102 protein-coding genes and 2 other RNA genes (2 of these 104 cut by a window edge) are annotated in these 115,343 nt (G+C 59.6%); 33 read left to right on the top strand and 71 right to left on the bottom strand.

The window, feature by feature from the left end:
* From ilvN to GAO09_RS14520, 3 genes are all read right to left on the bottom strand, one after another.
* Window positions 1-504 carry the 5' portion of an acetolactate synthase small subunit gene (ilvN, locus tag GAO09_RS14530; protein ID WP_153354720.1) on the bottom strand. The gene continues 69 nt to the left of window position 1, outside the view, so the window shows 504 of its 573 coding nt (coding positions 1-504); it begins with the start codon at window positions 502-504; its stop codon lies beyond the left edge, outside the window.
* Between the two features lie 67 nt (window positions 505-571).
* Window positions 572-3,625, bottom strand: coding sequence for a CHAT domain-containing protein (locus tag GAO09_RS14525; RefSeq protein ID WP_153354719.1), 3,054 nt, complete (start codon window positions 3,623-3,625; stop codon window positions 572-574).
* On the bottom strand, window positions 3,625-5,412 hold the full coding sequence (locus GAO09_RS14520) for an acetolactate synthase 3 large subunit (protein WP_153354718.1): 1,788 nt from the start codon (window positions 5,410-5,412) through the stop codon (window positions 3,625-3,627). The genes GAO09_RS14525 and GAO09_RS14520 overlap by 1 nt, the downstream gene beginning before the upstream one ends.
* 446 nt (window positions 5,413-5,858) lie before the next feature.
* Here GAO09_RS14520 and GAO09_RS14515 point away from each other — a divergent pair, with 446 nt between their 5' ends.
* Window positions 5,859-7,943: an ATP-binding protein gene (locus GAO09_RS14515; RefSeq protein WP_410767679.1), complete on the top strand. Its 2,085-nt coding sequence runs from the start codon at window positions 5,859-5,861 to the stop codon at window positions 7,941-7,943.
* A gap of 15 nt (window positions 7,944-7,958) precedes the next feature.
* Here the strand turns inward: GAO09_RS14515 and miaA are convergent, their stop codons facing one another.
* Window positions 7,959-8,879 (bottom strand): tRNA (adenosine(37)-N6)-dimethylallyltransferase MiaA, encoded by a 921-nt coding sequence (gene miaA, locus GAO09_RS14510; RefSeq protein WP_153354870.1) that lies wholly within the window; start codon window positions 8,877-8,879, stop codon window positions 7,959-7,961.
* On the opposite strand from miaA, the gene serB reads away from it, so the two are divergent.
* Complete coding sequence (gene serB / locus GAO09_RS14505; RefSeq protein WP_153354717.1) at window positions 8,878-9,771, top strand: phosphoserine phosphatase SerB; 894 nt, start codon at window positions 8,878-8,880, stop codon at window positions 9,769-9,771. The genes miaA and serB overlap by 2 nt on opposite strands.
* Before the next feature lie 28 nt (window positions 9,772-9,799).
* On the top strand, window positions 9,800-10,366 hold the full coding sequence (locus GAO09_RS14500; protein ID WP_324184696.1) for a GNAT family N-acetyltransferase: 567 nt from the start codon (window positions 9,800-9,802) through the stop codon (window positions 10,364-10,366).
* Window positions 10,367-10,393: 27 nt separating this feature from the next.
* Here the strand turns inward: GAO09_RS14500 and GAO09_RS14495 are convergent, their stop codons facing one another.
* The 6 genes from GAO09_RS14495 to GAO09_RS14470 form a co-directional block, all read right to left on the bottom strand.
* Complete coding sequence (locus tag GAO09_RS14495; protein WP_153354715.1) at window positions 10,394-10,813, bottom strand: hypothetical protein; 420 nt, start codon at window positions 10,811-10,813, stop codon at window positions 10,394-10,396.
* A gap of 48 nt (window positions 10,814-10,861) precedes the next feature.
* On the bottom strand, window positions 10,862-12,445 hold the full coding sequence (locus GAO09_RS14490; protein WP_153354714.1) for a DegQ family serine endoprotease: 1,584 nt from the start codon (window positions 12,443-12,445) through the stop codon (window positions 10,862-10,864).
* A 165-nt stretch (window positions 12,446-12,610) separates the two neighbouring features.
* Window positions 12,611-13,588, bottom strand: a complete 978-nt coding sequence (gene hflC / locus GAO09_RS14485) for a protease modulator HflC (protein WP_153354713.1) — start codon at window positions 13,586-13,588, stop codon at window positions 12,611-12,613.
* On the bottom strand, window positions 13,588-14,730 hold the full coding sequence (gene hflK, locus GAO09_RS14480) for an FtsH protease activity modulator HflK (RefSeq protein WP_153354712.1): 1,143 nt from the start codon (window positions 14,728-14,730) through the stop codon (window positions 13,588-13,590). The genes hflC and hflK overlap by 1 nt, the downstream gene beginning before the upstream one ends.
* Window positions 14,731-14,917: 187 nt before the next feature.
* Window positions 14,918-15,436, bottom strand: coding sequence for a dihydrofolate reductase (locus GAO09_RS14475; RefSeq protein WP_324184695.1), 519 nt, complete (start codon window positions 15,434-15,436; stop codon window positions 14,918-14,920).
* Window positions 15,433-16,227 carry a thymidylate synthase gene (locus GAO09_RS14470; protein WP_153354711.1) on the bottom strand — a complete coding sequence of 265 codons (795 nt, stop codon included), beginning with the start codon at window positions 16,225-16,227 and terminating at the stop codon, window positions 15,433-15,435. The genes GAO09_RS14475 and GAO09_RS14470 overlap by 4 nt, the downstream gene beginning before the upstream one ends.
* 128 nt (window positions 16,228-16,355) lie before the next feature.
* Between GAO09_RS14470 and ssrA the strand changes: the two genes are divergently transcribed.
* The 4 genes from ssrA (at window position 16,356) to GAO09_RS14450 (ending at window position 17,919) form a co-directional block, all read left to right on the top strand.
* Window positions 16,356-16,723, top strand: a transfer-messenger RNA (tmRNA) gene (gene ssrA / locus GAO09_RS14465).
* A 162-nt stretch (window positions 16,724-16,885) separates the two neighbouring features.
* Complete coding sequence (locus GAO09_RS14460) at window positions 16,886-17,404, top strand: SspB family protein (protein ID WP_153354710.1); 519 nt, start codon at window positions 16,886-16,888, stop codon at window positions 17,402-17,404.
* Window positions 17,405-17,439: 35 nt separating this feature from the next.
* Window positions 17,440-17,631, top strand: coding sequence for a DUF4169 family protein (locus GAO09_RS14455; protein WP_153354709.1), 192 nt, complete (start codon window positions 17,440-17,442; stop codon window positions 17,629-17,631).
* Window positions 17,632-17,706: 75 nt separating this feature from the next.
* Complete coding sequence (locus GAO09_RS14450) at window positions 17,707-17,919, top strand: ribbon-helix-helix domain-containing protein (RefSeq protein ID WP_153354708.1); 213 nt, start codon at window positions 17,707-17,709, stop codon at window positions 17,917-17,919.
* A 29-nt stretch (window positions 17,920-17,948) separates the two neighbouring features.
* Here the strand turns inward: GAO09_RS14450 and GAO09_RS14445 are convergent, their stop codons facing one another.
* From GAO09_RS14445 to GAO09_RS14425, 5 genes are all read right to left on the bottom strand, one after another.
* Window positions 17,949-18,524, bottom strand: coding sequence for a hypothetical protein (locus GAO09_RS14445; RefSeq protein WP_153354707.1), 576 nt, complete (start codon window positions 18,522-18,524; stop codon window positions 17,949-17,951).
* A 17-nt stretch (window positions 18,525-18,541) separates the two neighbouring features.
* Entirely contained in the window at window positions 18,542-22,234 is a 3,693-nt protein-coding gene (locus GAO09_RS14440) for an AsmA family protein (protein WP_153354706.1), read from the bottom strand.
* A 59-nt stretch (window positions 22,235-22,293) separates the two neighbouring features.
* Complete coding sequence (locus GAO09_RS14435; RefSeq protein ID WP_153354705.1) at window positions 22,294-23,709, bottom strand: FAD-binding oxidoreductase; 1,416 nt, start codon at window positions 23,707-23,709, stop codon at window positions 22,294-22,296.
* Between the two features lie 783 nt (window positions 23,710-24,492).
* On the bottom strand, window positions 24,493-25,677 hold the full coding sequence (nhaA, locus tag GAO09_RS14430; RefSeq protein ID WP_324184694.1) for a Na+/H+ antiporter NhaA: 1,185 nt from the start codon (window positions 25,675-25,677) through the stop codon (window positions 24,493-24,495).
* A 166-nt stretch (window positions 25,678-25,843) separates the two neighbouring features.
* Window positions 25,844-26,437 (bottom strand): TetR/AcrR family transcriptional regulator, encoded by a 594-nt coding sequence (locus GAO09_RS14425; protein WP_324184693.1) that lies wholly within the window; start codon window positions 26,435-26,437, stop codon window positions 25,844-25,846.
* A gap of 160 nt (window positions 26,438-26,597) precedes the next feature.
* Between GAO09_RS14425 and GAO09_RS14420 the strand changes: the two genes are divergently transcribed.
* Window positions 26,598-26,987 carry a RidA family protein gene (locus tag GAO09_RS14420; protein ID WP_153354704.1) on the top strand — a complete coding sequence of 130 codons (390 nt, stop codon included), beginning with the start codon at window positions 26,598-26,600 and terminating at the stop codon, window positions 26,985-26,987.
* Window positions 26,988-27,042: 55 nt separating this feature from the next.
* On the opposite strand, the gene GAO09_RS14415 is transcribed toward GAO09_RS14420, so the two are convergent.
* The 4 genes from GAO09_RS14415 to GAO09_RS14400 all read right to left on the bottom strand — a co-directional run bounded on the left by GAO09_RS14415 (window position 27,043) and on the right by GAO09_RS14400 (window position 33,883).
* Entirely contained in the window at window positions 27,043-27,432 is a 390-nt protein-coding gene (locus tag GAO09_RS14415; protein ID WP_235938152.1) for a response regulator, read from the bottom strand.
* Window positions 27,433-27,434: 2 nt separating this feature from the next.
* Entirely contained in the window at window positions 27,435-29,426 is a 1,992-nt protein-coding gene (locus tag GAO09_RS14410) for a GAF domain-containing protein (RefSeq protein ID WP_153354703.1), read from the bottom strand.
* Window positions 29,427-29,531: 105 nt separating this feature from the next.
* A complete protein-coding gene (locus GAO09_RS14405; protein WP_153354702.1) occupies window positions 29,532-32,708 on the bottom strand; it encodes an efflux RND transporter permease subunit in 3,177 nt (1,058 codons plus the stop codon).
* Entirely contained in the window at window positions 32,705-33,883 is a 1,179-nt protein-coding gene (locus tag GAO09_RS14400) for an efflux RND transporter periplasmic adaptor subunit (RefSeq protein ID WP_153354701.1), read from the bottom strand. Before GAO09_RS14400 ends, GAO09_RS14405 begins: the two co-directional genes overlap by 4 nt.
* Window positions 33,884-34,177: 294 nt before the next feature.
* Between GAO09_RS14400 and GAO09_RS14395 the strand changes: the two genes are divergently transcribed.
* The 3 genes from GAO09_RS14395 to GAO09_RS30365 all read left to right on the top strand — a co-directional run bounded on the left by GAO09_RS14395 (window position 34,178) and on the right by GAO09_RS30365 (window position 39,040).
* Window positions 34,178-36,721, top strand: a complete 2,544-nt coding sequence (locus tag GAO09_RS14395) for an ATP-dependent helicase (RefSeq protein WP_153354700.1) — start codon at window positions 34,178-34,180, stop codon at window positions 36,719-36,721.
* A gap of 13 nt (window positions 36,722-36,734) precedes the next feature.
* Entirely contained in the window at window positions 36,735-37,505 is a 771-nt protein-coding gene (locus GAO09_RS14390) for a metallophosphoesterase (protein WP_153354699.1), read from the top strand.
* A gap of 113 nt (window positions 37,506-37,618) precedes the next feature.
* Window positions 37,619-39,040: an SMI1/KNR4 family protein gene (locus GAO09_RS30365; RefSeq protein ID WP_153354698.1), complete on the top strand. Its 1,422-nt coding sequence runs from the start codon at window positions 37,619-37,621 to the stop codon at window positions 39,038-39,040.
* 6 nt (window positions 39,041-39,046) lie between these two features.
* On the opposite strand, the gene GAO09_RS14380 is transcribed toward GAO09_RS30365, so the two are convergent.
* The 4 genes from GAO09_RS14380 to GAO09_RS14365 form a co-directional block, all read right to left on the bottom strand.
* Complete coding sequence (locus GAO09_RS14380) at window positions 39,047-40,153, bottom strand: alpha/beta hydrolase (RefSeq protein ID WP_153354697.1); 1,107 nt, start codon at window positions 40,151-40,153, stop codon at window positions 39,047-39,049.
* Window positions 40,154-40,337: 184 nt separating this feature from the next.
* Window positions 40,338-41,789 carry a DUF2778 domain-containing protein gene (locus GAO09_RS14375; protein WP_153354696.1) on the bottom strand — a complete coding sequence of 484 codons (1,452 nt, stop codon included), beginning with the start codon at window positions 41,787-41,789 and terminating at the stop codon, window positions 40,338-40,340.
* Window positions 41,790-42,071: 282 nt separating this feature from the next.
* The gene (locus tag GAO09_RS14370; protein ID WP_153354695.1) at window positions 42,072-43,295 is read right to left on the bottom strand and encodes a YeeE/YedE family protein; all 1,224 of its coding nucleotides are present in this window, start codon (window positions 43,293-43,295) and stop codon (window positions 42,072-42,074) included.
* 200 nt (window positions 43,296-43,495) lie between these two features.
* A complete protein-coding gene (locus tag GAO09_RS14365; protein ID WP_153354694.1) occupies window positions 43,496-44,689 on the bottom strand; it encodes a flagellar hook protein FlgE in 1,194 nt (397 codons plus the stop codon).
* 257 nt (window positions 44,690-44,946) lie between these two features.
* Here GAO09_RS14365 and pncA point away from each other — a divergent pair, with 257 nt between their 5' ends.
* The 3 genes from pncA (at window position 44,947) to GAO09_RS14350 (ending at window position 46,808) form a co-directional block, all read left to right on the top strand.
* Window positions 44,947-45,573, top strand: a complete 627-nt coding sequence (gene pncA / locus GAO09_RS14360) for a bifunctional nicotinamidase/pyrazinamidase (protein WP_153354693.1) — start codon at window positions 44,947-44,949, stop codon at window positions 45,571-45,573.
* A 169-nt stretch (window positions 45,574-45,742) separates the two neighbouring features.
* The gene (locus tag GAO09_RS14355; protein ID WP_153354692.1) at window positions 45,743-46,471 is read left to right on the top strand and encodes an AzlC family ABC transporter permease; all 729 of its coding nucleotides are present in this window, start codon (window positions 45,743-45,745) and stop codon (window positions 46,469-46,471) included.
* A gap of 1 nt (window position 46,472) precedes the next feature.
* On the top strand, window positions 46,473-46,808 hold the full coding sequence (locus GAO09_RS14350; RefSeq protein WP_153354691.1) for an AzlD family protein: 336 nt from the start codon (window positions 46,473-46,475) through the stop codon (window positions 46,806-46,808).
* On the opposite strand, the gene GAO09_RS14345 is transcribed toward GAO09_RS14350, so the two are convergent.
* Window positions 46,809-48,644 (bottom strand): aminopeptidase P family protein, encoded by a 1,836-nt coding sequence (locus GAO09_RS14345; protein WP_153354690.1) that lies wholly within the window; start codon window positions 48,642-48,644, stop codon window positions 46,809-46,811.
* Window positions 48,645-48,891: 247 nt separating this feature from the next.
* Between GAO09_RS14345 and GAO09_RS29650 the strand changes: the two genes are divergently transcribed.
* The gene (locus GAO09_RS29650; protein WP_209018719.1) at window positions 48,892-49,050 is read left to right on the top strand and encodes a hypothetical protein; all 159 of its coding nucleotides are present in this window, start codon (window positions 48,892-48,894) and stop codon (window positions 49,048-49,050) included.
* Window positions 49,051-49,221: 171 nt separating this feature from the next.
* Here the strand turns inward: GAO09_RS29650 and GAO09_RS14340 are convergent, their stop codons facing one another.
* From GAO09_RS14340 to GAO09_RS14325, 4 genes are all read right to left on the bottom strand, one after another.
* Entirely contained in the window at window positions 49,222-50,103 is an 882-nt protein-coding gene (locus GAO09_RS14340; protein WP_324184690.1) for a 50S ribosomal protein L11 methyltransferase, read from the bottom strand.
* Window positions 50,104-50,180: 77 nt separating this feature from the next.
* Window positions 50,181-50,780, bottom strand: a complete 600-nt coding sequence (locus GAO09_RS14335; RefSeq protein WP_153354689.1) for an SCO family protein — start codon at window positions 50,778-50,780, stop codon at window positions 50,181-50,183.
* Between the two features lie 87 nt (window positions 50,781-50,867).
* Window positions 50,868-51,320: a hypothetical protein gene (locus GAO09_RS14330; protein WP_153354688.1), complete on the bottom strand. Its 453-nt coding sequence runs from the start codon at window positions 51,318-51,320 to the stop codon at window positions 50,868-50,870.
* Window positions 51,321-51,383: 63 nt separating this feature from the next.
* Entirely contained in the window at window positions 51,384-51,665 is a 282-nt protein-coding gene (locus tag GAO09_RS14325; protein ID WP_153354687.1) for a hypothetical protein, read from the bottom strand.
* On the opposite strand from GAO09_RS14325, the gene GAO09_RS14320 reads away from it, so the two are divergent.
* Together GAO09_RS14320 and GAO09_RS14315 are read left to right on the top strand one after the other, a co-directional pair.
* The gene (locus GAO09_RS14320) at window positions 51,664-52,131 is read left to right on the top strand and encodes a chemotaxis protein CheW (protein ID WP_132272195.1); all 468 of its coding nucleotides are present in this window, start codon (window positions 51,664-51,666) and stop codon (window positions 52,129-52,131) included. The genes GAO09_RS14325 and GAO09_RS14320 overlap by 2 nt on opposite strands.
* A gap of 261 nt (window positions 52,132-52,392) precedes the next feature.
* A complete protein-coding gene (locus GAO09_RS14315) occupies window positions 52,393-52,722 on the top strand; it encodes a hypothetical protein (protein WP_153354686.1) in 330 nt (109 codons plus the stop codon).
* A gap of 62 nt (window positions 52,723-52,784) precedes the next feature.
* Here GAO09_RS14315 and GAO09_RS14310 read toward each other — a convergent pair whose 3' ends face one another.
* Together GAO09_RS14310 and GAO09_RS14305 are read right to left on the bottom strand one after the other, a co-directional pair.
* Window positions 52,785-53,279 carry a CreA family protein gene (locus GAO09_RS14310; RefSeq protein WP_153354685.1) on the bottom strand — a complete coding sequence of 165 codons (495 nt, stop codon included), beginning with the start codon at window positions 53,277-53,279 and terminating at the stop codon, window positions 52,785-52,787.
* Window positions 53,280-53,370: 91 nt separating this feature from the next.
* Entirely contained in the window at window positions 53,371-53,961 is a 591-nt protein-coding gene (locus GAO09_RS14305) for a 3'-5' exonuclease (RefSeq protein ID WP_153354684.1), read from the bottom strand.
* A gap of 449 nt (window positions 53,962-54,410) precedes the next feature.
* Here GAO09_RS14305 and GAO09_RS14300 point away from each other — a divergent pair, with 449 nt between their 5' ends.
* Window positions 54,411-54,953, top strand: a complete 543-nt coding sequence (locus tag GAO09_RS14300; protein ID WP_153354683.1) for a GNAT family N-acetyltransferase — start codon at window positions 54,411-54,413, stop codon at window positions 54,951-54,953.
* Window positions 54,954-54,956: 3 nt separating this feature from the next.
* Here the strand turns inward: GAO09_RS14300 and ligA are convergent, their stop codons facing one another.
* Window positions 54,957-57,122, bottom strand: coding sequence for an NAD-dependent DNA ligase LigA (gene ligA, locus GAO09_RS14295; RefSeq protein WP_153354682.1), 2,166 nt, complete (start codon window positions 57,120-57,122; stop codon window positions 54,957-54,959).
* A gap of 202 nt (window positions 57,123-57,324) precedes the next feature.
* Between ligA and GAO09_RS14290 the strand changes: the two genes are divergently transcribed.
* Complete coding sequence (locus tag GAO09_RS14290; RefSeq protein ID WP_153354681.1) at window positions 57,325-57,894, top strand: cytochrome b; 570 nt, start codon at window positions 57,325-57,327, stop codon at window positions 57,892-57,894.
* 2 nt (window positions 57,895-57,896) lie between these two features.
* On the opposite strand, the gene GAO09_RS14285 is transcribed toward GAO09_RS14290, so the two are convergent.
* From GAO09_RS14285 to GAO09_RS14250, 8 genes are all read right to left on the bottom strand, one after another.
* Window positions 57,897-58,343 carry a DUF4279 domain-containing protein gene (locus tag GAO09_RS14285; RefSeq protein WP_153354680.1) on the bottom strand — a complete coding sequence of 149 codons (447 nt, stop codon included), beginning with the start codon at window positions 58,341-58,343 and terminating at the stop codon, window positions 57,897-57,899.
* A 45-nt stretch (window positions 58,344-58,388) separates the two neighbouring features.
* On the bottom strand, window positions 58,389-60,062 hold the full coding sequence (recN, locus tag GAO09_RS14280; RefSeq protein ID WP_153354679.1) for a DNA repair protein RecN: 1,674 nt from the start codon (window positions 60,060-60,062) through the stop codon (window positions 58,389-58,391).
* Window positions 60,063-60,097: 35 nt separating this feature from the next.
* Window positions 60,098-60,973 (bottom strand): outer membrane protein assembly factor BamD, encoded by an 876-nt coding sequence (locus tag GAO09_RS14275; RefSeq protein ID WP_153354678.1) that lies wholly within the window; start codon window positions 60,971-60,973, stop codon window positions 60,098-60,100.
* A 212-nt stretch (window positions 60,974-61,185) separates the two neighbouring features.
* Entirely contained in the window at window positions 61,186-62,142 is a 957-nt protein-coding gene (lpxC, locus tag GAO09_RS14270; RefSeq protein WP_153354677.1) for a UDP-3-O-acyl-N-acetylglucosamine deacetylase, read from the bottom strand.
* A gap of 273 nt (window positions 62,143-62,415) precedes the next feature.
* Window positions 62,416-64,191, bottom strand: a complete 1,776-nt coding sequence (gene ftsZ / locus GAO09_RS14265) for a cell division protein FtsZ (protein ID WP_153354676.1) — start codon at window positions 64,189-64,191, stop codon at window positions 62,416-62,418.
* An 88-nt stretch (window positions 64,192-64,279) separates the two neighbouring features.
* Complete coding sequence (gene ftsA / locus GAO09_RS14260; protein ID WP_324184688.1) at window positions 64,280-65,611, bottom strand: cell division protein FtsA; 1,332 nt, start codon at window positions 65,609-65,611, stop codon at window positions 64,280-64,282.
* On the bottom strand, window positions 65,608-66,534 hold the full coding sequence (locus GAO09_RS14255; protein WP_410767678.1) for a cell division protein FtsQ/DivIB: 927 nt from the start codon (window positions 66,532-66,534) through the stop codon (window positions 65,608-65,610). The genes ftsA and GAO09_RS14255 overlap by 4 nt, the downstream gene beginning before the upstream one ends.
* Window positions 66,522-67,448 carry a D-alanine--D-alanine ligase gene (locus GAO09_RS14250; protein ID WP_153354675.1) on the bottom strand — a complete coding sequence of 309 codons (927 nt, stop codon included), beginning with the start codon at window positions 67,446-67,448 and terminating at the stop codon, window positions 66,522-66,524. The genes GAO09_RS14255 and GAO09_RS14250 overlap by 13 nt, the downstream gene beginning before the upstream one ends.
* Before the next feature lie 328 nt (window positions 67,449-67,776).
* Here GAO09_RS14250 and GAO09_RS14245 point away from each other — a divergent pair, with 328 nt between their 5' ends.
* Window positions 67,777-69,081 carry an MFS transporter gene (locus GAO09_RS14245; RefSeq protein ID WP_153354674.1) on the top strand — a complete coding sequence of 435 codons (1,305 nt, stop codon included), beginning with the start codon at window positions 67,777-67,779 and terminating at the stop codon, window positions 69,079-69,081.
* 76 nt (window positions 69,082-69,157) lie between these two features.
* Here GAO09_RS14245 and GAO09_RS30245 read toward each other — a convergent pair whose 3' ends face one another.
* The 19 genes from GAO09_RS30245 to GAO09_RS14160 all read right to left on the bottom strand — a co-directional run bounded on the left by GAO09_RS30245 (window position 69,158) and on the right by GAO09_RS14160 (window position 87,597).
* Window positions 69,158-69,283, bottom strand: a complete 126-nt coding sequence (locus tag GAO09_RS30245; protein ID WP_274379762.1) for a hypothetical protein — start codon at window positions 69,281-69,283, stop codon at window positions 69,158-69,160.
* Between the two features lie 287 nt (window positions 69,284-69,570).
* Window positions 69,571-69,696, bottom strand: coding sequence for a hypothetical protein (locus tag GAO09_RS30240; protein WP_274379761.1), 126 nt, complete (start codon window positions 69,694-69,696; stop codon window positions 69,571-69,573).
* Window positions 69,693-69,920, bottom strand: a complete 228-nt coding sequence (locus GAO09_RS14240; RefSeq protein WP_153354673.1) for a hypothetical protein — start codon at window positions 69,918-69,920, stop codon at window positions 69,693-69,695. Before GAO09_RS14240 ends, GAO09_RS30240 begins: the two co-directional genes overlap by 4 nt.
* A gap of 31 nt (window positions 69,921-69,951) precedes the next feature.
* Complete coding sequence (murB, locus tag GAO09_RS14235) at window positions 69,952-70,926, bottom strand: UDP-N-acetylmuramate dehydrogenase (RefSeq protein WP_153354672.1); 975 nt, start codon at window positions 70,924-70,926, stop codon at window positions 69,952-69,954.
* Window positions 70,923-72,338 carry a UDP-N-acetylmuramate--L-alanine ligase gene (murC, locus tag GAO09_RS14230; RefSeq protein ID WP_153354671.1) on the bottom strand — a complete coding sequence of 472 codons (1,416 nt, stop codon included), beginning with the start codon at window positions 72,336-72,338 and terminating at the stop codon, window positions 70,923-70,925. The genes murB and murC overlap by 4 nt, the downstream gene beginning before the upstream one ends.
* Window positions 72,335-73,459: an undecaprenyldiphospho-muramoylpentapeptide beta-N-acetylglucosaminyltransferase gene (gene murG, locus GAO09_RS14225; RefSeq protein ID WP_153354670.1), complete on the bottom strand. Its 1,125-nt coding sequence runs from the start codon at window positions 73,457-73,459 to the stop codon at window positions 72,335-72,337. Before murG ends, murC begins: the two co-directional genes overlap by 4 nt.
* Before the next feature lie 10 nt (window positions 73,460-73,469).
* Window positions 73,470-74,624 (bottom strand): putative lipid II flippase FtsW, encoded by a 1,155-nt coding sequence (ftsW, locus tag GAO09_RS14220; RefSeq protein ID WP_153354669.1) that lies wholly within the window; start codon window positions 74,622-74,624, stop codon window positions 73,470-73,472.
* On the bottom strand, window positions 74,624-76,033 hold the full coding sequence (murD, locus tag GAO09_RS14215; protein ID WP_153354668.1) for a UDP-N-acetylmuramoyl-L-alanine--D-glutamate ligase: 1,410 nt from the start codon (window positions 76,031-76,033) through the stop codon (window positions 74,624-74,626). Before murD ends, ftsW begins: the two co-directional genes overlap by 1 nt.
* A gap of 7 nt (window positions 76,034-76,040) precedes the next feature.
* The gene (gene mraY / locus GAO09_RS14210; protein WP_153354667.1) at window positions 76,041-77,141 is read right to left on the bottom strand and encodes a phospho-N-acetylmuramoyl-pentapeptide-transferase; all 1,101 of its coding nucleotides are present in this window, start codon (window positions 77,139-77,141) and stop codon (window positions 76,041-76,043) included.
* Window positions 77,142-77,166: 25 nt separating this feature from the next.
* Window positions 77,167-78,600 (bottom strand): UDP-N-acetylmuramoylalanyl-D-glutamyl-2,6-diaminopimelate--D-alanyl-D-alanine ligase, encoded by a 1,434-nt coding sequence (locus GAO09_RS14205; protein WP_324184687.1) that lies wholly within the window; start codon window positions 78,598-78,600, stop codon window positions 77,167-77,169.
* Window positions 78,597-80,057, bottom strand: a complete 1,461-nt coding sequence (locus tag GAO09_RS14200; RefSeq protein ID WP_153354666.1) for a UDP-N-acetylmuramoyl-L-alanyl-D-glutamate--2,6-diaminopimelate ligase — start codon at window positions 80,055-80,057, stop codon at window positions 78,597-78,599. Before GAO09_RS14200 ends, GAO09_RS14205 begins: the two co-directional genes overlap by 4 nt.
* Before the next feature lie 67 nt (window positions 80,058-80,124).
* Window positions 80,125-81,873 carry a peptidoglycan D,D-transpeptidase FtsI family protein gene (locus GAO09_RS14195; RefSeq protein ID WP_153354665.1) on the bottom strand — a complete coding sequence of 583 codons (1,749 nt, stop codon included), beginning with the start codon at window positions 81,871-81,873 and terminating at the stop codon, window positions 80,125-80,127.
* Window positions 81,873-82,343, bottom strand: a complete 471-nt coding sequence (gene ftsL, locus GAO09_RS14190; RefSeq protein WP_153354664.1) for a cell division protein FtsL — start codon at window positions 82,341-82,343, stop codon at window positions 81,873-81,875. Before ftsL ends, GAO09_RS14195 begins: the two co-directional genes overlap by 1 nt.
* 1 nt (window position 82,344) lies before the next feature.
* A complete protein-coding gene (gene rsmH / locus GAO09_RS14185; protein ID WP_153354663.1) occupies window positions 82,345-83,370 on the bottom strand; it encodes a 16S rRNA (cytosine(1402)-N(4))-methyltransferase RsmH in 1,026 nt (341 codons plus the stop codon).
* 14 nt (window positions 83,371-83,384) lie between these two features.
* Entirely contained in the window at window positions 83,385-83,822 is a 438-nt protein-coding gene (gene mraZ, locus GAO09_RS14180) for a division/cell wall cluster transcriptional repressor MraZ (RefSeq protein ID WP_153354662.1), read from the bottom strand.
* A 523-nt stretch (window positions 83,823-84,345) separates the two neighbouring features.
* Window positions 84,346-84,752: RNase P RNA component class A (gene rnpB / locus GAO09_RS14175), an RNA gene on the bottom strand.
* A 61-nt stretch (window positions 84,753-84,813) separates the two neighbouring features.
* A complete protein-coding gene (locus GAO09_RS14170) occupies window positions 84,814-86,007 on the bottom strand; it encodes an FAD-dependent oxidoreductase (RefSeq protein ID WP_153354661.1) in 1,194 nt (397 codons plus the stop codon).
* Between the two features lie 91 nt (window positions 86,008-86,098).
* Window positions 86,099-86,860, bottom strand: coding sequence for an N-acetylmuramoyl-L-alanine amidase (locus GAO09_RS14165; protein WP_153354660.1), 762 nt, complete (start codon window positions 86,858-86,860; stop codon window positions 86,099-86,101).
* Window positions 86,857-87,597 carry a J domain-containing protein gene (locus GAO09_RS14160; RefSeq protein WP_153354659.1) on the bottom strand — a complete coding sequence of 247 codons (741 nt, stop codon included), beginning with the start codon at window positions 87,595-87,597 and terminating at the stop codon, window positions 86,857-86,859. The genes GAO09_RS14165 and GAO09_RS14160 overlap by 4 nt, the downstream gene beginning before the upstream one ends.
* Before the next feature lie 337 nt (window positions 87,598-87,934).
* Here GAO09_RS14160 and GAO09_RS14155 point away from each other — a divergent pair, with 337 nt between their 5' ends.
* The 3 genes from GAO09_RS14155 (at window position 87,935) to GAO09_RS14145 (ending at window position 91,060) form a co-directional block, all read left to right on the top strand.
* Window positions 87,935-89,146, top strand: coding sequence for a pyrophosphate--fructose-6-phosphate 1-phosphotransferase (locus GAO09_RS14155; protein ID WP_153354658.1), 1,212 nt, complete (start codon window positions 87,935-87,937; stop codon window positions 89,144-89,146).
* A 48-nt stretch (window positions 89,147-89,194) separates the two neighbouring features.
* The gene (locus GAO09_RS14150; protein WP_153354657.1) at window positions 89,195-89,827 is read left to right on the top strand and encodes a LysE family translocator; all 633 of its coding nucleotides are present in this window, start codon (window positions 89,195-89,197) and stop codon (window positions 89,825-89,827) included.
* Window positions 89,828-90,013: 186 nt separating this feature from the next.
* Window positions 90,014-91,060 carry a lytic transglycosylase domain-containing protein gene (locus tag GAO09_RS14145; protein ID WP_235938150.1) on the top strand — a complete coding sequence of 349 codons (1,047 nt, stop codon included), beginning with the start codon at window positions 90,014-90,016 and terminating at the stop codon, window positions 91,058-91,060.
* Window positions 91,061-91,114: 54 nt separating this feature from the next.
* On the opposite strand, the gene GAO09_RS14140 is transcribed toward GAO09_RS14145, so the two are convergent.
* Window positions 91,115-92,461, bottom strand: coding sequence for a serine hydrolase domain-containing protein (locus GAO09_RS14140; RefSeq protein WP_153354656.1), 1,347 nt, complete (start codon window positions 92,459-92,461; stop codon window positions 91,115-91,117).
* 144 nt (window positions 92,462-92,605) lie between these two features.
* On the opposite strand from GAO09_RS14140, the gene GAO09_RS14135 reads away from it, so the two are divergent.
* The 5 genes from GAO09_RS14135 (at window position 92,606) to GAO09_RS14115 (ending at window position 97,867) form a co-directional block, all read left to right on the top strand.
* Window positions 92,606-93,853, top strand: coding sequence for a BtaA family protein (locus GAO09_RS14135; protein ID WP_153354655.1), 1,248 nt, complete (start codon window positions 92,606-92,608; stop codon window positions 93,851-93,853).
* A gap of 14 nt (window positions 93,854-93,867) precedes the next feature.
* Entirely contained in the window at window positions 93,868-94,539 is a 672-nt protein-coding gene (locus tag GAO09_RS14130) for a class I SAM-dependent methyltransferase (RefSeq protein ID WP_153354654.1), read from the top strand.
* A 149-nt stretch (window positions 94,540-94,688) separates the two neighbouring features.
* Window positions 94,689-95,471, top strand: a complete 783-nt coding sequence (locus GAO09_RS14125) for a glycoside hydrolase family 25 protein (RefSeq protein WP_153354653.1) — start codon at window positions 94,689-94,691, stop codon at window positions 95,469-95,471.
* Window positions 95,472-95,620: 149 nt separating this feature from the next.
* Window positions 95,621-96,850 carry a lytic murein transglycosylase gene (locus GAO09_RS14120; RefSeq protein WP_153354652.1) on the top strand — a complete coding sequence of 410 codons (1,230 nt, stop codon included), beginning with the start codon at window positions 95,621-95,623 and terminating at the stop codon, window positions 96,848-96,850.
* A 111-nt stretch (window positions 96,851-96,961) separates the two neighbouring features.
* Entirely contained in the window at window positions 96,962-97,867 is a 906-nt protein-coding gene (locus tag GAO09_RS14115) for a DMT family transporter (RefSeq protein WP_153354651.1), read from the top strand.
* Between the two features lie 463 nt (window positions 97,868-98,330).
* Here GAO09_RS14115 and metF read toward each other — a convergent pair whose 3' ends face one another.
* From metF to ettA, 3 genes are all read right to left on the bottom strand, one after another.
* A complete protein-coding gene (gene metF, locus GAO09_RS14110; RefSeq protein ID WP_153354650.1) occupies window positions 98,331-99,236 on the bottom strand; it encodes a methylenetetrahydrofolate reductase [NAD(P)H] in 906 nt (301 codons plus the stop codon).
* A gap of 18 nt (window positions 99,237-99,254) precedes the next feature.
* Window positions 99,255-100,262 carry an ArsR/SmtB family transcription factor gene (locus GAO09_RS14105; protein WP_153354649.1) on the bottom strand — a complete coding sequence of 336 codons (1,008 nt, stop codon included), beginning with the start codon at window positions 100,260-100,262 and terminating at the stop codon, window positions 99,255-99,257.
* Window positions 100,263-100,411: 149 nt separating this feature from the next.
* Window positions 100,412-102,061: an energy-dependent translational throttle protein EttA gene (ettA, locus tag GAO09_RS14100; protein WP_153354648.1), complete on the bottom strand. Its 1,650-nt coding sequence runs from the start codon at window positions 102,059-102,061 to the stop codon at window positions 100,412-100,414.
* 87 nt (window positions 102,062-102,148) lie between these two features.
* Here ettA and GAO09_RS14095 point away from each other — a divergent pair, with 87 nt between their 5' ends.
* The 3 genes from GAO09_RS14095 to GAO09_RS14085 all read left to right on the top strand — a co-directional run bounded on the left by GAO09_RS14095 (window position 102,149) and on the right by GAO09_RS14085 (window position 106,072).
* Window positions 102,149-103,108 (top strand): alpha/beta fold hydrolase, encoded by a 960-nt coding sequence (locus GAO09_RS14095; RefSeq protein ID WP_153354862.1) that lies wholly within the window; start codon window positions 102,149-102,151, stop codon window positions 103,106-103,108.
* 106 nt (window positions 103,109-103,214) lie between these two features.
* Window positions 103,215-104,426, top strand: a complete 1,212-nt coding sequence (gene caiB, locus GAO09_RS14090; RefSeq protein ID WP_153354647.1) for a succinate--glutarate CoA-transferase — start codon at window positions 103,215-103,217, stop codon at window positions 104,424-104,426.
* Window positions 104,423-106,072 (top strand): thiamine pyrophosphate-binding protein, encoded by a 1,650-nt coding sequence (locus tag GAO09_RS14085; RefSeq protein WP_153354646.1) that lies wholly within the window; start codon window positions 104,423-104,425, stop codon window positions 106,070-106,072. Before caiB ends, GAO09_RS14085 begins: the two co-directional genes overlap by 4 nt.
* Before the next feature lie 71 nt (window positions 106,073-106,143).
* Here the strand turns inward: GAO09_RS14085 and GAO09_RS14080 are convergent, their stop codons facing one another.
* From GAO09_RS14080 to GAO09_RS14070, 3 genes are all read right to left on the bottom strand, one after another.
* Window positions 106,144-106,485, bottom strand: a complete 342-nt coding sequence (locus tag GAO09_RS14080; RefSeq protein ID WP_153354645.1) for a RidA family protein — start codon at window positions 106,483-106,485, stop codon at window positions 106,144-106,146.
* 72 nt (window positions 106,486-106,557) lie between these two features.
* A complete protein-coding gene (locus GAO09_RS14075) occupies window positions 106,558-106,896 on the bottom strand; it encodes a protein tyrosine phosphatase family protein (protein ID WP_153354644.1) in 339 nt (112 codons plus the stop codon).
* A gap of 81 nt (window positions 106,897-106,977) precedes the next feature.
* Complete coding sequence (locus GAO09_RS14070; protein ID WP_153354643.1) at window positions 106,978-107,817, bottom strand: DUF4432 family protein; 840 nt, start codon at window positions 107,815-107,817, stop codon at window positions 106,978-106,980.
* A 189-nt stretch (window positions 107,818-108,006) separates the two neighbouring features.
* Between GAO09_RS14070 and GAO09_RS14065 the strand changes: the two genes are divergently transcribed.
* Both GAO09_RS14065 and GAO09_RS14060 read left to right on the top strand, forming a co-directional pair.
* Window positions 108,007-109,419 carry a L,D-transpeptidase gene (locus GAO09_RS14065; protein ID WP_324184684.1) on the top strand — a complete coding sequence of 471 codons (1,413 nt, stop codon included), beginning with the start codon at window positions 108,007-108,009 and terminating at the stop codon, window positions 109,417-109,419.
* Between the two features lie 324 nt (window positions 109,420-109,743).
* The gene (locus GAO09_RS14060; RefSeq protein WP_235938149.1) at window positions 109,744-110,730 is read left to right on the top strand and encodes a purine-nucleoside phosphorylase; all 987 of its coding nucleotides are present in this window, start codon (window positions 109,744-109,746) and stop codon (window positions 110,728-110,730) included.
* 66 nt (window positions 110,731-110,796) lie between these two features.
* On the opposite strand, the gene GAO09_RS14055 is transcribed toward GAO09_RS14060, so the two are convergent.
* The 6 genes from GAO09_RS14055 to GAO09_RS14030 all read right to left on the bottom strand — a co-directional run.
* On the bottom strand, window positions 110,797-111,513 hold the full coding sequence (locus GAO09_RS14055; RefSeq protein ID WP_153354642.1) for a ParA family protein: 717 nt from the start codon (window positions 111,511-111,513) through the stop codon (window positions 110,797-110,799).
* A gap of 234 nt (window positions 111,514-111,747) precedes the next feature.
* A complete protein-coding gene (locus GAO09_RS14050; RefSeq protein ID WP_153354641.1) occupies window positions 111,748-112,893 on the bottom strand; it encodes an iron-containing alcohol dehydrogenase in 1,146 nt (381 codons plus the stop codon).
* On the bottom strand, window positions 112,890-114,275 hold the full coding sequence (locus tag GAO09_RS14045) for an aldehyde dehydrogenase family protein (protein ID WP_153354640.1): 1,386 nt from the start codon (window positions 114,273-114,275) through the stop codon (window positions 112,890-112,892). Before GAO09_RS14045 ends, GAO09_RS14050 begins: the two co-directional genes overlap by 4 nt.
* 30 nt (window positions 114,276-114,305) lie before the next feature.
* The gene (locus tag GAO09_RS14040; RefSeq protein ID WP_153354859.1) at window positions 114,306-114,713 is read right to left on the bottom strand and encodes a type II toxin-antitoxin system VapC family toxin; all 408 of its coding nucleotides are present in this window, start codon (window positions 114,711-114,713) and stop codon (window positions 114,306-114,308) included.
* Window positions 114,706-115,182, bottom strand: coding sequence for a helix-turn-helix domain-containing protein (locus GAO09_RS14035; RefSeq protein WP_153354639.1), 477 nt, complete (start codon window positions 115,180-115,182; stop codon window positions 114,706-114,708). The genes GAO09_RS14040 and GAO09_RS14035 overlap by 8 nt, the downstream gene beginning before the upstream one ends.
* A gap of 83 nt (window positions 115,183-115,265) precedes the next feature.
* Window positions 115,266-115,343 carry the final stretch of a glutamine synthetase family protein gene (locus GAO09_RS14030; protein WP_153354638.1) on the bottom strand. It continues 1,293 nt past the right edge of the window, so only the last 78 of its 1,371 coding nucleotides appear in the window; its start codon lies off the right edge, out of view — the gene reads right to left on this strand; its stop codon occupies window positions 115,266-115,268.

Raw genomic sequence — 115,343 nt, 5'->3', positions numbered from 1 at the left:
TTTTACGACCGCAACGAACTGGTCGATCTTCGACGATTTTCCAGTGATCTCGAAAATAAAGTGGCCAACGGTCGCATCAACCACCTTCGCCTGGAATGCATCGGCCAGACGCAGCGCTTCGGCTCGGCTATCACCCGCACCGGCCACCTTGATCAGCGCCACTTCCCGCTCGATCGGGCGCTCCTGACCCAACTGACCGGCACGGACCGTCAGATCGACAACACGATGCACTGGCACGATGCGCTCGAGCTGGGCCTTGATCTGCTCCAGTACAGATGGCGTGCCGTTGGTGACGATCGTAATGCGCGACAGGTGCGACTCATGCTCCGTCTCGGACACCGTCAGGCTTTCGATGTTATATCCCCGGCCGGAGAAAAGCCCGATGACGCGCGCAAGAACACCCGGCTCGTTGCTGACGAGGACCGATAGCGTGTGGCTTTCTACCTTGGCTGTCTCCGGGCTGATGAAATAGGCCGAGCCGGTTGGTTGCTGATGTGCATTCATGGCTGTTTCCTGCTTTTTCTCATTGAATTATCGGTCAAGTCGAAAGCCGTCCTGGCGACGGTCACTCTCAGTTCCCGTAGAACACATAGGCTGCGGTATCCCGCGGTGAAAAATTCCTGATCTTTCCTGCCCATGCATCGCGTTTTGTCGCAAGGAAAGCATCATCATAGGACAGCCCCTTCTCCAGCACAAAGCTGTAAAAGCGCTGCATAAAGGCGGCCGTCGCTTCGTCGCCGACAACCTCCACCGTCAACAGCACACGCCTTGCCCCTGCCGAAGCGAGCGCAACCGGCAGGCCGCGTCCCGCCGACGTGGCTCCCTCGCCGGAAAGCGCGGTTTCACACGCAGAGATGACAACCAGGTCCGCACCGGTCAGATCCCAGGACAGGACTTCTCGCGCATGCACGACGTTGTCGCCGTCATCTTCCGCCTCGTTACCGGCACCAGCCTTCGAGACAAGGAAGCCTGCATTCAGAAGCTTGGCATTCAGGCCGGCATCGTCGTTAAAAAAGCCATGCGTCGCGAAATGAACAATGCCCTTGCCGGCCACCGCCTTTTTCAGCCTGTTTTCCGTCGCGTCCTCCGCTTCCAGCCTCGCAACCGTATGGCCTGCAGCCTTGGCGAGTTTGGAAATCTCCCGAACCTCTGACCGGCTGCCTGGCAGATAGGAGGCACCGGCATCCCGACCATATTTCAGCCCGCCGGCCAGCAGTATGTCACTCTTCTTCGCCGGCGCTTCACCATGGCTGCGGTGTGCATAGGCATCGCGACTGGAAATGACATGGACATCGACCGCCTGACCGAGCCGTTTGCCATCCGGCATTATCAGTTCTGCAAAGGGAAACTGGAACAGCGCCGCTGTCGGGCTGATGTAAAGAGCATTCCCTTCTCCGGCCAGCTTGACCAAAGCCTGTCCGACCAGATGGCGCGCTACACCCTCAGCAAGGAATTTCAGGGTTTCGGATTGCCCATGATGCCGCTCATACACGCGGACGACTTCCGGCGACGTGTCGTGGCGGGCAATGATGGCGTAGACGACTTCGGTCAGTGGATCGCCGCCACGGTCGGCGGGCCATGTATTGTAGCTGATGAAATCGACAACCACGTCACCCTTTGCCGGCCGCGGCAGAACAGCAAAGGGCTCCGGCTTTGGCTCATGCCACGGCGTTACGGCCATATCGATTTCGCCTGCCTCAAAGCTGTCGTTCAGCGTCTGGCGTGCCTTGACCATTTCGTCAGCCAACGGCTGCATTTCGGGCGTGAACAGGCTGGTCGATACGATCTCACGCAGATTTCCGACCCGGCGCAGATATTGCCGGATGTCACCACGTAACTTTTCGTCTCCGGTATCGTCGGCAAGTTCGCGCAGCCGTCGATCGGTAGCCGAGCGCATGGATTTCCAGTTGTCAGCGGCAACCGCGAGAATTTCGGCGCCTCTTTCGTTCTTCTCCGCGTAGGCGATCAGCGAACGAATGGCATCATCGCCCAGAATTTTGGCTGCCCTAGCGGCTTCAAGACTGCCGCCTGAGGACACGTTTGCGCGCGTCCATTCAAACAGCCGCGCATCAAGATCTGAGAAGACATCGGCCGCCTCGGCCGGACGCACCCGGCCAAGCACATCCGCGTAAGCCAGCATTGCATCGAATGTCATCGGATGGTTGTCACCGAGATTTTCAAGTGACTTCTGCATGGCATCCTTGCGATAAGCGAGAGCCAGATCATCCAGCTTCGCCTCTTCCGCAACGTCGCCGTAGAGATCGAGAAAAAGAAGCCATACTTCGAGGTCGGCGCCATCGAGCTCAGACAGGTCGGCCGACTTCACTTTCTCCAGATCGAGTTGCTTCTCTCCCGAACGGATTTCCGCATAGCGCTGCAACCATTGAAGACGCGTGCGAAATCCCTCGTTATAACCTGGACCGGTGGTTATCCTCGACACCGTTTCAATTACGGATATGGCATCTGCATATCGTTGACCTTCTATGAGGTCGTGCGCCGAATTCACCGCCGAGATGAGTGTCTCGCCTGCACCGCCGCCAAGCGCGTGAAATCGCGCTTCATATGCAAATCGGTCAGATACGTAGGCAGCAGCCGGCAATTTCAGCGACCGCAGAACAGCCGCCCGATTGTTCATGACCTGCCAGACAGCCTCATGCTCCTTGCCGAGTGCCTGAACGGCATTGGTTTCGAGAAATTCGTAGGCCGCAGCCGCCGCGGCCAGTTGACCGGCGGCATGCATGGACTGAGCCAGCCCGTCATAGGCCCGTATGGAATATTCGCTATTGCCGCCGAAATGCGCTGTCAGCAGATTGAGCGCCATATATCCGGTCTTCGTCGCGTCCTCATATCTCTTCTGGTCACGCATGTAAGCTGCCACATTGAAGAGCAGAAAGCCGCGTCCGGGGCCGGTATCCGTTTCGTTCAGGCGCGACTGCAGACCATAATCGAAGATATTTTCCGCCGCGTCGTCCAATTGGTAACTGGCGAAATGATCGCCGGCCTGACCGACGGTATTGAAGAAAAGATCGGCTTGTCCGTGGATCTCCATCGCCTTGAGCGCGGACATCATGGCCGTTTCCGCTTCCTTTCCACGGTCGGCGGTCAAGCGCGCATAGGCGGCGTTGACACGGGCCGTCAGGGCCTCTTGGGAGGCTTCGCCCGTTCGCTGGACCACGCTTTCGACATAGCGCGAAAGCAACGCCTCCTGCCGCCCGGGATCCTTCACGCCTCCGGCGGCATTGCCTGCAAGCAGGAGAAGTTCATCCCCCTCGCCCGCCAATGCCCGACGTGCCTTGTCGAGATGCGAGGACAGCATGGCGTCTAGAGGCTTCCAATGCCCCGCAGCCGCCTGCGCCCGTGCGAGCGCCAGAACCGCCGCTGCCGCCGGCTTGGGCGATTGATCGAGCAGTCCTTCGGCCAGAAGTTTTGGCAATTGCAGCTCGAGCGTATCGATATCGCGCTCGTTCAGAGCTCTCTCGATGATCGCGGGTCCATCCGGACCGGCAGCAATCGCGACCGACATTGGCGGGCAGGAAAACAGGACAAGCCCGGCCAACACGGCAGCTGCCGCGCTGGTCCGACTCCGAACTGGCCAACCGAGCCGGTCGAGACCGCCATCCTGCATCAGACGAGAGCCTTTCCGGCCTTGTCGATGGCGGTGGCGACGGCATCATCCGTTGCCTCGTCCGGCAGCAGCATCTCGTTATGTGCCTTGCCGGACGGGATCATCGGGAAGCAGTTGGCAAGATTGGCAACACGGCAATCGAAGATGACCGGTGCCTTGACCGCGATCATTTCGGCAATCTTTTCATCGAGTTCCTTCGGATCGTCGCAATACATGCCGACCGCACCGTAGGCTTCCGCCAGCTTGACGAAATCCGGCATCGCTTCGGTGTAGGAGTTCGACAGGCGGTTGCCGTGCAGCAGCTGCTGCCACTGCCGCACCATGCCCATATACTGGTTGTTCAGGATGAAGATCTTGACCGGCAGGTTATGCTGGATGGCGCAGGACATTTCCTGAATACACATCTGGATCGACGCATCGCCCGCGATATCGATGACCAGAGCATCGGGATGCGCCACCTGCACGCCGAGCGCTGCCGGCAAGCCATAACCCATCGTGCCGAGGCCACCCGAGGTCATCCAATGGTTGGGCTCCTCGAAACCAAAGAACTGAGCGGCCCACATCTGGTGCTGACCGACTTCGGTGGTGATGTAGGTATCGCGACCCTTGGTGGCTTCCGCGAGACGCTCCAGCGCATATTGCGGCATGATGACGTCGTTCGAATTCTTGTAGGAAAACGACTTTCTTGCGCGCCAGGTCTCGATCGAGGACCACCATTCGGCCGTCTGGGCCTTTTCAGGCTTCTTCGGCAGAGCCCGCCACAGACGAACCATATCTTCCAGAACATGGCCGACATCACCGATGATCGGAATATCGACGCGCACGTTCTTGTTGATCGAGGACGGGTCGATATCGATGTGAACCTTGCGCGAGTTCGGCGAAAATGCGTTCAGGCGGCCGGTAATCCGGTCATCGAAACGCGCGCCGACGCAGATCATTACGTCGCAATCATGCATGGCGAGATTGGCTTCGTAGGAACCGTGCATGCCCAGCATGCCAAGCCAGTTCTTGCCCGAGGCCGGATAGGCACCCAGGCCCATCAGCGTGGAGGTGATCGGGAAATCTGTCAGCTCAACCAGTTCCCGCAGCAGCTTTGAGGCTTCCGGGCCGGCATTGATGACGCCGCCGCCCGTATAAAGAACCGGCCGGCGCGCCGTTGCCATGAGCTCGATCGCGGCCTGGATGGAATTGAGATCGCCATTGACCTTCGGCTTGTAGCTCTTCGATGCCGTTGCTTCCGATGGCGGAACATAGGTGCCGGTGGCGAACTGGATATCCTTCGGAATATCGACGACGACGGGACCCGGACGACCGCTCTGGGCGATGCGGAAGGCTTCATGAATGATGCCGGCAAGTTCGTCTACATTCTTCACAAGCCAGTTATGCTTGGTGCACGGGCGCGTGATGCCGACAGTATCGGCTTCCTGAAACGCATCCGAGCCGATCAGCGTGGTCGGCACCTGGCCGGTCAGGCAGACGAGCGGAATGCTGTCCATCAGCGCATCCTGCAATGGCGTCACGGCATTGGTGGCGCCGGGACCGGAGGTGACCAGCATGACGCCGACCTTGCCGGTGGAGCGGGCATACCCTTCAGCCGCATGACCGGCGCCCTGTTCATGACGGACGAGAATGTGCTGGATGTCATCCTGCTGAAAGATCTCGTCATAGATCGGAAGGACGGCGCCACCCGGGTAACCGAAAATATGCTCGACGCCATTGTCCTTCAAAGCGCGAAGCACGATTTCGGCGCCTGTCATCCGGTTGCCGTTATCCGCCGTATCCGTCATGTCTTGTCCTCCTGATGTCTGGCCTTTTACTTGCAATGGCCGGGATTGCTGCTGGAGTATCTGTTTCCGGTCGGGCGAGTTTGATGATTGTCGATCCGGAAACAAGGCATAAAAAAAGGCCCCTTAGGAGCCTGTCTTTTCGCGCATGGGTGGCTAACGCCGGATGGTTACACCATCCTGCCCATGCGCGTTCCCACCACAATAAGAGCGATCGAATTTTTCATGATGCGAGTGTTAGCGACAAACATATCACCCGTCAACGCGATTTGCCTGAAAAATCGGCCCGCAAATACATCTGTCCCGAAAGCGACGACAACTAGCATGCGACAACCTATTGAAACACCTTATTAAGCTGCCTGCGATAATGTCCCCCAAGATTAAAGGGGTCACCCCCATAAGTAATAGATCGATTGTTTCAGCCCGACCCAGAGAATAGGGGCCAAGTAGTGCGTAACAGTGACTTTCAGAAAGCGATGACAGCCGGCGAGCAGGAAAGACGCGACGGCGAGAAACCAGGCAACCGACTGCTTGGGCGCATTGTCGCCTGCAACGGCGCCCATGCGACCATCGCGGCAGTTGCTGAAAACGGCGAAACAGGCTTGACGGAGCTCTGGTCGGTCGGGCGCCTGATCTCGATCAGCGTCGGTACGAACCGCGTGGTCGCCATCTCCTATTCCATGTCCACCTCCAAGCAGGAATGGGAAGATGGCGGCGACAACGAGTTTCGCATCGAAGTCGAACTGCTCGGCGAAGTCCGCGTCAGCCCGGACGGTCGCGAGGAGTTTTCGCGCGGTATTTCGCGTTACCCCTATCTCGGTGCAATCGCGCATCGCATCCGCGCGGCCGACCTGGTGCGTATCTACGATACCGGACAGAGTGAAAGCTGTGTCGTCGGCAAACTGACGCAGGACGAAGCGATCGACGCCACGATTCACATCCCGTCCATGCTATCAAAACACTTTGCCGTCGTGGGTTCGACCGGCGTTGGCAAGTCGACCGCCGTTTCGTTGCTTCTCAACAAGGCGATCGAAGCCGACCCCAAGCTGCGTGTCCTGATCCTCGATCCGCACAACGAGTTTGCCGCCGCCTTCCCCGAGAAAGCTGTCGTCATCGACACGGACACGCTCGACCTTCCCTTCTGGTTGATGCGTCTGGAAGAATTCGCCGAAGTGGTCTTCCGTGGCCGTGCCCCGGTTGCCGAAGAACTCGACATCCTGCGCGACATTATCCCCGAGGCAAAACGCGCCTTCCGGGGCAGTGAAAACTCGCTGATGCGCCGCACCACGGAAAAAAGCTCCGTTACCGCCGATACGCCGGTACCTTACCGCATGGCCGATCTTCTGGCGCTGATCGATGAGCGCATCGGGCGCCTTGAGGGCCGCAGCGAAAAGCCGGTTCTGCGCTCGCTCAAGATGCGCGTGTCATCGGCAATCAACGATCCGCGCTATCACTTCATGTTCTCCAACAACACGATCCAAGACACGATCATGGAGACGATCGCGCATATTTTCCGCATTCCCGGAGAAGACCGGCCGATCTCCACCTTCCAGCTTGCCGGCATTCCGTCCGAGGTCGTCAACTCCGTGGCCTCGATCCTGTGCCGCATGTCGTTCGAACTGGCGCTGTGGAGCAATGGCGCAATCCACATGCTGGTCGTCTGCGAAGAAGCACACCGCTATGTTCCGGCAGATCGGGATCTTGGCTTTGTCCCGACACGACAGGCTATCGCCCGTATCGCCAAGGAAGGCCGTAAATACGGCGTCTCACTCGGCGTCATCACCCAGCGTCCGGGTGAACTCGACCAGACAATCCTGTCGCAGTGCTCGACGGTCTTTGCCATGCGCCTGGCCAACGAAACCGACCAGGACATTATCCGCAAGGCTATTCCGAACTCCTCCATCTCCACGACAAGCTTCCTGTCTTCGATCGGCAACGGCGAAGCCATCGCCTTCGGCGAGGCAATTTCTGTCCCGATGCGTATGCGCTTCACCCGCGTCGATCAAAGCCATCTGCCCAAGGCGAACGGCATGAGCGCAGCCCATCATGACGGCGACGACACCCCCGATACCGTCGATCTTCGCTCCGTTGTCACGCGGATGCGCTCGGCTTCCGGTCCCGACATCAGCAGTTTCCAGCGCAGCGTCAGTGCGCAGAGCTTTTCGCTCGCGCAGACGGAAGCCTATCTCGATGACGCAGACGATGATGGTGCCAGCGATGCCGAATTGGCCCGCTGGAAAAGCGAAATGCGTGTTGACGACATGCCGCCCCTCGCTCCGACCCAGGCAGATCATTCGCAATCGGTCGAAGGCCTCGAGCCCTATCGCCCGGACATGCTGCCGCGCTCGCAGCGTGATGTGGAACCGGCAAGATCACCACGCTTTACGGAAACTCGCCGCGACGCAGCACCGGATTACGGCTCGCCTGGTCGCAATGAACCATCGCGTCCGGCCTTTGGCCGTCAGGATGGCAACAGCCCGCTTCGCGAAAGCATTCTGAAGAAGCCGCTGAGCAGTCTGTACGACAAGGACTGACGCAGCGTCTGTCCTTCACGCATTATCGGTCGGGCCTTCGGGCCCGGACCAGCGCTCCCAACTCCCGTCCATCTGGTTGCGAAACCACGTCATCTGCCGTTTCGCATACTGACGCGTCAGCGCCGATCCGCGCTCGATCGCCATCGCACGGCTCATGCGCCCGGTATTCATCTCGGCGATCTCGTTCACGCCGATCGCCTTCATCACCGGAAGATTCGCCGCCGGTCGCAATGCCAACAGCGCGTCTACTTCCTTAATGGCGCCGGTCGCCAGCATGATCTCGAAACGGCGGTTGATCCGGTCGTGCAGGACAGGCCGATCGGGCAATACAACGATCTTTTTCGCCCGTGCAGGATCGATGATCATCGGTCCGCGTGTTTCCTGAAAGTGCGAAATCGAACGCCCCGCATGAAGATAGGTTTCCAGTGCGCGCAAAATGCGCTGCCCGTCCTTCACCTGCAGTCGGTCCGCCATCTCAGGATCAAGGTTTGCGAGTTCCGCATGAAGGATTTCCGGACCTTCGTTCGTCAATCGCTGACGTAGTGATTCGCGCAAGTTATCGGGAATGGCCGGCATGTCCGAAAGGCCGCCGGTGAGCGCCTTGAAATAAAGTCCGGTCCCGCCGACCAGCACCGGCAGCTTTCCTTCGCGTTTCAGATCGCCAAGCAGGCGCTCCACGTCGCGCAGCCACTCGCCCGTCGAATAGGCCGTTATCGCCGGCACGTGCCCGTAAAGCCGGTGTGGCACGCCTTCCATATCCTCATCAGAGGGACGGGCCGTGAGCACCCGTAACGTATCGTAGACCTGCATGCTATCGGCATTGATCACCACGCCGTCATGCTTTTTGGCGAACTCGATCGCCAGTGCCGACTTGCCGCTGGCAGTCGGCCCGGTTATCAGGATCGCATCGAAATCGTCCACAAGGTCGTTCATCATGGCTTTCGTTGCCACGCTCATTGCCCATCCGTCAAATCCCGTTCTCAGTGCCGGGCTGGGCGAACAGGCCGCAGAGACGGCAAATGCCTCGGGTCTGTATTGGCTGGCCGATGGAATTGCCTGTGATATCGCATTACGCGATGGTGCCGATCTGGCTATCGTCGAAACCGCGCTACGCTCCCTAATCGCGGACAAGCCGATCGACCTCGTCATCCAGCAGGCGGAAACGCGCCGCAAAAAGTTGCTGCTTGCCGATATGGATTCGACCATGATCGGCCAAGAATGTATCGACGAACTGGCCGCTGAAGTGGGCCTGAAGGAGAAGGTTGCAGCCATTACCGCCCGCGCCATGAATGGCGAGATCGAATTCGAACCGGCTCTGCGCGAGCGTGTCGCTCTGCTGAAGGGCCTGCCGATCACCGTCGTTGATGAGGTCATCGCAAAACGCATCACGCTCACCTCCGGCGGTCCGCAGCTCATTGCCACGATGAAGGCCAAGGGCTTTTACAGCGCCCTGGTTTCCGGTGGTTTTACCGTCTTCACCAGCCGGATTGCCGACACGCTCGGCTTTGACGAGAACCGCGCCAATATTCTGCTCGAAAACGATGGCGCGCTGACCGGCGAGGTCGCTGAACCCATCCTCGGCAAACAGGCCAAGATCGACGCATTGCTCGACCTTTGCGAAAAACTGAACATCGCGCCGGAAGAAACGATGGCGGTCGGCGATGGCGCCAACGACCTCGGCATGCTCGGCGTTGCCGGCTCGGGCGTCGCTTTGCACGCCAAGCCGACGGTGGCGGCACAGGCCAAGATGCGCATCGACCATGGCGACCTCACCGCCCTTCTCTACATCCAGGGATATCGCAAAACCGATTTTGCGCCTGTCGCCTGAAATCCCGGCGGGGCCGAGGGAGGCGAACGTGATCATCCTGGAGACAGAGCGCCTCATTCTCCGCAACTGGCGGCCATCCGACCGTGATCTTTTTCGCGAGATCAATGCCGATCCGAAGGTGATGGAGTTCTTTCCGTTCCGTCGCTCGTACGAAGAATCTGACGCCGTCCTCGAAAAACTGAATGGAATGATTACCGACACCGGCATCGGCTTCTATGCGATGGCGTTGAAGGAAACCGGCGAACCGATGGGTTTCTGCGGTCTGTCGCCCACCAATCTTCCCGAAATCTTTCCCGATGGCATGATCGAGATCGGCTGGCGCCTCGCCACCCGCTACTGGGGCAACGGTTACGTCACGGAAGCCGCGCGGGCCTTGCTGGACGACGCGCTGACGACGCGCAACATGAAGGCGGTGGTGTCCTTTGCGGTCGCCGAAAACCTCCGTTCGACGGCGGTGATGGAGCGCATCGGCATGCAACGCCAGCCATGGCTGGATTTCAAACATCCCCGCGTGCCGGATACACATCCGCATCTAAAACAGCATGTGGTTTATGTGGCGGCGGCTGAGTTGTGGCAGCCAAAACAGACCGTCTGATCATCGGCAGAATGAGCGTCTCCGCGATCACGGGAAGGTCAGCAATATCTCGCCAAGTTTCCGCGTTGGCTTCAGCACCAGAGGAATCTGCATTGAATCTGAACCCTTGAAGAACTCGAATTGCCGTTCCGTTGAAAACGAACGCTTTGACCGCCCGCCCGCAAACGAACAACCGTCGGGACACCTAACAGTCAACTGCTTGAAAACGGTGCGGCGGTGCGGTCTGTCACCAGCAAGGATTTCGACACGTAAAGTGTCATGTTGAAGCAGCAGGCAGGACTGGTTCGCCCGGCAGGTAACATTGCCCGCCAGAGGCTCCTCTTCTTCAAACAGGACACCGAACCGCACGTTGAACTCGGCCGCATCTCGATTTTCAGACACGGCCGAATGTGGCGCAACCATCAGGATCAGTGCGGAGAACATGACCAGAAGCCGTTGTTTCTGCAACGATATCATTTCTCCAAACAACTGAACAAAAGATAGATGGCTTGACCACTATTCCAGCGGCACGGCCACGATCCGCAACTCGCCATTGGCACCCGACACCATCATATGCGCGAAGCGGCGACCTTCATTCTTGAGTGTTTGCACCCGCTTGGTCACATCTTCCGGGCTCTTCACCTGGTCCTGACCGACTTCTACGATGACTTCGCCGGCCTTCAGGCCTTTTTCAGCCGCGGCAGTGTTGGGTTCCACAGCCGTGATCACCACGCCATTGACGGCGGCACCTATGCCAAAGCTCTTGCGCTGGTCTTCACCCAGCGTCGAGAGCGCCAGACCGAGGCTGCTCGGGGCCACTGCGTCCGTATCAGCAGGCGGTTTCACATCTGGGCCTTGGTTTTCGGCCGTATCATTGTCCGGCTCCATATCTTCGCCCTCGCCTTCCGGCAGGACCGGCTGGCCGGCATTTTCCTCAGGCTCGGCACTGTCTTCCAGCTGACCGAGCGTGACCTTAACGGTCTGCTCCTTGCCATCGCGCATGACGACGACATCAACTTCCTTGCCGACCGGGCTTTCCGCCACTGCCAGCGGCAAGTCGCGCATTTCCTTCACCGGCTTGCCGTCGAAGCTGAGAATGACATCGCCGGCCTTGATGCTACCATTATCGACCGGTCCACCCTTGATGACGCCAGATACCAACGCGCCCTGGGCGCTTTTCAGACCGAGGCTGGATGAAACATCGTCCGTTACCGGCTGAATCCGCACGCCAAGCCAGCCACGGCGCGTCTCGCCGAATTCGATCAGCTGCTTGACGACATTTTCGGCCAGTTCTGTCGGCACGGCAAAGCCAATACCGATAGACCCGCCGCTCGGTGAAATGATCGCGGTATTGATGCCGATGACCTCACCCTTGGTGTTAAAAAGCGGACCACCGGAATTGCCCTTATTGATGGACGCGTCCGTCTGGATGAAGTTGTCGTAAGGACCGGCGTTGATATTGCGCCCGCGCGCCGAAATGATGCCGAGCGTTACCGAACCGCCAAGGCCAAACGGGTTGCCGATCGCCATCACCCAGTCGCCGATCCGCATTTTGCGCGAATCGCCGAAACGAACCGCTTTCAGCGGGGTCTTGGGCTCGACCTTCAGAACGGAAAGATCGGTCTTGGTATCGGTGCCAATCAGCTTCGCCTTCAGCTTGTCGCCGTTTGGAAACACGACCTCGATATCGTCCGCACCTTCGATAACGTGATTGTTCGTCACCACGAAACCGGCCGGATCGATCACGAAGCCGGAACCGAGCGAATTGACCTTGCGGTTGCCCTGCTCCTTGCCGTCACCATCGAAGAAATCGTTGAACAAATCCTGGAAGGGAGAACCTTCCGGCCCAGCCGGCTTTTGTGGCCCCTCACCTTCGTCTTTGACGCTCTGCGACGTGGAGATGTTGACCACAGCATCAAGCAGGCCTTCCGCGAGGTCTGCCACGGATGCCGGCCCTGCCCCTGGCGGTGGTGCAAGCGGCGAATTTGCCTGCGCCTGCGCCGAGGCCGCCGACGGCGTGAGGACTGCGCCCGAAAGCATGACGAATGCGGCACCTGCCGCTGCGGACCGTTTCAAGGACGATCGAAAGGAACGAGCCATCTATATCCTCGCTGAGAACCCGACTTATCTGGAACAGAAGCATAAGGCGGAATGAAGACCGGGGAAATTACCTTTTCGTGAGATAGCGCGCTCCATCCCCATGAACAGTATTCCCAAACGAAAGGGGCGGCCCGAAAGCCGCCCCTCAAGTTCAGTTCCTTACCTTCAGTTGTTGGCCGGTGCCGTCGGCTGGCCACCAGCTGCGGGCGCGGTCGGCGCCGTGCGAACTGGTCCCGGCCCCTGAGCCTGCCCTTGGTCCCTGGTGCCTTTCGAGTTCGAGAAGAACCGGAAGAACTCGGAATTGGGCGACAGGACCATGGTAGTGCCGGTGCCGCTCATCGACTCGGTGTAGGCACGCATCGAGCGATAGAATTCGAAGAATTCCTGATCGCGCGTGAAAGCTTCGCCGAAGATGCGGTTCCGTTCGGCATCGCCTTCGCCTCGAATGATTTCCGAATCACGTCCGGCTTCCGAAACGAGTTCGATCACCTGACGATCGGCTACAGCGCGACGACGCTGGCCCTCTTCGTTACCACGGGCACGGATCAGTTCGGCTTCCGCCAGACGTTCCGCCTTCATACGTTCGAAGGTCTGACGAGACACATCCTGCGTCAGGTCGGTACGGCGAATACGAACGTCCTGGATCTTGATGCCGAGCGTGGTTGCTGCGGTGTTCAGATCATCATGCACGTCGGTCATCATCGCCACGCGCTCGTCGGAAAGTGCGGCATTGAAACTGCGAAGACCATAAACGCGGCGCAGGCCGGCATCGAGACGCGTACGCAGCAGGCGTTCGGCATTGGCGCGTTCGCCCGATGCCATCTGCAGGAAGAGGCGAGGATCCTCAATACGATAAACGACAAAGGCGTCGACATCATAGAAAGCACCGCCGCGAACCTGAACGCGGATATTGTCGAGGTCGAAACGCAGGGCGCGGTCTTCGACATAAACGACACGGTCGGCATTCGCCATCGCGAAAGGCAGCTTGAAGTAAATACCCGGCTCCGACTTAACGGACTGGATTTCACCGAAGCGGATGACGATCGCCTGCTCGCGTTCGTTGACGACGAACACGGACGAATAGAGGATGAAAAGAAGAACGCCGAAAGCGATCAGGAAAGCGGGCAACTTGTTCGATACCATCAGTTTGCCCCCTGCTGCTGTGTCGCAGCTGCCGCACCGGCGGGCTGCTTCATAAGCTCGTTGATCGGCAGGTAGGGAACAACGCCCTTGCCGTCTTCGATGATCACCTTGTTGGAATTCTTCAGCACGCCCTCCATGGTTTCCAGGAAGATACGCTGACGGGTGACTTCCGGCGCGTTTTTATACTGATCGTAGATCGAGATGAAGCGCTGTGCTTCACCGGTCGCCTCGTTGACGACGCGATCGCGATAAGCGGCAGCTTCTTCGCGAACCTGCGCGGCCTGACCACGTGCGCCACCAAGCTTCTGGTTGGCGTAACGGTTAGCTTCCTCGACCAGACGGTCCTCATCCTGCTCGGCACGCTGCACTTCTTCGAAGGCATCGGCCACTTCACGCGGTGGGGACGCATCCTCGATCGGAACGGCATTGATCGTAATGCCCGCACCGTAGCGGTTCAGCGTATCCTGGATGATGTTGAGGACCTGCACGGAGATACCGGCACGGTCATCACGGAAAATATCCTGCGCCGGACGGCGACCAACGACTTCACGCATGGCGCTGTCGGCAACCTGCGAAAGCGTTTCGGATGGCGTCTCCAGCTTGAAGAGATAGGCCACCGGGTCGGTGATCGTATAGAGAACCGAGAACTGTACGTTGACGATGTTGGTATCGCCGGTCAGCATCCAGCCCGCATTCGAATTGGTCGTCGAACGCGCACCAATCGTCTGCTGCTGTTCGGTGATCTGCACGATTTCAACCGTCTCGATCGGCCAGAAATGGAAATGCAGACCCTGTCCGGACACTTCCTGCTTCGGCACACCAAAGCGCAATTCGACAGCACGTTCGTTCGGCTGCACCGTATAGAAGGACTGGAACACCACGAAAGCGACGATCACCAGCGCCAGGATGGCAAATACGCCACCATTGAAACCGCCGGGCATGACGCTACGCAGACGGTCCTGGCTGCGCCGGATCAGGTCTTCGAGATCGGGAGGGCCGCCATTGCCGCCGCCGTTTCCACCACCGCCACCACCGCGCGGTTTGTTCGGTCCCTGCCCCCAAGGCCCGCCTTGGTTATTTCCGTTGTTATTTCCGCCGCCGCCCCCCCAGGGGCCGCCGCCATTCTGATTGCTCCAGGGCATCAAAACCTCTTTGTTGGAATACTCCCATGCCGGTGGCGCGCGAATTCCCCCGCACATTTCCCGATCCAACCCGTTATAGGGTTCACAACACGTGGTTTCAACGCGCGCTCAATAACTTCCCGGTGTTCAGGGCAGGTTTCGCAAGGCTTTGAGACGATTTCGAAAACGAAACCTTACAAACCACAACCTATCTGCGACGATAGGTCACGAAACGGGTGGGATAGGTATCCTTTTCGCCGACGGGCACAACAAGCTCTTCGCCGTTCTCAAATACGGCGGAATCGATGGCCGGAAAAAAGGTGTCGCCGTCAGCGATTTCAGCCTCGACATGTGTGACATAGAGAATATCGGCAATCTCGATCGCCTGCCGGTAGATTTCGCCACCACCGATGACAGCAATCTCTTCGGCGCCACTTTCCTCGGCGAGCGCGTGGGCACGCTCGATTCCGGCCTGCAATGAAGAGACGGTTTCCACGCCGCCGACATCAAGATGCGCATTGCGGGTAACAACAACGTGCGGCCTGCCGGGCAAGGTCCGTCCACCAAAGGTATCGAGCGTCTTGCGGCCCATGACCATCGGCTTGCCCATGGTCATGGCCTTGAAGCGCTTGAGATCGGTCGACAGTTTCCACGGCATGTCACCATCGCGGCCGATAACGCCGTTATCAGCGACAGCAACGTAAATGGCGACCGGAATTTTCTTCACACCGCCACCTGCGCCTTGATGTGGGCATCCGCCTCGTAATTCTCGAGCGTGAAATCCTCGAACGTGAAGCCAAAGATATCCTTCACCTCCGGATTGATGCGCATGGTCGGCAGCGCCTTGGGCGTGCGGGTCATCTGCAACTCGGCCTGCTCGAAATGGTTCGAATAGATATGCGCATCACCCAGCGTGTGGACAAACTCGCCGGGCTCCAGACCAACGACCTGCGCCACCATCAGTGTCAGCAACGCGTAGGAAGCAATGTTGAACGGAATCCCCAAAAAGATATCGCCGGAACGCTGATAAAGCTGGCAGGACAGTTTTCCGTCCGACACATAGAATTGGAACAGGCAGTGGCAGGGCGGCAGCGCCATCTCGTCCACCAGCGCCGGGTTCCACGCCGAAACAATATGACGGCGCGAATTCGGATTGGTCTTCAGCCCTTCGATCAGGTTTTTGATCTGGTCGACATGTCCGCCATCCGGCTTTGGCCATGAACGCCACTGATAACCATAGACCGGACCGAGATTGCCGTTCTCATCGGCCCACTCGTCCCAGATGCGCACGCCGTTTTCCTTGAGATAAGCGATATTGGTATCGCCCTGCAGGAACCACAGGAGTTCGTGGATGATCGATTTCAGATGCAGTTTCTTAGTGGTCAGGACTGGAAACCCGTCCGCCAGATCGAAACGCATCTGATAACCGAAAACCGAGCGCGTGCCGGTGCCGGTGCGATCACCACGGTCGCTGCCGGTTTCCATAACATGCCGGAGAAGGTCGAGATATTGTTTCATGGAGTGGACCGCCGATTCCTGAATTTTTCACGTACATAATAGCACGCCTGCCCCGCACCAATGATGGCAACGTCGAACGCCGACGCTTTTTCCGGCTTTTCCACGATCATCACAGCAAGATGACAAGACCTCTTTTCAACGGGCTCGCGAACCCCTATATCACCCGTGCCGGGCTTCGGTCCGGATATGGCGATAAATGGTCGGTGTAATAAACCTATTGGACCCGGGGGCGGTACCCGGCGCCTCCACCAAAAACCGGTCGGTCGAAATGACCGGCTTTTGATGGGGGCGAAATAGGATCGACAAGGGCGTAAAGATCGTACTTTTGCTCGGCATGATACCGCCGTTATCGGGTCACAAGTGTAGTTGCAAACGACAACAACGCTAAGGAATACGCTCTCGCTGCCTAATGGCGGTGCGGGAATTCCGCTTTAAGTCCTTACGGTTAGCCCCGTAAGGCGGGGTTCGGAGGTACCTGGCAACAGAAACCTCCACCTTACCTTCCCGTTGAAGACCTGCTTCTCCTGACCCCTGAAATTTTGTAGAATGCTCGGAATCGAGAGTGAGCGGGGGCTTTTCCCCAACCTTGCCCTGCCCTATAACGGGCGAACGCAACCGAACCGATAAGAAAAGACGACAACGAATGGAAGACAGGCCGATGGGGCAGGATCATATCCGCTACGATATTCTGGCGCAGGACGCTCTGCGCGGCGTCATCCGCAAGGTTCTGTCCGAAGTCGCCACGACTGGCCGGCTTCCCGGTGAACATCACTTCTTCATCACCTTCCTGACCGGTGCGCCGGGCGTGCGCATTTCGCAGCACCTCAAGCAGAAATATGCCGAGCAGATGACCATCGTCGTTCAGCACCAGTTCTGGGATCTGAAGGTCAACGATACGCAGTTCGAGATCGGTCTTTCCTTTTCCGACACGCCGGAACGCCTCGTCATTCCGTTCAACGCCATCCGCGGTTTCTATGATCCGTCGGTGAACTTCGAGCTTGAATTCGAGGTTCCGATGGCTGACGAGGACGATAACGACGCCGGCGCGGAAATCACCGCATATCCGATCGACGCCGCATCCAAGCCGGCAGTGGAAGGTGAAGCGGAAGAAAAATCCGACGAACCAAAAAAGGAAGGCTCGGTCGTCTCGCTGGATTCGTTCCGCAAAAAGCACTGATCAGATCGGCGCTACGCCGATCCGGAGAATATGCCATGGCCGACATCGTCAACCTGCGTCAGTTCCGCAAGACCAAGGCCAGAGCCGAAAAACAAAGCCAGGCGGAACAGAACCGCCTGACTTTCGGACGGACGAAAACAGAAAAGACGCTGACAAAGGCGCTGAATGACAAGGCCGAGCGCGCGCTCGACCAGAAGAAGCTGGACAAGCCTGAAGACGACGCCTGACCTGGCGTTATGACGTTACGTTACCTCTCCGCCTGAAATGCCGATACGATCAGTCTCGTGTGCGAGTACGGTACCATGATCCGCAAACATTCCGCGACCCTGCATGGGCATCGCACCAGTTTCACGCTCGAGGACGAGTTCTGGAGCGAGCTCAAGACGATCGCGGTCGCGCGCCAGAAAAGCGTGGCCGGCTTGATTGCCGAAATCGATGATGGCCGCGACGCCGAGAGCAATCTGTCTTCGGCACTGCGTGTGCATGTGCTGCGGCATCTCAAGGGCGAAGGCTGACAGCACACTTTTAACGAGACGGGCATCACCTACGGCAGGTCATCGACGATCGAATTGATGAGGCAGGCGGTGAAAGCCTTGAAGTTATCATCTCTTCGTTCCTCGGAGACGATTATCGGAACATCCTTGGATGCAAGATGCCCGGCACGAACCAAGGTCGCGATATAGTCAATATAACCACTTCCGAAAATGCCGTCCTGAATTGCGATCCAGCTCTCCATCTCCTTGACAGGATCCATGTCCTTGCTCTCGATGTCCTCGGCGGTTTTGGCGATCCGTTCCGTCAGGTTTCGTTCCTGCTGCTTGGCGTAGGCCGCAGATTTCTCCGCCTCGACCGCACGTGTGGTCGGTGTGCTACCGCTGGCAGCCAGCGTGTCGTCAATCTCGGATTTCAGCCACCCCCTTTCCTCCTCCGATATTGCTGAAATGCGGTGGCTCATTTTTCGCAAAGTCGACGCGATCTCGCCAGCCACGATTTTGCGCTCAGTTTTTCCGGAAATGCCGTTGTCATAGCAGACCAAGAACCGATCCAGTTCGCTGGAAGCCTTCGCTCCGCCCGCCGGAGCCCCAAAGACGGCAGCAATAATCGGCAGGACCCATTTCATCGCACTGTACCCCGCTCTCACTGCTGCACGCCCGGCAAGCTCCGAAAATCCTGAGTGTTGAAATCGAGCGCCGGTGTGCCGCTGCCACCATCGGCTGGCGGTAGTGTCAGGCGAGGCTCGGCCTCTTCGCGGCGTCGGCGCTCGTCTGCTGCCTTTTCTTCGAGCTGACGCCGCTGCTCCTGTTCGGCGGCAATGCGCGCGTCTTCCTCCAGCCGCGCCTTCTCATCCGCGACGGCCTTTTCGCGGGCGATGCGGCGTTCATTTTCGCGGAAGGTATAGAGTGCAGCCTCGCGGCGCAGGCGTTGTTTTTCCAAAACGCTCGCCTGCAAGGTTTCGACGCGGCGGCGTTCCTTTTCGAAGGCGCGCATGGAGAGAAAATTGCTCATGTCGGAAACGTCGATGGTTTCGGTCGGCTCGGAGAGATCGCCGGAATAAACCAGCTTCAACGCTGCATCACCGCCCGCCAATGCCTCTTCACCGGCATCGAAACCGACGGCGATTTCGCCGGCCAGCGTGTTTTCCGAAAAATTCAGGCGCAGAGCACCGTTGAGTTTGGCCGCGCCATCGGCGGCGGCGATATTCTGCGCGCGGGCTTCGCCATTGGTCATGGTGAAGGGAATGGCGACGTCGCCGATGCGGGTTTGGCCCGCATGAACCAGAGCAGCGACCAGCGGCTGAACCTTCGCCGCCGTCACCTCGCCCTTGATACCATCGGCCTGTGTGAGCAGAGGCGTCAGCAGGCCGGGATTAAGGCCGTTGACGGTGATATTCGACAGGCGAACCTGCCCCGAACCGCTGGCAGACCCCAAAAGATCGGCGACACTTTTTGCCGTGGCCTCGGCCACCAGATCAAAACCGACACCGCCGGTCGCAACCGGTGCGCCACTTTCCGCCTGCCAGAGCAGCGGCGCGAGATTGCCGCCTTCAAGCGTCAGGCGGGTTTGAAAGATCCCGACGCCCTGCCCGTTCGACATCATCACGCGACCACCAATCTTGCCGCCGTTCCATATGCCGGCGAGATTTTCGATCGTCAGATTACCACCACGATGGGTGATGCGGCCGGTGAAACCGGTCACTGCAGCGGCGAAATCCGTACGCAGGGTTTTGGCCGAGACATCGAGCGTCACATCAGCGCCACCGAAGACCGGAAGGGAAAAATCCTTCGATGTGAGCCGGCCGGTTTCGGCATTGGTTAGCGGACCGTAGATCGCCTCCCCCAGCCATGCGAGATCGAGCGTATCGATGGCAAGCCTGCCGCTTGCAGCCAAAGCGGGCGTACTGCGGTCGAGACGGATTTCACCACTCAATGCGTTGCCGGACAGCGTACCATCCAGAGCGGCCACAGTGATAGCCTCGGGCGTCAGCGTAAGATCGGTGGACAGTTTTGCCGGCAGGCCGGCGCCGAATTGCGGCAGGCCTATGCCGGTCATCAGCAGATAAGGCTCGATATCCGGGCTTGTCGCTGCAAGTGCAAGCTTGCCGTTACCGAAACCGGGATCGATCAGATTGATCTCCCCCTTTGCGGAAAACGTCGTCTCGCCGGCGGCATATGCGAGATCGACCGTGGCAGGCTTATCCTCGCCACCGCTGACGGCTACCGTCAGGCGACCATCACCGTCGACATCGAAGGGCAGCGGATCGAGACCGGCTTGGCCGAAGAGGGTCGAGGCATTGGGATTTTCAAGCGAAGCCTTCGCGACAAAACTGTTGTTATCGGTGAGGTCGAAGAGTTCCGGCAGGCGGATATCGCCATTGACGCGGCTGCCATTGCTGACGCCCGAGAGGCTGGCAGCGAGACCATTCACGTTGCCGCCGACCGTCACATCGACTTTCAGATCGGTTTCGGCATACCAGCCGGCGATATCAGCCAGTTTTGCCAAGGCCGGATTGCGCGGCAGACGATCCCGCAACATGGCGAGAAAGGCGGTTGGATCTGACGATTTCAGCGCGACCGTGCCGGTGCCCGCATAGGCAAGAAGCGATCCTTCGAACCTGCCATTCGCGGTGATTTCCGCGCCGGCGATATCGCCGACGGTGAGCCTTTCCAATGAGAGCGCGCCATCGGCAAAGGCAAAACTCGTATCGACTTTATCGGCAGCAACGCCAAAGGCGTTGAAACGATCGGCGCGCAACGTGCCGGAAAGCTTGTGGTCGAGCACATCGCGCCCAGCATCGTCACCGCTCAGAAGCGAACCGAGAGCGCGCATGGCGTCGATGTCGATCTCGTTGCCGGCAAGATCGACGGTCAGGCTCGGCGTCTGCTCGGGCAAGGACTGGCGTTCGATGTTGCCGGTGAGAGTCGCATTGCCGATTGCAAGCTCAAGCCCCTCAAAACGCTGGCGTTCGGTGGTCAGATCGACCTTTGCGGAAAAGCCCGCTGAACTGAGGCGACGAATGGCCGGATCGACCTTGCCGGACAGCCAGTCCGCGAAACCCGAAGGCTGGTTGGAGGCCAGCAGCACATCACCGGAAAAGGCTGCATTGCCAGCAAGCTGCAGATTACCCTTGGCTTCGACGCGGGTGCGGCCGGGAAGCGTCACAACAACATTATCGACCGCCCAGCCTTTTCCGGCGGGACGCAGATCGAGATGAATGTCACGCATGGTCGTGTCGTTGAGCACGATGGCCGGCAGGCTGAGCGAAACCTTGCCGGGAACCTGCGGGATCGGAATGGCGGCCGCCATGCGGATCAGCGCATTCAGGCGTCGCTGCGCCGAGACAGCGGGATTGCGCGAGGTCTTGCCGCCCGTCTCATCCTGCGTGAGGCGATTGACATCGATCTGCTGGCCATCACCTGTAAGCAGGAATTCAGGGTTTTCGCCGGTGTCGAGCGTCGCTTCGCCTGTGGTCACGTAGGGGTTATCGGCGGCGCCGAGTTCCAGCCGGTATTCCGGAATGCGAATGCGGTCATTGGTAAGTTCGAAACGGCCACGCACGCGCGGACCGGGTGGCGGCGGAGTGACGGGTTCTTCGTCGGTCTCTTCCGCCAGCGTGACGAGATTGAAGCCGCCTTCGTAACCGGCACGACCTTCCTTGATGGCAAGCGCGCCATCCAGCTGCAATTCGATCGCCTGAAGATCGGGCCAAAGGCGCAAACGCAGCGGTACAGTGCCGCCTGCCGTATCCGGCTCTCCACTCGAAAAATTGAAACGGGCGTCGTAACCGTCGAGATTGGCCGTGCCATCCGCCCGCCATGGGCCGGCAAGCGATGCGGCCGCCATATCGGCATTAAATGCCGTCAGGCGGCGGGTGCGACCGGTCTGTTCGTCGATGAACTCGATCTCGGCATCGGTGACATGCACGTCTTCCAGCACGACATTTCGGGCCGGGATATCGACCCGGCTGCCGCGCGTCCAGTCCAGCGTGCCATCCGGGAGAACGCGGATACGTGCCTTGGGGCGGACGATGCGCATGTCGAAAATGCGCGCCTCGCCGGACATGAAGGGCGCAAGTTCCATATCCATGGAAAACTCGGCGGCCTGAACCTGCGGCGTGCCATCGGTATCGCGGCCGATGCGCACGTCATGCATGGTGACCGACGGGAACGGCAGGATGCGGGCATCGACATTGCCGTGGACGGTCACCTTCTTGCCGAGAATGCGGCTTGCCTGATTTTCGAACTCGGTGCGAAAGCTCGACCAGTCGAGGAAGAACGGCGCGAACAGGGCCGTGAACAAAGCCACGACCACAAGCCCACCGAGGAAGAGCATCAACCGTCCGAGCACTGCCTGTCATCTCCCCTATATGCTGCTTTGCCGTTGCCGGACCGTCAGTCCGCCGGATGCCAGATTTTTCCGGGATTGAAGATGTTGTCCGGGTCCAGGCTTTTCTTGATTGTCTGCATCAGCCTCAGGGCCGGACCGGTCTCTTCGGCAAGAAGGCTCACCTTGCCCTGCCCGACACCATGTTCGCCGGTGCAGGTGCCATCCATGGCAAGCGCCCGCTTGCCCAGACGATGGGTGAAGGCTTCCACCTTGGCAACAGATGCCGGATCCTTGTCATCGAACATCACCAGGACATGAAAGTTTCCGTCGCCGGCATGCCCGACGATCGGCGCCAGAAGTCCGGCTTCGGCGATATCGGCCTGGGTTGCTGCCACACATTCGGCCAGACGCGAGATCGGCACGCAGACATCGGTGGAAAAACCGCTGAGCGACGGATCGAGAGCTCGGCCGGCCCAATAGGCGTTGTGGCGGGCCTTCCAGAGCTTTGCGCGTTCTTCGGCATTGGCGGTAAAGACGAATTCGTCACCGCCGAATTCCGCAGCGATTTCAGCGAACTGCGCCGATTGCAGTGCAACGGTTTCGTCCGTGCCGTGGAATTCGACAAACAGCGTCGGTTTTTCCGGATAGGAAAGATCCGAATAGGCATTGCAGGCGCGGATCTGCATGGCATCGAGAAGTTCGATACGGGCAACAGGAATGCCCATCTGGATGGTCATGATGACGGCGCTGCAGGCGGCTTCCACCGTTTCAAACGCGCAGACACCGCCGCCAATCTTTTCGGGAATGCCCTGCAGGCGCAAGGTCACCGAGGTGATGATGCCGAGCGTGCCTTCCGAACCGACGTAAAGCCGGGTCAGATCATAACCGGCCGACGACTTTCTGGCGCGCGTGCCGACATGGATTTCCTCGCCATCGGCGGTGACCACCGTCAGCGCCAGAACATTGTCCTTCATCGTGCCGTAACGCACCGCATTGGTGCCGGAGGCGCGCGTAGCCGTCATGCCGCCGATCGATGCGTTTGCACCAGGATCGATCGGGAAAAACAGGCCGGTATCGCGCAGATGAACGTTCAGCTCCTCACGGGTGAGGCCGGGTTCGACGGTGACATCTAGATCTTCGGGCGAGACGCTGAGCACCTTGTTCATGCGGCTGAAATCGAGGGAAATGCCGCCATGCGCGGCATTCACCTGGCCTTCCAGCGACGAACCCGTGCCGAAAGCGATGACCGGCACCTTGTGGGCGGCGCAGGTTTTCACCACCAGTTTCACATCCTCGCTGGTCTCGGCAAAAACGACGCCATCCGGCAATTGTGCCGGTAGATAGGTCGTGGTGTGGGCATGCTGCTCGCGAAACGACTGGCCGGTCTGAAAACGCTCACCAAAGGCCTGCTTTAAAATATCGAGTACGGCGGAGATGCCCTGCTCGTTGCGCTTGCCCTGTCGAACGTCCTTGATGGCCATCTTCCAAAATTCCCGTTTCATCCGGGCCAGATCGCCCTCACCCTTGTGGTATGGGAGCGGTCGGTCTTTGTCCAGTTTGAAGCAGGCAAAGTCATCGCTTGGCGAACTTGGATTTTTTATTTTCCTCGATGCTTTTGCGGGTCATGCGTTCAGGCACTGAAAGCTGCCTCGCATAGTTAGTAACAAGTGACACCTCTCACTACCCCGTCCGGCGGTTTTTGCCCGCGACTTCGGTTCGTCTGAGAAAGCCATCCCGGTGATTTGCCACCGACCGGCGGTCTTGTGTACCGCACACACACGTCCGGCGCTCTTTGTCAGGCTTCCGAGACATTGTGAGGTGTAACGCCCTCAACATTTCTCCCGAGTCGCCACAGGGAACCAGTTTCCGAGAACCCCGAGATTGAAGACCTACGCGTTTCTCCCACACCAGCACCGGCTCTACTTCCCCGGGCCACCTCCCGGTGTATCAGCGATGGAACACGCGAAGCATCGCACGGGTCCCAGATACGAGGATGAAATCGGAGTCAACGTATTGATATCCCCAACAAAACGTCCAGGGATTTTCGTCAATTCGTGGAGTTATGGGGACCAGTCATTGTTGGAGGGCGGTGTTTGTATCCTCGGGCTTGCCGTGAGGATACAAACACGAGCGTGGGTGGTCGCAAAACTCTCTTTTCGCGTGACTGCATCGGCTCCCGCGCCGGCACAAGGCTGGAACGACGCAGGAGAGAGACGGCGCGCTTCATGGCGGAGGCTTTAAGCCGTCTCTCGTCGTTCAACGGCTTACGCTGCACGCCGTCCGAAAATAATCAGCAGCATTGCGCCAAGGATACCGGCCACGACCGAGCCCAGCAAGATACCGATCTTCACGTGGTCCTGCACGGCAGGGTCATCAAAGGCGAGAAGGCCGATGAACAGCGACATGGTGAAACCGATACCGCAGAGGAAAGCGGTGCCCGCCATCTGGCCCCACGTGGCCTTGGCCGGCAGGTGCGCCACACCGAGTTTCACCAGAACCGCAACCGTGCCCATAACGCCGACCAGCTTGCCGGCGAGAAGGCCGACCGCGACACCCATGGTGAGCGGCTCGGAAAACAGCGCCATCGATACACCCGACAGCGATACGCCGGCATTGGCAAAGCCGAATATCGGCACAACGATGAAGGCAACCGGCTTGTGCAGCAGATGCTCAAGCTTGTGTAGCGGCGATTCGTCGTGCGAGGCTTCCGGCGTGCCGGGTGTCGGCTTCAGCGGGATTGTGAGGGCCAGAAGCACGCCGGCCAACGTTGCATGTACGCCGGACGCAAAAACAAGAATCCACAACACCACACCGAGCGCCAGATACGGCCACAGGGCCATAACCTTCATCCGGTTTAACGCGAAGAGAACAGCCAGAACCGCCGCCGCGCCAGCCAAGGCCAGAATGTTCAGGTCCGCCGTATAGAAAACGGCGATGACGATGACCGCACCGAGATCGTCGATGATGGCGAGTGCTGCCAGAAAGATTTTCAGCGACGCCGGAACGCGGCTACCGAGCAGCGAAATGACACCGAGCGCGAAGGCAATATCGGTGGCTGTCGGGACCGCCCAGCCACGCAAAGCCGTCGGATCGTTCCAGTTGAAGGCAACGTAGAACAGCGCCGGAAACAGCATGCCGCCTGCGGCCGCGGCGCCCGGCAGAATGCGCCGGCTCCATGTGGACAGTTGGCCATCCAGCATCTCGCGCTTGATCTCGAGGCCCACGACAAGGAAGAACACCGCCATCAGCGCGTCGTTGATCCAGTGCTGCAGGCTGAGCGGGCCGATATAGATATGCAGGGCGTGGAAATACGGTTCCGCCAACGGCGAATTGGCAACGATGATGGCGAGCGCCGCCATGGCCATGAGCACGAGGCCACCTGCGGCCTCATTGTCGAGAAAGTTGCGCAGTGTGGACCGGATACGGCCCTTGGAAATGGTCGAAGACACGGGTTATCGCTCCCTCGTTGGAAGGTTGAAATCAGCCTCCGTCGATTTCGGGGGAACCCGCAGCGCACGCAGCACACGCCATGCGCCGAAAGATAGTGCATTGGCCGATGATTTTCCACGGAAAACGGCGGATTGGCGGGATTTCAGATAACGGCTTCGTTATCGCTTACGGCCGTTTTGCCAAAAACCCTTCAGCCATCAACCGAAATGCCTCGATCGCCTTCGGCAGCACAGTCTTCGGATCATCGCTCGCCGCCACCCAAAGCGCAGCGTTAAGGGCAGCACCACACAAAAGCCGACCGGCGGCTTCGGTATCGCAGGGTTTCAGACGACCCGCCTCGTTCAGTTTTCGCACCGCCTGCATGGTTTCCTGAAGGCAGCTGTTCTGGCTGGGCCACTGTGACGGATCGCCGAGCACAGCCGGGCCATCGAGCAGCACGATACGCTGAACTTCCGGAACAAGCGCCATCTCGATATAGGCGGCTGCCTGCTGCTGCAGCCCTTCCCACAGATCGTCGCATTTCGCGCCGATCGCTTCAGCGCGGGCCGCCATCTCGCCATCGATCTGGTGCACGACAGCGGCAAGCAGTCCGCGCTTGTCACCGAAATTGGAATAGAGCGCGCCGCGCGTCAGACCCGCGTCCGCCGTCAGATCATCCATCGAGGCGGCGGAATATCCCTTTTCGGCGAACGCCTTGCGTGCCGCCGCAATCAGTTTCGCGCGATTTTCTTCCATGGTTTCAGCACGGGTTTTCGCCACAGCAGACCTCCAACTTCACATACGCAACGTATTTGGAATTGACATACGCGCCGTATTCCACTAGATAAATATACGCGTCGTATATCAAAACATAAACGCATCGTGAAGTGCCGGCAGCATGGAGCGGCGGCGCAAATGAAACCCAAGAAAGGCAAGTGTTATGACGAAACGCGAAGCAATCTTTCCCGAGGGCCGGCATGCCCTTTATGAAGAACATGGTTATTCGGCCGCCGTGCGTTCGGGCGAACTTCTGTTCGTTTCCGGACAGGTGGGAAGCCGGGAAGACGGATCGCCGGAGCCGGATTTCGAGGCACAGGTACGCCTCGCATTCAGCAATCTGATCGCCGTTCTCAAGGCTGCGGGTGCGACGCTGGATGATGTCATCGACGTCACCACATTCCACACCGATCCGAAGGCGCAGTTCGATACGGTTATGAAAGTCAAATCAGAGATGTTCGCCGAAAAGCCCTACCCGACATGGACGGCAGTCGGTATTAACTGGCTTGCCGGTTTCGATTTCGAGATCAAGGTGATCGCGCGTATTCCGTAAAACGCAAGATGTCGTTTCATACCGGCCGTGAGCGATTGCGGCCGGTCATCTGCGATCAATGCCCGGAACCGCTCGCCATGGATTGCAGCGTGCGCGTGAGAGCCGAGTGATCATAAGGCTTGGAGAAGAACACGCCGCCGTGCGGAACCTCGACTTCACTGATATGCACATGTCCGGATGTGAGGATGATCTCGATAGGCGGCCAGCGATCGCGCACGGCAGCGGCGAGAAGAAGGCCATCCATACTGCCCGGCATATCGATATCCGTGAACACGACACAGATATCGCTGCGACATTCGAGAATCTTGATCGCTTCATCGGCATTCGCGGCTTCAAGCGCCTCGAAACCGGCGTCTTCGACCAGATCGACCGCCATCATGCGCAAAAGCGGTTCGTCTTCCACGACAAGAACCGTAGGCTTGGCAAACATCTGTGATTGACCCATTTTCAGCCGGCTTCCTGCAAATGTGAGAGCGACGCGCGCATCACTATCATGATTCCCGGTGCGTCATAACGGATGTCGACGTCTCCGGTTCCCAGAAGCCCCATGCGAATGAGACGTGAACCGAAACCACGCTGTGTCGGTTCCGTCACCGGCGGCCCCCCTGCCTCCTGCCAGGAGAAGGATAGTTGCGGGTTATCAGCAGGGCCGCTGATGTCCCATTTGACGGCCACCTTCCCCGTTTCGTTCGAAAGGCTACCATATTTCACCGCATTGGTCGCCAATTCGTGCAGTAGCAGCATGACAGACTGCGTCGCCTTCGGGCCGATGAAGATGGCTGGTCCGGAAACGTCGGCCCGTTCCAGCATGCCGATCCGATCCAGCGTATCCGAAACCAGATCCTTTATGGAAGCGCCTGTCCAATTGCGGTGGATCAGCACATCATGGGCCGAACTCAACGCCTGAAGCCGCTTCTCGAAGGATTCGATCGGACCGCGGTTCTGGACAGCGCGCAGGGTCTGGGTGGCGATCGCCTGCACGATCGACAGCGTGTTCTTCAGCCGGTGGCTGAGTTCGCGGTTGAGGATATCCTGATCCATCTCCGCCAGCAGCCGGCCAATCGCCGACTGCAGACGGTCGCCAACACTGCGAATGAAATCCAGTTCGGCATCGGACCATTGACGCGGCTCGTTAGAATGCACGAACACCACGAGATTGAACTGGCCCTTGTCGAAGACCGGCACGTTGACCAGTACCCGGATGCCGATATCAAGCAGCGTCTGAAATTGGTCGCGCGTGCGCGGATCCGTGGTGACATCGCCAATCAGAACGGTCTCACCACGGCGCAGGTCCTCGATAAAGGATCCGTAATCACGAAAATGATGCAGGCCTTCCAGCGTGGCGACACCCGGTGCGCGCCAGTCGCGGTGCATCAGCACGGTTTCTGCGACGGGATCGACCATGCCGAAACCGGCACGGGTGGCGCCGAGTGCCTCTGCCATCAGTTCGGCTGCATCAAAAGCTGCTTGCTGGACATCGTCAGTATCGCGCAGAACGTCGCCCAGCCTGATCAGCGCCTGCATCCGCGCATGCGCATTGCGCTCCTCGGTCACATCCTTGAGGGTGCCGACCATACGCATCGCACGGCCTTCAGCGTCACGATGGAAAGAGGCGCGGCGCGAAATCCAGCGGATAGCGCCTTGCGGCGTATGAATTCGGTATTCGGTCTCAAGCGATGCCGTGCCGTCCATCCGCGTCCTGTCAGCGGAAGGTAGATGGCGGTCTTGTGGCAGGATGAAATCGTAAATGACGTTGGCCGGATATTCGTCCTGAATAGGCAAATGAAAGATGCGGCAGCCTTCCGCCGAAATTTTCATGCGGCCTGAAGCAACATCGATATCGAACGTGCCGATACCGCCCGCTTCCTGCGCGGCGATGCTGCTGGCCGCAATGGCGCGAACTTCCGAGCTAATGCGCTTCTGGCGACGGAACAGATCATCCTTGCGGCTGGAAATACGCCGCATTTCCAGAAGAACGACCACCTGCCGCGCCAAGGCGGCCAACGAACGGCGCTGCGTATCGTTCAGTCCATCCGGCCGCGCCACCTTGTCGATCACGCACAGGGTTCCGATCGCCACGCCCTCCGGCGAGATCAGCGGCGCTCCCGCATAAAAGCGGATGAACGGATCGTGGGTGACGAGACGGTTGTCACGCGTGCGGACATCAGCGCTCAAATCCGGAATAACGAGCAGGTCGCTGCTGGTGAGGGAATGTGCACAGACCGATTGTCCGATCGGCGTCTCACACTGCTCGAAACCGATACGCGCCTTGAACCATTGCCGCTCGGTCTCGACAAGACTGACGAGAGATACCGGTGTCTGGCAGATTTCCGAGGCAAGCAGGACGATATCATCGAATTCCGGCTCCGGCGGCGTATCCATGATCTCGTAAAGGGCAAGCGCTTCCAGCCGTCGGGTGTCGTCACGCTCAGATGTCACCGTCTACTCAACCTTTTGCCGGACTGCCTTGCACAGCCCAACATGGCGCAAACCGCTAAAAAAGCAATATGCACCATATGGATCCGATACTTGCTCGGTCGCCTGTCATTCGGCCGCCTGCAGCGGACGCTCCTTCGGCGCATTGGCGGCACGACCGTGGGCCAGCGCCAGTTCGTCATGCAGACGCTGCGCTTCCTGGGCATGCGGCTTGCCGAAGCGGGCCAGCAGAAGATAGGCAACCGGGGTGATGTAGAGTGTCACCAGCGTCGCCATGCCGAGGCCGCCGACGATGACCCAGCCGAGCGCGATACGGGCTTCGGCGCCTGCCCCTTGCGCCAGAACCAGCGGCACGCCGCCGAGCACGGCTGCAATCATCGTCATCATCACGGGCCGCAGACGAATGCTGCAGGCCTTTTCGATCGCTTCCCGGCACGAGGCACCGGCATCACGCAGGTGATTGGCGAACTCAACGATGAGAATGCCGTTCTTGGCCATGACGCCGATCAAGAGCACGAGGCCGATCTGGCTGTAGACGTTGAGGCTCGATCCGGTCAGCACCAGCGCGAAGACGGCGCAGGCGAGACCGAGCGGCACGGTCGACATGATGATGATCGACGACAATACGCTTTCGAACTGCGCCGCCAGAACCAAAAAAATGATGGCGATGGCGAAACCGAAGGTGAGCGCCATGCCGGAGGAGTTTTCCTGAAGCGTAGCGGCTTCGGCAAGCGGTATCAGGCGCGAGCCCTGCGGCATCAGAGGTTCGGCCAGTTGGGTGGCAACCTGCACCGCCTGACCGAGCGACACGCCATCCTTGAGACCCGCTGAGAAGGAGACGGCAGCCAGCTGCTGTTCACGGCGCAGTGACGGCGACACGGCGCGCTCTTCCAGCGTGGCGACCGTGGACATCGGCACCATGCGCCCGTCCTTGGTCTTCAGAAAAATGTTTTCGAGATCGGTCGGATCATCGATCGGCCGCGTCGTCGATTTCAGCTTGACCGGGATCGCCTCGCCATCGACGAAAACATCAACGACGGACCTGCCTTCCAGCAGCGACTGGATGGAGGTGCCGAGCGCCTTGATATCGATGCCGAGGTCGGACGCACGCTCGCGGTTGACGGTGACAAAGATCTGCGCCTGGTTCGGTTCGTCATTGAGGCGGGGCGTATCGAACAGGTTGGTCTGGCGCAGTGCCTCGACAAGCTTGATCGACGCCTCCGTCAGCGCCTCGTGATCGGTGCCGACCATCGCCATCTGCAGGCCGTTGCCGGCGCCACGGATGCGAAGACTGTTCTGCTGCACGGCATTGCCGCGCAGAGCCGGCACGGTGGAAACGGCGGCGTTGATATCCTTGACGATCTGCGCCTGGCTGCGCTCACGTTCGCCCCAGGGCGCCAGAGTGAGTACCATGAAGCCGCTGTTGGACGCACCGCCCTGCCCCGAAATCGAGAAGATGTTCTGGATCTCGCCGCTGTCACGCAGCGGCTGCAGCTTTTCCTCGATCAGTTGCAGCTTGTCGCGCGTGTAATCGAGGCTGACCCCTTCCGGTGCGGTGGCGCGCAGCATGACCATGGCGCGATCTTCCTGCGGTGTCAGTTCGCTGTGGACCCGGCCGAACATCGTATAGGCGACACCGGCAATCAACAGCCCGACGATGATGACGGCCAGCGGCGCGTTGAGGCAGGCGCTGAGGCTGCGGGTATAAAGCGAGGAGAGGAAGCCGCCAAAGCGACCGAGCATGCCGTGATCCTCGCGCATCGGCTTTGTCAGCATGCGCGACGCCATCATCGGGCAGAGCGTCAGCGCGGTAATCGACGAAAGACCCACGGCGAATGCCAGCACGAAACCGAACTCGCGGAACAGGCCGCCCATCTGGCCGGGCAGGAAGGACAGCGGAATGAACACGGCCGCGAGCGTTGCCGTCGTCGCCAGAACCGCAAAAAACACTTCCTGTGTGCCAAGCACGGCAGCAGCGCGCGGCCCCATGCCTTCGGCACGTCGTCGCACGATATTTTCCAGCACCACGATCGCGTCATCCACCACCAGGCCGGTGGCGAGAACGATGGCAAGCAGCGTCAGGATATTGATGGAGAAGCCGACCATATAGATCGCCACCAGCGTGCCGATCAGGGCGACCGGGATGGTGAGAGCCGGGATCAGTGTCGCCTTCCAATCGCGCAGGAAGAGATAGATGACCACCACGACGATCAGGCTGGAGAGCCCGAGCGCAATTTCCACCTCGTGCAACGCGCCTTCGATGAAGACGGCATCGTCACTGGTAATGGCGATGCGCGTGCCTTCCGGCAGGTTGGGCTGCAGGGCAGCGACGGCCTTCTTGACGCCTTCGGAAATGCTGAGCGTGTTGGACTGCGCCTGACGCAGCACGCCGAGGCCGATACCGGGCACGCTGTTGGAGCGCAGCGCCGTGGTGCCATCATCCGGGCCGAGCATGACGGTCGCGACATCGCGCAGACGAACATTGTCGCCGATCAGGATGTTTTCGAAATCCTCCGGCTTGGTGAGGTTGGCGGTCGCGCGGACGATGATGTCCTGCGTGGAGGATTCCAGCGAGCCGGCCGGCACGTCCAGTGCGGCGGTGGACAGGGATGCGGACAGATCGGCGATCGTCAGGCCGCGACCGGCCAGCGCTTCCTGATCGACGTCAACGCGAAACACCTTTTCCTGATCGCCATAGAGCTCGACGTCGGCAACGCCATCGACGGCGGCCAGACGGTCGGAAATCTCGTTTTCGACCAGCAGCGTCAGGTCTTCCATCGACAGGGTCGTGGACGTGACGGCAAGGCGCATGATCGGCTGGCTGTCGCTGTCGGCCTTGATGATGCGCGGTTCGTCGGCATCCTCCGGCAACTGGTTGGTGACGCGTCCGAGCGCATCGCGCACATCGTTGGCGGCAACGGCGAGATCGGCGGTGTCGCTGAATTCCAGCGTCACGCGGCTCTGGCCGAAATCGGAGATGGATGAGATCGTTTTGAGACCGCTGACGCGGGCAACGGCGCCTTCGATGATATCGGTGACTTCCTGGTCCATCGTCTGGGCGGAGGCGCCGTCATAGGTGGTGCGCACGCTGATGACCGGCTGGTCGACATCCGGCAATTCGCGCACTTCGATGCCGACAAGTGCTGCCAGTCCGGCAACGACGAGCAGCGTGTTCAGAACCGCGGCGAGAACCGGGCGACGAACGAACAATGCGGTAAAGGTCTTCTGGCTGTTGGCGCTTTTTTCGTGGCCGGACCTGTTTTCGGTCTCGTCATTGATGCTCATCGGCTGGCGACCTCCGGCGGCTTTTCACCGGCAATGCGGACGGTGCCGTTTTCACGCACGCGCTGCAAACCTTCGGTGGCAACGATATCGCCTTCCTTCACACCGCCGGCGACGAGAATGGCATCGGGATTGCGCTGGATGATGCGCACGCGGGCCTTGACCGACTTCTTGTCGACGATCTGCCAGACGAACGAACCCTTGCTGTCCCACTGGACGGCCAGCGGATCGACCGTGGCATAGGTTTCGCCGGGAAAACGCATGGTGACGCCGAAGGACATGCCGGCGCGCAGGAGGTCGTCCTCGTTTTCGATCTTGGCGCGAATGCGGATGGTGCGGCTGGCAGGATCGACACGGTTGTCGATGGCATCCAACGATCCTTCAAAGACGCGGCCCGGACGTGAAGCCGATGTCGCCTCGACCGGCATGCCGACCTTGACCTGCACGGCAAAACGTTCCGGCGCCCAGAAATCGACCAGCAGCTGCTGGCGGTTGTCCACCTGCACGACATTGCTGGCTGTAGTGACGTTGTCGCCGATATTGATGGCGACGATGCCGACAATGCCATCGATGGGAGCAACCACGGAGCGGCGCTTCAGGGCCAGTTCGGCATTGGTCAGCGCCAGCTGCGCGGTTTCCTTGGCGATCTGGGCGTCGAGGACATCGAGGCGGGAGAAACTCTTGAGTGCCGAATAGCTCTCGGCCTTTTCGGTGGCGCTGCGAAGCAGGACCTTTGCCTGATCACGCAGGATGATCTGCTCTTCGTCATCGAGCTGGGCAAGGATCTGGCCCTTGGTGACCATGTCACCGGATTTGACGTGGATCTCGTTGATCGTGCCTGCCGCCTGCGGCATGACGATGACCGACTGGATGGCCTCACCGCTGCCGATGGCCGACAGCTGGTCGTTGACGATACCCTTGCCGACCGGGCGTGTGGCGACCAGAACAGCCTGCTGACCACCGCCACCGGCGCGTGGCGTGGCTGCTGCGGTGCCATTACCAGAGGATGGCTCGGCCGAGACAGGCTCAGTCACGGCCGGATTGATCTTCGCCACCACACTTTCCGGAGCGCCCATGGAAACAAGTGTTCGGGCAGCATCCGCCGACAACCAGACCCACAAACAGAGCCCCGCAAGCAACACTGCAACCGAGGTCAGGAGCTGGTTTCCGATCCGCATGCATGTCTCCGGCATTCAACTTGAGTGAGCGAAGTATCTCCGTTTCAGCCTCTTTGCGCAATGCTTGGCGGGGTACCTTACCGATTTGTAACCTATGGGAATTTCACGCATATGTCAGATGCGCAAACCTTGTTCAGGCAAGATCATTTCCTGTGCATATTGCTTGCCATCAGGCTGCCTGTTTCCGCCTTTACTGTAACCATCAGCGAGAAAGTCCCCAGCGGACATGGCAAATTGGAATGAAACCAGAACATCTTTTCTGGCCTTTCGGTTCCGAATCACTACATTGGCCCCATGAGTAACAGTTTCGACGATATCCCGTTCTTCGATGAAGAGCCGGAACCCCGCAGCCCTAAGAGCCGCGGCAACGATGCCTCTGTCCCGGCCGCCGGTCAGGCAGCCCCGCCGGCAGGCGGTGGCCTGGGCATTGCTGCCCGCGCCATGGCGGCGCGCGACCTGAACCGTGCCTCCATCGACTACCTGTCCGGCCTCAACCCGGAACAGCGCGAGGCGGTGGAGACGATCGACGGTCCGGTTCTCGTCCTCGCCGGCGCCGGCACCGGCAAGACACGCGTGCTGACCACCCGCATCGCCCATATCCTTGCGACCGGAAAGGCATGGCCGAGCCAGATCCTTGCCGTGACCTTCACCAACAAGGCGGCGCGCGAGATGAAGGAGCGCATCGGCGTTCTTGTCGGCGGCGCCGTCGAAGGCATGCCGTGGCTCGGTACGTTTCACTCGATCGGTGTGAAACTGCTCAGACGTCATGCGGAACTGGTGGGCCTGCGCTCCGACTTCACCATTTTGGACACCGACGACGTGGTGCGGCTGATCAAGCAGCTGATTCAGGCCGAAGGTCTGGACGACAAGCGCTGGCCGGCAAAACAGTTTGCCGGCATGATCGATGGCTGGAAGAACAAGGGCCTGCTGCCGCCAGATATTCCGGAAGGTGACGCCCGCGCTTTTGCCAATGGCAAGGGCCGCGAGCTTTATGCCGCCTATCAGGCACGCCTGCGCACACTCAATGCCTGCGATTTCGGCGATCTTCTGCTGCATCCGATCGCGCTGTTCCGCAAGGCGCCGGATCTGTTGAAGGAATATCACGAGCGCTTTCGTTATATCCTTGTCGACGAGTATCAGGACACCAATACCGCCCAGTACATGTGGCTGCGTCTGCTGGCGCAGCGCCCCAAGGGCGTGCCGCAAAATGTCTGCTGCGTCGGTGACGATGACCAGTCGATCTATGGCTGGCGCGGTGCCGAGGTGGACAACATTCTCCGCTTCGAAAAGGATTTTCTCCGCGCCAAGGTGATCAAGCTGGAGCGCAATTATCGCTCCACAGAGCATATTCTCGGCGCCGCTGGCCATCTAATCGCCCATAACGAAGGGCGATTGGGAAAGACGCTGTTTACCGATCGTAGCGATCCGGACGACGAGAAGGTTCAGGTGCATGCCGCCTGGGATTCGGAAGAGGAAGCGCGCGCCGTCGGCGAGGAAATCGAACGGCTGCAGCGTGGCGACGCCACCAATGGCAAAAAACATGCGCTGAACGACATGGCGATCCTCGTGCGTGCCTCCTTCCAGATGCGCGAGTTCGAAGACCGGTTTGTCACCCTTGGCCTCAACTATCGCGTCATCGGCGGCCCGCGCTTTTACGAGCGTCTCGAAGTGCGCGATGCGATGGCCTATTTCCGCCTCGTCTGCCAGCCGGCCGACGATCTGGCCTTCGAGCGCATCGTCAACACACCGAAACGCGGGCTGGGCGACACCACCATCCGCAACCTGCATGACTATGCCCGCGCCCGTGACATTCCGATGCTGGCGGCAGCTTCCGACATCATCGAGACGGACGAGCTGAAGCCGAAGGCGCGCAAGGCGCTGTTCGACGTCATCGCCAGCTTCAAGAACTGGCAGGAGCGGCTGGAAACCATGCCGCATACGGAACTGGCCGAACAGATTCTCGAAGAATCCGGCTATACCGACATGTGGAAGAACGACAAATCGGCGGAAGCGCCGGGGCGTCTGGAAAACCTGAAAGAACTGATCCGTTCAATGGAGCAGTTCGAAAGCATGCGCGGTTTCCTCGAGCACGTGTCGCTGGTCATGGATGCCGAGACCAACGAAAACCTCGACGCCGTGTCGATCATGACCCTGCACTCGGCAAAAGGTCTGGAATTCGACACCGTGTTCCTGCCCGGCTGGGAGGAAGGCCTGTTTCCGCACCAGCGGGCGCTGGATGAAGGGGGACGTTCGGGGCTGGAGGAGGAACGCCGCCTCGCCTATGTGGGCCTGACGCGCGCCAAACACCGTTGCCATCTGTGGTTCGTTTCCAACCGGCGTATTCACGGCCTGTGGCAATCGACCATGCCGTCACGGTTCCTCGACGAACTGCCGCCGGCACATGTGGATGTCGCCGAACCTTCGGATTCGAGCTATGGCGGTTATGGCGGACGCGGCGGTTACGGCCAGTCGCGTTTCGACAAGGCCGAACCGTTCTCCAACTCCTATTCGACACCGGGCTGGAAACGCGCGCAGGCCAACAAGTCCGACGCCACCCGCGACAACTGGGGTTCACGCTCCGGCCATGCGGTGGAACGCATCGGTTACGGCGAGAGCGGCCCGCGCGGTCGCACGATCGACGGCGAACTTGTGGCCAAGTCGGTCGCCACAACGCCATCGAAATATTTCGTCGGCGACCGGGTTTTCCATATCAAGTTCGGCAATGGCAATGTCTCAGCGGTGGAAGGCAACAAGCTGACCATCGAATTCGACCGCGCCGGTGAAAAACGTGTGCTCGACGGTTTTGTCGAGCGGGCGCCAGCCAAAGACAAAGAATGAAATGAGGTCGGGCATGCGCATCTGGGTCATGTCCGATCTCCACCTCGAATTTACCGCCCTGTCTCTACCGCTAACAATCCCGCAGGCTGATGTCTGCGTGGTGGCGGGCGATGTGCTGACCAGGGGCGTGGTGCCGAGCCTTGAATGGCTGGCAGACAACGTTGCCGGTCACATGCCCGTCGTGTTCGTTGCCGGAAATCACGAATTTTACGATGCCGCCTTCGGCGACAGCATTCTTGCCGGCAAGGCATTTGCTGCGGGCATCGACAACCTGCATTTTCTCGATGGTGAAACAGTCGACATTGCCGGCGTACGATTTGCGGGCGGCACCTTATGGACGGATTTTTGCCTGCATGACTGGCAGGACAGCGCCATGGCGGAAGCCCGGAGCCGCATGAACGACTATCGCAAGATCAAGTATGCGAAAAAGCCGTTTCGAAAGTTCCTGCCGATCAACAGCCTGAACAAGCATCGGCTTGACCGCACGGCCATCGAGACTGCCATGACGGGCGAAGGGAACGGCCGGCTGGTGATCGTTACCCATCATGCGCCAAGCGAGCGATCCCTGCCGACGGCCGATCGTGCGACGCTGATTGCCGCCGCCTATGCATCGGACCTGACCAGCATGATCGAGGCCGGCAAGCCGGATCTATGGATCCATGGCCATATTCACCACCACAGCGACTACATGATTAGCGAAACCCGCGTGCTCGCCAATCCGCGCGGTTATCCCGGACAGGAGACGTTCGGCAATTTCGATCCGGCTTTTGTCGTGGCGGTATAGGCGTTTCATCCCGGCACAAATCGGCGCTGGCCAACGAGCAAATTCGCCCCATATTTCTCAAGGCAAGAAGACGGCCTAACAGATTGGCTGGATTGAGAAAATCGGGGTGCGACGTGGGTAAATTTACGGGTGGATTAAAGATTGCCCTCATCATCGGTCTGGGGGTCATCGTACCTGGGGCGGCGCTTGTCATCGGCGCGGTCGGCTGGTGGACCTATAGCGGCCTGCAAGGTGAACGCGACAAACCACTGGTGCGGTTTGCCAGAATGCTGTCCAACAATGACAGAAAAGTCGTGGAGATGGCGAAGGCGCTGGAAGAGGAGCCGGAGAAGGCGTTTGCCAGAGCCGATTTCTCCGAAGTCGTCGGGGAAGGATGGGACCCGTCGGAGGATGCCAACACCACGGCACTCGTCTATTTCGCGGCCAATAGCCGGTTCGACCGTGCACGCCTGTATGAGCGGCTTGCATTGTTCGACTGGAAAGAAAGCGGCGACGAGGTTGCCGACGCGTTCGACGCCATGCTGACAGCCTCAGGAGTGGGCAAACCGTCTCCCAGTGAACGTCAGGCAATATTGAAAGAGGCGAGAGACCTTGCCGGCGAATATACGGAATTGCCCGTACTGATCGGCCGCTACGACAGGTTCTTCCGTTCAGCAGGCCTGCAACTGACCCACCTGAACACAAACTCCGATGCCTACCTTCTTGTGTCATTACCCCAAAAAGCAGCAGACTGCTGGACTGGTGCAAAGTTGCCAGACGCGCGATTGGGTGAAGGCCAACAGCTCTTTGTCGAACCGGCCATCATGCAATCCGGAGCCTTCATCAAGGATCACCTGCCAAACCTGCTGCCTCACATAGAAAATGCAGCGCAAAAGCCATTCCCCAAGTCCGCATGCCTTCCCATACGCCACGTTCTGAGAGACATGATATTCGGCCAGTCCGAAAAAGCGCCGGCGGGGCTGCGTCCGACCTCAATGACGACCACAACCGACAGCGCTCCCCTTGCATCGACCGAATCCCTGAAACCGGACATGCCCGCCCTGATCGATCGCGCCGATCGCTGGTTACGTGCCAATCGTCCCGGATTCTACGCCGGTCTCAAGCCCGGTGTGTCCGACGCAGAGCTGGATGCCTATGAAAGACGTTTCGGCCTGACACTGCCGCCCGAACTGCGGTTGGTGTGGAAATGGAAAAACGGCTCGCCCGATGATCCGCTTGTGGGTGACGAAAGTTCAGATGCCCTTCTGCACAACCATCGTTTCATCTCACTGGACGACAGCGGGGAAACGAAAGCCGAGCTCGACGGCATGATCGGTGCGGATTTCGAAAGTCCCGAATGGTGGAAACGGGAATGGATCCCGTTCACCACCAGTTGGGGTGGCGATCATTATGCCGTCGAGATATCTGATGGTAAAAGCCGGGTCATCGATTTCAGGCATGACGAGGAAACACGCAACATTCTGGCTCCGTCATTTGCCGAGTGGTTCGAGCAATTTGTCGTCACCATGGAACGCGGCGAACTGGAACTATCGTAACCTCCCTCACCGCACACCCTGCCGGCTCAAGAACGCATCGACATCGTCGGTATAGATACCCGGCGTGCCGAGTTTTGCATTGATCTCGCCGTGACGCAGTGCCACGGCCAGAACCTCGGCCTTCGGCCCCGCCTTGCGCGCAAAGGCGCGCGCCTGTTCGCAGGAGGTGCGGCGCAGGCTGGAGCAGACCAGCAGGACCGGCGGCAGCGTTTTGGCATCCTTCAACTGCGCCAAGGGCGAGGTCTTTTCCCAGAAAGCCGGATCCTTGCCGAAAGCGCGGTCGAACAGGCGGGCGTGACCGGCGCGCATCAGCGCCGTCACGTCATAGGCGCCGCTGTCGAGCGCCACCGTGGCGCGCCATGGTTTTACCCCTGCCCTTGTCTGAAGACCGGCATCGGCGGTGACCAGCATGGCGACATGCGCGCCGGCGGAATGGCCCATCAGCACGATCCTGTTCGCATCACCGCCCCATGAAACTGCCTTTTGCTGCACGAATGCGAGTGCCGAGGCCACGTCCTGCGCCTGCTGCAGCGGGTCTGCCTGCGGCAGAAGACGGGTCTCGACGGACACGAAGATCATACCCTTAGGCAGCCAGTGGGCCACCTTGTTATCCACCACATTGGCAGCCGCTTTCGAACCGCGCGCCCAGCCGCCGCCATGCACCATGACGATAATCGGGGCATCGGTGGGCAGCTTGTCCGGCCGGTAGAGATCGAGCCGCTGTTCCGCTGCCTGACCATAGCTAAGATCATGCTGTATACGCACGCCCTGCGGCAGTCTTGAACTCTCGCTGATGGCTCCGCCGCGACGGCGATCGGCATTGAAGCGGTCAAGTGCGGCAGAACAGGTTGGCATCAAGGAAGCATGATGTTCGCGCAGGCAGGACGCAATGGCACCGCCGCCCGGCCGCAGGCCCCGGCAGAACTGGCGATAATCCGCCCGGCAGGCCGACGCCGAGGCGAGCGGCCCTTGTGTCTGTGCCATCACGCCGCCGGCAACGGAGAGACTTGTCGCGACGGCAAGTGAAAGTGCCGCGAGACCACCGCGCAAGCGGAAAAAAGGGAGAGAATGGCGGCGCATGGCACGGCGATCAAGGAATGATGAAAACGGCATCGATCAATCTTTCGGGTCACATCCGCAGCGGCTTCGCGCGGACTGGCCCGATCATCGCGACCATGACCGGCAATCGTCAAGCGTGCTGTTGATGCTGTTACAAACACGAAACAATCACCGGGCCTAAAATGCAAAAACGCCGCCCTCTGGAGGCGGCGTTTTCATCAAAACATGCGGGAGAAAATCAGGCGTCGTTGCCGCGCTTGAACAGGTCCACCAGCGTCTTGCCGGAGGAGGAACCGCCGCGGCCGGGGCGCTTGCCGTCCCATTCGTCAACGATGACCATGTGAGTGATCTCGCCGCGGCGGAAGGCCGCCAGAAACTTGTCATACTGGGCGAAGGCAACGCAGCCATGGCTGTCTCCGCGGGTGCGCAGGAGATAGCTGTGAGCCAGAAGCCCGGTGCGGTTCTTCGGATGCTTGCCGTCGACCGAGGTCAGGCGGATGGCGGCAACGCCATGGAATAGCGATTCGCGCATGGACAGCTTGTAGGTTCCCGCAGGCGTCGGGCCCTTCATCTTCACATGCGTCATATTCGGATCGTCACGCAGCTTGCCGATGCCGGAATGGGCCTCGAGCTTTGTGCCATTGGGCATATGCACGGTCGCATTTGTAATATCGTAGATAGCAACCTTGCTACCGATACCCGGCCAGCTGGGGGCAGAGCGCGACGGCGCGGATGGCGCCGTCTGGCGCATCGGATTGTCGGGCTTGGCGAAGGCGAGCGCGCTCTCCGGCTTATCATCACGAGAAGGTTTTTGCGGCGAAACGCGGGCGATGGCATCGAGACCGCTGCGCGGTGTTGCTCCATCGGCCTCCGGCTTGGCCGGCTTTGCTGCGGCAACGACCTTTTCAGCCTGTGGACGGCCGAACGGCATCGGGCCGTTCTTCGGCAGGATTTCAGCCAGCGCAACTTCGGTCGGCTTTGCTGCCGCGTCGTCTTCGGCTTCAGCCAACTCGACGCCACCGTCAACCTCGACCGGATCGATATCCTTCAGTTCTGCGACGGAGGTCGCCGGGGCGATATCCTGCAAAATGTCCGGCATTTCGCCACGGGGCGCGACGGCCACGACATTTTCCATCGCCGGCATCAATGCGCTGCGAATCACATCCGCATCCGGACGGGCGGCCATCAGAGCGGTGAACTGACGTTCTTCCTCGGCTGCCTTCACCTTGGCGGCAGCTTTACCGAGAGCAACATCGAGACCGCTGCGCACGGCATCATCAGCCGGCCGCAAGGCCGCCATCACTGAGGCTTCCGCGCCGTCAAGGCGGCCGGACTTCGCATCGACGGATGTCGGAATGCGCGAAAACTTGGAGACGTTGATAAGACGCTGCGGGTCCGCGTCCGCGGCCAGCAGATGGTTCTGCTCGGCAGCGACAGGCACCGGCGACGCCACACGCATGGACAGAACGGTCTGGAATTTCGGCTGCGGGGTCAGGTTGGTCGTGCCGGCCATCTTGCCGACAGACAGGACGGCCGCACCAACCCAGACGCCACCGAGCAGCGTCGCACCGAGAATAACGGTGCCGAGGAATGCGACTTTGGATTTGCCTTTGGAGGCCTGCTTGCGGCCTTTTCCCTTGCCAGCGGGACGCTCATAGGGATTGTCGAAATTGTCGATTGTCAGCGCCATACTGGATACCCGCACACTCTACGCACACCGGAGGCGCTACCGAACGCCGCGCCACCGAAATCGGGCGAAACGCATGACTGGAGACTCGAAAGCCCCGAACCATCGTTCGCCGGTTGACGAAGAGAATGCCGAATTATGGTAACCAAAGTGTTTAAGCCGCCCCTGATTTCGATCCCCGGTCAGTTTTCGATCGCGCTAATACAATCGATTACCGACGGAAATTTAGCCAAAATGCGGCGATGGAGCGGCAGATCATGATTAACGAGCCGCTCCCCAGGCTCATCAGCCATCCATCCGCCGGATGGTCACACGCTCCATGAAGAACCATGGGCGGAGACGCACGCCGATGACATTGCCCGCAAAGGCTGCCACGGCCCAAAGGTAACCGTGAAGACTGCCGGATGCAATGCCCGAAAAATAGGCGCCGATATTGCAGCCGTATGCGATGCGCGCACCATAACCGAGCAGCAATCCACCGGCGACGGCGGCGAAGATCGAGCGCAGTGGAATATCGAGGCTCGGGGCAAATTTCCCGGCGAGCGCTGCCGCCAGCATGGCACCGGCAATGATGCCGAAATCCATGACCGAGGTGATATCGGCAAACACGCTTTCAGCCAGCGCCTTGGCATTGCCCGGCTGCTGCCAGTGCGGCCAGGAGGCGACGTCGATGCCGATCAGCTGCGCACCCTTGGCGCCCCAAAGAGCGAAAGCCGAAGTGACACCCCAGGGACGACCGGCAAGTGCCAGCGTCGCGAAATTGAGGATGACGAGTGCAATGGCACCGAACACGAGCGGCCAAGGACCGCGCAGGTAACGGGCAAAGCCATGACGTGGCGACGGGGGCGCCTGTTCGAGCGCGCCATTGCGCTTCTTTTCGACGACGATGGTGATGGCTGCAATCGCGCCGAAGATGGCAAGCGACACGGCAATGCCCCCTACTGCACCAAAGCTCTGAAACAGGGCTGTCGGCGGCAGCGACGGCAGTGATGCCCACCAGCCGGTATGCATGGTGCCGATCAGCGAACCGACAATGAAGAAGAACAGCGTGACCAGCATGCGGGCATTGCCGCCGCCGGCGGTGAACAGCGTGCCTGAGGCGCAACCGCCGCCAAGCTGCATGCCGACGCCGAACATGAAGGCACCGGCGATGACGCCGATGCCGGCCGGCGAGATGTTGCCGCGCACTTCATTGCCAAACAGCGTGCCGCTGGCGAGAAAGGGGAAGAACAGGATGACGGCAAGTGCGAGCAGGATCATCTGCACGCGCAGACCACGCCCCCTGCCCTCGGCGATGAAGACGCGCCAGGCCGAAGTGAAGCCGAAAGCGGCGTGATAAAGCGAGATGCCAAGGGCACCACCGACGAGGAAAAGAGCGCCCTGGGTCGGGCCATAAAAGCCGCCAAGCGCGAGCGTACCGGCAACCAGAACAAGGAGAGCGCCGATGCCGGGAACACCGAGCAGCGGCAGAGCCGCACGCGGTTCGGCGGGAGAAGCGGATATGGACATATAAAACTCCTGAAGTTGGAGTGTTTATAGGGCGAGCACGAAAGGCTTTCGAGGCAAGGATTTGGCCAGTTATGCCCGCGAGCAGATTCCCGTTCTCAAGAAACCGCATTTCATAAAAAAATGTACGCCCGCGGCCGCGCAGCACGCAAAACCGCACCTTCACGAAAACCGCAGAATGATAAATACGGCCGGCGCATATTCTATCGCTTGAGGTTCACCAGCGTTTCCAGCAATTCCGAACCGGTCTGGAAAACCTTGGAATTGGCGGTGTAGATGCGCTGCGCCTGGATCATGTTGGTGAGTTCTTCGGCGAGATCGACATTGGAATCTTCGAGAGCACTATCCATGATCTCCCCAAAGCTGCCACCACCCGCATAGCCGATGACCACGACGCCGGAATCATTGCTCGCCGCATAGACGTTACCCGGCAAGGGGGTGAGATTGTTCGGGCTCTGCACATTGGCCATGGCGATGCGGAATTTCGGCTCGACCTTGCCGTTCGCATAAATCAGCGACAGGACGCCATCGGCACTGATCTCGTAGCCGGAAACATCGCTTGCGGCGCTTCCATCGATCTTGCCGGTCATGACCTCGAACGCAGCCCCGAGTTGGGACGAGCCGGAGATATCGATATCGAGCGAGGCCAGTTCCGTACCGGCAAGATCGAGCGGCAGAGTCGTCAGGCTGTCGGGAGAAATCAGTTCCCCGTCCGTATCGAAGGTGAGTGCCACCGGATCGAGAACGGTCTCTCCCTCATAAGACATGGCGACCGTCCAGGCGTTATCGCCGGTCTTGGTATATTCGACATCGAGCAGCCGCGCATTTCCCTGCGAATCGAAGGCAACCAGCGAGGTCTTGCTGACATCGCCGACAGCGGCGCCTGCCGGCAGATTGGCTTGCAATGTGCCGGCGGAAGAGCCGATCGCCGTCATGCCACCGGACGAGACATTGATCGCCGTCAGCCCATCAAAGCCGTTGATGACGATCGTTGGATCATTCTGCGAAGAATAGGGATAGCCCATCAGCGTATAGCCGGCCGCGTTTTCAAGCGTGCCGTCGCTCTGGACCTCAAAATTACCGGCGCGTGTGAGATATTCGCTGCCGTCGGGACCGGAAACGACGAAAAAACCTTCGCCATCAATGGCCAGATCGCTGGAGGATTTCGTGTAGGAAAAGGCCCCCTGGCTATCGATCGAATAGCGCGTCGTCGTGCCGACACTGCCGGAGTTATAGGTGCCATTCGTTGCCGGCATGATCATCGAGGAAAACTGCGTGTCGACCTTTTTATACCCTGCCGTATTCGCATTGGCGATGTTGTCGGCGATGGCACCCAGCCGATTGGCTTGGGCATTCATGCCGGATACGGCGGTGCGCATGGCTCCAGAAAGACTCATAACAACCTCCAGTGATTGCGACAGAGTTCACGGGCACAACTTGCGCCAGGCTTGCCAAACCCGCATTTTCCGACACATGGACATATTATAGGGAAGAATTACCCTGCCCGGATTTGACACATGAGAATTCCAGACATCGGGTCATGTACTTCCCTTGGTTTCCCTCGGGATCGATTGTGCTAAAATCTCACCACAAGACCGCTTCGCGTTTCTGCAACAGACGTTTGGGCGGGCCGATTCGCTTGAGGAGAAAAGCCATGAAGGCGCTGCTGCTGATCGATATCCAGAACGGTTTTTGCCCGGGCGGCAATCTGGCGGTTCCGGATGGTGACGCGGTCGTGCCGGTGGCCAACCGGCTGATCCGCGAGGGCGGCTATGACGTCATCGTCGCCTCGCAGGACTGGCATCCGGCCGATCACGGCAGCTTCGCCTCGCAGCATCTCGGCGCGAAACCCTTCGACATGGGCGAGCTTTCCGGCCAGCCACAGGTTCTGTGGCCGGACCATTGCGTCCAAGGCACCAGCGATGCGGAGTTTCATTCGGATCTGGAAATGGACGCGGTCGATTATGTCCAGCAGAAAGGCGAAAACCCGGCCGTCGACAGCTATTCGGCATTTCGTGACAACGACCATGCGGCGCTCACAGGCCTTGCCAGTTATCTGAAGGCACAACTGGTCAGCGAGCTCGATATCTGTGGGCTGGCCACCGATTACTGCGTCAAATTTTCCGCTCTGGATGCGCGCGACATGCTGCCGGACGTAAGGGTGCGGTTCGTCTCCGATGCCAGTCGCGGCATTGATCCCCAAGGCGTTAAGGATGCGATTGCGGAAATGAAGGCGCACGGCGTCGGCATCGTCACAAGCGATGACATTCTGGCCGACTGAGCGCCTCACCTTGCGGCATGACGCAGGGCGATGCGCCCTTTCCGCCCGTCAAGACAGATCACCGAAATCGATCAATTGAATAAGCGCAATTCGATTGCCAGCGCCCTCGCCTGCTTCTACACGCAAAGCTCGAACAAGAGCGCGTCAATCACGCTGCAGGGAACGATCCATGGACAGACATGAGCAATTGACGAACGGCCTCAAGAAAGGGGCTGTGGTCGCGCTTTCATCCGCGCCTTTCGGCGTGCTCTTCGGCGCCATCGCCGTCGATAACGGTTTCAGCATCACCGAAGCCGCACTGATGAGTGGGCTCGTTTATGGTGGCGCCAGTCAGCTGGTCGGCATCGAGCTTTTTGGCCACCACGTCGCGGCCTGGATCATCGTTCTCTCCATTCTCGCCGTCAATTTCCGTCACATTCTCTATTCGGCGGCGCTGAGCACGGTGATCGGCCGTTATCCGCATGCTGAACGCTGGCTCGCCTTTTTCCTGCTGGTCGATCCGCAATTTGCCGAAACGGTGAAGCGCGAGGAAAGTGGCCGGGCTGCGACCTTCCGCTGGTACTTCGCCATGGGTGCGGTCGTCTGGGTCTCGTGGGTGATGACCACCGTCATCGGTGCCTATTTCGGCCGCATGATCGGCGATCCCAAGGCATACGGCATCGACGTACTGATGCCGGTCTATTTCCTCGGCTTGACCATGGGTTTCCGCAGCCGCCACAATTTTTTCCCGGTCATGCTGGCCGGCGCCGTAGGCTCCGTCGTTGCTTTCCATTTCATCGGATCGCCCTGGCATATCAGTGTCGGCGCAGTTCTTGGCATTCTGGTTGCCGTGATCCTGCCGCCGCCGAAGGCGCATGAAGAACCGGATGTTTCCGATATGGAAAAGGAGGCGATGTGACATGCAAGACCAGATGACCGCCTTCTCCATCGACCCGAACACGGCCCTGCTGATCGTCATAGCCGCCATCGCCACCTATTTTACCCGCATCGGCGGCTATGTGCTGCTCAGCAGCATGAAGCGGATTCCGCCACGGCTGGAATCGGCGCTGAATGCCGTGCCGGCCGCGGTGTTGACGACGCTGGTGGCGCAGCCCTTCATTTATGGCGGATGGGATATCAAGATCGCCATGGCAGTGGCTCTGATCGTCGGCCTGCGTTTTCCGGGCCTGACACTTCTTTTCGCCGGTTGGGCGGCCGTGATGGCCGCCCGTTATGGCATGGGGCTTGGTCTCTGATCAGCCGCCAATCGGCGCCGTCGCCGTCTCCAGCCATGCCTTGATGGCAGGATCGGTGAGCAGTGGCGACAGCTTTTCACGCACGGTGGCGTGGTAGGCATTCAGCCAGTCCAGTTCTTCCGCCGTCATCAGCGAGGCAACGATCAGACGCAGGTCGATCGGGCACCACGTCAGCGTTTCGAAGGAGCGCATGGACATGTCGCCACCGGCGACATCTTCCGCTTCGCGCACAAAAATCAGGTTTTCGATGCGGATGCCGTAATGACCCGGGCGGTAATAACCCGGCTCGTTCGAGAGGATCATGCCGGGCAGCAGCTCCTGCGTGGCAAGCCGCGAGATGCGCTGCGGGCCTTCATGCACCGAGAGATACGAACCGACGCCGTGGCCGGTACCATGGGCGAAATCGCCGCCGGCCTTCCACAAAGCGATACGCGCCAGCGGATCGAGATCGCAACCGCGCGTGCCCTTGGGGAAACGCGCCGTGCTGATGGCGATCATGCCCTTCAGCACCAGCGTGAAGAAACGCTTGCGATCCTCCGGCACCTCGCCGACCGCGACCGTGCGGGTGATATCTGTCGTGCCGTTGATGTATTGCGCACCCGAATCGATCAGGAACAGTTCGCCTGCCTCGATCGTCCGGTCGCTTTCGCTTGTGACGCGGTAATGCATGATGGCCGCATGTTCGCCGGCACCGGCAATGCTGTCGAAGGAAACGTCGCGCAGCGGGTTCTGCATCGACTGGCCGACACGCGCACGCGCCGCCTCCAGCGCCTTCACCGCCTGGATTTCGGTGAGTGAGCCTGGCTTGGACTGATCGAGCCAATAGAGGAACTCGACCATGGCGACGCCATCCTGAACATGCGCGTCGGCCGAGCCTTTCAGCTCGATATCGTTCTTGATGGCGCGCGGCAGCCGGGCCGGATCGGTCCCGTCAACGACAGTGCCGCCAGCGACCTCGATGGCGATGATGAGAGCGAGCGCCGTCAGTTCCGGATCGACGAGAATGCGGCCGTCGTCCTTCGCATAGGCACCGATGCGCTCGCTCAGCGATGCCGGAGCGTGGATGGCGGCAAGTGGCTGAAGATGGACGCGGGCCTCCCCACCGAGCTTTCGCTCCTCGATGAAGAGTTCGGCCTTGCCGTCTGCCGAAATCAGCGCACGCGACAGCGGATGCGGCGTATGCGGCACATCGGCGCCGCGAATATTAAAAATCCAGGCAACGGAGGACGGATCGGCAATCAGAGCCGCAGTAAGGCCCTTGGCTTGCAGGCTGGCAGCGATCCCGGCGATCTTGTCCACCGCCGGTTTGCCGGCATGGGCTTCCTGCTGCACGGCAACCTTACCCATCGGCTCGGCCGGACGATCCGTCCATGCCGTATCGAGCGGGTTTTCATTGAGGAGAACGATCGTGCCACCGATTTCCGAAACGGCCTTGGCAAGCTTCTTCACCTCGGCGCCGCCATGTAGCCACGGATCGACACCAAGGCGAAAACCTTTTGGCGCATGAGCGGGGATCCACAGGTGCGGCGGCTCGTTGACGAGGTCACCGCCGGTGAAGACGGCACCATCCACCTGCTCCGCCAACTGGGTTACGTAACGACCATCGACATAGACTATGGCCTGTGAGCGGGTGATCAGAGCGACGCCGGCCGAGCCGGTAAACCCGGTGAGCCATGAAAGACGTTCCGCAGACTTCGGCACATATTCGCCCTGATATTCATCGGCGCGCGGGACGAGAAAACCATCGATGCCGAGCTCATCAAAACGGGCCCGGATGGCGTTGACGCGATCGCGACCGAACTGCGGCGTGGACGTGCTGTCGAAGGACTGAAACATAGGCAATATTCCAAGTGACATGATTTGAGAAAACGGTTGGCGACACTTAATCGATTTCCGGCTCCATCCGCCAGCAAAAGCATGCCAGTCATTTTCGAGCGGATTGCTGCAATGCAATACCGTAAATACGTAGATATGCATTGAACGCATGCCACAATTGACCGAAGCCTACTCACTAGGCAATCAGGTTTGCCTTATATGTCAGTGCAGACAGAGTGAGAACACGCTCACACAAAGGACGAGATCGATGACCAATTCCTTCTTTCGCAATGCATTCGACCGCGTCGTTGCCGCCCGTAAACGCCAGGCCGACATGCTGATCAACGAAACACTGCTGCGTTACGACGACCAGACGCTGAAGAGCATCGGCACCAGCCGTGCCGAACTGATGCGCAACAAGTTCTGATGAACGGCGCGGCAAGACTGCGCCACACCAGACCGATTGCTTGAGCTTCCTCCCAGGCTCGCGATCCGCTGGTTTGTCAAACCAGCAAAGAGGCGGCATTCTCATGCCGCCTCTTTTTTCGTTCGTTGTTTCACTGCTGTTATGCAGAAAAAGCAATGGTGCGCCGCACAATCACTGTTTGCGTAGATGGATCGTCACCCAGCCATTGCGCCAGATGGTGCGCACATGGCCTAGCCCCGCGCCGGAATAGGCAGAGATTACCTTCCAGCGCTGTTCAGCAAGAATTCCGGACAGGATGACGGAACCGCCCGACGACAGATGATTGACCAGTTGCGGCGCCATTTTGATCAGCGGGCGCGCAAGAATGTTGGCGATGATCAGATCGAACGGTCCGTACCGATCAAAGGCCGGGGAGTGAAAGCCCGGCGCGGTTTCGAGCGCAATCCCATTCGCAATGCCGTTGCGGCGAACGTTTTCTCGCGCAACCCGCACGGCGACCGGATCGATATCGGTGGCCAGCACCGGTATCATCGGCCGCAGTTTTCGAACAGCAATGGCAAGCACGCCTGAACCAGTGCCGAGATCGAGCGCATTCCTCGGATTTTCGCCGTTCAGCACGCGCTCGATGGTTTCGAGGCAGCCGGCCGTGGTGCCATGATGTCCGGTACCAAAAGCCTGACCGGCATCGATCTCGATGGCGATATCGCCGGAACGCACCTTGTCGCGGTCATGGCTGCCATGGACCAGAAAGCGCCCTGCCCTGACAGGCTTCAGCCCCTCGAGCGACTTGGCGATCCAGTCGATATCCGGAATGATTTCGCGCTCGATGACGGCATCGGGAAACTCCTGCGACAGCGCTTCCGCAATACGGGCATGCACTTCGGCCTCGTCCTCGGCCATCATGTAGACCGAGGCTTCCCATATATCTTTCTTTTCGTCGATCTCTGTCGTGCCGACAGCGAAATCCTCTTCGCCGAAGCAGAAGGACAGAATATCGAGGATCTGCTCCGCCTTCTTTTCGGTGGTGGAGACATAGAGGCGGATTTCGCTCACGGCCGGGTCCTTAGATTAAAATGTGCGGCAAGCCATGCCACACAAGGCCGCCCTGCTTCAAGCCCGCGCGGGCAAGCTTAGCCGCCAATCAGACTTTGAAGCTTCTTGACGGCGCTGTCGGGATCCTCGCCATAGGCGATGGTTTTGGAAAAACGCCCACCATTGTCGAGCAGGAAAACCGATGCGGTGTGGTCCATCGTGTATTCGCCGTTCGGATCCTTTTCATCGACCGGCACCTTGCGCGCAAACACCTTATAACCCTTGACCATGTCGGCGACTTTTTGCGGATCGCCGGAAATGCCGGTGATGCGCTTGGAGACATTGGAAATGTATTGCTGCAGGACCTCCGGCGGATCGCGCTCGGGATCGACAGAAACGAAATAGGCATTGATGCGGTCGCCGTCCGGATCGACCTTTTCCAGCCATTCGTTCAACTCGAAAAGAGTGGTGGGGCAGACTTCCGGACAATGGGTAAAGCCGAAAAACAGCGCCGTCGGCTTATCCTGAAACGCCTTTTCGGTGATCGGCTTGCCGTCCTGCGCCACCAGTTCGAACGGCACGCCGAACGGGGCATCAGCAACCTCTCGCGTTTTGCCGGTCACTTCGAATGTCAGCCATCCGAGCACGCCAGCCAGGGCCACGACGGCGACCCATAGAACAATCCGAAAAGTCTTCATGGCAACAGGTCCGTCCGCTTCTGCAACGAATGATGAATTGCAGATAGCCTCGATGATTGAAAGGAGCAAATCAACTGGGTGTTTTTATCAGGCTGAGGTCGTTTCGCCGCAGGCACGCGTCGAACGTCGATATCGCTCGAATATATAAACTCCCGCTTCGACAAGCAGATAGATTGCCAGCACCAGACGCAGCTTCGCCCAATAAAAGGCGGGCATCATCTGACCATCGCGGATGTGAAAATCCTGGCCAAGCTGCAACGTCTGCATGCCGCTGATGGACACGTAGAACATGCCGGCAAGAAAGACATAAAAAGCGATGGCAAGGCACGCCAGCAGATGCGCGATGACCGTCTCCTTCCTGACGAAGCTCAGCAGGAAGAAGGGGATGAGGCAGAAGACGACGAAATCGACGATCGCCCCAATGAGCGAAAGTATCACGAAGGGCAGCCGCCATTTGTAGCCAAGCGCCCATATGTCGCCGATGAGATCGATTGCAAACAGGGCCAGGAACGCCAGTGAGATATGGACCAACTGCCGCATTTCAGGCCCTCCTCACAGTCTCGTTTGGCGGCTTCAAGCCACCGCCACCCTGACCACGCCCACTTACAAACACCATGACATGCCGGTTTCCGCCATAGTGATGAAAATCTCCGAGCCATATTGCAGCCAGCCCGCCACACAGAGAATCAACAGGCCTGATACCAGCAGAAAGCCGGCGAGCATGAGTGGAAGGCGCAACGATGAGGCGTTCTGATGCATGGGCGCCAGTATAACAGGCTTTTTAGTCTGCAAAACAGCAGAAAAAGGCAGGCTTGCCACAGAGATTAGGGGAAGTTTAACCCGGGTTTGAGAGCGTGTGCCCAACGAAATCAGGATGACCGCCATGAGCAACGCCATCAAGCAGTCGGGAGCATATCTCGAAATCGTCTCGTTCCATCTGGGCGACCAGGAATTCTGTATCGACATCATGGCGATCCGCGAAATTCGCGGCTGGGCGCCTGTGACGCCGATGCCGCATACCCCGCCTTACGTTCTCGGCCTCATCAACCTGCGCGGCGCGGTTATCCCGGTCATCGACATGGCCTGCCGTCTCGGCATGAAGATGACGGAGCCTTCCGAGCGCGCCGCCATCATCGTCACCGACATTGCCGGCAAGCTGGTTGGCCTGCTGGTCGAGCAGGTTTCCGACATGATGACTATCAAGAGCGAAGACCTGCAGCCGGCACCGGAAATCATTCCGGAAGGCCAGCGTGCCTTCTGCCGTGGCATCGTGGCGCTGGAAAAGACCATGGTCTGCTTCCTCAACCTCGACACCGTCATTGCCGACGAACTGACGCGCGAAGCCGCCTGATCGATCTCGACAATATCGTTTTGAAACACCCGCCGTGGCAACACGGCGGGTGTTTTGCGTTTTGACATCCACCAGTGCCTCACAGGCACGTGAGGCACGCATATGTGATGGAACATCAAGCCATTGCAAAATAACGATTTTTTTTGAAACCTTCTGGAATACCGACAGTTAACCCCACGTGAATTCAGCACGGCGCCACCAAACGATCCTTTTGAAGGAATCGCTTCGTGGCGTTACCGAAAGACACAAAGGAGAATTGTCATGAAAAAAGCTATTGCACTCGCAGCACTGATTTCCGCTTCGGCTTTTGCAGGTGCCGCATCGGCCCAGACCTATAATTCCGAGATGCCGGCTACGTCCTCGGTAGACGTCAGCGTTGTCAACGTGACCAACGATCCGAGCTCGGGCAATGGCAGCCGTCTGCCGGCAAACCTAACCAATCCTGGTCCGGAACTGATCCAGGATGCTCAGGCACAGCTTCAGTCTGACCCGGCTCTCGTCGATGCGCTGGCGATGAAGAATGTGCAGCTGGCCAATGTCGTGCATATTCAGACCGCAGCCAATGGCGGTAAGATCGTCTACGTTCGCTAAGCCAGAAATATCCCTGAAGAAGCCGGGCTTCCATGCCCGGCTTTTTCATGCGCGGTTTTCCGTCAGGGTTTGCCCTTGGTCCACGTCACCTGCTGACCGTAAAGCGGCACGGCGGAAACAGCCATTTTTGCAGACCCTTCTACCACCCGGCGCGAATGGGCGAGATAGATCAACGTGTCATTGGCCTTGTCATAGATGCGCTTGACGAGCAGATCCTTGAAGATCAGCGATCGGCCCTGGCGAAACACCTCTTCGCCACCATCGTCCAGTTCGATATCGCCGATCTCGATCGGCCCCGTCTGATTGCAGGAAATCGCGCTGTTGGACGGGTCCTGGAACCAGTTGCCGTTCTTGAGGCGATCAATCACGCTGCGATCGAAATAGGTGACGTGGCAGGTGACGCCCTTCACGGCCGGATCGGACACGGCCTCGACAATGATGTCATTGCCGATCCAGTCCACCCCGACCTTGCCGACCACTTCGGCCACGGCAGGAACGGACAGGACGCCGGCAAGAACGACCGAGGCACAGGTGAGTGAAACAAGACGGCGGCGCATATTTGAATAATCTCCGGTCAGCGACATGCGACGAGAGATAAGGTTCGCACGGCACCTTGCAAGATAGGCAGCCTGCAAGATTGCGTAGCGTTTACTGCTTGCGCAGCGTGCAGGCATCATAACCGCCGGCGTACAGCCGGCCGGAACGCATGCCGATGGCCGGCGCGATATCGCGGATTTCCACCACTTTGAGCGATCGTGCGATGGCAATGGATGCCTGCGCACAAATGGCAGCATCCTCCGCCGCATTGTGATGCAGGAAACTGAGGCCCAGATGCTGCGCAAGAATGTTCAGCTTGTGCGAGCCGAGATGCGGCCAGACCTTTTGCGCCATCTTGACGCTGCACAGGTAGGAAAGCTGCGGATAGGCCTGTCGATACTGGTCGAGACAGGCGCGCCAGACGGAAAAATCAAAGGACGCGTTATGGGCGATCATTGTGGCGTCTGCAAAATCGTCGGCGAATTCGTCCATCACCTCGGGAAACTCACCGGCATTCTCCACCTGTTCCGGACGAATGCCATGAATGGCGATGTTGAAGGACGAAAAGCGCATGTCCTTGGGGCGGATCAGTCGCTCTTCGACGCGCACGACCTTGCCATTTTCGATCCACGCTAAACCAACCGAACAGGCGCTGCCGCGTTGCTCATTGGCGGTTTCGAAATCGATGGCGATTGTTTTCAAAGCGGCGTTCCGGGTGGTGATGTTTGCCCGCTTTTAGGATGAGTAAGGTGATTCGGCAAAGTTTCACGCGGCGAATTCGATGAAAGGATACTGGCCTTCGATCCGGAAACAGCATTGCTCGCGGGATCCCACCCACAGCGAAACGAAACGACCTGGCCGTCATCAGCCGCACCCAGCGCCATTTCGACATATTCAACGTCGCAACGGCCTCACCGTCCGAACTATCGGCATAAACCGGCCATTCAGGTTGTCACTTGACCGATGCTCGCCTTTGAGGCGTTATGTCTTCATGACCAATCGCGCCACCCTTACCCATACGACCGTCACCATTCGCCCTGCAGGGCGCGTGGCGGTTTTGGCGCGTTAAGCGGTCATCCGTCACCACCCTGCCGAATAATGGCAGGGATCGGTGTTCCGCTCTGCCTCGGCACAATCCAAGGAGAGCGAAAATGAAATCATCAAACGACGCGAGAGAAAAACCTCCCCGAGCGGAAAAGCTCGAGAATGTGGTAATCCGCGCCGCAGGCCCGGATGACGCGACAGAGATTGCCAGCCTGCACAATCTGCCGGGCTATCGCTATGGAACCCTGCGCACGCCCTTTCATTCGACTGCGGAAATCCGCCGTCACCTGGAAAGCCCGGCGGCCGGCGCCTATCGTCTGATCGCGGAACATGATGGCCGCACGATCGGTGATATCGGCCTCACCCCTGCCGGCAATCCGAGACGCCGCCATGTTGCCACCATCGGCATGGGCGTGCATGACGAATTTGCCGGACGCGGCGTCGGATCGGCACTGATGAAAGCGGTGCTCGATATCGCCGACAACTGGCTGGACCTTCGCCGTGTCGAACTGACGGTCTTCTCTGACAATGAACCCGCCATCCGCCTTTACGAAAGGCACGGTTTCGTCACCGAAGGCTGCCTGAAGCAATTTGCCTTCCGTGACGGGCACTATGTCGACGCCTTCACGATGGCGCGGCTGAAGACCTGATTCTCAGCCGCCGATGAAAGCCAGCCATTCGTCTTCTGTCATTACCTCGACGCCGAGTTCCCTTGCCTTGTCGAGCTTGGAACCGGCGCCGGGGCCTGCGACCACGTAATCCGTCTTTTTGGAAACGGAACCGGCCACCTTGGCGCCAAGCCCTTCCGCGCGTGCCTTTGCCTCGTCGCGGGTAAAGCGCTCCAGCGAGCCGGTGAACACCACCGTCTTGCCGGCGACCGGGCTGTCGGATGCCGCCACCTGTTCGGCCGCCTGTGGCTTCACTTCCTTGAGAAGCCGGTCGACCACGTCGAGATTGCGCGGTTCCTTGAAGAATTCCACGATGGCGCGGGCAACGATCTCGCCGATGCCTTCGATATTGTTGAGGTCGTTCCAGGCGTCACCGGAAAGATCGGCAGCATCCTTCATCGCTTTTTCCAGGACCTCATAAGTACCGTAATGGCGGGCCAGAAGCTTGGCCGTCGTTTCGCCGACATGGCGGATTCCGAGCGCGTAGATGAAGCGGTTCAGCGCGATGGAGCGACGCTCATCGATGGCGTCGAACAGTTTTTTGACACTGACCTTGCCAAAGCCGTCGATGTTTTCGAGCTTCATCAGCGGCGATTCTTCCTGCCGCTTTTTCAGTGTAAAAATATCGGGCGCAGTGCGGATCTGCAGCGATGGATCTTCCGCCTCGAAGAAGAAATCGACCTGCTTGGTGCCAAAACCTTCGATGTCATAGGCATTGCGCGAGACGAAATGTTTGAGGTGTTCGGTGGCCTGCGCGCGGCAGACGAAACCGCCGGTGCAACGGGTGACCGAATCGAGCTTGCCGGTCTTTTCGTTCTTCTCGCGCACAGCATGACTGCCGCAGACCGGGCATTTGGTCGGGAACTCGTATTTCTTGGCATCGGCCGGGCGCTTTTCCATCACCACGTCCAGCACCTGCGGGATGACATCCCCTGCGCGCTGCACGATGACCGTGTCACCGATACGGATATCATGGCTCTCCTCGCGAATACGCTCGCCGGAATTGCCGATGCCTTCGATGTAATCGGCATTGTGCAGCGTCGCATTGGTGACCACGACACCGCCGACGGTGATCGGGGTCAGGCGCGCGACAGGTGTCAGCGCACCGGTACGGCCGACCTGGATATCGATGTTTTCGACAGTGGTAAAAGCCTGTTCGGCCGGGAATTTATGCGCTGTCGCCCAGCGCGGCGAACGCGAACGAAAACCGAGGCGGGCCTGAAGATCCAATCGGTCGACCTTGTAGACGACACCGTCGATATCGTAATCGAGATCCGGGCGGGTGAGACCAATCTCGTTGTAATGGGCAAGGATGTCTTCGAGCGAAGTCAGCCGCTTCATCAGCGGGTTGACCGGAAAACCCCAGTCCTTGAACGTCTGCACCATCTCATACTGCGTCTTCGGCAGTTCGTTCGGCTCGGACATCTCACCCCAGGCATAGGCGAAAAATTTCAACTTGCGGCTTTCCGTCACCTTGGCGTCGAGCTGGCGCAGTGATCCGGCGGCAGTATTGCGCGGATTGACGTAGAGCTGTTTGCCCTGCGCCTCCATCTCGGCGTTCAGCGCCAGAAAGTCGCTCTTGGCCATATAGACTTCGCCGCGCACTTCAACCACGGCAGGCACGCCCTTGGGCAGGCGTTGCGGAATTTCCTTGATGGTCCTGATGTTGGCCGTGACGTTTTCACCGGTCGAGCCGTCACCGCGTGTCGCGGCGTTGACGAGAATGCCGTTCTCGTAGCGGATCGACATCGACAACCCGTCGATTTTTGGCTCGGCGGTAAAGGCGATGGAGTTGTCCGGCAATTGCCCGAGGAAACGATAGACGGAATTGACGAAATCACGCACGTCCTCGTCGGAAAACGTGTTGTCGAGCGACAGCATCGGCCGAGTGTGGGTAATCTGGGCAAATGTCGGCAGCGGAGCGGCACCGACCTTGATGGAAGGCGAATCGGCGCGGATCAGCTGCGGAAATTTTTCCTCGATGTCCTGATTGCGGCGCTTGAGTGCGTCGTACTCGGCGTCCGAAATCTCCGGTGCATCATTGCCATGGTAAAGCTCGTCGTGATGGGCGAGTTCCCTTGCCAGCCGCTCCAGTTCGGCGGCGGCTGTCTGTTCGGTCAGGGTGTCGATTGCTGTCTGATCGGCGGCCATTCGGGAATCTCCATGTCTCAAGGCTTTTCTAGTGCAATCGCCACGGATTGGAAGAACCGCCTGCCCTTTGGTCAAAGATCACGAACATTTTTGGAAAACCACATGGCAAGTGCTCGCCACCCGCTGGACGTTTTGCAGTGCGGTAGCTTAATACCAAACTCGAATACTCATGTTCGCAGATTGCAATTTTCGAGGAAAATTCATGGCCAATCGCTGGCGGGATACGGGATTACGCTATGGGCTGGTGACGCGCCTGTTCCATTGGTCGATGGCCATTCTCATCTGTTGGCAGTTTTCCGGCCTTGTACTGGGCAGGCTTTTCGGCCGCTCCGGCCTGACGGATTTTTTGAACAGCACGCATGGCTCACTCGGCGCCACCGTTCTCATCATGGCGGCGGCGAGAGCGCTCTGGGGTTTCTATAACCTGAAAGACCGCCCGGCGCATGAGCGCGGCCTGCTGGGCCATGCCGCCCGCACCGGCCATGTGGTGCTGTATCTGCTGATGCTCGCCGTTCCGGGCCTTGCCCTGCTGCGCGCTTTCGGTTCCGAATGGGGACTTACGCTCTACGGCCTGCAGATTGTCGAACGCGGCGGGGAAAATATTGGCTGGATGATTGCCCCTGCCCGCCTGCTGCACGGCACGCTCGCCTGGACGTTGCTGGCCATGGTCGGCGGCCATATCGCCATGGTGCTGATCCACCGTTTCGTCTGGAAGGACGAAGTCTTGAACCGCATGGCGGGACCGGCACGGCAGGTCACACCGGCGGAATAGTTTTAGGACGTGACGGCGTCGTCCTCATAATAGGCATCGTCTTCCTCGCTCGCGTAGACATCGAATTCGAGAACGAGTCCACGCGCGGCGATCGCGCCCAGAAGAGCCGGATCGAGGCTAAAGCCCTCGTTGGCTTCGGCCATGAACAGTCCCATCAAAACGTCTCCGTCAAAGCGCGCGGAGAGGTCTTTCCAGACCGTCAGGTCGTCGGTCAAAGCGGCAAAAAGCGAGGCGATCTGCTCAGGCAGTTCGCCGGAAAATTCCTCGTCCGCTTCCAATTGCCATGTGCCGGTTTCGGCAACCGATTTCTTGCCCTTGCCGGATGGCATCACATCGCCCTTGCGGTAGGCATTGGTGGCAGCGACGCCCAGTACTTTCGAAATTTGATCCGGGTCGAGATCGTCGCCGAAGAAGCGTAGGCAGGCAATGGTTTGAAGAACGGCGGCCATGATACTCCTCAATCTTGCTCGTTGACCATCGGCACAGACGGCCTGTTACCCCTCGGCGGCCAGCAGCGCCGCCGCAGCCGCCCTTGCCTCGTCCGTAACGGACGCACCCGACAGCATGCGTGCAATCTCTTCGGCGCGGTGTTCCGGCGTCATTCTGGCGACACGGGTAGCGATCTTTTCCGATCCGTCACCGGCCGGCCCCTTGGAGATCAGCATATGCGTGGCAGCACGTGCGGCCACCTGCGGCGCATGGGTGACGGACAGAACCTGAACGGTGCGCGACAGACGCTTCAGCCGCTGGCCGATCGCATCGGCGACAGCACCACCGACACCGCTGTCGATTTCATCGAAGACCAGCGTCGGGGCAGAGCCGCGATCCGCGAGCGCCACTTTGAGCGCCAGCAGGAAACGCGAAAGCTCGCCACCGGAAGCAACCTTCATGATCGGTCCGGGACGCGTGCCCGGATTGGTCTGGACGTGGAATTCAACCGTATCGATACCGTCAGCGCTGGCTGATTCGGCATCCGTCGCCACTTCGACCATAAACCGTGCGCGCTCCAGCTTGAGCGCCGGCAATTCGGCCATGACCGCTTCCGAAAGGGCCGATGCGCCCTTCTGGCGTTTTTTCGAAACTGCCGCTGCCGCCTGATCAAAGGCGACCTTTGCCGCTTCAGAAACCTTTTCTAGCTTGCCGAGCTTTTCCTCACCGGCATCAAGATCGGCGAGATCGGCCACCATTTTTTCGGCCAGCGCCGGAAGCTCGACCACAGGCACCGAATATTTACGGGCAGCGGCACGCAGCGCAAACAGGCGCTCCTCGACACGTTCCAGCTCGCGCGGATCGAACTCGGTGCGGCGCAAAGCCGCCTCCACTTCCATCTGGGCGTTGGAGAGGTGATTGAGGGCCTGATCGAGCAGTTCAACGGTTTCTTCGAGAAGGCCCGGCGCTTCGTGGCTCTTGCGCTCCAGACGGCGAACCATCGAGGCGATTAACGGCACGGGCGAGCCGTTGCCGTTCAGGAATTCGGAAGCCTCGGAAATATCACCGGCAATGCGCTCGGATTTTTGCATCCGGGCGCGGTTATCGGCAAGCTCATCCTCTTCTCCATCGCGAGGCGACAGGATCTGCAGTTCCTCCACCGAGGAGCGCAGATAATCGGCTTCGCGGGCAGCCGCCTCCACGCGGGCCCTGTGGCTTTTCAGGCTGCGCTCGGCATCCTTCCATGTGCGGTAGAGGCCGGAGACCTGCAGGGCCTCGTCAGCAAGGCCCGCAAAGGCATCGAGCAGCGTACGATGGGCGTTGGTATCGACAAGGGCGCGGTCGTCGTGCTGGCCGTGAATTTCCACCAGCAACTGGCCGATCTGACGCATCATCTGCACGCTGACCGGTTGGTCGTTGACCGAAGCCTTGGTGCGACCGTCAGCGGATTGCACGCGGCGAAAAATCAGGTCGCCGTCGTCATCGAGACCGTTTTCACGCAAAAGAAGGCGAGCCGGATGATCCATGCCGACATCAAAAACGGCCGTCACCTGCCCCTTGTCGCTGCCATGGCGCACGAGACCGCCATCGCCACGGCCACCAAGCGCCAGCGAAAGACTGTCGAGAAGAATGGATTTACCGGCGCCGGTTTCGCCGGTCAGAACCGAAAGGCCGGCCTCGAAATCGAGGTCCAGCCGTTCGATCAAGACGATATCGCGGATCGACAACTGGATCAGCATGTTACCTCGATCCGGCCCTGCCCTGCCTCAAAAAATCAGGAGTCGCTGCCGGCGACAAGCCTTACGGCTGCGCGCGAAATCCACGAACCACGATTTTCACGCGGCTCCAGACCGCCGCCCTTCAGGAGCTTGTAGCTGTCCGAGTACCATTGGCTGTCCGGATAGTTGCGACCGAGAACGGCAGCAGCAGTTTGCGCTTCCTCGGCAATGCCCATGGCGTAATAGGCTTCGACCAGACGTGCGAGCGCTTCCTCCACCTGATTGGTGTTGCCGTATTGCTCCACCACCACGCGGAAACGTTGAATACCGGCAAGGTATTCCTTCCGCTCGAGGTAATAACGGCCGATCTGCATTTCCTTGCCGGCGAGCTGGTCGCGCGCGAAACGGATCTTGGCCTGCGCATCGTCGACATATTCCGAATCCGGATAGTCCTTGACGACCTTGGTCATGGCTTCGATCGTGCGCGAGGACGCGCGCTGATCCTGCGTGACGTCGGTGATCTGCTTGGAATAGGACAGACCGACCAGATATTGCACATAGGCACTGTCGGCGGAACGCGGATACTGCTTCAAGTAACGGTTACCAGCGGCAATCGCTTCGTCGTTACGATTCATGCGCGTATTGACGAAGGTCACCATAACCAGTGCCTTGCGGCCCCATTCAGTGAACGGGTTCTGCTTGTCGATGGCTTCGAACTTGCGCGCAGCCTCACCCATATTGCCGGCCTTCATATTGGCCAGTCCCTGGTTGTAGAGCTGCTCCGGCGGATCGGTGGCAAGACCAAGCTTGGTGATGTCTATGTCCGGGTCGGTGCCGCAGGCCGTCGTTGTCATGCCGACGCCGGCCAGCACAAGGGACACGACCGCCAAGCGAGCCGTTTTCCCGATTACAGAAGACCTGACATTAGCCATGCAAGAGTTCCCGATTGCCACGCGATAAAAAGAGCCACCGCCCCGACAGGCGTTCTAGCCATAAAAGCAGCATGAGGGCAACGCAATGATGGCCTATTCGTGCAATTTTGTGGCGGAGGACTTACTTAAATTACGGTAAAAACAACAAAAAAGAAAAGGCCGTGTCCACAGACACGGCCAAAGCGACTGGAGTCTTGAATCTATTCCAGGGTTCAGCCGACCCAGGGAGCAAATTCCGGAACATTGACCGGAACGAACTCGCGGGCGCGAACACGCTGGCTGCGAGCCGGTGCCTCGACGATCTCATAAGCCGTCGGATCGCTGAGCAGAGCCTTCAGCGCATTGGCGTTCATCTTGTGGCCGCCGCGATAGGAGCGATAGCAGCCGATGAACTGTGCTCCGGCCAGTGCCAGGTCGCCGACAGCATCGAGCGTCTTGTGACGGACGAATTCGTCCTTGGCGTAACGCAGGCCTTCGACGTTGACGACAGTGTCGTCGTCGCCGATGACGACCGAGTTTTCGAGCGACGAACCCAGCGCGTAACCGGCAGCCCAGAGACGCTCGACATCACGCATGAAACCGAAGGTACGGGCACGCGACAGCTCGTCACGGAAAACCGACGCGGTCAGGTCACCCTTCCACGACTGACGACCGATCAGCGGCGAATCAAAATCGATCTCGACTTCAAAGCGGGTGCCGTCATAAGGGCGGAATTCCGACCAGGACGCACCGGCATCGATACGAACCGGCTTGATGACGCGGATGTAACGACGCTTGACGCCGAGATTGACGATGCCGACCTGTTCGATCGCCTCGATAAAGGGAAACGAGCTGCCGTCCATGATCGGCATTTCGGCGCCTTCGACTTCAACGACAAGGTTGTCGAGGCCGAGTGCGTAGATCGCTGCCATGACGTGTTCGATGGTTGCTACCGAACGAGCCATGTTGGTGCCGAGCACGGTGCAGAGATCCGTATTGCCAACCTGCGAGGAAACGGCGCGGTATTCGGCGGTGCTGCCGTCCGCAAGCGTGCGGGAAAAAACGATGCCCGTGCCGGCGTCGGCCGGCTGGAAGGTGATCGATACCTGGCTTCCCGAATGCACGCCGATGCCCGACAGGGTGACGGGGGCGGCGATTGTGGTCTGGAAACCGAGAAGTTCGATGCTCATTCTTTTATGCCTTTATTCAACCGGCCCTGCCAATCCGTAGCGGCCCGGGATCTTTTGCCCATAAATCGGTTCGAATTAACAAACTGCGATTCATGGTCTCTTGATCATCTAGATACGTGCACGCGCCGTACATCTCAAATCACTGTTCGTTTCGTATTGTTACGAAGCCAAGTGCAGGGAGATGCTCAACAATTTCCTAGTCTCGAAACGAAATGTGAAAAGGCCCGGATCGTGCGATCCGGGCCTTTTTCAACAGCTTTATATTTGGTCCGATCAGGTAGACTGGCGGCGCAGGAAGGCCGGGATTTCCAGCTGGTCGTCTTCGTGATGCGCCCCTGCACGCGGCGTGCTGCGGCCCTGATCGTCAAGATTGCCACGACGGGGTGCGTAGAGGCTGGCTTCCGGCGACAGCGGGCGACGCTGCTGCGAGGAGGCGGACGGTGCCTGCATCATTTCACCGGCGTGATCGTCTTCTTCGCGACGGCCGAGCGAGTTGGTGATGCGCTTCAGAAGGCCCATCGGGCCACGCTCTTCATGTGCCGGCTGGCTCTGATGCGCGCGGTGATCCATCTCTGCCTTCACAACCGGCGGAAAATCTTCCACGCGGGGCATGCGAACCTGTTCGACGGTCTCGCGAACCATCGGCTGGCTCATGACCGGTGCTTCCGGCTGCATCATGCGCGGTGCCGGAGCAGGCTGCGGAGCGACCGGTGCCTGATGCTGCGGAGCAGCGTAGGTCGGCTGCGGGGCTGCGGCGTAAGACGGTGCCGGAGCAGCAGCGCGTGGAGCTTCAGCCGGAGCCGATGCGAAGATACGGCTCTGCGGACGGAACTCGTCAGCCTGGGCAACCGGTGCTGGAGCGACCGGAGCAGGAGCAGCCGGGATGGCCAGTTCGCGTTCCATTTCGGCTTCTGCATGGCGGATGGTCTCGGCAATCGGGTCAACCGGTGCCGGGGCGATCATGCGGGGTGCCTGCTGTACAGGCTGCACTGCGGCCGGAGCCGGAGCAACGGCCGCGGAAGGACGAATAATCGGCTTCTGGGCTGCGCGCATTTCAGCGGCACGCAGGTCGACTTCGCCCATGCCACGATCGATGCCGGTGGCAACGACGGACACGCGGATGATGCCTTCGAGCGCTTCGTCGAAAGTGGCGCCGAGGATGATGTTGGCGTCCGGATCGACTTCTTCGCGGATGCGGGTTGCGGCTTCGTCGACTTCGAACAGGGTAAGGTCACGACCACCGGTGATGGAGATCAACAGACCCTGTGCGCCCTTCATCGAGGTTTCGTCGAGCAGCGGGTTGGCGATCGCGGCTTCGGCGGCCTGCATGGCGCGGCCCGAACCGGAAGCTTCGCCTGTCCCCATCATGGCGCGGCCCATCTCGCGCATCACCGAGCGAACGTCGGCGAAGTCGAGGTTGATGAGGCCTTCCTTGACCATCAGGTCGGTGATGCACGCAACACCCGAATAGAGAACCTGGTCGGCCATCGCGAATGCGTCGGCGAAGGTCGTCTTGTCGTTGGCAATACGGAACAGGTTCTGGTTCGGGATGACGATCAGCGTGTCGACCGACTTCTGGAGTTCCTCGATACCCTGTTCGGCCAGACGCATACGACGTGCGCCTTCGAAGTGGAACGGCTTGGTGACGACGCCGACGGTCAGGATGCCCTTGTTGCGGGCGGCCTGGGCAACGACCGGAGCCGCACCCGTGCCGGTGCCGCCGCCCATGCCGGCGGTGACGAAGCACATGTGGGTGTTCTGCAGATGGTCGAGAATTTCGTCGAGGCACTCTTCAGCGGCAGCGCGACCGACTTCCGGCTGCGAACCCGCGCCGAGACCTTCAGTCACCTGCACACCCATCTGGATGATTCGGTCGGCCTTGGTCATAGTCAGTGCCTGGGCGTCAGTATTGGCTACGACGAAGTCGACGCCTTCGAGGCCAGCCGTGATCATGTTGTTGACGGCATTGCCGCCGCCGCCGCCGACGCCGAACACGGTGATCCGAGGCTTCAGCTCGGTGATGTCCGGCTTGTTCAGATTGATGGTCATGTAACCGTTCCTTCTTAATCCTTGGGCAGCGTCGCCACGCCACCGTTTATTCCTGATTACCTCGACACGCTGGTGCGAAACCGGTGTGTCAGAAACTTTCCTTCAACCACTGCCCCATTCGCGCCAGTCGGCCATCGCCGCTCACCAGTGCCGACGCGAAACCGCCACTTGCCGCATGTGTCTCCAGACCGGCGACCTGCGGGTAGATCATCAGCCCGGCCGCCGTTGAGAAGGCCGGTCCCTTTGCTGCGGTCGGAAGACCCGACAGACCCATAGGACGCCCGATTCGGACGTTTCGGGCAAGGATTCGGCGCGCAGTTTCTGACAGACCGGTGAGCTGGCTGGCGCCACCGGTCAGAACGACTCGCTTGCCGACGATCGGGCTGAAACCCGACTTTTGTATGCGGTCGCGGATCAGTTCAAGCGTCTCTTCGAGCCGCGCGCGAACGATACGGGTGACCAGAGCCTTGGGGATCTGGGTGGGTTGATCACGATCGTCTTCACCGATCGGCGCGACCGAAATCAGGTCGCGTTCGTCCGCACCGGTGGAGATGGCGGAGCCATGAACGACCTTCATGCGCTCGGCGTCTTCAATCCGGGTGGAAAGACCGCGTGCAAGGTCGGTGGTGATGTGGTGGCCACCGAGCCCGATGGCATCAGTGTGAACCAGTTTGCCTTCGCAGAAGACGGAAATGGTGGTGGTGCCGCCGCCCATGTCGATGGCGGCGCAACCGAGTTCGACTTCATCATCGACCAGAGCGGCAAGACCGCTGGCATAAGGTGTCGCAACGATGCCTTCGACCGACAGATGAGCACGGTTGATGCAAAGCTCGAGATTGCGGATCGCCGCGCGTTCAGCAGTGACGACATGCATGTCGACACCGAGAGAATCACCATACATCGACAATGGATCGCGGATACCGCGTTCGCCGTCGAGCGAATAACCGGCCGGAAGCGAATGCAGGATGACACGATCCTGACGCTGCGACAGCTGGCTGGCATTGATCATGACCTTGCGCAGATCACCTGCGGCAACTTCCTGGCCACCGAGATCGATCGTGGCGGTATAAACATCACTGGCAAGGCGGCCGGCGGAAATGTTGACGATCAGGCTGTCGATGGTCAGGCCCGCCATGCGCTCGGCAGCATCGACGGCAAGGCGCACAACGCTTTCGGCTGCATCCAGATCGGCGATCACACCGGACTTGACGCCCCGCGAACGCTGATGACCGATGCCGATGATTTCGACATTGTGGGTACGGCCCGGCAGGATTTCGCTTTCCTGACGTGGCGTCAGGCGACCGATCATGCAGACGACCTTGCTCGATCCGATATCAAGCACCGAAACGACATGGCTGCGCTTGGAAGACAGAGGCTTCAGGCGCGGCAGACCGAGATTGGATGATCCGAACAGGCTCACGTTTCCCCTGCTTTCTTCAATGCTTTCGCGCGCGCAGCAACCGCGGTCTGGCGGCGTTCGGCAGCGTCGGCCGTCAGTTGGACTGTGGTGCGATCCTGAAGGCGAAGATCGACGGCGGCGATATCGCGCTCCAGCATCTGCTGGTTGGTTTCAAATTTGGCGAGACGCTTCAGCGCATCGCCGACATTGTCTTCAGGCAGCTTGATGACGATGCCGTTGTCGAGATGCAGATCCCAGCGACGGCTGGCGACGCGCACGAAGGCCCGCACGCGCTGCTTCAACTCGGGCCATTCGGCCATTTCATCCTCAAAGCCGGAAGCTGCCTTTTCGGCATCACGACCGACAAACAGCGGCAACGAGGCAAACTTGTTGTCGCGCAGAGGAGCGATGATGGCGCCGCTCTTTTCGATCAGAGACAGATCGCTGCCATGCTGCCAGATTCCGAAGGCTTCACGCTCCCTGAGCATGACCTCGATCGTGCGCGGATAAACCTTGCGGACTTCCGCATAGGCAACCCAGGGAAGCTCGGAGAGCTGACGGCGCGCCGTTTCAATATCAAGCGCGACCAGCGAGGTCGTACCGTCGAGTCCGAGCAACTGGAGAATGTCGATTTCAGATGTCTGGCTGTTGCCCGAGACGCGCACGTCCTCGATGGCAAAACCGACAGCCGCCGTAGTCGCCTGCGCAACTGTCTGCGTGTGACCGCCGATCGACATGCCGTAGAGACCAACGATAGCGAAAAGGCCGAACGTGGCAGCCGTGCCGGTATGGCGAGGAATATCGATGCGACCGGTCGCAAGACTGACACAAAAGCGCACGACACGACGCAGCGGGCGCGGCAGCACCCGGCGATCGTCCGAAACAGGGCCATCCTCGTAAGGATTACGTGCCCCACCTGCCCTTTTGCTGTTCATCGCGAACAAGAAGCGTCCTCCACCATCCAACGGACGAGATCACCAAACGAATGACCGGCATGAGCGGCCATTTCGGGCACCAGAGAGGTCGGGGTCATGCCCGGCTGCGTATTCACTTCCAGCCAGATGACCTCACCGTTTTCAGAGAAACGATCATCGTAACGGAAGTCTGACCGACTCACGCCACGGCAACCCATCGCCTGGTGCGCCTTGAGGGCCAATGATTGAATCTTTTGGTAAATATTCGGTGAAATTCGTGCCGGAATGACATGGGTAGAGCCGCCCGCGGCATACTTCGCATCATAGTCGTAGAACGTGTCGCCATTCGGCACCACTTCAGTCACGCCGAGCGCGACATTACCCATGACACCGCAGGTCAGCTCGCGGCCATAGACGTATCGTTCGACCATGACCTCTTCGCCATAACGCCATTCGGAAGAACCTATGACCTGCGGCGGATGCGCCTGATTCTCCTTGACGATGACGACACCGAAGGACGAGCCTTCGCGCACCGGCTTGACGACATAAGGCGGCTTGATCGGGTGCGTATTGCCGAATTCGAAACGGCTCAACACCTTGGCTTCAGCGACAGGAATGCCGGCGGCCTTGGCGACGAGCTTGGCCTGCTGCTTGTCCATGGACAGCGAAGACGCCAGCACGCCGGAATGGGTGTAGGGAATTTCAAGATATTCGAGAATGCCCTGAATAGTGCCGTCTTCACCATAAGGACCATGGAGCGCATTAAAACAGACATCCGGGCGCAGTTCGGCAAGCACAGCGGTGACATTGCGATCAACATCGACACGCGTGACCTTGTAGCCCTCGCCTTCAAGGGCATCGGCACAGGCATTGCCGGAAGACAGGCTGACAGGCCGCTCGGAGGAAAAACCTCCCATCAAAACAGCCACATGCTTGCCACTCATAAACCACTCCTAAGGATATCAATAAAGGTTGAAGCTCGACGCTTGTGCGAAACTTTCGCGGCATGATTCCAACCGTTTCCGATGGGTTCAGTTAAGCGCCATTAAGGTTAATAAAACGTTTACTTTCGTTAACCGCGCCCGTCCCTAGGCGTTAACAGCCGCATCTCCCCTCGCCTCGCCCCGTGGCGGAAATGCGTCATAGCTTTCGCCCAAGCCCTGATTTTTTGCGCTTTATTGCCGGATAGCCATTTTATTCGATTTAAAATTACGCTATGGCCGCAACAACCCTCCTTAACAAAGGAGGAGAGACAACACTCACGGATATAAGATGACACAGATGGATACCCCCGTGTCGTCGGCCGCTGAGCCGCTGGAACCTGTTGCAAAGAACTCTCCTGCACAAGTCCTGACGGCCAGCGTGGTCGGCACGACGATCGAGTTTTTCGATTTCTACGTTTATGCGACGGCCGCCGTTCTGGTTTTCCCAGCGCTGTTCTTCCCGGGTTCTGACCCGACAAGCGCGCTGCTTGCCTCTTTCGCGACCTTCTCGATCGCGTTCTTCGCGCGCCCGCTCGGTGCCATCGTGTTCGGCCATTACGGCGACCGCGTCGGCCGCAAGACCACACTGGTGGCAGCTCTCCTGACCATGGGCATTTCCACAGTCGTCATCGGCCTCCTGCCAACCTATGAGCAGATCGGCGTTATCGCACCGCTGCTTCTGGCACTTTGCCGTTTCGGCCAGGGTTTTGGTCTCGGCGGCGAATGGGGCGGCGCGGTTCTGCTGGCTACCGAAAACGCACCTCCAGGCAAGAAGAGCTGGTACGGCATGTTCCCGCAGCTGGGCGCACCGCTTGGCCTGTTCCTGTCGTCGGGCGTGTTCTGGATCCTTCTGCACTTCATGTCGCAGGAAGCACTACTGTCCTGGGGCTGGCGCGTACCGTTCATCGCTTCGATCGCACTGGTCGCCGTTGGCCTGTGGGTCCGTCTGTCGATCACCGAAACCCCGGCCTTCCAAAAGGCCATCGACAGCCACGAGCGCGTCGAGGTTCCGGTTGCAGAACTGTTTCGCAAGCACAAGCGCAGCCTGGTTCTCGGCACATTCGTCGCACTCGCCACCTTCGTGTTGTTCTACATCGGCTCGGCCTATCTTCTGTCCTACAACGTCAAGGTCCTGAAGATGCCGTTCCTCGATGCGCTGGAAGTGCAGCTTCTCGGCTCCGTCGTATTCGGTATCTTCATCGTCGTGATCGGCAAGCTGGCCGAGAAATACGGTCGTCGTGAAATGCTGATCGTCACGACAGCATTGATCGCCGCCTTCTCGTTCTTCCTGCCATACCTGATGACCAATGGCGAAGGCATGATCTTCCTGTTCGTTGTTCTGGCGATGGTGTTGATGGGCATGACCTACGGGCTGATCGGCACGGCTCTTGCCGCTCCGTTCCCGACCTCGGTTCGCTATACCGGCTCGTCGATCACCTTCAACTTCGCCGGCATTTTCGGCGCCTCGCTGGCTCCGTATATCGCCACCTATCTGCAGGCGAATTACGGCATGACCTATGTCGGCTACTACCTCTTCCTGGCCGCGCTGATCACGCTCGCCTGCATCTTCCTGTCGGGCAAGGACGAAGTCTGAACCTTAACGGAATGAACTGACAGAAAAGCCCGCGAAGCCGATGGTTTCGCGGGCTTTTTGTTGAAGTAAGGCGTTGTTATTCGCCGGGGTGCAGCCGCTTGCTACGGCGCTCCTGTTGCTTGTCGAACATAATCCAAGCCAGACCGATCACCACGGTCGCCCCGGGGATGATGTACAGATAGAAAGCCGCCATGAATGTCATATGCCCAGCCTTCCCAATAGTTGTCTCGCAATCCAATGTAATATTAACGCCGCCAAAATCCAAACCATCGTTGATACACCGATTTTCGGAGTAAGGCTCGCCAAGGAGCCCGTCGATGATAACGAGGTTATTGGAGCAATGAAGCCCGCGACGACATAAGCCGTGAAAAGACGATCGAGACTGGCAGCAGCGAGCTTCAATCTCTCATTCTGCACAAGAACAAGCCGCCTCTCCTGCCTGTCATCCAACCCGGCATCGAACATCGCCCCTCCCGCCGATCCAATCCGCTACTTGTCGGCGCGGATCCGAACTTTGCGGCGCTCCATCCATTCGCTCAGCAGGATGCCCGCCCACGCCGTGCCGGCGATGACGAAGGGGAGAATATAGAGAAAGAAGAAAGTCGGGGCATTCATGACTTCAGTCTCCTCAAAACGTGTCTGGCACCCAAATGTAATATCAATGCGCCGGAAAGCCAAGCGGAGGTGGAAATTACCGTGCCCCAGGTGATCTGAAACGCGCCGGTAGACGTGGCGAACGACGCGGCAGGCGCGATGAACCCAGCCGCAGCGCAGGCGGTCGATAGACGATCAAGAGAGTTCGCCGTCAGCTTGATCCGTTCATTATGCACCAGCGTCATCAACGCCTCCCGAACGGACCAGCCGAGTTATTCACTCCGTCGTCACGCCCTGAAAGGGGCGCACTTCGCGGCCGGGCATGAAGACGCCGAGGCGCTTGATTTCCCATTCCAGCTTGATGCCGTGTTCCTCGAACACGCGCTGGCGCACCATCTCGCCCAGATATTCGAGATCGTAACCGGACGCGTGGCCGATATTGATCATGAAATTGCAATGCAGTGCCGACATCTGGGCGCCGCCATTCATCAGGCCACGGCAACCCGCTTCATCGATCACCTTCCAGGCCGAATGGCCCTCCGGGTTCTTGAAGGTCGAGCCACCGGTCTTTTCCTTCACCGGCTGTACCGTTTCGCGGTGCTGGCGCACGGCATCCATTTCGGCGCGGATCTTTGCGCGGTCGTCGGCATAACCTTCGAACACGGCGTGCGTGAAGATCAGGTCAGAGGCTGCCGAGGAGTGGCGGTAGCTGTAGCCCATGTCGGCATTGGTCAGCACATGCTTGTTGCCCTGACGGTCAACGGCATGCACTTCCACGACGCGGTCCTTGGTCTCGGTGCCATTGGCGCCGGCATTCATGCGCAGCGCACCGCCGATCGATCCGGGAATGCCGTAATAGAAGGCAAAGCCGCCGATACCGTTGTCCATCGCCATAGCGGCAACATGCTTGTCCGGGCAAATGGCGCCGGCCCTGATGCGGTTTTCACCGACCAGTTCGACCTGACCAAAACCCTTGGCCGAGAGGCGAAGGACGACGCCGGGAATTCCGCCATCGCGCACGAGAAGGTTGGAGCCGACGCCGACGACGGTGAGCGGCACATTTTCCGGCAGCAGTTTGAGGAACGTCGCGAGGTCGTCCACATCGTGCGGCTGGAACATCAGTTCGGCCAGACCGCCGGCCTGGAACCAGGTGACCCTGTCCATCGGCGCATCCGGCGTCAGCCGTCCGCGGATTTCCTTGACGCCCTCACCGAGCGACGCCAGCAACTTTTCCCCATTAACCTGCTTCATTGCGAATGCCCCGAAATGCCCTGCAATTCCTTGGGCAGTGCTGCTGCCCAATGCGTGATGTTACCTGCCCCCAAAAGAACCACGAAATCGCCCGGCTTGGCAATGGTGGCAACGATTCCGGCAAGCGCTTCCGGCGAAGCCATGAAGCGAGCGTCACGGTGGCCGCCGGCGCGGATGCGCGAAGCCAGCGTTTCAGAATCGGCACCCTCGATCGGATCTTCACCCGCCGCATAGACCGGCGCCAGAATGATGCTGTCCGCATCGTTGAAGCAGGTGACAAAGTCTTCGAACAGGCTGTGCAGGCGCGAATAGCGATGCGGCTGGTGGACGGCGATGACGCGACCCGAGCAGCTTTCACGCGCAGCCTTGAGGACTGCCTTGATCTCGACCGGATGGTGGCCGTAATCGTCGAAGATCGACACGTCGTTCCAGGCGCCGGTCAGCGTGAAACGGCGTTTGACGCCACCGAAAGCGCCCAAACCCTTGCGGATGTCTTCTTCGGAAATGCCCAGACGGTTGGCGACTGCGATAGCGGCTGTTGCATTGGCGATGTTGTGGCGGCCCGGCATGGGCAGCGTCAAATCCTTGAAGGAAAATACCCGACCGGTGCGGCGACGGCGGATTTCCACGTCGAAGATCGACTTGGTGCCTTCGATCCGCACATTCGAGAAGCGCGCGTCAGCCTGCGGGTTTTCACCATAGGTGACGACCTTGCGGTCCTCGATCTTGCCGACCAGCGCCTGCACTTCCGGGTGGTCGATGCACATGACACCAAAACCGTAGAAGGGCACGTTTTCCACGAACTGGCGGAAGGCTGCGCGCACGGCGTCGAAATTGCCATAGTGGTCGAGATGTTCCGGGTCGATATTGGTGACGACCGCGACGTCGGCCGGCAGCTTCAGGAAGGTGCCGTCGGATTCGTCGGCTTCCACCACCATCCACTCGCCCTCGCCCATGCGGGCATTGGTGCCGTAGGCGTTGATGATGCCGCCATTGATGACGGTCGGATCGAGATTGCCGGCTTCCAGCAGCGTCGCGACCATCGATGTGGTCGTGGTCTTGCCATGCGTGCCGCCGATGGCGATGGCATTGCGGAAACGCATCAGCTCGGCCAGCATTTCAGCACGGCGCACGATCGGCAGCGATTTCTCACGCGCGGCGACCAGTTCCGGATTGGTCTTCTTGATGGCGGTGGACACCACGACGACTTCGGCATCACCCAGATTTTCAGCCTGATGACCGACAAAAACCGGAATACCCTTGTCACGCAGGCGCTGCACATTGGCGCTGTCGGACTGGTCGGAGCCCTGCACCTTGTGGCCAAGGTTATGCAGCACTTCGGCAATGCCGCTCATGCCGATGCCGCCGATACCGATGAAATGGACGAGGCCGATGGCCTGCGGCATCTTCATGCCCGAACTCCTTTAAACTGCGCAATCCCTTGTGACCCGGCAATAGCGACAACCATGTCGGCAAGCAAGGTCGCCGCATGTGGACGGCCGGCCTGCTTTGCAGCTTCAGCCATGGCGGCAAGACGCTCAGGCTCCTTCAGCGCCGCCGACAGTTTCTGCGCCAGACGCTCCGGCGAAAGTTCTGCCTGTGGAACGACTTCGGCACCACCGGTGGCAACGAGTGCTGCAGCATTGGCGGCCTGATCGTGATCGAGCGCGTAAGGATAAGGGACGAGAATGGATGGACGGCCGATGACAGAAACTTCCGAAACCGTGGAAGCGCCCGAACGGCAGACGACGAGATGGGCGGATGCAAGGCGTTCGGCCATGTCCGGAAAGAAGGCGGACACATCCGGCAACATCTTCAGCTTGGCAAAGCAGGAGCCGACCTGTCCCTGATCTTCGGGACGCGCCTGCTGGGTCAGCACGATGCGGCCACGCTCGCTCTCTTCGAGCAGGCTCAACGCCGTCGGAATGGCACGTGAAAAGAACTGCGCGCCCTGGCTGCCGCCGAAGACGACGAGATTGAATGGCTGGCCTTCGAGGCTCGGCTGGTAAGGCGTATTCGCGGCGGCAAGCACGGCAGGGCGTACCGGATTGCCGGTGGTTACCGTCTTGTCGGCATAGGCACCCACGCCCTCGGGAAGAAAGCCGCCGGCGATTGCCTTGACGCGATTGGCCAGCGCCTTGTTGGCGCGCCCCATCACGGCGTTCTGCTCGTGGATCATCGACGGCACGCCGAGGCCGGTGGAGGCCAGAAGCGGCGGCACGGTCGGATAACCGCCGAAACCGACAACGGCCAGCGGCTTGATCCGCGTGATCAGCTTGCGGGCGGCGCGAAGGCCGGTCCACAGCTTGAACAGCGCTTTGGCCACAGAGATCGGGTTCTTCGAGCCGATCGTGGCCGATGGCACGACATGGATTTCGTCGGCGGGAAATTTTCCGGCAAAACGTTCGGCACGGCTATCGGTCACCAGATGCACGGAATACCCGCGCGCCTTCAACTCGTGTGCCAGTGCTTCGGCCGGAAACAAATGGCCGCCGGTTCCCCCGGCGGCAAGCAGGATAATGCCTTTGGTCATGAAAACCCTTTTACTCTGCCGGCACCGCAGATGTCACGCGGAACAGGCTGCGTTCCTGTGCACGCTTTTCCGGGCGGTGGCGAGTGAGCGCCAGAATGAAGCCGGCGGTGACGGCAACCGCCACCATCGATGAGCCACCATAGGAAATCAGCGGCAGGGTCATGCCCTTTGCCGGGATCAGTTCGAGATTAACGCTGATATTGATCATCGACTGCACGCCGAGCTGCAGCACCAGACCGGCCACGGCAAAACGGTTGAAATCGTTGCGCTCGCGAAAAGCGTGGCCAAGGCCCCTCAGCACGATGAATGCGAAGATCGAAACCAGAACGATGCAGAACAGGATGCCGAATTCTTCCGCCGCGACGGAAAAGATGAAGTCGGTATGGCTGTCGGGGATAATGCGCTTGTAGATGCCCTCGCCCGGTCCAAGACCGAACCAGTTGCCGTTGATGATGGCATCGCGGGCCGTATCGACCTGAAACGTATCACCCTCGCCCGTCCAGAACCGGTCGATACGACCGGCCACGTGCGGCAGCATGTAATAAGCGGTCGCGACACCGCCGACACCCAGACCACCAAGCAGCACGATCCACAGCCACGGCATGCCGGCCATGAAGAACATGCCGCCCCAGACGGCACTGGTGAGGATCGTCTGGCCGATATCCGGCTGCGCAACGAGAAGCGCGCCGACGATGCCGAACAGGATGATGGCAAACAGGTTGCCGGGAATTTCCGGCTGGCGCGCATGCTCGGCAAACAGCCAGGCGCAGACGACGACGAAGGCCGGTTTCATGAATTCGGACGGCTGGATCGACAGGCTGCCAAAATTGACCCAGCGGCGGGCGCCCTTGACCTCGATGCCGAAGAACAGTGCCAGCACCATCATGCCTAGCGCCAGCACGAGCAGGATGATGGCGGTGCGGCGGATCTGGCGTGGAGAGAACAGAGACAGGCCGACCATCACGATGATCGAAGGCACCAGGAACAGAGCGTGGCGTTCGACGAAGTGAAAGCTGTTGAGGCCAAGACGCTCGGCGACGGCCGGCGATGCCGCAAACGACAGCATGAAGCCGATGCCCATCAAAAGGATGAAGGCCGCCAGAAAGAAGCGGTCGATCGTCCAGAACCAGTCCGCCAGGGGACCACGGTCTACGCGACTTACCATTATGCGTTCTCCTTCTTGACCTCGACCAGCATCGTCACGCCATCAAGGCCAGCAACCTCGGAGACAAAAGCGTCGCCGCGGACTTCGAAATTCTTGAACTGATCGAAGCTGGCGCAGGCCGGCGACAGCATCACGGCCAAAGCCTCGCCATCATCCGCCGCATCGGCCGCCGCATGCGCGACCGCCTGTGCAAGTGTGCCGGAAATCTCGAATTTCACGGCATCACCCAGCGTCGCGGCGAATTGCGGTGCCGCCTCTCCGATCAGGTAGGCTTTCACGATACGCGGAAAAAGTGGTGCGAGGCTTGCGATACCACCTTCCTTGGGAAGGCCGCCGGCAATCCAGTAAATGCGCTCATAACTCGACAGCGCAGGCGCTGCGGCTTCGGCATTGGTCGCCTTCGAATCGTTGACGAAAACAGCCTGCCCGCGACGGCCAACCGGCTGCATGCGGTGTTTCAGACCGGGGAAACTTTTCAGGCCCGCACGGATTTCTTCGATGGAAACGCCCACCGCAAGGCAGGCGGCGATGGCAGCTGCGGCGTTCTGGGCGTTATGGGCGCCTTTCAGCGTATCGATGCCGGCAAGGTCAGCCACGTCGGAAATCTTGCCGCTGTGCGCGCCCAAGATGCGGCTACCTTCGGCATAAAGACCTTCAGCGACCGGGTTGCGCTTGGAAATACGCTCGACCTTGACACCGGCGCGCTCGACGCGATCCGCAATCAGCGCGCAAAAACTGTCGTCGACGCCAATGACCGCCGTCTTCGAGCCGGCAACAAGGCGCTCCTTGATATCGGCGTAATGCTGCATCGTGCCGTGACGGTCGAGATGGTCGGGTGTCAGGTTCAGAAGAATACCGGCGGACGGGTTCAGCGTTGGCGCAAGATCGATCTGGTAGGACGAGCATTCGACCACATAAAAACGTTCGGCCTTGGGCGGATCAAGCGTCAGGATGGCGGTGCCGATATTGCCGCCGAGCTGGGTGTCACGGCCGCTGGATTTCAAGATATGCGCGATCAGCGCCGTCGTGGTGGACTTGCCGTTGGTGCCGGTAATGGCGATCAGCGGGCAATCCGGCGCATGGGCACGGCGCTCGCGCACGAACAGTTCCACATCGCCGATGACCTCGACACCTGCCGCACGGGCGAGATCGACCGTCCAGTGCGGTTTCGGATGGGTCAGCGGCACGCCGGGCGACAGCACGAAGGCGGAAAGCGAAGACCAGTCCAGCCCGTGCAGATCCGCAGTCGTCACACCTTCCGCATTCGCTCTCGCAACGCTGTCGGGATTATCGTCCCAGGCGGTGATATCAGCACCACCGGCCACCAGAGCCTTTGCCGTCGCCAGCCCCGAACCGCCGAGGCCGAAGAGAGCGACTTTTTTGCCAGAAAACGTGGTGACCGGGATCATGATACAATCAGCGCAGCTTGAGGGTGGAAAGGCCGAGAAGGGCAAGCCCGACGGCGATGATCCAGAAGCGGATCACCACCTGACTTTCGGTCCAGCCGAGCTTTTCGAAATGATGGTGGATCGGCGCCATCAGGAACACGCGCTTTCCGGTGAGCTTGAAGAAACCGACCTGGATGATCACCGACAGCGTTTCCATGACGAACAGGCCGCCGATGATGGCCATGACGATCTCATGCTTGGTGGCGACGGCAACCGAGCCGATCAGACCGCCGAGCGCCAGCGAACCGGTATCGCCCATGAAGATGGCAGCGGGCGGCGCGTTGAACCACAGGAAACCTAGCCCTGCCCCGATGACCGCGCCGAGAATGACCGCGAGTTCACCCGTGCCGGGCACAAAGTTGATCTGCAGATAGTTCGCGAAGACGGCGTTACCGGCGACATAGGAAATGATGCCGAAGGAGGCGGCGGCAATCATGACCGGCACGATGGCGAGACCATCGAGACCGTCCGTCAGGTTGACGGAATTGCCGGCCGCAACGATGACGAAACCGCCGAACAGCACGAAGAAGATACCGAGATTGACGACGAAGTCCTTGAAAAACGGAAAGGCGATCGAGGAGCCCAGCGTCGAGCCGTGCTGACCGTTGGCAAGCGCCATGCGCATCATGAAATAGGTGGCGATACCGGCGATCAGGAATTCGATGCCGAGACGCGCTTTTCCGGAAAAGCCCTTGTCCGACTGTTTTGTGACCTTGAGATAGTCGTCATAAAAGCCGATCGCGCCAAAGCCGAGCGTCACCAGCAGGGTCGAAACGACATAAATGTTCGACAGGTCGGCCCAAAGCAGTGATCCGCCCAAAATGCCAGCGAGGATCATCAGGCCACCCATGGTCGGCGTGCCGGCCTTCTTGAAATGGGTCTGCGGACCGTCCGCACGGATCGGCTGGCCCCTGCCCTGACGGACACGCAGCGACGCGATGATGCTCGGCCCGAACATGAAAACGATGAAGGCGGAGGTGAACGCGGCAGCACCCGTGCGGAACGTGATGTACCGGAACAGATTGAAAAATTGCACGTGGTTCGCCAGTTCGACAAGCCAGATCAGCATAATGGCCCTTTCTCGGAAGCCGGTATCAGGAATGCGGCTCCGTGTCTGCGAAGGCCGGATAGTTGTCAATAAGAGCGTCGATGATCTTGCGGAAACCAAGGCCCAAAGAGGATTTGACCATCAGCACGTCACCCGGAACGACCGAGGAAACGCTGTAATCGGCAAGCTCCGGGGTCGTCTCGAAGTAAGCGACCTCAACACTTTCGGGCAATGAGTCGCGCAATGCGGCCATTTCGGGGCCGGCGAGCCAGACATGCTCGATACCGGAGGCGAGCAGCGCACCGGCGAGATTCTGGTGAACCTTGGTGGAATGTTCGCCCATTTCCAGCATGTCGCCGAGCACGGCGATACGCCGGCCAGACAGTTCCGGCTCATGCGCTGCAAGAAGCGCGATCGCGGCCCGCATCGAGGCCGGATTGGCATTGTAGCTCTCGTCGATCAGCGTCAGGTGGCCTTCGCCGATGCCAAGTGTGTGGCGTTCGCCACGGCCCTTGACCGGTTTCAGATCGGCGAGTGCTTGCCTGGCAGCGTCCATGTCGGCATCGAACAGCGCCACGACGGCTAGGGCTGCCATGGCATTTTCGGCGATGTGGCGGCCAGGCGCTCCGATGCGCACTTCCGTCGTATCGCCCTGCAGCGTTGCCCAGATCACCGATCCATCGGCATTGCCCTCGAAATCGGCAAGGCGGAAATCGGCCTTGGCATGCTGGCCGAAAGTTAGCACGTTTTCGACACCCGCCGCCTGAGCGGCCTTGTCGAGCAGATCATATTGCGGGATATCGCGGTTGATGAGGGCAGCACCACCTGGCAACACGCCCTCGAAAATTTCGGCCTTGGCTTCGGCAATCTCGTCGAGATCGCGGAAATGGCCGAGATGGGCTGCGGCAATGGTGGTGACGACGGCCACATGCGGGCGCACCATAGCCACCAGCGGACGGATTTCGCCAGAATGGTTCATGCCGATTTCGAACACGCCAAAATAGGTGTCGATCGGCATGCGGGCGAGCGTCAAGGGCACGCCCCAGTGATTATTGAAGGAAGCGACGGCGGCATGCACCTTGCCTGATGGGGCCAGCGCGTGGCGCAGCATTTCCTTGGTTGTCGTCTTGCCGACCGAACCGGTAACGGCAACGATCTGCGCACGGCTGCGCTTGCGGGCGGCAACGGCGAGCTTGCCGAGTGCTTCCAGCACATCCTCGACAACGATCATCGGCACGCTGATGCGGCCCATGGCCGGCAGCTTGCCTTCGGCAACGACGATCAGCGCCGCACCATTGGCGACGGCGACACCGACATAATCGTGGCCATCAACACGGTCGCCCTTGATGGCAAAAAAGGCTTCACCTTCACCGATCGAACGGCTGTCGATGGAAATGCCGGTGATACCGGTCGGAAGCGCGCCGAACGGGCGCCCTTCCATAACGGCGGTCATTTCCTGGCTGGTCCAGAGCAGGCTCACTGTGTCAGGCCCTCCAGCGCCTTGCGCAGTTCGACATGATCGGAGAACGGCAGCGTGGTCGTGCCGACGGTCTGCCCCTCTTCATGACCCTTGCCGGCGACGATCAGCGTGTCACCCGAATGCAGAAGCGATACGGCGTGACGGATCGCCTCGGCGCGATCAGCGATCTCGGTGGCGCCGGGAGCGGCAGCCATGATTTCCGAGCGGATCACATCCGGCTGTTCGGAGCGTGGATTGTCGTCGGTGACGATAACCACATCGGCAAGCCGCGTGGCGATCTCGCCCATGATCGGGCGTTTGCCCTTGTCCCGGTCACCGCCGCAGCCGAACACCACGACAACGCGGCCGGTTGTGAAGGGACGCACGGACGAAAGCACGTTCTGCAAAGCATCCGGCTTGTGGGCATAATCGACATAGGCCGGCGCGCCATCGGGCGTCTGGCCAACCAGTTCGAGACGACCGGAAGCACCGACCAGCTTTTCGAGGGCGGCCATCGCCTTTTCGGCGGAAACGCCGGTGGACATGGCAAGACCGGCAGCGACCAGTGCATTGGCGATCTGGAAATCGCCGGCCAGCGGAATATCGACCTCGAAGATACGGCCTTCGGCAGTGATTTCGGCTGTCTGCTTGTGACGAAAATGTTCGACGCGCTTGAGCGTCAGATAGGAACCCTTGCGACCGACGGTGCGGACATCCAGCCCGGCGGCGGTGGCAACGCGGACGGCCCCTTCCGACCACGGATCGTCGGAAAAAATCACTGCCGGCGAGCCTTTCGGCATCAACGTATCGAACAGGCGCATTTTTGCAGCCATGTAGGATTCGACCGTCGGGTGATAATCCATGTGGTCGCGGCCGAGATTGGTGAAACCGGCAGCGACGAGTTTCACGCCATCGAGACGGCTCTGGTCGAGACCGTGGCTGGAGGCTTCCATGGCGGCGTGGGTGACGCCTTCCGATTCCAGTTCCGCCAGCAGCGCATGCAGCGCGATCGGATCAGGCGTCGTAAGCGAACCGTAGTCATTGCGGGTCGGCGAAATGACGCCAGTGGTGCCGATCATGGCAGCGGGATGGCCGGCATGTGCCCAGATCTGACGGGTGAAGGATGCGACCGAAGTCTTGCCGGCCGTGCCGGTGACGGCGACCATGGTTTGCGGCTGCGCCCCGGAGAACCGTGCGGCCACCAGCGCCAAAAGACGACGCGGATTTTCTACTGTCAGAACCGGAATGCCGACATCGGCGGTATGCGCTGCAATCGCGGCAACGGCACCGCGTGCGGCGGCATCGCCGATGAAACCTGCGCCATCGGCCTTGGTGCCGGCCATGGCAACAAACAATGCGCCGGGCACAGCTTTGCGGCTGTCCGACGCGATCGCGGTAATCTCAAGATCCCCCGCGGGACCGTTCATAGCCTCGGCAAGCTCGGGAAAATCAGCGCCGATCAGCTCTCTCAATATCATCTCTGCCCTCTCCTTCCGGGGGCCGGATCATGCCGGCCCGCGAATCGTCGTGCTCATTCATTATGACCTAATAGGACACGAGCAAGGCGGAGCCATTTTCACCAAACGAAGGTTGTACACCGAGAATAGGCGCGGATCGCGCGATGATCTCCTTGACCATCGGTGCCGCCGAGGTTGCGGCAAGCGCTGCACCATTGCCCTTGTCGGTTTTCGGCTCGTCGGAGAAGCTGAGGACCACATAACGCGGATTGCTCATCGGAAAGGCCGCAAGGAAGGCGTTGAAATTCTTGTCGTGGGCGTAACGGCCGTTGACGACCTTGTCGGCGGTGCCGGTCTTGCCGCCGACATCGAAGCCTTCGACACGGGCGTTACGGCCGGAGCCTCTCGAACCGTTCCACTCGAACAGGTAGCGCATGTCCTTGCTGCTCGAAGGGTTCATCACCTGAGTGGCGAATTCCGTCGCCTGCTCTTCCGTGCGCGGCAAAAATGTCGGCGGATGCAGAACACCGCCATTCACCAGTGCTGCGCCCGCAACCGCAGTCTGCAAAGGCGTCGTGGAAACGCCGTGACCAAATGAAATGGTGACCTGGTTGATCTTTTTCCATTCACGCGGCGAACTCGGCGTGGCGATTTCCGGAAGCTCTGTCTTCATGCGGGTGAGTAGCCCGAGCTTGGTCAGGAATGCCTTGTGATCCGGAATGCCCACGGCATCGGCGATCTTCGCGGTACCGATGTTGGAGGAATACTGGAACACTTCCGGCACGCTCAGGAAACGGCCCTTGCCGTGGAAATCCTTGACGGTATAGCCGCCCATGCGGATCGGAAAACGGGCATCGATACTGTCGCCCAGCGTGATCTTTTTTTCGTCCAGTCCCATCGCGATGGTGAAGGATTTGAAGGTGGACCCCATTTCGAACGTGCTGTTCGTCATGCGATTCATCCAGCCTTCCGGGCCGTTCGCATTCGGGTCGTTCGGATCGAAATCCGGTGCCGAGGCCATGCCGAGAATTTCGCCGGTATGAACATCGATCACCACGGCGCCACCGCCGATCGACTTATATTTGTCGATGGAGCTGGCGACCACATCGCGCACGATTGCCTGCACGCGCACATCGATCGACAGTTTAACCGGCTCAAGCGGCTGGTTCGAGGTCATGCCAACAGCAGCAAGGTCGGCGAGACCCTGGCTGTCGATGTAACGTTCCATGCCGGAAACGCCACGGTTGTCGATATTGACGTAACCGACGATATGCGCAGCGGTCGGGCCACCCGGATAAAAGCGGCGCTTTTCCGGGCGAAAGCCGATGCCGGGAATGCCGAGGGCCAAAATCTGGCTCTGCTGCTTCGGCGTCAGCTGGCGTTTCAGCCACTGGAAACGGCTCTTGGACGACAGCTTCGCGTAGGTGCCCTTGATGTCGAGATCATGCAGGACGGTCGAGAGTTTCTCGATGACTTCGTCGGCATCGACAATCTTGTGTGGTTCTGCAAACAGCGACACGGTGCGGATGTCGGTGGCGAGAAGCGCACCGTTGCGATCGACGATATCGGGACGCGACGCCATCAGCCTGTCGGCCGGCGGAATGCTCGACGTCGTCTGCGGCTCACTCATCGCATAATAGACCATGCGGCCGCCGATGACACAGTAGAGCGCGGCAAAACCAAAAATGACAATGCCAACACGGTTACGGGCCTGCTGCGCCTTCCTCTTGCGGATCCCTTCGAAATTGGCACCGGCCTTGCGCGGCGAAGCACCACGGGCACCCGTGGAAAAATGCCCCCTGCTCTTCAGCACCATGATCCGGGAAAGAAAAGACATCAGCGATTTACCGATCCGGTTGAGATTGAGTCTACACGTACAGCACCACGTGCTACCGGAACGGGGATGCGCGAAGCTGGAGGCGACGCTTTGGCGGCGGCGACACCACGGATAGCCTTGGCTACTTCGTCATCGGCACCGGCAATCAGCTGCTCGATCGAAGTTTCAGGTTGGGGCAACTGCGACTTCAGCATCGGCAGCTCGTTGGCCTGCGCCAGCTGGGTCGGATCGGTGGCCGCCAGTTGCAGCTCCTGATTATAGGCTCCGATCAGATGCTGCAGCCGGTTCGGCTGGGTCTGCAATGCCCAGTCGGCCTTCAGAAGATCGATCGTATCGCGTTCGAGGCGGATTTCCGTCTGCAGCCGACGAACCTCTTCGAGCTTCAACTCGGCACGATGCTTGATCGTGTAGGTAACGACGGCGGTGGCCGTCATGACGCCGATGAGAACGATATCAAAACTTCTGAGCATGCTACGCTCCCATCGTGACAAGGCTTGCGAGATCGGGAAGATCGAAGATCGACATGTTTGTCGAACCGGCAGGCGCGCTCGTGCGCAGGCCAGCGCGCAGCTTGGCAGAGCGTGCGCGCGGGTTGATCTCGGCTTCTTCTTCGGTCGCGCCGATCATCGGCTTGCCGATGGTTTCAAACACCACCGGCCGCTCTTCCACCAGCGGCATATGGCGCGAGCCCGTGGCCTTGCCGGAACGATCAGCGAAGAATTTCTTGACGATGCGGTCTTCCAGAGAATGGAAGCTGACGATGACAAGGCGACCGCCGGGCTTCAGCGAGCGCTCGGCAGCAAACAGCGCCTGCGCCAGCTCGCCAAGCTCGTCGTTCACAAAAATGCGCAGCGCCTGAAAAACGCGGGTGGCCGGATGGATCTTGTCCTTGGCACGGCGCGGATTGACCTTCTCGATCAGGTTGACGAGATCGCGCGTGGTGGTGAAAAGCTCCTCGGCACGGTGCTTTTCGATGGCGCGGGCAATACGGCCGGCATGGTTTTCCTCACCGAGAAAACCAAAGATGCGGATGAGATCACCCACCTTGGCACGATTGACGACGTCTGCCGCGGAAACACCGGAGGCCGACATACGCATGTCGAGCGGTCCGTTGCGCTGGAATGAAAAACCGCGCTCGGCTTCGTCGATCTGCATGGAAGATACGCCGATATCGAGCACGACACCGTCGAGACCACCTTCCGGCGCATGTTGGTCGAGATCGGAAAACTGCGAATGAATGAGCGAGAGGCGCCCGCCGTTTGCCTTGACCAGAGCCTGACCGCCAGCAATCGCCGACGGATCGCGATCAAGCGCGATCACATTAGCGCCCGCCTCGAGAATGGCCGAGGTATAACCGCCTGCGCCAAAAGTGCCGTCGAGAATGACCTCGCCCGCCTTCGGCTGTAGCGAGGTCAGCACTTCGCGGAGAAGAACCGGGATGTGGCGAACCGATCCGCCATCGGCTTCAGGTGTCCCGTCGCCAAGATTCGCCGCCATCCCGTTTCCTCGTCCTATTGAGGGCGCGACATACTCAAGCGCCCTTCTCTTGCTGCTGCCTGCGCCTCGTGAAACGCCTGCGGCTGCCAAAGCTGAAAGTGATCCGAGCGCCCGACAAACGTCACGTCCGTACCGATACCCGTAAAGTCCCGGATGAAATCCGTGACCATCAGACGGCCTTCCGCATCGAGCCTCATGAAAACGCCGCCACCGTGAACCAGCAGCGACATCCTGTTCGCTTCCGGCGAGAACGGATCGGCTGCCGCAATCTGCCGCTCGTAACGCTCGAGCAGATCCGGACCGCCGACGCTGATCGCCGGAAAGACGAGGTCCTGGAGACAATAAAGCTCCTGAACGCCCCTTTGCACCAACACAGAACGGAACAGCGCAGGGACGGAAACTCGCCCCTTCGCATCGATCCGATTCGTCGCATTGGACAGGAAGCGGTTCATGACACCAAACACCCACTCCCGAAAGCCGCCGAACGAAAAACATGTCGGCCGAAACGCTCTGCACGGTCTCAAACCGGACGCACGAACCAGCCTTCGGATGACCACAAGTCCATCCGCCTGTCCGTTTCCGGAGCTGGTTGAAACTGTCTGATTGAGGGGTCTGCCGCGACCCTTGTGCAGTGCAGTTTTGGGATAACATGGGACCATATGGGCGTCAATGGGAAGCATCCGGCAAACCGGAATGCGACATTGTTTATTTATAAGCTGTTAAGTTTAACAAAGAGTTAGCGAGCAACGTCCGCAGATTGCATGCGCCAACGGCCCCAAGTGGACCAGCGCGGGACGCTAAGCCTTTGGACGATCGAAAAGATTAGAAAAACGAGAAATACAAAGACGAGACAAGAGCACAATCTGTGCGCGCAAACGCGAAAGGACAGCTCTACGCCAGGACGTGAATCACTTTCGGCGCCCCATCTTGTCCCAACGGATCGCTAACGTCACGTTCGCCCCAAAGCAGGGTAAAATTACCAGTTGGCCTGTAAGCCGGGTTCTGTAAGGCTCCGATGCAAGCATCGGAACGTGGCAGCCATTCATCTGGGACGCCGTTTGCACGTCGCCTCTCGCAACCCACCCGGATGACTGGCCCGAAAACCGGCTGTAGCCCCACCTTGCGATGGAACCCGCGTCATCCCTATTCGGTCTTGCTCCCGGTGGGGTTTACCATGCCGCCGCTGTTACCAGAAGCGCGGTGGGCTCTTACCCCACCCTTTCACCCTTACCCGGTCGGAACCGGGCGGTATCCTCTCTGTGGCACTTTCCCTGGGGTCGCCCCCGCCGGACGTTATCCGGCACCGTGTTTCCGTGGAGCCCGGACTTTCCTCACCCTACCGTCTTTCGACATTGGTAAAGCGCGGCTGCCCGGCCAACTGGTCCGCGCTCCTTAGACGAGACGAAACACAATTGCCACCGGGAAAACGCCAACAGCGACGGATCAGAGGAAATGCGCGGGAAAACCGTTCGCCGCGCCATAGGCATCATCCTCGATGCGGCCGCGAAACAGCAATTCCGCCCCAAGCCTGCCGATCTCGTCCGAACTTTTGGCCGCCGCACCACAGCCGCCGGTCAGAACGCCCATCCGTGCCGAGGTCATGGCGATGGCCGGATAGTCGGTCGGCGTGAAAGAGGTGACGCAGGCCGCCATCGAATTGCGGGACAGATCGACATCCGGCACCAGCTTTCCGACGACCTCGGTCAGGTGTCGATTGGTGCTTTCGCGGCCGCCCGAACGGAACCAATCACGTATCTCCGGCTCCGTTTTCAGCTCCACATCGTCGGGATCGCCGCCGATCTTGAGGTAAAGCTTACCGTCGGGGTAGCGGACCGGCGGCAGCATATAGATGCCATCGTCTTCCTCGGTCCATTTCCAGATCAGCGACGGCATTTTGCCGTACGCTTCCATCTGCGCTTCATCGATTTCGAAGAAGGAAACGGTGCGGGCAAAGACTTTCAGATCGAGCCGGGCGCCAAGCAGTTTTTCGGCAATGGAAAATCCGCCCGCTGCCACCAGCACCTTCTCCGCCGTATAAGTCTTGCCCTCGGCGGTCGCAACCGTGACGCGCCCCGCCTCCTCCCGCGTCGAAACCACGGTTTGGCGGATGACGGTCGCACCCTGCCGCTCGGCCTGAATGGTCTGGGCCTTGACCAGCCGGCGCGGGTTGATGTGTCCGGCACTCTTCTCTTCGAAGATGCCGTCACTGCCGTTGGGAAACGAGAAATACGGAAAGGATTCGCGGAGACGGGCATCGCCCATGTTTTCCGTGGCAACACCGAGTTGTGCCGCCGCCTTTTCGACGCAGCCGACATAAGTCGTATCGCCATCACGTTGCGGGCCGACAACAAGGCAGCCAACCTCGGAATAAAAATCAACGCCGCTTTCTTTTGCGATCTCGTCGTAACGGGCAATCGACCGGTTGGCGAGACGCGCCCAGACGGCATCCGGATCGATTGTGCGGGTGATGCGGGCTTCATCGTAATGGCTGGCAAACACGCCCTCATGGCTGACGGTTTCGGCTGGCTCCGCCGGGCCGATGACAGCAACGCCATCCGTCCAAGTTGAAAGATGCCGCGCGGCCGCCGCACCCATCATGCCGCAACCGATGATGATATATTTGAAATGCCCGTCCATGAGATGCCTGCGTTCCCGTGATTATCGATTATGCGCAGACAGTTGTAGCCGTTTGCGGAATCAATTCCAGAGCAAGAAATGGCAGTTTTGGTCAGGCGTAATGCGGTAGCGAGGTCAGCAGTCGATGCAGTGTATCGATGGTCGACATGTCGGCAATGCCATCGACGCGTTCGGTGCGGAAATGCCGCTGGAACGCCTCGACCACGCCCTGCGTATGATCGCAGAACTCACCTGTAATCTCGATGCCATAACCGTAAAGCGCCAGCATGGACTGCAACGCCTCGACCGGCTGGCCGCTGTCGCCGCGCTGAAAGAAACGACCGCCGGAAATCGGCGTCGGCTCGACCCAGTGGCCGATGCCAGCCTGATGCAGCCGACCCCAAGGAAAGTTTTCGCCCGGATCGACCTTGCGAATTGGCGCTACATCGGAATGCCCGAGAATGCGCTGCGGCGCGATCGACCAACGCTCAGCGACATCACGACAAAGACCGATCACCGATTCGATCTGCGCGCCGGGGAACGGCGGCAGACCACCGGGATGTCCGACATTGGCAATCTCGATACCGATCGAACGCGAATTGGTATCAACCTCACCTTCCCACACGCTCTTGCCCGCATGCCATGCGCGAAGAGCTTCCGGCACAAGCTGGAAGACGGCACCGTTTTCACGGACGAAATAATGGCTCGAAACCTGGCTTTCCGAATTGCACAGCCACGACAATGCCTCGTCCTCACCACCCATGCCGGTGTAATGCAGGAGAATCATATCGGGCTGACGGCCATCGGCCCGTTCGCCATGGTTCGGCGAGGGCATCAGCGATGCGCCGAGATGTTCGGATTTTATCGCGCTCATGCTGCGCGGCGTTCCTTTTCGATTTCCGAATAGGCAGCGTTGAGGGCCGCCATGCGCTCGGTCGCTGCCGCATGGAGCGCTGCCGGCACGCCGCGTGCGTGCAGCTTATCCGGATGATGTTCGATCACCAGACTGCGGTAACGCTTGCGGATCGTGGCAAAATCGTCTTCCGGCGAAACGCCGAGGACGAGATAGGGATCGCGCCCTTCCAGCTCGACATGGCGGGCCATGATTCGGCGAAAGTGATTTTCATCGATGCGAAAAATCTCGGCAATGCGGGCGAGGAAGGACAATTCCTTCTCGTGCAGCAAACCATCCGCCTTGGCGATATGGAACAGGCCGTCGACGACGTTTTCCAGCATCGGGCAGTTGTGCGCGCCGGTGCCGCATAGGTTGGCGAGCTTCGATGCATAGGCTTCGTAACCGGCCACGTCCTGACGCGCCAGATTGTAGAGACGCGCCACGTTCTGGGCTTCTTCCGGCGGGAAATCAAAAATCTGGCGGAAGGCGGTGACTTCCTTTTCGTTCACATTGCCATCGGCTTTGGCCATCTTGGCCGACAGCGCGATGATGGCAACGGAGAACGACACCTGCCGGCGGGTTTCCGGATCGCCTTCGAACACGGTACGGATCGCCTCGACCACACGGCCAAGCGCACTGCCGGCCGCGTCGCCAATGGCGCCGAGCAGCTTTTCCCAGAGCGAGGAAATGTGGAGGCAGGCAAAATCCGTGATCATTGCCCTACATGACCAGTTTTTGCCAATTTTTGCAAGATGACCGGTAGGCCGACAAAGCGGGCGAAACAATCACTTCTCTGAGAGAGGGACGGCGACCGAGCTTTCGATGATCCGGAATGGCCGCAGAGATTCGTTGTCGCTGATGCGCATCTATGTCGCGGGTAACGTTACGGAAAGTGTCGTTCGCCATTTGAAACGATTGAATGCCGGAATCGCCGTTATCGCACTGCGAAATAACGGATTTCCTCGAGAAAGCGGCTTTACAGCCGGGTCTCGCTGTCGCATCCATCCACTCATATTCCCGCAGGAGGAGCGCTTGAAGCGCGGAGGAGATTTTATGGCCAGACAGAAAGTAGCGATGCTGACGGCGGGCGGGCTTGCCCCTTGTCTTTCCTCTGCGGTCGCCGGATTGATCGAACGCTACAGCGATGTCGCGCCGGACCTCGATCTCATTGCCTATCGCTCCGGTTATCAGGGCGTGCTGCTGGGCGATCGAATCGAAATCAACAAGGATATGCGCGAAAAAGCCCATCTCATGCACCGTTTTGGCGGCTCGCCGATCGGCAACAGTCGCGTCAAACTGACCAACGCGGCCGACTGCGTCAAACGCGGTCTCGTCAAGGAAGGCGAGAACCCGCTGAAAGTCGCAGCCGAACGGCTGGCGGCCGATGGTGTCACCATCCTCCACACGATCGGCGGCGACGACACCAATACGACGGCAGCCGATCTCGCCGCTTATCTCGGCCAGAACGGCTATGACCTGACGGTCGTCGGCCTGCCGAAGACGGTCGACAATGATGTGGTGCCGATCCGTCAGTCGCTCGGCGCATGGACGGCAGCGGAAGTCGGTGCAAACTTCTTCGACAACGTGTCGAACGAACAAAGCGCGGCGCCACGCACGCTGATAATCCACGAAGTGATGGGCCGCCATTGTGGCTGGCTGACCGCCGCCACAGCCCGCGCCTATATGCAGAAGACGAAAACCCACGATTATGTCGAGGGCTTCATGATGGATGAGCAGCTGAAGAAGATCGACGGCATCTATCTGCCGGAAATGCGGTTTGACCGCGACGCGGAAGCCACCCGCCTGAAAGACGTGATGGACCGTTATGGTTTTGTCACCCTGTTCATCTCCGAGGGCGCCTGCATGGACGTCATCGTCAAGGAATTCGAAGCGTCCGGCGAAAACATCAAGCGCGACGCCTTTGGCCATGTGAAGCTCGACACCATCAATGTCGGCGGGTGGTTCCAGAAGCAGTTTGCCTCGCTTTTGGGTGCCGAACGCTCTTTGGTCCAAAAATCCGGTTATTTCGCCCGCTCGGCTCCGGCGAACGGTGAGGACCTGCGCCTCATCCAGGGCATGGTCGATCTGGCTGTGGAAAGTGCGCAGAATGGGGTCTCCGGCGTCACCGGACACGACGAAGATCAGAATGGGAAATTGCGCACGATCGAATTCCCGCGTATCAAGGGAGGCAAGCACTTCGATCTGTCGACCCCATGGTTCGGCGATGTTATGAAGGCAGTCGGCCAAAATTTTGAAAAGGCCTGATTTTCAGCGGCAGCGGCCCGAAAGAGGAAGGGCCGGAGGAGAATGGGAATGTCCAGCGATACAATGCTAGTCTTCGCGGCGGCGTCGTTGTTCCTCGTCATTCTGCCCGGTCCGCTTGCCGATCTGACCGCGCGTTACACCTTGTCGCGCGGCCGCCTGACCGGCCTTCTGACCGTAGCAGCAATTGCGCTCGGTCTCGTTGCCGCCATGACGGTGGCAAGTATGCCGGTTGTCGCAATCGCCCGTTATCTGCCGCACCTGTTCGAACTCGTCTCGTGGATCGGCCTCACCTATCTGATGCTGCATGTGCTGTGGACGCTGCAGCACCCGGCCCGTGGTTATCTCGCCCACAATGACAACCTGCCGGAACGCCAGCCGGTCCGCATCTTTCTGCATATCTTTCGCCTTGCGGCGGTAAAACCGCGGTCTATCCTCGCCTTTATCGCGCTCCTGCCGCAGGCTTTTGATCCGCATGGCTCGCTCTCGCTGCAACTGGTTGAAATGGATGGCGTTTTCTTGAGTACAGCATTGGTTGGAGGCCTGATGAACGTCGTCCTCGCAGGGCGCCGCCTGAAGCGTTTGGAAAAGCTCGGCCTCAAGAACCCAGCCTCGCGCAAGCCTCGTACGCGATTTATATCCCGTCGTGCGGTCACGGCCGGATACCGGCGGATCGCCGCCTGAGAGCGATGCGACCAAAAAAAGCTGTGCGCACACTTCGGCACGAAATGGCGGAATGCCCTGAAAACAAAGGCTTAGCGCGGCGTCATGCAGTCCACTTGCCCGAATGCTACCAATCGGTTAATGGACATGATGATCCGTTAGGATTCTTGAGCGGGCTGGGACAACCGATTTCATGAGAGCGACCCAATGGTGATCACGCGATTTGGCGGCTGCAAGACAGCTCTGGCTTTTGCGGTTTCTTCCGCTATCGCGGGTTGTTCGGCTATGGATCAGGCCTCCGGCCCGAATGTGACGAACGCGCAGACGGCGGCAGCCACCCCGGTCGCTGCAGCGACAGACGCCAACACGCCTCAAGTGGCCGGCATGGCTGGCGAGACCGCGCCGGTTCTCGAAAAGTCCGGTCGCATTCACATCGCCTCGCTTCCGGCCAGCCTCAGCGTCACCGAAATCCAGACAGCTGCCCTTGCTTCGCCGGATCCGGCACCGCAGCCTGTTCCGCTCGCCATTGCGCCGGTTGCCGATGCGACTAATGCGGCACAAGCTATCGCTAGTGCCTCTCCGGCCGCAGGTTCAGCACCGGCCACCAGCACCCTTCTCGCCGCCGCAGCACCCGCGCAGCAAGCCCTGTCGACAAAGTCCGGCCGTATCGTGCAGCCGCAACTTTCTGGCGGACCGGTCGCCAACGAGACAACGGTGACCACAGCCGAACTCCCGATTACAACGGAGATGGTGGCCGTGCAGTCGGTCGTACCAACGCCGAAACCGACCGCACCGAACATGATGCTGGCCTATGCCGGTCCGAACGACGCCGTTTCCGGCATGATGAATGCGGGCTTTTTCCCACCCGCCCCCGGCGCGCCGATCCCGGAAACCGCCGATGCCAGCAATCCTGAACTTAACAAGCTTATCACCCGCTACGCCGGTCTTTACGGCGTTCCGGAGTCGCTCGTACACCGCGTCGTGCATAGGGAAAGCAAATACGACCCCAAAGCCTATCACAAGAACGGTTATTGGGGCCTGATGCAGATCACCTACCCGACGGCCAAGTCGATGGGATATCAGGGGCCGGCAAAGGGCCTGCTCGATGCGGAAACCAATCTGAGATACGCGATCAAATACCTGCGCGGTGCATGGCTGGTGGCCGGCAACAACAGCGACAACGCCATCAAGCTTTACGCTCGCGGTTATTATTACGACGCCAAACGCAAGAACATGCTGCACGTCCTGCAGTGAGTTTGGTTTTATTGCAGCGACCAACGGAAAGATGACCCGCTTTTGCGGGTCTTTTTATTTGACCGCCTTCGCCGTCGCGGCAATCAGCTCCAGCACATTATACCCGCCACCCGATGGCGTCAGGCCCATGCGCAGAACCACCAGCCCCATCGATGGGACCACCGCCACCGTCTGCCCGTCATGGCCGCTCAGCATGAACATGTCCGCCGGCAGGCCCTCGGCATCGCGGCCATACAGTTTCAGCCAGGTCTGCATCTGCGAATACCGGCCATCGGATCTGGGCGAAGCCTTGCCCATCATCGCTACCGTGCCTTCCGGCAGCAGTCGCTCACCCTTCCACATACCGTCTGCCGCCAGCAGCATGCCGAAACGTGTCCAGTCGCGCGCCGTCGCATAGATGTAGGAACTACCTGCAAGAGTGCCTGTCGCATCAGTCTCGAATACAGCACTCTGCATACCAAGAGGCACAAACAGCATCCGGCGCGGATAGGCAAGCGCTGCCGTCCTGTCGCCTATGCGCTCCATCCAGAGTTTAGACAGGATGACCGACGTGCCGGACGAATAGGAAAACTTCGTGCCCGGCGAGGCTTCCAGCGGCGTGTCGATGGCGAATTCGGCCATGTCCTGCTCAAGGAACAGCATGCGCGTGACATCCGCCACTGTACCGTAATTCTCGTTGAAACCGAGGCCACTTTCCATGGCAAGCAACTGCGCCAGGGTGATTTCGCCGCGTTCATCATTGGCCCATTGCGGAAACAGGTCGCGGTCGGAATAGGAGAGCTTGCCCTCGCTCACCAACGTGGAGATCAGTGCCGCGTTGATCGTTTTCGCCATCGACCAGCCGATCAGCGGCGTCTTGTCGGAAAATCCCGCGCCATATCGCTCGCCGAGAATGCGCCCGTTCTGCGCGACGATAACCGCCCGCATACCGGGACCAGTCAAAGCCTCATTTGCCAGAAGTGACGTGATGCGCTGATCCGCCTCGATCTTCGTTCCCTCGGGAAACAACACATCCGACGGGCCTGATTCGGGGCCAACAAGCGGCGGGCTCTGATAGGCCTGACCGTTCGCAGCCAAATCCTGCGTCACCGCGCAGCCGACATCGTCGCGATAGATTGCAACCGAAGGCGCGATGAAGCCAAAGATACCAGCCTCCACCTTCGCCGCCTGCTCATCGACGCTCACCCGCATCAAGCGCAACAGCGGATGGCCCGGCGCCTGAACGTCGACTGCCAGCACCTCCTGTGCATCGCGATCCGCCAGAAATACGTTGGAACACACGATCTTGGCCGCATAACCGCTGCCCACCCTCAAAAGCTCCGGCGGCATGGTGATGAGCCAGATTACACAGGCTGCCAGCAGCGTGACGACGGTGATGAGAACGATTTTGATGATGCGCATGGCGGGCTCCGGTTGCGGCCGCATGCAATCAGGAAAGCCCCTTAAAGGAAAGGGCTTCGCTGTCACGTTCGTCACATCCCGCGTCATCAAACTGTAGCAGGCCGGGTCTAGAGCCGTTGCAACTCATGAAGAGCAGGAACGATCATGACTGATTTTGCTTCGGAAGCCGGTTATCTCAAGAACGAGAAACTCAAGAGTGCCCTCCTCCAGCACAAGGCGCTCTCGGCCAAGGGTTTTTCCGAGCGCATGTTCGGCCTCCTGTTCTCCGGCCTCGTTTATCCGCAGATCTGGGAAGACCCGGATGTCGACATGGCGGCGATGGAGCTTGGCGAAGGTCATAACGTTGTCACGATCGCGTCCGGCGGCTGCAACATGCTGGCCTATCTCAGCCGCAGCCCGGCCAAGATCGACGTGGTCGATCTCAATCCGCATCATGTCGCGCTCAATCGCCTGAAGCTGACGGCGTTCCGCCACTTGCCTGCACATTCCGATGTCGTTCGCCTGCTCGGCCAGCACAATGTCGACGCCAATATTTCCGCCTTCGACAACTTTATCGCCCCGCATCTGGACGACACCACCCGCGCCTACTGGCAGAAGCGCAGCATTGGCGGACGCCGTCGCATTGATGTGTTTAAGCGCAATATCTATCGCACCGGCCTGCTCGGCCGCTTCATCGGCGTCGGCCACCTGCTGGCCCGCCTGCATGGCGTCGACCTCACAAAGATAGCGGAAGCAAAATCGCTGCGCGAACAGCGCCAGTTCTTCGAAGACCGCATCGCGCCGTTGTTCGACAAACCGTTCATCAAATTTCTCACCAGCCGTAAAAGCTCTCTCTTCGGCCTTGGCATCCCGCCGCAGCAGTATGACGAACTGGCAAGCCTTGCCGATGACGGCTCGATCGCGCCGGTCCTGCGCCAGCGTCTCGAAAAGCTCGCCTGCCATTTTCCGCTGCGCGACAACTATTTTGCCTGGCAGGCCTTTGCCCGCCGTTATCCGCAGCCGCATGAAGGATCGCTGCCGACCTATCTGCGCGAAGAACATTATCCGGCCATCCGCGACAATGCCGAGCGTGTGTCCGTCCATCACGCCAGCTTCACCGAGCTTCTCAACCAGAAACCGGCCGCCGCCGTCGATCGCTACATCCTGCTCGATGCACAGGACTGGATGAACGACGAGCAGCTTAACGATCTGTGGACCGAGATCACCCGCACCGCCGCACCCGGCGCCCGCGTGATCTTCCGCACCGCCGCTGAAAAGAGCGTCATTGAAGGCCGCCTGTCACAGGCGATCGCCGACCAGTGGACCTATCAAAAGGACCGCTCGGAGGCACTGAACGTTCAGGACCGCTCTGCCATCTATGGCGGCTTCCACATCTATAGCAAAAACACCTGAACGGGGCCGGACTGATGGCGGCGACAAGCGAAAATTTCAACGGCGGAGACCGCGACCATGCGGCCCGCATGGACGGCATGTATCGCTATCAGCGACACATCTACGACCTCACCCGCAAATATTATCTGTTTGGCCGTGACAAGGCGATCGCCAGCCTTGGTATGGTGGAAGGGCAGACGCTGCTGGAAGTCGGCTGCGGCACCGGCCGCAACCTTCTTCTCGCTCACAAGCATCACCGCGGCGCAAAACTGTTCGGGCTGGATATTTCCGCCGAAATGCTGGAAAGCGCCCGCCGCAATTTTCGGAGCAAGGCCGAACAACCGATCCTGAAAGTGGCAGACGCAACCACATTCAGCGCGCAGGATTTTGGCATCGACGGTTTCGACCGCATCCTGATCTCCTATGCCCTGTCGATGATCCCCGACTGGGAAGGCGCGATCGATGCGTCGCTTGCAGCCGTCAAGCCGGGCGGCTCGCTGCATATCGTCGATTTCGGCCAGCAGGAACGTTTGCCCGTATGGTTCCGCTCGGCGCTGCAGGCCTGGCTGATCCGTTTCCATGTGACACCGCGCGCCAACCTCCACGAAGCTCTGGAAAAGCGCTTGGCGGACGCCGATGCCGACATGATGTTCGAGGAAATCGGCGGCGGTTACGCCTGGCACGCCATCATTCGCAAGCGCGCCTGATATTCGTTTTCGATAAGGGGCCTGACACGATTGTCATCACCGGGCGGCTTCGCCCGGCTCCATTTTCCTGGTCTTTGTGCTAAACGAGATTCGGCCACACCAGCGAGCATGGGCGGTCAAAGCATCTGAGCCTCTAGACCGGACCCTTCATGCACAAAGCCCTCCTCGCCCTTGCCGTGACCGCAATGCTGGCCACCGGCTGCACATCGACCGCCGATCTTCTCGATGCGCCGTCGATCAAGGGCACACGTTTCAAGGACAATGACCCACAGGACTTTGGCCGCAATCATCCCGGCACGCACCCGGTGCATGGCATCGACCTGTCCAAATGGAACGGTACGGATATCGACTGGCAGGAAGTGAAGAAGTCCGGCGTCGCTTTCGTCTTCATCAAGGGCACCGAAGGCAAGGACCGTATCGATTCCGCCTTCACCACCCATTGGCGCGGCGCGGCAAGCGCCGGCATTCCGCATTCAGCCTATCATTTTTATTATTTCTGCTCGACGCCGGAAGATCAGGCTGACTGGTTCATCCAGAACGTGCCGAAGGAAGCCAACATGCTGCCGCCGGTCATCGACATGGAGTGGAACCACGCCTCCCCCACCTGCAAGCTGAAGCCGGACACCGACACGGTGCGCGACGTGATGCAGCGTTTCATGGATCGCATCGAGGCCCATTACGGCGTGCGTCCGATCATCTACACATCCGTCGATTTCCACCGCGACAGGCTCGTGAATGCCTTCAGCAGCCATCATTTCTGGGTGCGCTCGGTGGCCGCCCATCCGGGCCAGATTTACGCCAACCGCAAATGGACTTTTTGGCAATATACCGCGACCGGTATCATTCCTGGCATCAAGGGACCAACCGACATCAACGTGTTTTCCGGTTCGGAAAAGAGCTGGCGACAGTGGGTTGCTTCCGCCAACAGGTAAGAGTTCTGCGCTTTCGCACTGGTACTTGTAGAAATGACAAGGAACTGATGTAAGACGGCTCATATCCGGGTCGTTTCCTTGTTTACGTCACATTGTTTGCGTCACAACAACTCACGACCTTGCCTTTGCCCAGAACAGGAAACCTTTCCATGTCCGTCGCCCGTCGCCTTGCGCTCGCCCTCACCCTGCCCGCCCTTCTTGCCACCACCACGCTGACGCAGGCCGCGTCGCTGGAGCTTTCCGCCGGCAACGACACCAAGCCGGTTGCCTGCGGCGGCGAACTGCCGGCCTTTCTGGCTGGCGTGAAGCAGGAAGCCGTTGCCAAGGGTATTCCGGCCAGTGCCGTCGATACCGCGCTTGCCGGCGCTCAGATCGACCAGAAAGTGCTGTCGCGCGACCGTGCACAGGGCGTGTTCCGCCAGACTTTCCTCGAATTCTCGCAGCGCACCGTCAGCCAGGGTCGCCTCGATATCGGCCGTCAGAAGATGAGCCAGATGAAGGACATCTTTGGCCGCGCCGAAAGCGAATACGGCGTGCCGGCCGGCGTCATCACTGCCTTCTGGGCCATGGAAACCGATTTCGGCGCCGTGCAGGGTGATTTCAACACCCGCAACGCCCTCGTCACGCTCGCGCATGACTGCCGCCGCCCGCAACTCTTCCGCCCGCAGCTGATCTCGCTGATCGAGATGGTCCAGCACGGTGATCTCGACCCGGCCACCAACACGGGCGCATGGGCCGGCGAAATCGGCCAGGTGCAGATGCTGCCGAAGGACATTATCGCCCACGGCGTCGATGGCGACAATTCCGGCCATATCGATGTGAAGAAGTCCTCGGCTGACGCGGTTCTGACCGCCGCCGCCTTCATCAAGTCGCTCGGTTACCGCAAGGGCGAGCCGTGGATCCAGGAAGTGCAGGTTCCGGAAAACCTAGCTTGGGAAAAGACCGGCCTCGGCAACGAGATTCCGGCATCGGAATGGTTCAAGCTCGGCGTTACCCCACGTGACGGCGACACCAAGTTCGGCAACCTGCCGGCAGCGCTGATCATGCCGCAGGGCCGCAAGGGTCCGGTCTTCCTGACCTACCCGAACTTCAACATCTATCTGGAATGGAACCAGTCGTTCATCTACACGACGTCCGCCGCCTATTTCGCCACCCGTCTGTCCGGCGCGCCGACCTATGCCAAGGGCAATCCCGACCCCGCCCTTGATGACGCGGCCATGAAGGACCTGCAGACCAAGCTGCAGGCACGTGGCCACGATGTCGGCAAAATCGACGGCATTCTGGGCTCCGGCACGCGTAACGCCATCCAGAAGGAACAGCAGCGCCTTGGTCTCGCCGCTGATGGCTGGCCGACCCAGCAGCTGGTTCAGGGCCTCTGATCTCTTAGACCAACTGAAATTTTACGTTCGCGCCGCCATCCGACAAAAATCGGGTGGCGGCATTTTTGTTGCGGGTCTATCCCTGATGATGACAGGGAGATTCTCGGCCACATGAACGCCTCGACGATGACCAAACCCGGCACCACCGCCTGGGCTCTTCTTTTCGTTCTCGGTCTGCTCTGGGGCGGCTCGTTCTTTTTCGCGCGCATTGCCGTCGCCGAAGTTCCGCCCTTCACGCTGGTCTTCTTCCGCCTGTTTCTGGCCGCACTCGCCCTGCATATTTTCCTGCGCGGCCGTTTCGGCACCTATCCGCTGCTGAGAGAACACTGGCGTTCCTTCGCCATCCTCGGCCTGATCAACAATGCCATTCCGCACACGCTGATCTTTTTCGGCCAGACAGAGATCGGCGCCGGTCTTGCCGCCATCCTCAACGCCACAACGCCGATCTTCACCGTGCTGATCGCCAACCGTTTCACCGAGGATGAAAAGCTCTCGACGCCAAAAATCATCGGCTGCCTGCTCGGCCTTGCCGGCACGATCGTGCTGATCGGTCCCGGAGTCTTCACCTCCACCGCAGCCCCGCTCTGGGCGCTGATCCTGCCCATTCTCGCGGCTTTGTCCTATGGATTTGCCGGCACCTACGGCAAACGTTTCCGCGGCCTGCCCGCACCGGTCACGGCCGCAGGCCAGATGACGGCGTCTTCGATCATCATGCTGCCGGTCATGCTAGTCGCCGACCAGCCGTGGACACTCCCTTTCCCGTCCATGATCGTGGTCGGCGCCATCCTTGCGCTGGCGCTGCTGTCGACCGCGCTGGGCTACCTCATCTACTTCCGCATCCTGGCGATGGCCGGTGCTACCTATACGTCGCTGGTGACGCTGCTGGTGCCGCCGAGCGCCATCCTGCTCGGCGCGATCTTCCTGCACGAACGCCTGGATGTCGCCGAAGTGGCCGGCATGGCGCTGATCGGTTTGGGCCTGCTGGTACTCAACGGCATGCTCAAAATCCGTCGCTGAGCCCGTTTTCGATTCGACTATCCACAGGCCAATTGTGGCAAATCATCACGGAACGTAACGCTTGTTAACAGGCCGAGCATTTAATTTAAGGGGTGGTTAAGCCTGTTCGTTAATGCGATTTATTCATTTAAATCAGCTAATTAACACAGGAAAAGCGGGGCTTTGGCACTGATCACGCCGCATTGCAGTGTAAATTACTGTTTGCAATTGCGGCCAAACGCGCCACAATTAATCTGTCAACGCAAGGAGGCAGATATGGGACGCACTCATTCTCTCAATGTTCTGGTGGTTGGTGCAGCGTTCGTTTTCGTAGCCTCGATGCTTTTCATCTGAGGCCAGCCGCGCCCTTCAACCGGTCATTAAAGCATCCATTGACCGTTTGATCTTCAATGCACTTCAAATTGAAAAGGCCCATGATCCGATAGGACCATGGGCCTCTTTTTTGCTTGAAGGCTGCGGCCGTTCAGGCGACGGCCCCTTCCTTGACCGATACCCGCTGGCGTCCGAGACGCTCTAGCACCGCATTGGTCAGCGCCGAACGGTTCATCGTGTAGATGTGGAACTCGCCAAGCCCGCGACGGATCAGATCCTGGATCTGCTCGGCGGCAACGTCGGCAGCCACCTCGGCACGCGCCACGGCATCGTCCTCGGTGCCGGCAAAACGACGGTCGAGGAATTCCGGCACGGTGGAGCCGCAACGGCCGGCAAAACGTTTGAGCATGCTGAGGTTCTGGATCGGCATGATGCCCGGCACCACCGGCAGCGTGATGCCTGCCGCGCGAACCTTGTCCATATAGCGCTCGAACACGTCGTTATCGAAGAAGAACTGCGTCAGGGCGCGATCGGCGCCATTATCCGCCTTGCGCTTCAGCATCTCGATATCGGCATTGGTGTCAGTGCTCTCCGGGTGCTTTTCCGGATAGGCAGAGACGGAAATCTCGAAACCACCAACGTCCTTCAGTGCCGCCACAAGGTCGGCCGCGTTGGCATAGCCTTCAGGATGCGGCTGATAGGCCGTGCCGATGCCGGCGGACGGATCGCCGCGCAGCGCCACGATATGGCGCACACCGGCCGCACGCAGCTCCTCGATGACGGCAAGCGTTTCCTCGCGTGCCGCATCGACGCAGGTCAGGTGCGAAGCGGTCGCCATCGGCGTGTCCGACATCAGGCGCTGGATGGTGCTGAAAGTCGGCGCCTTGGTGGAGCCACCGGCGCCATAGGTCACCGACACAAATTCCGGATCCCATTCGGTGAAGTCGCTGACGGATTCCCAAAGATGGGCCTCCATCTCCAGCGATTTCGGCGGAAAGAATTCGAAGGAAAGCCGGAAGGCGTGTCGACCCTTCTGTTCGGGGGCTTTCGTCTGCATGGCGTGAAGTCTCCGATTTTATGCGATGTGTTCCGGGCTCGCAGCCGGAACCTTGTCGTCAGCAATCAACAGGCGGCGGTCGCGGGCAAGCCACACGGTCGCCGTCAATGCGGCCTCGTTCTTTCTGTCCGCTGCAAGGTCAAGAACCTCCTCGACGTCGAGGCCGGCCTTGTTCAGCCATTCGACCACCGACTGGTGCGAAAAGCCGAGGCGGACATGCGCATGTTCATCACGCAGGTATTCCAGTTCATGCGAAGCCAGATCAACGATCAGCAGGCGTCCGCCGGGACGCAGAACACGCGCCGCCTCACCGATCGCCAGTTCCGGCTGATCGAGGAAATGCAGGACCTGGTGAATGATCACCAGATCGAAATCCTGACCTTCCAGCGGCAGGTTCAAAATATCGCCGTGACGCACAGACGCCTTGACGATACCGGCCTTGTCGAGATTGGCGCGCGCCACAGACAGCATGTCGCGGCTGGCATCGATGCCGACCGCATGGCGATACCGGTCCTGCAACACCTGCAGCATAAGACCGGTGCCGGTACCGAGGTCGAGAAGCGCATCGACCGGGTTGGGGCCGACCAGCCGCAGCACCGCATCCTCAACGGCAGCATCGCTCACCAGAAGACGGCGAAGCTCGTCCCATTCGGAAGCGTTGCGGCTGAAATAGGCCTGTGCCCGATCTGAGCGCGTGCGTTTGACGGCGGCCAGACGTTCGCCATCACGCAGGAGAACCGGATCATTGCGATCGGAAACGGCGAGCAGCGTGCGCACCAGCGTCGCGCCATCGCCCTCATGGCGCAGACGAAAATAGGCCCAGGCACCTTCCTGATAGCGTTCGATCAGGTCTTCTTCCGCCAGCAGTTTGAGATGGCGGGAAATGCGCGGCTGTGACTGTCCGAGGATTTCGGTCATGTCACTGACCGTCAGGTCTCCGGAGGCCAGAAGCGCCAGCAGGCGAAAACGGGTCTGTTCGCCCGCCGCCTTCAGAACATCCACCAATGCATCCAGCCCAAGGGCCATGTGTCTCACCAACTCTCAATCAAGATATAAAGATATCTTTATGTGAAGAGTTGTTTCGTTGCAAGCGGAAAGCTGTGGGTAGCTCGATTCCTTGGCAGAAATGCGAAGGGGCCGTGAACGGCCCCTTCTGTATCGATCGACTGACGGCCTTAGCGCGTCAGGCGCTTGTAGGCCTGACTACCGGCATTGAGCGCATCCGGGCCGAGGCGGCGGATCTTGTCCTGCTCGTAGTCTTCAAAATTGCCTTCGAACCATTCGACATGGCCCTCGCCTTCAAACGCCAGAATGTGCGTCGCTAAGCGATCGAGGAACATGCGATCGTGGCTGATGATGATGGCGCAACCGGCAAAGTTTTCGAGCGCGGTTTCGAGAGCGCCGAGCGTTTCGGTATCAAGGTCGTTGGTCGGTTCGTCGAGGAGGAGAACGTTGCCGCCGGCCTTCAGCATCTTGGCAAGGTGAACGCGGTTACGCTGACCGCCCGAAAGATTGCCAACCTTCTGCTGCTGATCGCCGCCCTTGAAGTTGAAGGCGCCGCAATAGGCACGGGAGTTCATGTCGAACTTGCCGAGCTTGATGATTTCGGCGCCACCGGAAATTTCTTCCCAGACGGTCTTGTCGGCACCCAGCGCATCGCGGCTCTGGTCGACATAACCGAGATGTACGGTGTCACCGACGCGGATCGAACCGCTATCCGGCTTTTCCTGGCCGGTGATCATCTTGAACAGCGTCGTCTTACCTGCACCGTTCGGGCCGATGATGCCTACAATGCCGCCCGGCGGCAGCTTGATTGACAGGTCGTTGATCAGCGTGCGGCCTTCAAAGCCCTTGGTGATGCCTTCCATCTCGATGACGACATTGCCGAGACGCTCGGACACCGGAATGATGATCTGCGCGTCGCCGGGACGGATACCGTCGGCGGCATCGACCAGCTGCTCATAGGCCTTGATACGAGCCTTGGACTTGGCCTGACGGGCTTTCGGGCTGGATGCAATCCATTCCTGTTCGCGTGACAGCGCCTTCTGGCGTCCGGCTTCTTCGCGGTTTTCCTGCAGCATGCGCTTGGCTTTCGCCTGCAGGTAAGCGGAGTAGTTGCCTTCGTAAGGAATGCCGCGGCCACGGTCGAGTTCGAGAATCCAGCCGGTGACGTTGTCGAGGAAGTAGCGATCGTGGGTGATCATCATCACGGCGCCGGGATAGTCGCGCAGGTGCTTTTCGAGCCAGGCGATGGTTTCGGCGTCAAGATGGTTGGTCGGTTCGTCGAGCAGCAACAGGTCCGGCTGCGACAGCAGCAGGCGGCAGAGCGCGATACGGCGGCGTTCACCACCCGAAAGCAGGGTCACGTCGGAATCCTTTGGCGGGCAGCGCAGGGCTTCCATCGCCATTTCGACCTGCTGTTCCAGATCCCACAGGTTCTGGCTGTCGATGATATCCTGGAGCTTTGCGCCTTCGTCGGCGGTCTCGTCGGAATAGTTCATCATCAGTTCGTTGTAGCGATCGATGATGGCGGTCTTGTCGGCAACGCCGACCATGACGTTTTCGAAAGCGTTCTTGGCCGGGTCGAGATGCGGTTCCTGCTCGAGGTAACCGACAGTCGCGCCTTCGGCGAGCCAGGCTTCGCCGGTATATTCCTTGTCCTGACCGGCGATGATGCGCAGCACGGTCGACTTACCGGCGCCGTTCGGGCCGAGAATACCGATCTTGGCATCCGGGTAGAAGGACAGGTTGACGTTTTCGAGGATCTTCTTGGCGCCGTAGGACTTGTTCAGTCCCGACATGTGGTAGATGAACTGACGTGCCATCGGTAATACTGCTCCGGGAAAAGGGATTTGCCCGCTATGTAGGCGAATTGAATGTCAGGGGCAATGCGGAAGGGGAAGAGAATGAGTATGTTCGCACAGACACGATGGCTGGACACGCCCTCCGCAACGCATCTTGCCTATCATCACGAACCTGCCTCACAGACGGCCATCGGCATCCTGATCATCTGCCACGGACTTGCCGAACATTCGAAACGTTATGGCGCCTTCGCCGAGGTCATGGCCGCCACCGGCTTCCATGTCTATGCTCACGATCATCGCGGGCATGGTGAAACGACTGCCGACGGAGCACCGATTGGTCGCTTTGGCTGGAAAGACGGCGTCAAGGCGGTCATTCGAGACGTCAAGGCCATTCGGGACCTGGCAGCCACAGCCCACCCCCACTTGCCGGTCGTCCTGTTCGGTCACTCCATGGGCGGACTGACAGCGCTCAACGCAGCAGAAGATTTTCCCGCCAGTTTCGATGCCCTGGCGATCTGGAATTCCAATCTCAATCCCGGCCTCGCCGGCCGTGCCGCACAACTGGTGCTGAAAACGGAACGGGCACTGAAAGGGTCTGACGTGCCGAGCACACTCCTGCCGAAACTCACCTTCGGCGCCTGGAACAAGGCGACTGGTGAAGGACGCACGGATTTCGACTGGCTCAGTCGCCAACATGCCGCCGTCGATGCCTATGTGGCCGATCCACTCTGCGGCTTCGACGCCAGCGTTTCCCTCTGGCTGGATATTTTCAAGCTGACGTTTCGCGCAACGGAAAACGACCGGATCCTGAAACTGCCGCAATCCCTCCCAGTCCATCTCGTCGGCGGAGGCTGCGATCCGGCAACCAACAACGGCCAGGCAGTCAAATGGCTGAGCCGGCAGATGCAGTCGCTCGGCATGACCAACGTCACCTGCAATATCAACCGCGACATGCGCCACGAGACCGTGAACGAAATCGGTGCCGCCGAGGCCATTACCGAATTTGCGGACTGGGCGACGCGTGCCCTGCCGAAACCATCCGCCCGATCGGGGCAGGATTGGGAATGACCTCATGATTTAAATTCACGTGCCTGCCGAAAACCTTGCCGCTATCAAAGTCTGAGGAGATTTGCCGCGCGCGTGGCGGCGAAACGAATGGCATGGAGGAGACAGCATGACGGACGCGCAAACGAAGAAGCCCCCGCTTTCCGGTATCCGTGTCCTCGAACTCGCACGCGTTCTGGCTGGCCCATGGGCGGGCCAGATGCTGGCCGATATGGGCGCCGATGTCATCAAGGTGGAAAATCCGGACGGCGGCGACGACACCCGGGCCTGGGGGCCTCCCTTCGTCGAAAGCGTTTTGGGTGAAAACCTGTCGGCCGCCTATTATCATTCCACCAATCGCGGCAAACGTTCGATCGCCATCGACCTGAAAACGGAGGAAGGCCAGGCCACCGTTCGCGAACTGGCGGCACGCGCCGACGTTCTGATCGAGAATTTCAAACGCGGTGGTCTGGAAAAATACGGGCTCGATTACGAGAGCCTGAAGGCCATCAATCCCAAGCTGGTTTATTGCTCGATCACCGGTTTCGGACAGGACGGTCCTTATGCCGATCTCGCCGGTTACGATTACATCGTGCAGGGCATGTCCGGCTTCATGTCGGTGACCGGTGCGCCGGACGGCGAACCGATGAAGGCGGGCGTCGCCATCGCTGACATTTTTACGGGCATTTATGCCGTTACGGCCATTCAGGCTGCACTCATTCATGTGATGAGGACTGGCGAAGGCCAGTTGGTGGACATGGCGCTGCTGGATGTTCAGGCCGGCATTCTCGCCAACCAGAACATGAACTATCTGGTGTCCGGCACCGCCCCTTCCCGGCTCGGCAATTCCCATCCGAATATCAGCCCCTACGAAGTTGTGCCGGTGGCTGATGGCCATATCATTCTTGCCATCGGCAATGACGGCCAGTTCCGTCGCCTCACCCGTATTCTGGGCATCGAGGCGATGGCCGACGATCCGCTATTTGCCACCAACAAGGCCCGCGTCGCCAGCCGCGCCGGCGTGCGCGGTATGGTGACGGCGGAAACGGCAAAATGGCAAAAGGCCGATCTGCTGGAAGCATGCGGCAAGGCCGCGGTGCCGGCCGGCCCAATCAATTCCATCGCCGAAATGTTCGACGACCCACAGGTGATCGCGCGAAAACTGCGCATTGATCTGGAGGCAGAGGACGGTACTGTCATACCCGGCGTGCGCAGTCCGATCGTCTTGTCGGAAACGCCGCTTCACTATCACCGCCCGAGCCCGGCGCTCGGTGAACATACGGACGAAATTCTGGCGGAACTTCGCCGGCCCGAGACCGAAACGAAAGGAAATGCGGGATGAAGACCGGTGGCCAGCTCATCGTCGAGGCTCTTAAAGCGAACGGCGTCAAACGCGTCTCCTGCGTTCCGGGCGAAAGTTATCTCGCCGTGCTCGACGCGCTTCACGACAGCGATATAGAGGTCCTTGTCTGCCGCCAGGAAGGTGGCGCGGCGATGATGGCGGACTGCTGGGGGCGCCTTACCGGCGAACCGGGCATCTGCATGGTCACGCGTGGCCCCGGCGCCACTAATGCCTCGGCCGGCCTGCATGTGGCAAAACAGGATTCGATCCCGATGATCCTGTTCGTTGGCCAGATCGGCCGCGACATGAAGGAACGCGAGGCGTTTCAAGAAGTCGAATATCGTCGCGCCTTCACGGAATTTGCCAAATGGGTCGGCGAGATCGATGATGCCCGCCGCATCCCCGAATTCGTCACCCGCGCCTTCGCCGTCGCCACCTCCGGCCGCCCCGGCCCGGTCGTGCTGACCCTGCCGGAAGACATGCTGGTGGAAGAGGTCGAGGCTGTCACAGCAAAACCTTATACGCCGGTCGAAAGCCATCCCGGCGCGCCGCAGATTGCCACCTTCGCGTCCGTACTTTCCAAGGCAAAGCGCCCGATGTTCATTCTCGGCGGCACCCGCTGGAGCGAGCAAGCGGTGGCCGACGTCCAAAAGTTTGCGGAAAAATTCAAGGTGCCGGTCGGCTGCTCCTTCCGTCGTCAGATGCTGTTCGATCACACGCATCCGAACTATGCCGGTGATGTCGGCATCGGCATCAACCCGGCGCTGTCGAAGGAAATCAAGGAATCCGATCTTCTCGTCCTTTTGGGCGGTCGTTTATCCGAAATGCCGTCCTCGGGTTACACGCTGGTCGATATCCCCTACCCGGCGCAGGCTTTTGTGCATGTCTATCCCGACCCGGAGGAACTTGGCCGTGTCTATCGTCCCGACCTCGCCATCTGCGCCGCCCCTGCCGAATTCGTCGCAGCCCTGAAAGACCTGCCGGCGCCGAAAAAGCCGGTCTGGGCAGAGCGGACGGCAGAGATGCACGCGGCCTATGAAAAATGGTCGACACCGCCGAAGACCGGCCCGGGTGACGTGCAGATGGGGCCGATCATGGAGTGGATCGAAGCCAATACACCCAAGGACGCGATTTTCACCAATGGTGCCGGCAACTACGCCACATGGCTGCACCGTTTTCATCGCTTCCAGCGTTTCAATACACAGGCGGCCCCGACTTCCGGCTCGATGGGCTACGGCCTTCCCGCAGCCGTTGCCGCCAAGCAGTTGTTCCCTGAGCGTGAGGTCGTGTGTTTTGCCGGCGACGGCTGCTTTCTGATGCACGGACAGGAATTCATCACCGCCGTGCGTTACGGCCTGCCGATCATTACCGTTCTGGTCAATAACGGCATTTACGGCACGATCCGCATGCATCAGGAACGCGAATATCCCGGCCGTGTCAGCGCCACCGATCTGATGAACCCGGATTTTGTCGCATATGCGCAGGCCTTTGGCGGGCACGGCGAACTGGTGGAAAAGACGGAGGATTTTGGCTCGGCCTATGAGCGGGCGCGCGCCAGCGGCAAACCTTCGATCATCGAAGTGCGGCTCGACCCGGAAGCCATTACACCGGCCAAAACGCTGACGCAGATTCGCGACAAGGCCTGAACGATTTACTCAGACGAAAAAGGCCGGGGCATCGCATGATGCCCCGGCCTTTTCATGGAATGGTCAAAAAATTAGATCGCCGCGGTGACGATGAATTCGACCTTGTACTTCGGTGCAGCCAGCTTGGCTTCGCTGGTGGCGCGGGCCGGCGTGTTGGCCGGATCGACCCATGCTTCCCATGCGGCGTTCATTTCGGCGAAGTAGGAAATGTCCGAGATGTAGATCAGCGTCTGCAGGATTTTTGACTTGTCCGTGCCGGCAGCGGCGAGCAGGCGGTCGACTTCGCCCAGCGCGTCCTTGCACTGTTCGGTGACGGTGTCGCCTTCGCCAACCTGACCGGCCAGGTAAACGGTGTTGCCGTGGACAACCGCGCCGCTCATGCGGGCGCCGGATTCGATGCGCTTGATGGTCATGGGAATGCTCCTCGAAAAAAATGCGAGCGTGGAGAAGCCGGCGTCAGATGACCACCGGCGGCGAGAAAACAATCAGCCGCGCAGGCGCTGGCTCTGTTCGTAGATGGCGGTCGAGCGGGCGCCCGAGCGGCAATAACCGAGCATCGGCTTCGGCAGGTCTTCCAGCGCGTCGACCATTTCAGTGACACCTTCCGGCGTCAGGCCCATACGACCAACCGGGATATGACGGATCTGGATGCCCAGTTCCTCAGCGCGGGCGGCAACGTCGGCAAAGCTCGGCTGGCCCGGTTCTTCCTCGTCGGGACGATTGCAGACGATCGACTGGAAACCGAGTGCCTTGACCTGATCGACCTCTTCGACGGTGATCTGGCCGCTGACCGAATACTCGTCGTTGATCGGGCGGATATCCATGCGTGACCCTCCAGTGATATCAGTTCGGGCATCACTTAGCGTGATGCGGCGCGGAGCGTCAATGCGAGCCGCGCCAATGTTTTAGACAAATGCAAAGCGCAGCGCATAGTCGGTGCTTTCACCCGGCTGCACCATTTCGAGTTCGCCGCTTTTGGTCAGCTCGGAACGCTCCGCCAGCCGGTGCGAAACCGGCTCGATGCCGAGCACATGTGCAGGCGCTTTCTGGTTCCGCCACATCTGCAGGTGCGGCAGCGTATTCGTCTTGAACTTAACATGCAGCGTGCGGCCATCCAGCGCCGCGATCGGTCCGAGTGTCATCTCTGCCCACTCCTCGCCTCCTTCCGCCGCCGGCACACAAAAGACGCTGCCCGGCTCGTCGCCGAAATTCCATGGAAAGCCACCGCCTTTGAACATTCTGCCGCCAAGCCGCACGCCATCGTCAAACAGCCATGCGCCGAGGTTCATGTGATACATGTGCACCCGCGCAAATGGCGTCGTGCCGGTATTCGTTACCCGGTCCTTGAGCGACACCTCACCCGTCTGCCCGTCGATGCGCCAATGCCGTTCCAAAATGGCCGAACCACCGTCCGCCAACCTCACGGAAATTTTGGCATGGCATTCGGCGTCATCACCCTGCGCATCCCAGAATAGGATTTCTGCCGGATGCGCGGAAAACGATCCATGCAAAGGATATTTTTTTCCATCCGTCCGGCCATCGATCAGGTCGGGATGGCGAATGTGGTCAGGACCACAGGTAAACAGAAACCCTTCGAGCGAATGATCGATTCGCGCGTCACCATCGTCTGGAATGGCCCGTCCCGGCGCAACGTCCGTTCCGTTGACGACACAGGAGCCGATATCCAGCAATGACGTCGGATCAAGAAAGAGTTTGGGCCCCAGCCCAGTGGAAAACGCCTTCATACCTGCCTCCCCCGCAGACTATTCCTATTGGTAAACGAGCAAACACGTGAAATTTAACACCGCCTTCACCACGAATTCATTTTTTCCATACTAGAGTCGCAATTAACTAGTCTGGAACAAACAGCTCGAACGTTGGAACGGGACGCCCCCCTTGCGGGTTGGTGAAGAAGTTTAAGGATCGGTGATATCGTGAAGCGCAGTCTCGTTACAAGTCTCAGCCTCATTGCCCTGACGGCGGTCGCCGCCCCGGTTCAGGCGCAGGTCATGTACCGCGATTACGGCGGCGCGCCGGATTATCGTGCCGAGCGTCAATATGGCAATGAACAGCCGACACTGGTGACGCCGGAAGGTTACATACTCGATTACACGCCCGAACCCGGCGAATTTGTTGTGACGCGCGATCGCAGCGGCCGACGTGTCTACATGGACCGCGCCGGCAATGTCGTCGCCACCGAAATGCAGCAGCAGAGCCGTCGCGATCGCGGCGGTTATGCGCGCAGGGAGCAGATGCCCGGCGTTTCCCCTGGTTATCGCGACTACCGCGATTATCGCGGCAATGGCCGCGATGGTGGTCAATATGACGGCGAAGTCACCGGATCTGTACCGGACAATGGCTCGATCACGCGTTTGCCCCTCGACGCGCCATCCAACGATCCGTCGCAATACGATCAGAACTATGCGACGATCGAACCTGACCAGACACAGCCGCTTGGCCCCGAGCCGCAACATTCCGGCTCGACGATCACCGTCACCAACAAACCGCAGGCTGAAATTGCCGCGCTTCAGGTGTTTCTCGACCGCGAAGGCATTTCACCGGGTGTGATCGACGGTCGTCTGGGCGACAACGTCAACAAGGCGATTGCTGCCTGGCAGGAAATGACCGGCGAAACACTCGACCCGAACAATGCCGACGACATCATCCAGCGCCTGTCTTATTCGGGCGGCATGCCGATCACCGAATACACGATCACCGCCGCCGATGCCGCCGGCCCTTACGTCGCATCGATTCCCGACGATTATGCCCACAAGGCGCAGCTGCCGGCACTCTCCTTCACTTCGACCAGCGAAAAACTGGCCGAGCAGTTCCACATGGACGAAGGTTACCTGAAGGCGCTGAACCCGAACGCGAACTTCACCATTCCCGGCACGATCATCAAGGTAATCAATCCTGGCGCGGTGAAGACCGGCAATGTCACGCGCATCATCGCCGACAAGGGACGCAAACAGGTGTTTGCCTATGGTGAGGACGGCAAGCTGATCGCCGCCTACCCCGCCACGATCGGTTCTTCGGATACTCCCTCGCCGTCCGGCAACCATACCGTCGCACGCATTGCGCTGAACCCCGGCTATACCTACAATCCGAAAATCAATTTCACGCAGGGCGAAAATAAAGAAATCCTGCAGATCCCGCCGGGCCCGAACGGCCCGGTCGGAACTGTCTGGATCGCGCTGTCGAAGCCGACTTACGGCATTCACGGCACGCCGGAACCGTCCAAGATCGGCAAGACCAATAGTCATGGCTGTATCCGTCTCACCAACTGGGATGCGACGGAACTGGCAAAGATGGTCAAGCCCGGTACGACCGTCGAATTCATGGAATAAAAAGTGTTCAAGATACTGATCGAAAGCCCTGCGGTTTCATCCGCGGGGCTTTTTTTCGGCATGTGGGTGAGAGCTTCAAACGCTCGCGCTATTCCGTTTCATGTTGCCTCCTGTCGACATTGGAGGGATTCGTGGTGGAAAAGCAGTGATGCGGCCAAATTGGCGTGAAGCCCAATTGTAAATGTGGCACTGCAGCATAGTGCCCACATTTCCTCCGACCTTTGCGGTCGCAGAGAGGTGCGGCAAGCACCCACACCAGCCTCCCGCGATGACGAGGCAGGTCAAAAACACAGAGGGACTACATTGAAATATTTGAGAAACACCTTGCTGGCCGCGATTGGCCTGCTTTCGTCCGTGACAATGGCCTCGGCAGAACCGGTCAAGGTCAAGGTTTTCATCGGCACGATGTTCGAGATCGGCCAAAACACCGGTGACCGCGCCGGTGAATACCAGCACTGGTACGAGAAATACTGGAAGGATGCCAAGTCCATCGAAGTACCCGGCGCACTCAAGCCGGTACATTGCAATCAGGATGGCGTTTGCGGCTCCGTATTGGGCATGGGCAAGGTCAATTCTTCCTCTTCCATGCAGGCGATCCTGCTCAACCCGCAATTTGATTTTTCGCAGGCCTATTACGTTCTGTCCGGCGTCGCAGGCACGCCGCCGTCTCGCGGCACCATCACCGATGTCAGTTGGGCCACCTGGCTGGTGGATTATGACCTCGGACACCGCTGGGCGCCGGAAGAAGGAGAGCCGGGCGCGCCTGTCTTCATCCCGCGTAAGGGATATGAAGCTTACCGCCTGTTTCACCTGAACCCGACGCTGGTCGGCTGGGCAGTCGATCTGTCGAAGGACGTGGCACTGCAGGATTCCGATTCCGCCCGAGTCTATCGCATGCGTTATCCAGACGCGGCAGCGCAGGCAGCACCGTCGGTCAAGACGGGCACCCATATGACCGGGGACACGTTTTTCCACGGCCCTGGCCTCTCCAAGGAAGCGCAGCATATCGCCAAGCTTTATGGTGCAGACGATTATCTGATCACGGAAATGGAAGCTGCCGCACTCGCGCTGGTCATCAACCGGCAACATGGCACGGATCGCATCCTGAGCCTGCGTGGTGCCGTCAATTTCGATCAGGGCAACCCGAACGAAACGACACAGCAGCATCTCGACCCCGCTCCGGGCCAGACCGCTGGCGGGTTCGCCGAAACCGTCAGCAACATCACACTCGTCGGAGCACCTGTCGTTGATCGTATCGTCAAGGATTGGTCAGTCTGGCAGGCTGGCGTGCCGGACCGCAAGGCACGGTAAACGACCGGAAACATCGCCCGGCATGACTGGCTCGGGCGATGTTTTCTGTTGAGCCGCTCTAAAAACTCAAGCCGCCTGACGACGGAAGGAAAACACCCGCGGCAGGCCAGAGCGCACCACCCGCACCGGCATCAACCGCATCACTTCCGTCGCGAAGGCCGAGGCATTTTCGCGGGCCTTATCGACATTGCTGACCTTTGCGGGATCGAGCGTGTGCAGCGTGCCCCCGACCTCGAACAGTTCCTTGAAGGCCGTCCGCTCGTTGATCGGCGTGTTCAGCACATTGACGCCACGCGCCGCCAGCAGGCCCTTGATGGCTACCAACGCCTTGGTCGTTACCATCGAGGCAACGCGGGTCAACACCACGGAATGGGCGATATCCAGATTGGCTTTGTCCTTCATCATGGCGAGCAGATCGAGAATCTGCGCCGCGCCCTTGGCATCCATGGCCGATCCCTGCACCGGGATCATCACATGGTCGGAAAGGCCGATGGCTGTGGTCACCAGCGCATCGCGGGCACCGGCAAGGTCGATGATGAAATAGTCGGTCTGCGCGGCCATCTCGCGCAGATGACATTGCAGCGAGGCAAGGCTCACTTCGGAAATCACCTCGATATTGCGCAAGGGACCAGACATCTGCGCCCACTGGCTGATCCAGCGCTGCGGATCGGCATCGATCAGCGTCACGCGGTGGCCGGAATGGGCAAGTTCGGTGGCCAGCAGAAGTGCTGCCGTCGTCTTGCCGGCGCCGCCCTTGGCATTGGCGAATGAGATCACTGGCATCAAAAAAGTCCTCGAAAAGGTGCGAGCCGCATCGCTCCTGAAGGGCGCAGGGAAACATCGCGCCGATACTCACATCTTTTCCAAACATGGTTAACAAGATATTAATTCAGGCATCGTTAATGTAATGATTGAGTTTTGAGTATCCGCTCAAAAACGTGTAAAACCCGCCGGCAAGCGGCGGGTTTTACACGAGTTTTCAATGCAGCAACCGAAAGCCGCCTGCCCGCGAAAACGTTAAAAGCAATCGCGAAACAGGGATTTGGTATTGTCCAGCGTTAACGGAACCGGGTTTCCGCCAGCGCTCGGGTCCTCGATCGCCATGGCGGCAAGCTCGTCGATCCGATCCGGAGCTACTCCCATCGCGGTCAACGTATCGGGCACGCCAAGTTCCGCACGCAGCGACAGGACGTAGTCGTAAAATCCGTCGAACCCGCCGGATATGCCGAGATAGGCCGCCGCGCGCGCAATCTTCTCCTCGATCGCCGCGCGGTTGAAGCGCAGAACCGCCGGCATCACCACCGCATTGGTCATGCCGTGGTGGGTGTTATAAACGGCGCCGATCGGGTGCGACAACGCGTGGATGGCGCCAAGCCCTTTCTGGAAGGCAACCGCCCCCATGGCGGCGGCGGCCATCATGTTGCTGCGCGCCTCGATATCCGTGCCCTCATGATAGGCGCGCGGTAAAAATTCCTTCACCAGCCGCATGCCCTCCAGCGCGATCCCGGCGGACATTGGGTGATAAAAGGGCGAGGAATAGGCTTCGAGGCAATGCGCAAACGCATCCATGCCGGTGCCGGCGGTGATCACTTTTGGCATGCCGACGGTCAGTTCCGGATCGCAGATCACCACGCCGGGCAGAAATTTCGGGTGAAAAATGATCTTTTTCACATGCGTCTGCGAATTGGTGATCACCGACGCACGGCCAACCTCCGAACCGGTACCGGCGGTGGTCGGCACGGCAACGATCGGCGCAATGCCCTCGACGGAAGCCCGCGTCCACCAGTCACCAATGTCCTCGAAATCCCAGACAGGCCGCGTCTGGCCGACCATGAAGGCCACGCATTTGCCGAGATCCAGACCCGAGCCGCCACCGAAGGCGACAACGCCGTCATGCCCGCCATCGCGAAAGGCTTTGATGCCGGCTTCGAGATTGATCTCGTTCGGATTGGGATCAACCTCGGCAAAGATCGCACGACCAAGCCCGGCCTCCTCCAGCACATCAAGCGCAGCTGCGGTGATCGCCATGGTCGAAAGGCCGCGATCAGTGATCAGCAGCGGCTTTTTCATGCCCAGCGACTTGGCTGCCTCGGCCAGTTCCCTGATCCGGCCACGGCCCATCTTGACGGCGGTGGGATAACTCCAGTTCGCAACGATGTTCATGCTGTAACCTTCTTGAGGTGGTATGATTTCGGACGCGTGAGATTGTGGAAACCGAGGACCGAGAGCGAACCGCCGCGGCCTGTCTGTTTGACGCCGGTCCAGACCAGCGCCGGATCGAGATAATCGGCGCGGTTCATGAACACCGTTCCGGTCTCGATCTCGGCACCTATGCGCGACGCGCGCTCGACATCCTTGGTCCAGAGCGAAGCCGTCAGCCCGTATTGGCTGTCATTCATCAGCGCCAGCGCCTCATCGTCGCTTTTCACCTTCATGATGCCGACCGCTGGTCCAAACGTCTCCTCGCGCATGAAGGCCATGGAGTGATCGACATCGACAACAACCTGCGGCGCGAGATAGGCACCGCCATCATCGGCCGGAAACAGTTTTGGATCGACCAGCGCCTTTGCACCCTTGGCAACGGCATCCGCCACGTGCTCGCGCACCAGTTTGGCAAAACGCTTGTTGGCCATAGGCCCGAGCGTTGTCTCCTGATCCAGCGGATTGCCGAGCTTGTAGTTCGAGACCCATGCAACGGACTTTTCAACGAAGGCATCGTAGAGGCTTTCATGCACATAAATGCGCTCGATGCCGCAGCAGCACTGGCCGGAATTGAAGGTCGCGCCATCCATCAGCGTATCGACCGCCGCATCGAGATCGGCATCCTCCATCACATAGCCCGGGTCCTTGCCACCAAGCTCCAGGCCGAGCCCGGTAAAGGTTCCGGCAGCCGCGCGCTCGATCGCGCGTCCACCCTCCACCGAACCGGTGAAATTGATGAAATTGAAGGAGCCGGCGGCGATCAGTGCGGCACTGGTGTCATGGTCGAGAAAGACGTTCTGAAAAACATCTTCCGGCACGCCGGCCTCGACAAAGGCGCGCACCATGCGCTCGCCTACCAGCAGGGTCTGGGCAGCATGCTTGATGATCACCGTGTTGCCGGCCATCAGCGCCGGTGCAACCGTGTTGATGGCGGTCATGTACGGATAATTCCACGGCGCGATGACAAAAACGACGCCATGCGGCTCTCGCTCGATGCGACGGGCAAAATTTTGGCTGTCTTCCACCTCGATCGGTTTTAGGGCATCGGCGGCGATGGAAGCGACATAGTTGGAGCGCTCGTTGAAACCGCGAAACTCGCCGCCATACCGCACCGGCCGCCCCATCATCCAAGCCAGTTCCGGCACCACTTCATCGACCATCTCGTTGAGACGCGCGACGCCTTTCAGCACCAGCTGCACACGATCTTCCAGCGGCCGCTTCGCCCAGGCTTTCTGCGCTTTTCGGGCACGCTCTACCGCAGCCTTTGCCGCATCGAGCGAGAGCACCGGCCGCTCGGCATAAACCGAACCATCGACCGGTGAAATGCATTGGATCATCGTCATTTCCGGAAAATCTCCCAATTTCAGCAGGTATCAGCAGGCGAGCGTGCGGACATGGCCCGCAGCACCGTAGTCGAGGATTGCGCGGTCGCGCGTGATGATGGTGAGGTCGTGCTGGCGGGCGGTGGCGATGAGGATGCGGTCAACAGGATCGTTGTGAAGCGGACGAGGAAGGTTAGAGGATGCAATCAGGATTTTGGGTGTAACCGGCAGAACTTCGGCCTCCAACTGACGGGTAAAATCCTCGAACCAGACGGGCACATCCCTGGTGACCGGCAGCCGCCCTTTGGCAACCAGCATGCCGACCTCCCAGGCCGACATGGCCGAAATACCGATCCTCGCCTTTTTGGGTTCCATTAGCGCCGTCGCCTGACTGGACAATGGTTTGAAGTGTGCCACCCAGATCATGACGCAAGTATCGATCAAATAGGCCTCAGTCATCTTCATAAACCTTGCCCCAATCGGGATCGACTGGAGCGGTCAGGTCAAGATCGTCCGGGATCGTTATCGTCCCCTTCATGCAACCAAAAGCCGGATGTAATTCCACAATCCGCCCGTCCTGCGTCTCCATCCAGCGCTTGCCGTCCTTGTAGATGATATCGTCCTCGGTGAACCATTTGACCGTGGGATCAAGCGCGGGCGGACCGCTCGTCGCCGCATAGGTTTCCTGTTTCTTTTCCGCAAAACCAAAATCGGTTTCCTCGCCCCGACGATGCAAAGCGACAATCTCGAGTGGCACGCGCAGAAAGGCTGACACCTTATCCTGCTCCTCCGCACTCATCTTGCGCTCGCCCTTCAGCATTCGGGAAACGGAACTTGGATCAACGCTCAGAAACCTGGCAAGCTCGCCGCCTGTGGCACCAATTTCCCTAAGCTTTGCATAAAACCAGTCGCTGTCGATTTTGGTCATGGTTTCATCCTCGAAAACTCGCATTCAACCTAGGCGATCATCGAGAAAAACTCAACAATCCCGCAAGGTCGATTGCGGTTTCCTCATGCCCTTTCAAAACCCCGCGCCACTTCCCAGTCGGTCACCCGCCGGTCGTATTCCTCCTGTTCCCAGCGCGCCGC

The organism is Endobacterium cereale, from assembly GCF_009617585.1.
GTDB lineage: Bacteria > Pseudomonadota > Alphaproteobacteria > Rhizobiales > Rhizobiaceae > Neorhizobium > Neorhizobium cereale.
This window is presented reverse-complemented; position numbering and strand designations above follow the sequence as displayed.

Excerpts from the sequence above, each read along its gene's own strand:
- GAO09_RS14525 (WP_153354719.1), bottom strand. The coding sequence starts at position 3,625 with ATGCAGGATGGCGGTCTCGACCGGCTCGGTTGGCCAGTTCGGAGTCGG.
- GAO09_RS14520 (WP_153354718.1), bottom strand. The coding sequence starts at position 5,412 with ATGACGGATACGGCGGATAACGGCAACCGGATGACAGGCGCCGAAATC.
- serB (WP_153354717.1), top strand. The coding sequence starts at position 8,878 with ATGGCTTTCGTTGCCACGCTCATTGCCCATCCGTCAAATCCCGTTCTC.
- miaA (WP_153354870.1), bottom strand. The coding sequence starts at position 8,879 with ATGATGAACGACCTTGTGGACGATTTCGATGCGATCCTGATAACCGGG.
- GAO09_RS14490 (WP_153354714.1), bottom strand. The coding sequence starts at position 12,445 with ATGGCTCGTTCCTTTCGATCGTCCTTGAAACGGTCCGCAGCGGCAGGT.
- hflC (WP_153354713.1), bottom strand. The coding sequence starts at position 13,588 with ATGGTATCGAACAAGTTGCCCGCTTTCCTGATCGCTTTCGGCGTTCTT.
- hflK (WP_153354712.1), bottom strand. The coding sequence starts at position 14,730 with ATGCCCTGGAGCAATCAGAATGGCGGCGGCCCCTGGGGGGGCGGCGGC.
- GAO09_RS14470 (WP_153354711.1), bottom strand. The coding sequence starts at position 16,227 with ATGAAACAATATCTCGACCTTCTCCGGCATGTTATGGAAACCGGCAGC.
- GAO09_RS14460 (WP_153354710.1), top strand. The coding sequence starts at position 16,886 with ATGGGGCAGGATCATATCCGCTACGATATTCTGGCGCAGGACGCTCTG.
- GAO09_RS14455 (WP_153354709.1), top strand. The coding sequence starts at position 17,440 with ATGGCCGACATCGTCAACCTGCGTCAGTTCCGCAAGACCAAGGCCAGA.
- GAO09_RS14450 (WP_153354708.1), top strand. The coding sequence starts at position 17,707 with ATGATCCGCAAACATTCCGCGACCCTGCATGGGCATCGCACCAGTTTC.
- GAO09_RS14445 (WP_153354707.1), bottom strand. The coding sequence starts at position 18,524 with ATGAAATGGGTCCTGCCGATTATTGCTGCCGTCTTTGGGGCTCCGGCG.
- GAO09_RS14440 (WP_153354706.1), bottom strand. The coding sequence starts at position 22,234 with ATGCTCTTCCTCGGTGGGCTTGTGGTCGTGGCTTTGTTCACGGCCCTG.
- GAO09_RS14435 (WP_153354705.1), bottom strand. The coding sequence starts at position 23,709 with ATGGCCATCAAGGACGTTCGACAGGGCAAGCGCAACGAGCAGGGCATC.
- GAO09_RS14420 (WP_153354704.1), top strand. The coding sequence starts at position 26,598 with ATGACGAAACGCGAAGCAATCTTTCCCGAGGGCCGGCATGCCCTTTAT.
- GAO09_RS14415 (WP_235938152.1), bottom strand. The coding sequence starts at position 27,432 with ATGGGTCAATCACAGATGTTTGCCAAGCCTACGGTTCTTGTCGTGGAA.
- GAO09_RS14405 (WP_153354702.1), bottom strand. The coding sequence starts at position 32,708 with ATGAGCATCAATGACGAGACCGAAAACAGGTCCGGCCACGAAAAAAGC.
- GAO09_RS14400 (WP_153354701.1), bottom strand. The coding sequence starts at position 33,883 with ATGCGGATCGGAAACCAGCTCCTGACCTCGGTTGCAGTGTTGCTTGCG.
- GAO09_RS14395 (WP_153354700.1), top strand. The coding sequence starts at position 34,178 with ATGAGTAACAGTTTCGACGATATCCCGTTCTTCGATGAAGAGCCGGAA.
- GAO09_RS14390 (WP_153354699.1), top strand. The coding sequence starts at position 36,735 with ATGCGCATCTGGGTCATGTCCGATCTCCACCTCGAATTTACCGCCCTG.
- GAO09_RS14380 (WP_153354697.1), bottom strand. The coding sequence starts at position 40,153 with ATGCCGTTTTCATCATTCCTTGATCGCCGTGCCATGCGCCGCCATTCT.
- GAO09_RS14375 (WP_153354696.1), bottom strand. The coding sequence starts at position 41,789 with ATGGCGCTGACAATCGACAATTTCGACAATCCCTATGAGCGTCCCGCT.
- GAO09_RS14370 (WP_153354695.1), bottom strand. The coding sequence starts at position 43,295 with ATGTCCATATCCGCTTCTCCCGCCGAACCGCGTGCGGCTCTGCCGCTG.
- GAO09_RS14365 (WP_153354694.1), bottom strand. The coding sequence starts at position 44,689 with ATGAGTCTTTCTGGAGCCATGCGCACCGCCGTATCCGGCATGAATGCC.
- pncA (WP_153354693.1), top strand. The coding sequence starts at position 44,947 with ATGAAGGCGCTGCTGCTGATCGATATCCAGAACGGTTTTTGCCCGGGC.
- GAO09_RS14355 (WP_153354692.1), top strand. The coding sequence starts at position 45,743 with ATGGACAGACATGAGCAATTGACGAACGGCCTCAAGAAAGGGGCTGTG.
- GAO09_RS14350 (WP_153354691.1), top strand. The coding sequence starts at position 46,473 with ATGCAAGACCAGATGACCGCCTTCTCCATCGACCCGAACACGGCCCTG.
- GAO09_RS14345 (WP_153354690.1), bottom strand. The coding sequence starts at position 48,644 with ATGTTTCAGTCCTTCGACAGCACGTCCACGCCGCAGTTCGGTCGCGAT.
- GAO09_RS29650 (WP_209018719.1), top strand. The coding sequence starts at position 48,892 with ATGACCAATTCCTTCTTTCGCAATGCATTCGACCGCGTCGTTGCCGCC.
- GAO09_RS14335 (WP_153354689.1), bottom strand. The coding sequence starts at position 50,780 with ATGAAGACTTTTCGGATTGTTCTATGGGTCGCCGTCGTGGCCCTGGCT.
- GAO09_RS14330 (WP_153354688.1), bottom strand. The coding sequence starts at position 51,320 with ATGCGGCAGTTGGTCCATATCTCACTGGCGTTCCTGGCCCTGTTTGCA.
- GAO09_RS14320 (WP_132272195.1), top strand. The coding sequence starts at position 51,664 with ATGAGCAACGCCATCAAGCAGTCGGGAGCATATCTCGAAATCGTCTCG.
- GAO09_RS14325 (WP_153354687.1), bottom strand. The coding sequence starts at position 51,665 with ATGGCGGTCATCCTGATTTCGTTGGGCACACGCTCTCAAACCCGGGTT.
- GAO09_RS14315 (WP_153354686.1), top strand. The coding sequence starts at position 52,393 with ATGAAAAAAGCTATTGCACTCGCAGCACTGATTTCCGCTTCGGCTTTT.
- GAO09_RS14310 (WP_153354685.1), bottom strand. The coding sequence starts at position 53,279 with ATGCGCCGCCGTCTTGTTTCACTCACCTGTGCCTCGGTCGTTCTTGCC.
- GAO09_RS14300 (WP_153354683.1), top strand. The coding sequence starts at position 54,411 with ATGAAATCATCAAACGACGCGAGAGAAAAACCTCCCCGAGCGGAAAAG.
- ligA (WP_153354682.1), bottom strand. The coding sequence starts at position 57,122 with ATGGCCGCCGATCAGACAGCAATCGACACCCTGACCGAACAGACAGCC.
- GAO09_RS14290 (WP_153354681.1), top strand. The coding sequence starts at position 57,325 with ATGGCCAATCGCTGGCGGGATACGGGATTACGCTATGGGCTGGTGACG.
- GAO09_RS14285 (WP_153354680.1), bottom strand. The coding sequence starts at position 58,343 with ATGGCCGCCGTTCTTCAAACCATTGCCTGCCTACGCTTCTTCGGCGAC.
- recN (WP_153354679.1), bottom strand. The coding sequence starts at position 60,062 with ATGCTGATCCAGTTGTCGATCCGCGATATCGTCTTGATCGAACGGCTG.
- GAO09_RS14275 (WP_153354678.1), bottom strand. The coding sequence starts at position 60,973 with ATGGCTAATGTCAGGTCTTCTGTAATCGGGAAAACGGCTCGCTTGGCG.
- lpxC (WP_153354677.1), bottom strand. The coding sequence starts at position 62,142 with ATGAGCATCGAACTTCTCGGTTTCCAGACCACAATCGCCGCCCCCGTC.
- ftsZ (WP_153354676.1), bottom strand. The coding sequence starts at position 64,191 with ATGACCATCAATCTGAACAAGCCGGACATCACCGAGCTGAAGCCTCGG.
- GAO09_RS14250 (WP_153354675.1), bottom strand. The coding sequence starts at position 67,448 with ATGAGTGGCAAGCATGTGGCTGTTTTGATGGGAGGTTTTTCCTCCGAG.
- GAO09_RS14245 (WP_153354674.1), top strand. The coding sequence starts at position 67,777 with ATGACACAGATGGATACCCCCGTGTCGTCGGCCGCTGAGCCGCTGGAA.
- GAO09_RS30245 (WP_274379762.1), bottom strand. The coding sequence starts at position 69,283 with ATGACATTCATGGCGGCTTTCTATCTGTACATCATCCCCGGGGCGACC.
- GAO09_RS30240 (WP_274379761.1), bottom strand. The coding sequence starts at position 69,696 with ATGAATGCCCCGACTTTCTTCTTTCTCTATATTCTCCCCTTCGTCATC.
- GAO09_RS14240 (WP_153354673.1), bottom strand. The coding sequence starts at position 69,920 with ATGACGCTGGTGCATAATGAACGGATCAAGCTGACGGCGAACTCTCTT.
- murB (WP_153354672.1), bottom strand. The coding sequence starts at position 70,926 with ATGAAGCAGGTTAATGGGGAAAAGTTGCTGGCGTCGCTCGGTGAGGGC.
- murC (WP_153354671.1), bottom strand. The coding sequence starts at position 72,338 with ATGAAGATGCCGCAGGCCATCGGCCTCGTCCATTTCATCGGTATCGGC.
- murG (WP_153354670.1), bottom strand. The coding sequence starts at position 73,459 with ATGACCAAAGGCATTATCCTGCTTGCCGCCGGGGGAACCGGCGGCCAT.
- ftsW (WP_153354669.1), bottom strand. The coding sequence starts at position 74,624 with ATGGTAAGTCGCGTAGACCGTGGTCCCCTGGCGGACTGGTTCTGGACG.
- murD (WP_153354668.1), bottom strand. The coding sequence starts at position 76,033 with ATGATCCCGGTCACCACGTTTTCTGGCAAAAAAGTCGCTCTCTTCGGC.
- mraY (WP_153354667.1), bottom strand. The coding sequence starts at position 77,141 with ATGCTGATCTGGCTTGTCGAACTGGCGAACCACGTGCAATTTTTCAAT.
- GAO09_RS14200 (WP_153354666.1), bottom strand. The coding sequence starts at position 80,057 with ATGATATTGAGAGAGCTGATCGGCGCTGATTTTCCCGAGCTTGCCGAG.
- GAO09_RS14195 (WP_153354665.1), bottom strand. The coding sequence starts at position 81,873 with ATGTCTTTTCTTTCCCGGATCATGGTGCTGAAGAGCAGGGGGCATTTT.
- ftsL (WP_153354664.1), bottom strand. The coding sequence starts at position 82,343 with ATGCTCAGAAGTTTTGATATCGTTCTCATCGGCGTCATGACGGCCACC.
- rsmH (WP_153354663.1), bottom strand. The coding sequence starts at position 83,370 with ATGGCGGCGAATCTTGGCGACGGGACACCTGAAGCCGATGGCGGATCG.
- mraZ (WP_153354662.1), bottom strand. The coding sequence starts at position 83,822 with ATGAACCGCTTCCTGTCCAATGCGACGAATCGGATCGATGCGAAGGGG.
- GAO09_RS14170 (WP_153354661.1), bottom strand. The coding sequence starts at position 86,007 with ATGGACGGGCATTTCAAATATATCATCATCGGTTGCGGCATGATGGGT.
- GAO09_RS14165 (WP_153354660.1), bottom strand. The coding sequence starts at position 86,860 with ATGAGCGCGATAAAATCCGAACATCTCGGCGCATCGCTGATGCCCTCG.
- GAO09_RS14160 (WP_153354659.1), bottom strand. The coding sequence starts at position 87,597 with ATGATCACGGATTTTGCCTGCCTCCACATTTCCTCGCTCTGGGAAAAG.
- GAO09_RS14155 (WP_153354658.1), top strand. The coding sequence starts at position 87,935 with ATGGCCAGACAGAAAGTAGCGATGCTGACGGCGGGCGGGCTTGCCCCT.
- GAO09_RS14150 (WP_153354657.1), top strand. The coding sequence starts at position 89,195 with ATGTCCAGCGATACAATGCTAGTCTTCGCGGCGGCGTCGTTGTTCCTC.
- GAO09_RS14145 (WP_235938150.1), top strand. The coding sequence starts at position 90,014 with ATGGTGATCACGCGATTTGGCGGCTGCAAGACAGCTCTGGCTTTTGCG.
- GAO09_RS14140 (WP_153354656.1), bottom strand. The coding sequence starts at position 92,461 with ATGCGCATCATCAAAATCGTTCTCATCACCGTCGTCACGCTGCTGGCA.
- GAO09_RS14135 (WP_153354655.1), top strand. The coding sequence starts at position 92,606 with ATGACTGATTTTGCTTCGGAAGCCGGTTATCTCAAGAACGAGAAACTC.
- GAO09_RS14130 (WP_153354654.1), top strand. The coding sequence starts at position 93,868 with ATGGCGGCGACAAGCGAAAATTTCAACGGCGGAGACCGCGACCATGCG.
- GAO09_RS14125 (WP_153354653.1), top strand. The coding sequence starts at position 94,689 with ATGCACAAAGCCCTCCTCGCCCTTGCCGTGACCGCAATGCTGGCCACC.
- GAO09_RS14120 (WP_153354652.1), top strand. The coding sequence starts at position 95,621 with ATGTCCGTCGCCCGTCGCCTTGCGCTCGCCCTCACCCTGCCCGCCCTT.
- GAO09_RS14115 (WP_153354651.1), top strand. The coding sequence starts at position 96,962 with ATGAACGCCTCGACGATGACCAAACCCGGCACCACCGCCTGGGCTCTT.
- metF (WP_153354650.1), bottom strand. The coding sequence starts at position 99,236 with ATGCAGACGAAAGCCCCCGAACAGAAGGGTCGACACGCCTTCCGGCTT.
- GAO09_RS14105 (WP_153354649.1), bottom strand. The coding sequence starts at position 100,262 with ATGGCCCTTGGGCTGGATGCATTGGTGGATGTTCTGAAGGCGGCGGGC.
- ettA (WP_153354648.1), bottom strand. The coding sequence starts at position 102,061 with ATGGCACGTCAGTTCATCTACCACATGTCGGGACTGAACAAGTCCTAC.
- GAO09_RS14095 (WP_153354862.1), top strand. The coding sequence starts at position 102,149 with ATGTTCGCACAGACACGATGGCTGGACACGCCCTCCGCAACGCATCTT.
- caiB (WP_153354647.1), top strand. The coding sequence starts at position 103,215 with ATGACGGACGCGCAAACGAAGAAGCCCCCGCTTTCCGGTATCCGTGTC.
- GAO09_RS14085 (WP_153354646.1), top strand. The coding sequence starts at position 104,423 with ATGAAGACCGGTGGCCAGCTCATCGTCGAGGCTCTTAAAGCGAACGGC.
- GAO09_RS14080 (WP_153354645.1), bottom strand. The coding sequence starts at position 106,485 with ATGACCATCAAGCGCATCGAATCCGGCGCCCGCATGAGCGGCGCGGTT.
- GAO09_RS14075 (WP_153354644.1), bottom strand. The coding sequence starts at position 106,896 with ATGGATATCCGCCCGATCAACGACGAGTATTCGGTCAGCGGCCAGATC.
- GAO09_RS14070 (WP_153354643.1), bottom strand. The coding sequence starts at position 107,817 with ATGAAGGCGTTTTCCACTGGGCTGGGGCCCAAACTCTTTCTTGATCCG.
- GAO09_RS14055 (WP_153354642.1), bottom strand. The coding sequence starts at position 111,513 with ATGCCAGTGATCTCATTCGCCAATGCCAAGGGCGGCGCCGGCAAGACG.
- GAO09_RS14050 (WP_153354641.1), bottom strand. The coding sequence starts at position 112,893 with ATGAACATCGTTGCGAACTGGAGTTATCCCACCGCCGTCAAGATGGGC.
- GAO09_RS14045 (WP_153354640.1), bottom strand. The coding sequence starts at position 114,275 with ATGACGATGATCCAATGCATTTCACCGGTCGATGGTTCGGTTTATGCC.
- GAO09_RS14040 (WP_153354859.1), bottom strand. The coding sequence starts at position 114,713 with ATGACTGAGGCCTATTTGATCGATACTTGCGTCATGATCTGGGTGGCA.
- GAO09_RS14035 (WP_153354639.1), bottom strand. The coding sequence starts at position 115,182 with ATGACCAAAATCGACAGCGACTGGTTTTATGCAAAGCTTAGGGAAATT.